Below are 115,343 nucleotides of genomic sequence, written 5' to 3'. Positions count from 1 at the left end.
ATCGTAAGCATCGCCCGGCAGGATCTGCGTACCGTGGATGGCCGCAAACATCTCCTGCTGTCGGATGGATTTTCACCCGAGTCGGCCAGCGGGCTTTCTGGTCTGGAAGAGCGCCTGATGGGTATCGGAGATACCCGATTCATCAACGGGATCCTGGGCAGCTTCACCCGGACGATTGCCTTTCGAATGACAGAAAACCGATCTCGCATGGAGCCGGCCGGCGAAGTTGATTACGGCGTGATCGGATTTCACTTCCGGAGCGCACGTGGAGGCCAGATCCAAATGGCTCAGATGGCCGGGGAAGAGTCCGATTGGGATTCAGCGTTGCTGGACGCCGTGGCCACCCGGTTGATGGTTCTTGATATGCAAAGTCAGAGAAAGGCTATGCCACTGCCGCAGTTATTGAGCCGACAACAGTTGAATATCCTTGAGAAATTCGCGGCCTACTATCGGCAGGGATTAAACGAAGCACTCCGGAATAATGATGTCGAGAGTACCTGGTTGACGGGGCTCGATGAGGGGTTTGAATGATGAAACACAAAGTACTGGGCAAGCTGGTCGGCAACACCGGCGACGCGGCGCAACTCACCATGGTGGTGAACGACTCTTTTTCCGTACGCCGCGGGGAGTTCGTGCGCATCATGCATCAAGAGCGCGCGGACGAGGGCGTCGTTCCCGTGCTTGGGCGTGTCACCCGCATTACCCGGACCAACATGCTGTTCAACGCGGGCTTTGGTGATGGGGTGACCGAACTCGAGTTGTTGCCCGGTGCCAATGTTACGGGTGAAAGCCTGTTCGCCAATTTGGAATTGGTAGGTTACCGCGATCCGGTTTCTCGCCAGATCAAGATTCCTCGCCGGCCGCTCGATCCAGGTGCAGCTGTGGAAACGGTGGATTTCCAGTTTCTAAGCGATTTCTACGAATTTAATGAACACACCAGCCTTCATTTGGGAAATCTGGTGGGATATGAACGGGGAGAAAACACCGTCCCCGTCTTTCTCGATGTCAATAAACTAGTGACCGAGCACATGGCAGTACTGGCTATGACCGGCTCCGGGAAATCCTACACAGTTGGGCGCATCATCGAACGGCTAGTAGCACTCAATAACGGGACGGTCGTTGTTTTCGATCCGCATGGAGAGTATGGAAAAGCTCTGGCGAGGGGGCAGCTGAATTTTTCTGATGGGCTCGCAGAGGTGGAGGATGCTCGCGATCGCGATGTTTTGCCCAGGATTCGCGACATGCTGGAACGGCTCCAGCAGGCCGGTGCCGGTATTCAGGTTTACACGCCGCAGAACGAATCTTTCAAGCACAAGTACGCGGGCAAGAATACGCAACTTGCACTTCAGTTCGACCATTTTGAGATGGACGACGTGGCTGAAATCCTGCCGGGGCTGACCGAACCCCAGCAACGGGTTCTCGATGTTGCAATCCGATATTGGCGAAATGCGGACAAAACCGAGCCCAGGGATATCAATCGCCTTCGCTACCTCCTAGGTGACGGTATTGAAGAGTTACGCGAGTGGGACGATCTCTCGGAAGCGGAGGCAAAGGCATTGAATGGCCGCAGTGCTGCGGTGGCATCCATGAAATTGTCTCGCGTCCTTAACGAAGCGCAGAGTTTTTACTCAGCAGCGATGGATGCGCCAACAGATATCTACAAGATGGTGGGCCGCCCCTCGAACCGACAAGGACGCCTTATCGTCATCGATCTGCAAGGACTAAGCGACACGGCCAAGCAGGTCGTCTGTGCACTGCTCTCGAGCGAGATCCTCAGAGCGGCTTCGAGCAAGACTGACCCACTGCGCCCCTGCTTTTTGGTCTACGAAGAAGGTCATAACTTCGCCCCGGCTGCCGGCAACGCCGTCAGCCATCGAATCATCAAGAAGATTGCCGGCGAAGGTCGCAAATTTGGGGTGGGATTCGCCATCGTCAGCCAGCGCCCGTCGAAGCTGGACGCGGATGTGACCTCGCAATGCAATACCTTGGTGACCATGCGCCTGAAGAATCCGGACGACCAGCGCTTTATCGCCAAAGCCTCGGACATGGTGAGCAAGGCGGATCTCGATGAACTGCCCGGTCTTTCGACGGGTGAGGCTTTGGTGTGCGGTCGATCCATTCCCGCGCCCTTGCTCGTAAAAGTAGGCGGCAAGGCATTGATCCATGGCGGCGAATCCCCTGAAGTTCTGCGCGTTTGGGGGACCTTCGGTGAGTGATTTGGCCCGTCGCATTTGCGAGGCGATGTCATCGCTCGAATTCGTTGAACGTAGCTATCCGATGCTTACCCACTGGGGTGTACGTGATGCAGATGTGCTCGTCCACAGCCTGGGCTGCAGCGTCTGGAACGCGCTTGGCCAGGAAATGGGATTCATGGCGGTGACCGAGTGCCCGGCGCCAATGACACACGGGGCCGACATTAGATCGGATTCGACATGGTTCTGTCGTCAGCAGCGGTCCCCCATTGCCCTGGTCGAGTTCGAACGATTCGACGGTACTGAGCGTGGCCAACTCAAACTCGATGAGAAGTTGTGCAATCTGCTTGAAGCCTCCATGCGTTGGGGTAATAGCCCCTCCGTTCTGGTTCTCGCTACGTGGAACAAGGGGGTGGTTTCCGCTCCGGACAAAGACAAACTCGTGGAACGATGCCGCAATGGCTTCAGGTCATCGGTTGGTGCTCGAGTACCCCCCGTTCGCGCTATAGCAGTCGTGTTCAGTCGATTCCTCTTCGAAATCGAAAGCAATGGCAGCATGTTATTAAAGCAGTTACGTTGCGAGAGGTTATTGTGAATATCAGGTCGGCCCATTTTCTACCTGGTACCAATAAACGCCTGGGTGACAAGTATCTTTTACTTGAATGTCTAGGCGACGGAAGCCATGGTTGGGTTTGGCGTGCGGAGCGATTGAAAGACGGCGCGATTGTTGCGGTAAAAATTCCAAAAGACTTAACCAAAGACGATCGACGTCTCGCGGAGGGGAAAGAACTTCTCAATATCGAAAGTCATCCCAACATCGTCCGAATTCACGACATGGGAAGGGTTCCACCGGAGAATGAATGGTTCTTCATAGAGATGGAATACTTCCCTAGCCAGAGTCTTGCGCAGAAGCTGGAGCAAAGAAATCAGCACTTCGGAAACACGTTTGAACGACTGTTCAACATCTACGCCCAGGTTCTGGATGCCATCGGTTTCTTAGCCAACTTATTGCCCCCCATTTCCCACGGCGATATCAAACCGCACAATATCTTGGTAGGTGCCGGGGACTTGGTGAAGCTGACCGATTTTGGAAGCTCGGCTCTTCCTGAGGAAATCTATGTCCGCACCAGGGAGAATGGCGGGACCGTCCTATATGCCGCACCGGAATTTTCGGACAGTGTTTCGCGCAAGGGAACCTTTGAGGAACTCCTTCGTGGTGACATTTACAGCTTAGGTGTTCTCCTTTACCAACTGCTGACAGGGCGACTACCCCATGAAACGCCGGCGCAGGTGCGGCGCCATGCCCCATTTAAGAAACCGAGCGAAATCAACGCCAACATCGTACCCGCGATTGATGACTTGATCCTCCGATGTCTTGAAAAAGCTCCATCAAACAGATTCCACGATATCGAATCATTGCGCCATGCATTTGATTTCGCCAGGGACAGACAATTAAGCGCTCCACATTACTCGATAGCTATCTCGACCAATCAACGTCTCGTTGACTGGTCGACGGCAGTCGTGGATGCCTTGGAGGCCCAGGATTACTTCAAGGCGGCGAAGATCGCTGGAGCCGAGTTTACGAGAACGCGTGACTGTGGCGCATTATTGCAGCAACTCAACGCGCTCTATCGTGCTAACCGGCTTTTTGAATTTGAAGAGGTATTCGAGCGGGAAAGACAGCGTGCGCTTCCTCAGGATGAGAATGCAAAGTCAATACGCTTGCTGGGCATTAAAGCTTTTCTTTCTCTTCGTAAGATTGATCGGGCAAAAAGTCTTTTGGATGACGCCAGAACACTTGACGGGGAATCTCTAGAGCTCGACTTTCTCTTGGCCACAATATTTGGACTGGAAGCAAACTTTCCGGCAGCGCGAGAGGCTCTTGAAACAATTAATCGAAAGTCACCCTCCAAACCACCTGTACTAGTCCGGCTCATACAAGTATGCGAACAAATGCGCGATTACGCCGCTGCTGCTGGGTACCTGAAGCATGCATTACGGATTACTAGGGACGCCCCAGAGTTATTGGCTAAACGGCAGCGATATCGGGATTTAGGGCTTTTGTAAAGCAATCGGCTCTAGTCAGAACTGTAATTGTATACAACTGATTCCCACGGGTTCTCTTGCGTTAAATCGCGATGAGCGCAAACGGCCCTATCACCAAGCGCCATTAGACTGCCAGGGAATAAAACGGTTCGGCAGGGGAGAGATCTTTCCCCTTGATCGAGATCATCTGGCTCTTCATCACGCTCTTCTCCTTGACCGCTCTTAGCGAACCTCCGCAGCAGCCAGGACACACGGGCGGTGCCAAAAAATCGCTCGCTTGAAGGCAGCAATCTTCCTGTCGAGCCGATTCACCACATGCCGGTCGGCGGCTTACCCTTAGTCCCGAACCCTGAACACGACACGGCTCTGGATCCATCGTTCAAAGTTTTGTTGCAACTCTAGATTCACTGCGTTTAGGAAATCAAGAGCGGTACCGCACCTGACCCTCTTGGAACTAAAGTTCCCCGACGATTCCCGCATCGAGAAACCGCTACCGCATCGCTGGCACGCCGGATCCAATCCCGCCTCAGTATCTCCATCGAGTCGTCGATACGTCCGCTCAGTCAAGTTGAGTTCGCAAGACGCTTGCTCTGAAAGGAAAGGATGCGCCCGAATCACGTCGATTGTTTACCTGCATGCCGCAGAAACTTTTCGCTGAAAGCAGTCCGTAGGCTCTTGGGTGCGTATTCCGGCCGAACGTGACCGGGGGTTCCGGAGCAACGTGACCGCTGGTTTCGGCGGATCGTGACCAGTCATTTCGGTCGAACGTGACCGATTTTGGTCGGTTTCCGGAATCGGCGGTCACGGTAGCGAAATAGCCGGTCACGATGGACCGAAATGGATGTCGAAGATGGAGGTGGCGTTGCGCATGAACCGTAAGCGTCCGAGCCTTACCGTGTTGACGGCGTCGAGCCGCGATGGGCTGGGTCAGTTCCGTCACCTGATCGGCGAGGTTCCAGGGTAGGAACTCGTCGATTCGATTGACCGGATGCTCGGCGATGCGGGCCAGCACGGTCCGGAGGTACGCCTCCGGATCGAGGCCGTTGAGCTTGGCCGTGCCGATCAGGGTGTAGATCGCCGCCGCTCGCTGGCCGCCGGCGTCGGAGCCGGCGAACAGATAGTTCTTCCGGCCGAGCGCCACCACCCGCAACGCGCGTTCCGCGGCATTGTTGTCGATCTCCAGACGACCGTCATCGCGATAGCGGGTCAGCGCCGGCCAGCGGGTCAGGGCATAGCGGATCGCCTCGGCTAGCGCCGACTTTTTCGAGACCTGTGTCAGCGTGGTGTGCAGCCAGGTCTGAAGCGCCGCGAGGAGCGGACCCGCGCGGGCTTGCCGCGCTGCGGCGCGGGCCTCCGGCGGCTGGCCCCGGATCTCGGCTTCGATCGTATAGAGCGCACCGATACGCTGGAGCGCCTCGGCCGCCAAGGGACTCCTGTGGGCCTTGTGGAGCTCGTAGAACTTGCGCCGGACATGCGCCCAACAGGCCACTTCCTGCACGCGACCGGTGTCGTACAACCCGTTGAACCCGGCATAGCCATCCGCCTGCAGGGCGCCTTCGAAGTCCTTGAGATGCGTCCTGGGATGCTGGCCTTGGCGGTCCGGCGCGTAGGCGAACCACACCGCGGGCGGCGTGAGATCACCGGCCGGGCGGTCGTCCCGGACATAGGTCCACAGCCGACCGGTCTTCGTGCGCCCCTGACCGGGCGCGAGCACCGGGACCGGGGTGTCGTCGGCGTGGAGCTTCGGACCGGCGAGCACATGCCGGCGGATTGCCGCGACCAACGGCCGGAGGAGGCCCGCGGCGTCGCCGACCCAATCGGTCAAGGTGGAGCGGGACAGAGCCACGCCTTCGCGGGCGTAAATGACCGACTGGCGGTACAGCGGCAGATGATCGCCGTATTTCGAGACGAGCACATGGGCCAGCAGTCCCGGACCCGCGAGCCCCTGGGCGATGGGCCGGCTCGGCGCCGACGCCTGGACGATGCGGTCGCAGCGGGCGCAGGCACACTTGGGGCGGACGTGGCGGATCACCCGGAAGCGGGCCGGGACGTACTCCAGGATTTCGGCGACCTCCTCGCCCAAGGGCTTCAAGGGACCGCCACAGTCGGGGCACTCGGCCAAGCCGGGGGCATGGACCTGAGTTTCGCGGGGCAGATGATCGGGCAGTGACCGGGGCGTTCTTACCCGGCGCTCGGCTGCGCGCGGTTCGACGATCGCCGCGAGTTCCGCATCGCCCGTTTCGAGTTCCTCCAGCTGAAGTTCCAATTGATCGAGGAGCCCGGCCATTTTTTCGGAGCGGCGCCCGAACTGTTGGCGGCGGAGCTTGGCGACGAGGAGTTTCAGGTGGGCGATTTCGACGCGCTGGGCTTCAATCAGCGTCTTGAGGGCGGGAATCTCATCGGGAAGCACGTCGGGGTTGGTCATGCCCCGATTATACCCGCCCTCCGTCAGGCGGCGTGAGAAGGCGCGGTGCGGATCGGGCGGCGCCAGTCGATGCCTTCCAGCAGCATCGACAACTGGGCGGGGGTGAGGGATACCGTGCCGCCCGTCGCCTGCGGCCAGACGAAGCGGCCCCGCTCCAGCCGCTTGGCGAACAGGCAGAGCCCATCGCCGTCCCACCAGAGTAGTTTGATCCGGTCGCCGCGTCGCCCGCGAAAGGCAAAAATGTGTCCGGAGAAGGGCTCGGCTTGGAGCTGGGTCTGGACCAGGGCGGCCAAGCCATCGAAGCCGCGGCGCAGATCGGTCACCCCGGCAGCGATCCAGATGCGGGTGCCGGACGGAGGCGCGATCATGGGCCCTTGAGACTCGCGAGGACGGTGCGCAAGGTCGCCGCATCGACGGAACCTTTCACCTGAACCCGCGTACCCCCGAGTTCGATGGTGATGGTGCCCGGCGGAGCGGATACCGTGGCTTCACGCGCTGGCGCGGCCAATGCGGGCGTCATCGCCACCGGTAATAAGGTCGGCCCCGGCGGACCGGCCGGGGCGTTCCGGTCCTTAAGGTAGTGTCGGCGCCATTTGAACAGTTGATTGGCGTTGATCCGATGCGCCAGCGCAATCCCCGCGACCGAGGCGCCCGGCTGTAGGGTCCGCTCCACCAGTTCGCGCTTGAACTCAGGCGCAAACCGCCGCCGGCCCAAGTTATCCATCGCCACCACGCCCGTTGTGAAGTCAGCATCGTGAGTCATCAGTGCGTCCACCTCAAGAGTGCGCGGACACCCCGTGCATCCGCTCGCACCAGTGTCGCCTGAGTCTTTCAATCCGTCGAGACGGTCCTCGGCGGACGCTTACCATGAACCCATGCGCCGAGCATCGTTCCCGCTTTTTCGGGAAAAGCGATGCCGGTGAAGCGAGTGTCCATGCGCAAGATCAAAGAGTGTTTACGTTTGAAGTTCGACTGCGCCCTGTCGCACGAACAAATCGCCCGGGCCTTGGGGCTGTCCAAGGGGGCGGTGACCAAGTATCTGCAACGCGCTAGCCAGGTCGGGTTGAACTGGGAGACCGCCGCCGCGCTGGAGGAGTCACAGCTTGAGGCGCGCCTGTCGCCGGCCCGCGGTCAACCCATGTCCCGGCGGGTGTTGCCCGATTGGGCGGTCGTCCACCGGGAACTGCGCCGCAAGGGCGTCACCTTGCAGTTGCTGTGGGAGGAATACGTCGAGGCCCACGCCGGCGCCGCCACCTACCGCTACACCCAGTTCTGTCATCTCTACCAGGGCTATGCCGCCCGCCTGAAACGCTCGATGCGGCAGACGCATCGGGCCGGCGAGAAGCTGTTCATCGATTATGCCGGGCAGACCGTGCCGGTCATCGACCGCGTCACGGGGGAGATTCGCCAAGCGCACATCTTCGTCGCGGTGCTGGGGGCCTCGAACTATACCTTCGCCTGTGCCACCGCGAGGGAAACCCAGGCCGACTGGCTGTCGGGTCTTGCCAAAGCACTTAAGGCGTTTGGCGGCGTACCCGAGTTGGTGGTCCCCGATAACCCCAAGGCGCTGATCACCCGGCCGGACCGCTACGAGCCCGGCGTCAGCCGGATGGCACAGGACTGCGCCCGCCACTACGGCACCGCCATCCTGCCGGCGCGGCCTTACCATCCGCAGGACAAGGCCAAGGTCGAAGTGGGTGTGCAGATCGTCGAGCGCTGGATACTGGCGCGCCTGCGGCATCGCCGCTTCTTCTCGCTGGGTGAGTTGAATCAAGCCATTGCGGAGTTATTAGCCGATCTCAACCAGCGCCCCTTCAAGAAATTGCCGGGCAACCGGCTCTCCTGGTTCAAGGCCATCGACCGACCGGCGCTTCGGCCCTTGCCGGTCCAGCCCTACGACATCGCTCATTTCAAGCGCTGCCGGGTCAATCTCGACTACCACGTCGAGATCGATGGCCACTACTACAGCGTGCCGCATGCTCTGGTCCGTCAGGAGGTCGAAGCCCGCATCACCCAGACCACCGTCGAAATCCTGCACGGCGGACGCCGCGTTGCCAGCCATCCCCGCTGCGATCGGCGCGGAACCCATACGACGCTGGCCGAGCACATGCCCAAATCGCACCGGGCACACCGGGAATGGAGTCCGGGGCGTCTGCTCAACTGGGCAGAGCGGATCGGCCCTCACACCAAAGCCCTGGTCCACCACCAACTGACCCACAAGCCGCATCCGGAAATGGGCTATCGCGCCTGTCTCGGCTTGCTCGCCCTGGCCCGGCAATACGGCGAAGCGCGACTGGAAGCCGCCTGCGAACGGGCGGTCGCCTTGGGAGCCTGCAACCGGCATTCGGTGGTTTCTATCCTGCAAGCCGGGCTGGACCGCCAACCCCTCCCGCCATCAACCCCGCAAACCGACTGGATCAGCCCGGACCACGATCACGTCCGCGGCCCCGACTATTATCACTAACTCCGGAGAAACTCGATGCTGAACCAACAGACCCTCAACCAACTCAAGGCGCTTCGGCTCGATGGCATGGCCAGGTCCTTCGAGGAACAACTCGCCCAGCCCATCACCACCGAACTGTCTTTCGAGGAACGCTTCGCCCTACTGGTGGACCGCGAAGTCCTCTGGCGCGACCACAAACGCCGGGATCGACTGCTTAAACAAGCCAAGCTGAAACACCCGCAGGCTTGCCTGGAAGACCTGGATCATCGTCCGGGACGCGGACTCGACAAGCCACTGATCGCCACCTTGGGGGGCGGCGACTGGATCCGCCAGGCCCATGCCCTGCTCATCGGCGGTGCCACCGGCACCGGCAAGACCTGGCTCGCCTGCGCCCTCGGTCAACAGGCTTGCCGCCAAGGCTTCTCCACCTTCTATGCGCGAGTGCCCCGGTTGCTCGATACCCTCCGCATCGCCCATGGCGATGGCAGCTTCGGCAAACGCCTGGCACAACTGGCCCGTATCGACGTGCTCATCCTGGACGACTGGGGACTGACACCGCTGGACCAAACGGCCCGGCACGACCTACTCGAAGTCATCGACGACCGCGTCGGCATCCGCGCGACGATCATCACCAGCCAACTCCCGATCGATCACTGGCACGGCTGGCTCAACGATCCCACCCTGGCCGATGCCATCCTCGACCGACTCGTCCACCAATCCTATCGACTGATATTGAAAGGAGAATCCTTGCGAAAAAAAGACCGGCAAAACGTCCCAAAAGAAAACTGATCGTGACCGACTCAGGTAGAATTTAAACCCCGCGCAACACCACCCACATCAACCGGTCATCATCACCGAAACCGCCGGTCACGTTCGCCGAAATCCGCACTTGGGCTTCCGAAACCATCGTGAGGCCACCTAGAACGACTCCAGCACCGCGCAAAAAATTACTGACTGGGTTTAATGTTAGCGTTCTGGGAACTCATCTTTCATGACATCCCAAGCCGCGTAACACTCCCGACTTTCCGATCGGGAGGACAGGATGAACATCGATGATGAACGGCTCGCTTTCTGGCGTCGCCATTGGGCGGCTTGGCAGTCCAGCGGCCTCAGCCAGCGCGCCTACTGCCAACAACCGGGGTTGAGCTTCTCCGCCTTTGGTTATTGGCGAAGCCGGGTGAAGGATAGCGCGACCTCGCCGGCACCGGCCTTTGTGCCGGTCCGGGTGGAAACTGCCGCACGGGAGGCTTCCGGCGTCACGGAGACTCCGATACCGATTCACGCGGATACGGGCAGCAGCGTGGAGATTCGGCTGGCCCATGGCCGCACGATCCGGGTCCAGCCCGGCTTCGACGAAGCACTGCTAGCCCGCGTGATCCGGGTGATCCAGCAGGTATCGTGCTGACCTCGGGGCCCGCGCGGATCTTCGTCGCGGTGGCGCTGATGGATTTGCGGCTGGGCCTGGACGGGCGGTGCGCGCGGGTGCAGCATGGCCTGGCGCTGAACCCGTTCGGCGGAGATTGGGTGGTCTTCCGCAACAAGGCCGGCAATCGCCTGAAGCTGGTGGTCTTTGACGGCACCGGGTTCTGGCTCTGCTACCGCCGCCTGGAGCGCGGGCATTGGGTGTGGCCGAAGGTCGGCGACCGGGTGATGGCGCTGAGCTATCCGCAATTCCTGCTGCTGATTCAGGGGCAGGATTGGCGGTGGGTCAAAGTACCGGAAGCTATCCGTCCAAGCCTGATCTGACGCGGGATTCAGGTGGGTGACCATGGTAAAATGCAGGCCCTGGTGAGCCTTCCCGATCCTCTGCCGGAACACTATGACGACCTCCGTCAGGTGGCGCTGTCCCTGCGGGCGGCCTATGAAGCCGAGCTGAAGGCCAAGGATCTTCAGATCGAAGTCCTCAAGTATCAGCTGATCCGTTTGAAACGGGTGCATTTCGGGGCCGCCGCCGAACGGTTCGACCCGAACCAGCTGGGCCTCTTCGAGGAAGACCTGGAGGCCGACCTCGCCGCGGCGGAGATCCGCCAGGCCGCGGCCGACTTGGGCCAGCCGGGGACACCCGCCCGCCGTCGCCCCAAACGCCAACCGCTGCCCGCGCACCTGCCGCGGATCGAACACCGCCATGATCTGGCAGACTGTACGTGTGGCGTCTGCGGCCAGGCGCTGACGGTGATCGGCGAGGACATCGCCGAACAACTCGATGTCATCCCCGCCCGGTTCTTCGTCCATCGGCACATCCGTCCGCAATACGCCTGCCGGACCTGCGACACGGTGACGGCGGCGCCCTTGCCCGCGCAGCCCATCGACAAGGGCCTGCCGGCACCGGGCCTGTTGGCCCAGGTGCTGGTGGCGAAGTACGCCGATCATGTGCCCTTGTATCGGCAAGCGGTGATCTACGCCCGCCAGGGCGTCTTCATTCCCCGCTCGACTCAAGCGGGCTGGGTGGGCGCCTGCGAGGTGCTCCTGGAACCGCTGGTCGAACGGCTGCGGGACCCTATTCTGGGCGAATCCTATCTGCAGGCCGACGAAACCCGGCTGCCGGTGCTGGCTCCCGGCACCGGCAAGACCCGCACCGGCTATCTCTGGGTCTACCGGACCGGCCCCTGGAGTCCGCTCCAGGCGGTGGTGTTCGACTATGCCCAGAGCCGCGGCCAGACCTGGCCCAAGGACTTCCTGGAAGACTTTAAAGGGACGCTGCAGATCGACGGCTACGCCGGCTATAACGGCGTGCTGGCCCGCGAGGCGATCGTCGAGGCTGGCTGCTGGGCCTATTGCCGGCGGGCGTTCTTCGACGTCTTCAAGGCCACCCGCTCACCCCTCGCCGCCGAGGCGCTGCGCCGGATCGGCCGGCTTTACCGAATCGAAGCCGAGGCCCGGGATCTGGATCCCGCCGCGCGGGCCCAGCTGCGGCAGGAACGGGCGGCGCCCCTGCTGGCCGACCTCAAGACTTGGCTGGAGGACGTCCTCCTGAAGCTGCCGCCGGCCAGTGGTCTGGCCCAAGCCGTCGGCTACACCTTGGGCCGTTGGCCCGCCTTGCTCGTCGATCTGCAGGATGGCCGCATCCACATCGATACGAATCCGGTGGAACGCCGCTTGCGCGGGGTTGCGGTGGGTCGGCGCAATGACCTTTTTGCCGGCAGTCCGAGCGGCGGTCGCCGCGCGGCCTTGCTCTACTCGCTGATCGAGACCTGTAAACTGAACGGCGTCGAGCCCTATGCCTATCTGAAGGACGTGCTGACCCGATTGCCCAGCCTGCCGGCCCGAGATCTGGATGATCTGCTCCCTTGGCGCTGGCGCCCACGCCTCTGAATGCTTATGACCATCGACATTGATCGCCTGACCGAAGCCGAACTCATCGACCTCAACCGCCGTGTGGTCGAGCGCCTGCGCTTTCTCCACCAGATGCGGGCGCACGCCAGCATGCTGAGGTTCTCGATCGGCGCTCGGGTGACCTTCGACACCGACGACGGCCGCACGATCGTCGGCACGCTGGTGCGCTACAACAAGAAGAGCGTGACGATCGTCACCGATGACCATCACCGCTGGAACGTCTCGCCAACCTTTCTTCGCCCCGCCGAGCCTCGCGACATCACTCCCACCGAACCAGCGTCGGCCGACCTCTTTCCCGTCCGGAAATAAGTCTCTGACAATCTATGGAGCCGACGGCCCTCGACCGGTTAACGAGACTTAGCAGCACGCTTACATTCATCCGGCTAACTCCGTAGCTCGCCCCTCACACACAGAAAATCTAATACGTTGCATCATAGTGCTAAAAAACCTCTAAGAAACTTCTACGAACCTTCCCAAAAAGTTCTAAAAATCATTTACAGAATCTCTAACTCAGATCTAATTCAGGTCTGATTAAAATCTGATTCATCGCTAATAAACCACAATGGCCGGGCATCGAGAACTCCGGTAAGCCCGACTCACCTTGCTTCACCTCACATCCCTGCAATTTGCAATCATCCCTTTCTGACAAAGCAACTTGGCCGGCGGTAATTCCGGAACGGGGCACCTCACCTCACCTCACCTCACCTCACCTCACCTCACCTCACCTCACCTCACCTCACCTCACCTCACCTCACCTCACCTCGCATCGCAGCGGTTTGCAACGGTTTGCAGCATCGGCTCAGCAAGGCTTCGGACTCATCTGCGGACAGGTATTACCTTGTCATTTCGCATCAACTTATTCTGTAACACCGCCAGCGAGTTGCCGTCATAGCCGGTCTGATCACCCAAGCGCTGCCGATAAATGGGCACTCAAACGCACTAATTCATATAGCCAATGGGTTGGATCGGTTCTGTACGACTTCGCCCAACAACGGATTGATCTTTACGTTTCTTTGTCCTCAAGCTTGGCATTTGTTACAGCACCACGGCCTTTTTGTTAAGCTTGAAGAAGTCCTCTCCTCCCCCGACGAATAATATACCCGCGGATCGGAGTAAGGGCAGTTACATCGAGCATCCCACGGCAAATTTTTGGGCTTTGGAGGCCACCATGGATCCATGCAATGCTGATCACCTGATTCAACAGATACGCCATTGGCTCGCGTGTCAGAACATCGGGGCTTGGTCCGATGCGACTCGCACTCAGTACCGGGCGGACTGCAGGCGATTACTCAACGACCGTACCCCTGACGAGGTGATAACCGCACTCAAAGATACTCGCAGTAAAAACACCTACTACAAGCGCCGGGCGGCCGTTATTTTTGGACTCACGGAGCTTCTACAGCATTGGGTATCAGAATATGAAAACGCCCAGAGTCACCAGGATAACTCCTTGGCGCGCGGATGCACTCAACACTTGCAGTCAGCATTAGAGCTAGTCATAAAGCTCGCCGATATGGCCGGCGAATGCCCCTTGAAAGCACCGCAGAAGCGGCACAGTAAACGTCAGGACCTCGCTGGATTGCCCCAAGATTGGCGGCAACAGATCGCGGACCGACTCAGGCATGGCGAATCCAAATACTATTTGCCATTTATCGCCGAGGCGATCACCGGGTGTCGGCCGGCGGAATTGCAAAAAGGAATCTTGGCTCGCTCCGGTGACGGGCATCTGACGATTGCAATTAAAGGTGCCAAGGTGGATGCCGCAAAAGGACAAAAGTGGCGAATCCTACGCTACGACTTGACCGATCCTCACCCGCTCGTCGCCTCGTTAGCCCAGGAGATCGCCCTTATTGGTGGTGAGATACGGATCGCTATTGAGAATCCGCGTAACTGGTCGACCGCGCTCCGCCGAGTCGGCCAAACTCTCTGGCCACAGCACAAAAAGCATATTACTCCTTATTGTCTGCGCCATGACGCCGCTTCAAATTTCAAAGCCTCCTCACTGAACTCCGATGAGATCGCCCAAGCATTAGGGCACGCCACTAATAAAACCCAAAAGCGGTACGGCCAAAAACAAATGAGTCGCGGTGGGCGCGGTGTTGCGCCTACTCAAGTCGCCGCAGAGCGGCCGATCCGCCATGTCACTCAGGATTTCACCGCCAGTCCTCGGTCATCGGCAAAATAAGGCTTATGTCAACTTCAACCACCCATGCTCGGATGGATTTGAGCTTGACGCCGGCTTTTACGCTCACCTCCCCAGTGCGCCTCCGGGCATCCGGGGTGTTTTCTCCCCGATTATCTTCGCCTATTCGGTGAACGGTAAAATGCCTTGCACTTCGTTATCACCGCCCACCCTCGACATTGAATTCCGTACAAAAATCAGACAGGCTATAAAAAGAACAACATGGAGCCTTCGTATGTCCCCTCCCCGAGGTGGTGCCCGTCCTCGTGCCGGCCGTAAGCGCGGCAGTAATGTCTATGGCGAACCGACCCGGCCCGTTCGGGTTCCGCTCAGTCTTTACCCCGGCATCCAGCAGCTGCTCGATCGCCTGAAGATCGTCCGTGGCGCCTTGCCGCACTTCGGTGAAGTGGCTTTCCCCGAAACCGGCCACCAATCGCTATCGATCCCCCTCTTTCTGAGCCGGGTCCCTGCGGGCTTCCCCTCGCCCGCCGATGATTATGTTGAGAAACGGCTCGACCTCAACGAGCACCTGATCGATCATCCGGCGGCGACCTTCTTCGTCCGGGTGAAAGGCCATTCGATGGAAGGCGCCGCCATTCATGACGGCGATCTCCTGGTGGTGGACCGCGCCATCGAGCCCAGCCATGGACGGATCGTCCTCGCCGTCGTGAATGGCGAACTCACGGTCAAGCGGCTGGCGTTTCGAGACGGCCATGCCTGGCTCGAGCCTGAAAATCCGGCGTATCGTCCGCTCCAGCTGACCGAGGGCCTCGATTGCGACATCTGGGGTGTCGTGAAGCACGTGATCCATGCGGTTTGACTCATCTTTTGATGACGAAACGGTATACTGGGATCCTACTAATGAACCTGGTATCACCTTCTCAGGGGCACCCATGAATCGAACGATCCATCCATTACCGGCGGATTACCGGGAGCAAAAGACCCAAAAACAGCTCGACTATTTTTCAAGGGTTAAAGACGCGAGGGAGAATTTTAAGGAGGCCGCTTTCATTCCCGCGGAGTTGATTCAGAAGGCTCAAATCATCGATTGGGGATGCTGGGATGACGACTGGGCTAAGCTGTGAAGAAGTTTTAGATCTGATCGCTCAAATTGGCGATCAAGACGCTGTTTTGATCGGTGTCCAAGCCGTTGCCTTGTGGACACAGTTTTATCATCTCACACCGAATTTACCGGTTCTTTCCAGCGACATCGACTTTCTCGGAGACAGCGATGCGGCCGAACAGGCCAGCGAAAAGCTAATTCGCTATGCAGCCCGCCTCTATCTACCCAATCTAGATGACCCAACACCAAACAGCGGCAAAATAGCGCTCGATCTTCCAGGGCACCCCGATCCCATAGAGATTGACTATTTATATGCCATTACTGGTCTTGATTCAGATGACATTGCCCGGCGCGCGGTGACCCTCAACCTAAACCAACACCGCCTAAAGATCCTTCATCCGGTCCAATGTCTTGAGAGCAAAATTGCTAATTTGGCATTCTATCCATCGACGATTGCGTCGCCATTTTTTACGAAACCTTTTGGGACCTCCCAGTCACCAAAAGGAGTAAAAAATTGGCGACGAGTATTGCCTTCGGCGGCCCGCGTTCGTCCTGCGTTCGACCGGTCCCGACCCAACAAGGGGATCGGGACCTGGCTCCACAATGACTTGACGCCGTGTCGGTGGCCTTATGTTTGATCTCCGCCTGCGCTATCGCTACGACTCCGATCCAACATCCGGCCCTATGGCTACGCGGGGGTCGTCGCACTTCGCTCCGCTGCCGCTACGCTTCCTGTGCTCCTTCAAAGAAATCTGGCCGGCATTGAGCAGGCGCGACTGAGTATTTTGATTGCTCGGGCCTTCCTGGCCGATCTTATTCGGCGCAATCGAATCGATGATACGTATGCTTTAGCAGAGCGAATCGGTCGTTTTTCCATTCGTGACTCGGCGCGCTTTGCCCACTATCGCTATCAGCTAGATACGCTTCAGGCAATCCCTATTGAAGACTATCCAGACAATCCATTCAAAACCATCCGTTTCCCTCAGATTCAGCAAAAAGTCTCGGAAAAGCGCCAATCCTTTCAGAAACTGATGGAGAGGCGTCAGAAACTTTCGGACTCATCCCTTGATGAACCCCGGTTCCGAATCTGATTCAAATGCAAGCGGACGCCGATCTCAATCCGCCTTTGCCCTGATCGACGGCAATTCGTTTTACGTCTCCTGCGAGCGGGTGTTCAACCCGAAACTCGAAGGGCGGCCGGTAGTGGTGCTGTCCAATAATGACGGCTGTTGCGTCGCGCGTTCGGAGGAAGCAAAAGCCCTGGGCGTCCCCATGGCCGCGCCCTACTTTCAGATCCAGAAAGATTTCGAGCGCGCCGGCGGTATTGCCTACTCCTCGAATTACGGGCTCTATGCCGATCTCAGCCAGCGCATGATGAGCGTGATCGGCCAGTTTTCCGATCGGCAGGAGATTTATTCGATCGACGAGTCCTTTATCGAATGGACCGGGTTTCACCGGTTCGATCTGACGACCTTGGCGCGTGACCTTCGACAGCGGGTGAAGCGCTGGGTCGGCATTCCGGTGGGGGTCGGAATCGGCAGCACCAAGACCCTCGCCAAGGCGGCCAACCGGCTGGCCAAGAACCACCCCGACTTCAAGGCGCATGGCGTGTGCAATCTTCTGGACCTACCCGAATCGCTGCAGGACAGCTATCTCGCTCGGCTCGCGGTGGGGGATGTCTGGGGCGTCGGCGCCCGCTGGGCGCAAAAGCTTCAGAATCTCGGCATTCGGTCGGCGCGCGATCTGAAACAGGTCGATCCCGGTTGGATCCGTCAGCACTTCTCGGTAGTGCTGGAACGCACCGCACTGGAACTTCGTGGAACTCCCTGCATCGAGCTCGAAGAGGCCCCACCACCGAAGCAGCAGATCATCTCCTCACGGAGTTTCGGTCAGCCGGTCACCACCTTGGAGGAACTCACTCAAGCGGTGAGTGCGTATACCGCTCGCGCCGCCGAAAAGCTGAGAGCCCAAGCTTCTTGCACCGGCGCCCTCACGGTCTTTTTGCAGACCAACCCTTTTAACGTCAAAGAGCCGCAATACCATCCTTCGATGACCCTTCGGCTGGCCTCACCCAGTGCGGACACCCGAATCCTGATCCGGGCGGCCCTCTCGGGATTGAAGCATCTCTATAAACCGGGGTACCGCTACCAAAAAGCCGGGGTCATGCTGCTCGATTTTTCGGCGGCCACCGTAGAACAAGGCGATCTCTTTGCGATCTCTTTTCAGCGTTTTCCGATCCCACCACCAGCATCAACCCGCGAACCGACCGGGCGCAACTCATGGCCACCCTCGATCAGCTCAACCAAAAGCTGGGCCGGGGCACCCTCTGGATTGCCGCCGAAGGCGTCAAACAGAATGACGTTAAACAGAATTGGAGATGCGCCGCGGACATCTTTCGCCGGCCTACACCAGCCGTTGGGATCAGCTGCCGGTGGTAAGGGCGATCGAGTACGCTTAGTTTTTCGTCACGCACTGGTCGTCTGGTTCATCCGGAATATATTCAAAAAGATCGCCAACCGAACAGTTAAACAGTTTGCAAAGCTGTTCCATCGCGTCCAACTCGATGCGGACCGCTTTCTCCTGGTACAACAGGGTAACGGTGTTTCGATGCAGTCCGGTTGCCCGGGCTACATCGGCAATTTTCATTTTGTGCTCGCCCATAACACGGGAGAGATGGCATCGGATCATAACAAGGAGAAATCTCCGATCGAGGAAATATTTTCATTTAGAATGACAAAATGACATTGACAGTGTTATTATGATCGTCATAATGTCATCCTGCCGGGCATTTGGTTTTATAACCGGGTATTATGGCATGCCGCGAAACCGGCAGAACGATTTGCGCCTCGAACTATGACAGCGCCACCCCGCCAACGTTGCTCGACTAAACGTGTTTCGGCGGGAAAGGAACGGGATGTCCTTAACCCAAATCTTGCTTCAACCTAAAACGGCCGGACGCCCCTTGGCTTTCTTCGCATCTCTCAACCGATTCACCTGCCTTGCCCTGTTGACGTTTCAATCGATCCACGCCGCCGAACCGATCCCAGCGGAAGACAAGGTCTGGGTCATGGGCAGCGACCGCGATTATCCGCCTTACCAGTTTCTGGATGGTGCCGACCGGCCGATAGGGTTCGACGTCGATGTCGCCCGGGCCGCGGCCGAGGTGATGGGGCTCAAGATCACGATCCGCACCGATGCGTGGAAAACCTTGCGCCAGGATCTTGAAAATCAGCGCCTCGATGGGGTGGTCGGCATGTTTTATTCCGCCGATCGCACTCGCAACGTGAATTTCACCAGTCCCTATCTTCAGCTGCACCATCACCTGTTCGTTCCGCGCGGCTCTACCTTCCAGCGTCTCGAGGACCTGACTGCGGCCCGGCTGGTAGTACAAAACAGTGACCTGATGCACGATCGCTGGAGCGCCCAAGGCGCGTCCGTAACAGCCGTCCCCAGCTTAAGCGAGGCCCTCCTCGGCCTTGAGGCCGGACAGTTCGATGCGGCCTTGATTCCCTACCTGCAGGGCCTCTACTTGATCCGCCAGAACCACATCGCCAATGTCATTCCAGTCGGAGAACCGTTGTTCCCGACCCAAAAATGCATCGCGCTCGCCAAAGGCCATCCGGAACTTCTGGGCCAATTCAACGAAGGACTGACTATCATCAAGGCGAGCGGGCGCTATGACGAGATATATGATCACTGGTTCGGCATCACCGCGCCCAGCACGGCGGACGAAACGCTCAGGGTCTATCTCGCCTGGGACATAGCCTTTCTCGCCAGCGTAGCAGTGCTCGGGGTATTAGGAGTCATCCAGTTTCGACAAAGAACCCGCCGCCTGTCCCAGGAAATCGAGCACCAGCGGAAAATAGCGCTGCACGATCCGCTAACTGGGCTTGGAAATCGCTTGCTCTTACTGGAGCGTTTTGAACAGGCCCGGGCGGGCGCGCGCCGGCATCAGTACCGGATCGCGCTACTTTTGATCGATCTCGATGGGTTCAAGACGGTTAACGACCGATTGGGGCATCACGCCGGCGATCGGATCCTCTGCTCCGTAGCCCAACAGCTTCGCCAGGCCGTGCGCGACACGGACACGGTGGTCCGGAATGGTGGGGATGAGTTCATCATCCTGCTGAACGAATTGCCGGACGAACAGCCCGCCGCCGCTGTCGCGGACAAAATCCTCCGGCACCTGGATACGCTCTCTGAGCCCCTCCTGGAGGGTATTCCCTTGGGCGCGAGCATCGGCATCGCCCTTTATCCGACCCATGGCAAAGAGTTGGAGTCGTTAATTCGGAAGGCCGACCGCGCCATGTATCATTGCAAGGCCAACGGCAAGAACCGCTATGGCGTTTGTCCTAGCGAGGCCGGCTGAGTCTGGGCCACCGATCTGACGGTCGTACGTGATTCACGACGCTTCATGGCGTTCTTCCTCCCGCTCCGATATTCAACATTGGTCTGAGCCCTTGTGCCGAAATCACAGAATCCTTGCCCCGCGCATCCATCGGAACTTTCTGCGAAACCGATAATTGGCACCTTCCACGTTAATGATCAACGTCTCGCCAGGGAAAGGCACCGATTCCTGAATCTGGCGTAAAACCTCCATCGCACGCCGCTTGCTGTGCAGCTGAAAAAAACCCGTGACGCGATAACCCAACACATAGCAAGGCAGATGCGCGAGGTGCTCGACGCGCTTTCTTACAAAGTAAGCCTTGCGTAGCCCAGGTATGGCCATTAGGGCAGCGCGCAGTTCATCGACGATGTCCTCAGAAAGCCCATGGCGCTCGAATCGGTCGCCCAACCACACTTGGCTGCGCTCCTCAATGGCGGCCTCCAATAGCTGCGAACGTTCGACCAGACGCTGGTGCCAGACATGAGCCTCGTCCTTTCTACCGTTACGCCAGTGGTAGTCACGCAGCTGCTCGCAGCCGTTTACGATCGTGTTCTCATCGAGCCGCATAGCGTGTTCGACCAACGCACAGCCACTGGCATCATCACGACTCAGCAGGCGAACGCCCAAGCCGAAGCAGGCCAGTGCATTGTCCGGGGCGCGTTGATGCAGGGCTCGGAACTGGACCAGGGCATCATCGACATCATCGCCGATGGTTTCGGTCAGTCTTGCGCGATCGTATGCCTCCTGCACCGTCAGTTCCGACCCGTCCTCGAGTCGTGCGTTTAATTCGGCCAGTTGCCGGCGGTCGTCCTGAACCTGCCGATAGCGCTCCTCCCAGGAAGGCAAGATGTGGTCCGTCCAACGTCGGTCAAAACTCTCGGTAATCGCTTGCAGCGCGTCGCCGAGGAGTCGGTCGGCGGCCTGGCCCACGGCCGGAAGGGCCAGGCGCGGAGGCGCGCCGATCGCCTTGAGACGATCACTCAGTGCGGGGTGGGTATCCGCCAAGTCCGTTGGCCGGGCGATCGCCTGATCCAGCCACGCTTGGACCGATACGTCGTCCAGTTCCGTGGCAACCCCCTGGCCTAGGCCGAAATAGGGTGCAAAGCCGGGTTGCGGCTGTTCGTCGGCTTGTTTATAGATCTGCGGCCAGTATCGCTCGGCCAAATAGCTGCCGACGACATTGACGCTGGTGAGGGCCGCGGCTGCCGCCTGCGGCGATGTGATCCGGGCGGACGTGGCATCGGCCTCGTATTCGTTTGCCCGGGCCATTGGGAAAGAATAGGCATTGAAGTAGGGCGCGAACCAGGTCAGAAAAGGCTTGAAGAGAAAGCTGCCCTTGCTCTCGGTAGCGTCCAGAACGGCCAGAAGGCGCCCCCAACGCACGCGCTGACGGTAGATCCAATTCGACACCCGCCCGTGCCCCTTGGCGAGATGCCCGAATTCATGCGCGAGCACGGCCTTGAACTGCTCCTCGGTCAACGTTTTCATCAGGGGCAAGCCGATGAGCAGGTAGTTTCTAGGCCAGCCAAAGATGCCCAGGCGCGGCGATTGCACCACGCCGGCGTTGAAATCATCGGTGATCAGAACATGGTGAAAGCGTGGCGCGCTCAACTGGCGGCGCAACCCATCGATCATGGCGAACAGCTCAGGTGCCTCCCTAGGCTTGATTTCGGTACCCACCGGCGGGTCAATCTTTACCCACAGCGCCTTGACGATCATCCAGAGGAAGAAGCCGACGAGGATGATCAGCTTTACGGCAAAAGCCTTGAGCACCATGATCGATGCAAGCAGCACCGCCATCAGTGCAATGATCAACAACAGCATCGCGCCGACATAGGCGTTGCCAAGCATCGCCAGCAGGAACACCTTCAACCGATAGCGACCCGGCTTGCTCTGCGCTTGATGCTCGAGTCTGCCGACCAGAGCTTCGAACTGTTCGTTGGTCATCGAACCTCCTGCCTAACACGCAGGCCGCCATGAGCAAGCAGTTCTACCTCGTAGCTTGCGGCCATAGGGTGCCGGTAGTGGTCGTCCATCGCGGGTAGAATCCGAACGCCAAAGACTAGGTCGCCGAAATTCTCATCACTCGAAGGATCAATGATTGGGTCTCCAATGGCATCAACGCTCATTTCAATGCCTCTCCCGAGGGCTTAACAAGACAAGAATGATCGATCGACGGGCGATTCCGACCCGATCAGGTAATCGGAGACAAAGAATCCGTCACCCGTGAGTTACATATTGTCCATGAATGGCATGTTAATCGCTTGTAAGCCGAGGCTTATTTTGGCGTCAGCCATGGATTACAGCGTGAAAGGCAAACTCCCTTGGAAATGGTGTGATGGCCGGTATCGGCGCGATCAGCGACGAGTGAAGCCCCAACGGGGTGATGGACCCTCCTTCCCTTCCACCTATTACGGCTGAGGCTCTACGATGGAAGAACCATCGTTTTTTGGATTGTTCACCCGAAGACTGACGCGGTACAGGCGCATGGGCTCGGCCGCATAGGGCTGCAACAACGCTTGGGCGGCTTCCAGCGAGGTTTCAGGATCCAGCCACGCATCATTGCTGGACGGGGGTAGGATCACCGGCATGCGATCGTGGATCGTCGCCATCAGGGGATTCGCTTGGGTTACGATAATGGTGCACGATTCGATGCGTTGCCCCTCGCCTTCCCATCGGTCCCAAAGCCCTGCCAGGGCGAACGGCTCGCCGGATTGAAGCCCGACCGCATAAGGCTGTTTCCCTGTTTCCTCGGCTCGCCACTCATAAAAAAGGTCCGCAGGAATTAAAGCCCGGCGCTTTCGAAACGGCTGCCGGTAGGCCGGCTTTTCGGCCACGGTTTCCGCCCGGGCATTGATAGTGGAGTAGGTTAGCTTGGACTCTTTTGCCCAGAAGGGCAGGAGGCCCCAGGTGAGCGACACCAATTCCCGCCCGCCTTCGTCATCGAGCCGCACCGCCAGGACCGGCTGCGTCGGCGCCACGTTATACCGCGGCTGGGTGCTGAAAATCCGGATCTTCGCCTCCGAAACTTCGAACCGCCGCGCCAGGGTTTGAGGGTTGGTGTATTGGGCGAAACGACCACACATATCAACTCCACCGCCACCATGCCCTAACAGAAATTCCCGGGTAGGGTAATACGCGACATTACTATCCACAATTCCCGTGGAAAACCCTGTGGATAAGTGCGGGGATAAACCGGGCCGTCTCCCATCGTATCAGGCTTCTTGTTCAGCTGATTACGTTCTGATCAACCGTAACCCTTCGGGTCATTTTTGTACCATGTACTTGATTTTTCGAGATTCATGTATTACATAACGATGAATCAATGACTTATTGACACGATGTCAGCCAAAGCCGACATGTCGTCACACCATCAAGACTAGGCAGTGGATAAGTGTTCGCAAGTGTTTCAAAAACGAATCATCGGCCCCATGTTTCGAAGAGATATAGCGTGCCGGAAACGGATAACCCCCCCGGCAAGGGCAGCCATCGAATCCATCCGCGAGACCTCGCGTGGGCTCAGCGGACCGGGATGGCAGCTGATTAGCAATACCTCTGGCTGGCCACAGTAACAGCCATGGTGGAATACACTGCCCGTTTGGGATCCGTTGCCGGCGGCGCCCGTCGTGCTAGCGGCCGGAACGACTACGCCGTGCGTCTCCTCCAACCAAGCAGGCCAGCGACACCGCTCACCAATAAGGCCAGGGTGGAAGGCAGAGGAACGGCTGCGACAGCGTTGATATGATAACTGTACCCTGCTCCCCAGAAGAGCCCGGCGGGCGTGAGGCCATCCAGCTGAAGGGCCTGCCCTTGAAAAATCCCCGTCAACTCACTCGGAAGGCCCGTCGAGAAGCCCGTGCAATAGGTATTGGGCGGCATAGGCCCGAAACAGGGACCAGAATTGCCGTACAAGGTGTCGCCGATGACCTGAAGAGAAAAACGGGGTAGATCGAACTCCGCTTTCGGCGCCATAAAGCTCGGTGCTTATCAGCTGTGCCCAGAATTGTTCCGTCGTGTCTTCGAGCGTACCGCCATCCATAGAAATTTCGGACCGCCACCAATAGCGATAGAACTCAATGTCGAATCGCCCTGTCAGTGTATAGGTTTGTGGTTGCGACGGCTCATCGCTGGATGGACCGGAAACGACCAAACCGAGGGGCGGGGTATATGTGACGCTGCTGCCCGCGCCAATTACGTAAGTTTGCCTGGCCGTGATTTCCATGCCGCCATCGACCACGAAGGCGTAACTCTCGCCGGCCGCCAGTCCGACGATTCCCACCAATAGCTTTAACGCTACATTCGACATCTGATTCCTCTCTTCCATTCCTCATGACGACCCACTCAATGGGCCGGTTGTTTTCATACGCATCCGCTACGCGACGGGCTATGGGCAGCCGCATCCCGATGATGTCATCGGAGGTCACGCATCCGTCACCTTTGCGTGACATATTGTCGATGAAGCGCCTGCAAATCGCTTGTCAGCGTTGGTTTATTTTTTTGTCAGCCAAAGATTGCAATGGCGTGGGCGGCCTAGTACCGAAGAATGGAGTGGGTAATCGTTTCGTGCTTTCCATGGGCTATTCGCTGCTCGTTGATTGTGATCGTTCACGAATCATAAACAGCGCAACATAGACTGGAAAGGGCGCGTCGGGTTATCCATCGACGAAACGCCTAATGGCGCTTTTCATCCAAACCGCCTTGCACGCGGTGCATGGCCGCTTCGGCGATCGCCTGAGCCCGTTCGATCGTAATCCCCTGGTGGAAGTCGACCGACAAGGGATGGTCGGATTCCTCCGGAACGATGGACGGCCGCTGGTTGCCGGCGCGCGGGCGCGCCATCGTCTTCAACCCATAGGTGTTGGGGTAGTACGGCAAATAATTGCAAAACCAACCGAAATAGCGGTCGCCGAGGTCGGGTGCCTCATAGGTTTCTACATAGCGAGCGAAGCTCTTCTCGCTTACGGACACCCAGACGCCCCAGAGAAAAGGCTGATGGATGCCGACAATTGGAATTTCGAGGCAGACCCGAATGAAGAAATGCCGCCCGTCTTCGTCATCATACCAGCACAAATCGCTGGTCAATTCACCGGCGGCCTGGACTTCGGACGGTTGTTCAAGAAAAGGATCCGGTGCCCGAAAGGCAAAGCTCGGCGAGCCTTCATGAACTTGCCCGCAACAGGAACAGGTGAAGCTAAAAATCGAGGCCATGCAGGTTGCCGCTAGTTCGGTGAAGGCCCGTCCAGCACATCCACCGAACAAGGTTCGGTGTGGCGCTGGGCCAGGGCAAACGATAACCCCGCTCGGCCCACCACGCTTCGGCGAGGGGCTTAATGTACTGATCCCATTTCTCGGCCAACGCCTCGCAACGATCGAACATCCAGTTCGGATTGAAGGCCAAAGGCTTTGGTGGTGGGTTCTCCTTGACCTATGAGGCATAAAGCGATTCACAATAGGTTTTGAAGGCCGGATTCAAATCGAGGGCCCGTTGTTCTGCTTCAGGGGTCATCGTTTTTCGGGGGCTGTTTCGGTTGAATGTCGCTCATCCCAAACGGGTTGACTCATTTTAGCGTGTTTCAACGTGTGAACCGCACGAATTCAGTTGGCGAGCGTCGCCTTGCCTTTCCCAAAACCCGGTCTACACTAAAGGTGACTGCGTTGTTGTCCAACGCTGCGCTTGGCGCCTCCACTCCACGACAGCGCGGTCATACCCTGCCTTGTCCCCCGTGCGTATTCATGAATGAATCACCCGTCCATCGAGCGTCGAGCTTCGGTGTTCTTCTAAAACCGCCCGCCCATTTTCGGTGACAACGCCGGGATACTTTGCAAAGTCCTTCACCCTAGTTGGCATTGAGTCTTGCCACGGCAACCAGTTCACCCGATTGAAGACCAATCGAGAAGGTCATCCCGTTCAAGTAACAAAGGAGGCTACGGATACGCTAGAGCCTTCAATCTAGTCAGCGTATCATGATCCTTCCAGACGCATCATGACGAAAAGATTTCATGGCCGCCGCAATTCGTGAAAAATTCTCATCGCAAGCCGCCCCGGAAGTCCTGGCCGCACTGCGACGCATTGCCGAGTCCGAGGGCCGACAGTTCCAGGCCGTGCTTGATGAAGCCTTGAGGGAATACATCGAGCGCAAGGAAAAGGGACGCCCCCGCCGCCACGTATTAGATGCTTTCGCGCAAAGCCTGAGTGAGTTCGATAGCCTATATAAAGAACTTGCAAAGTGACGGAACGGGATTACCTGACCGTTGCCGATGTGCTGGCGATGCACTCGGTGTTGATGCAACGCTACGGCGGCGTGTCCGGCATCCGTGATCCTGGAGCGCTCGAAGCGGCCTTGTTTCGTCCGCAGACCGGCTACTATGCCGACATTGTCGCCGAAGCGGCCGCGCTTTTGGAAAGCCTGGCGATCAATCACCCCTTTCTTGACGGCAACAAGCGGATCGCCTTTGCCGCCACCGATGTCTTTCTTCGCATCAACGGTCATCGGATCAATGGTGCACCGATGGACCTTTATGCCGATATGATGCGGATGTTCGAAACCAGCACGTTCGATATGGCTCATCTTGAGCCATGGCTGAGGAAACGGGTTATTAGCGCCTCATAAAAATGGAATCCCGGTCCGCTTGCTCCTGGTCACCCCGGCCCTCGGCCATGAAATCCGAAGAAAACCGGGCGAACTTGGCTAACACGCGAGCGAGCGACCGACGGGCGGGCCGAATACGGATTTCATCCTCCACCCGTTCGATTTCCAGATCGATGTCCGCGCGTTCATAGGCGAGATCGCCCGGAATCCGAACGGATTTGCCGTTCTTGAAGGCTCGGGTAATGCAACATGACAAACTCGGAATGTAAGGCAGGATGCTGGTCCTGCTTCGATTGAGTGGCTGTCCCAATGAGCGGGGTCGATGTCTAGCCTTATTTTCGCGGAGGTTTGCGGTGTCTAAAGTAAACCGCCCAGATCAGCACGCCGAATTCGATCATCCCGATCACCATCACCGCGGCAAACAGCCAGTCCCACCAGGCCATGAATGCTCCTTATTCATGTTTTTCCTTTTGAATTGAGGTTGGGCACTGACCATGCCGGCCTCTAAGTGGTGGGCATAAAAAGCCCCGAATGGATCGGGGCGATTCGTCCGTGTAGTGGTTGGCGAGGCCATTTTGGCAAAGCCATACTTGGTGGCGAATCAGTATCCGCACTTATTGCGGGTTGTCATCGACTGAACCCGATGGGATGACCAAACACCGGTTAGCGATCAACCCACTGTGGAACGATCGGTTACCTTCCCCTAAAGTCAAGCGCGGGTGGAACGGAAAGTTGCATTTGAGGGGCGATGCGCCCCGATCGTACCCGGCACTATCGCACCTGACGTGCGCCACTCGGGAGTCCATTCGATTCACAGCGGCAGCGCCGCTCTAGCCGGATTATCGATGCCCGTCGCATTAACGACCGTAGGCCACTTAGCCGAGGTCCCATGGAGCACCGTGCTTCGTACGTCATCGGGCACCAGGATGAACGTCACGAACAGACAGATAGCCAGCCAAGTCGTGGCGGACACCGCCAACCCCATCAGCAGGAATTTGGGAAAGCTATCCGCGGGCGGCAGCGGCTCGAAGATTGTCATCAAATTAACTCTCCGTGTTGACGATAGACGGATCAAAGGCCAAGCGGCTTAAACCCTTGGCGCCTCGTCATGACGCTACCGTGTTCGGCCTACAAAAGCTGTGATGTATTACCACCGCGGCAGAGGGAGGCCACTTCATCCCGAAATCATCCCAAGGTGGAACGGAGGGTTGCATTTTCCGCTTAACGCGTGCGGCTACGGCCCCGTATACTGCGGAGCCTTGGTTAAGAAAGCGATGCCATGATCACCTTTTCCATTTGGCTGGAAGCCAGCGATCCGGTCAGGAATATCCGACGCGCGTATCAGTTGGCGGTTGGACAGGATCTCTTCGGCACGTGGATGGTCGAGACGACCTACGGGCGGGTGGGCACCAAGGGTCGCACCCAAGTCGTGATGGTCCAGGATGAAGCGGAAGCCTGCCGGGTGGTCGAGCGTTGCCTCAAGCGCCGGGCGAGCGCCCCGAAACGGATTGGGGTGCCCTATGTGGTGAAAGGCGTCACAGGCGCTTTAAGCGCGGATTGGCGACAAATCTGGCCAGAGTGCCTGGCACACTAGCATCAGGGCCGGGACCGCCGGCTGGATGTTTATCTCGTGGCCCTCACCTATGTCGAACGGATATCATCTCGGATCACAGCTTGTTCCATCCGGGTAAGCAGGAGCCCATATGCGGTCGGCCGGGAAAAGTGGACGCTAAAGATTAAGCCGGGCGCCGCTTCTTGTGGGACCGTTGGGAGTAAGCTCAGGCGGTAAAGCGGCCAACAGTCGGGTCATAGTACCGGGCCCGGCACTATGAGCCGAGGCCGTCCACGTGGTAGTAGCTCGCCGTGGCGCTCGGGCTGCCGACGAGGCGGATTCGCTGTGACACAGGATTAAAGCAACACTCCGGGTTAACCCACGCCAGCCTGTCCCTATTGTGGCTGTGATTCCAGCATTCTGACCTTGTTGGCAGCCGGCTGATACCCGTGGCTTGCGGATTTCCGATACCACGCCAATGCTGTTTTGCGATCAACCGGAACTCCCAACCCGAGTTCGTGAATGTGCCCAAGACTATATTCGGCAGCGACCTCGTTTTGTTCCGCTGCTTTTCGAAACCAGGCGATGGCTTTCGTTTGATCGCGTTCGAGGCCCAAGCCGTTGGCATACATGACGGCAAGGTAGTTTTGCGCATGGGCATGGTTCTTCTCTGCTGCGCGTCGTATCCACTTGGCGGCCTCCTGGTATTTCGCGGCCTCCTGCTTTCCTTCCTCGAAGAAGATCAGCCCCATCCCGAAATCGCCATCCGCCTGACCGCTTTCGGATAATTTGTGGAACCACTTTGTCGCTTCGGCCGTGTTTTTGGCGACCCCGCCAGTCCCGTAGAGATAGGTATTTCCCATCTCCCTTTGCGCCGCCGGAAACCCTTGTTCCGCAGCCTTTCTTAACCAAACAAACCCCTCCTGAGGATTTTGGATCATGCCTTTCCCGTTAAACAACAGAATCGATAACCGGTATTGGCTTTGGGCATGCCCAAGTTCAGCCGCTTCCCGATAATAGCGGGCGGCTTGACCCAAATCCTGTCTGACCCCTAAACCGATTTCGTTCATTCCGCCCAATTCCAACAGCGCCTCGGGAAATTTCAGATCGGCCGCTTTCTGAAACCATTTAACAGCGTCCGGCAAACTCTTGGAGATGCCTGCCGCACCCTCGCGGTAAATCATGGCGATGACATGGTAGGCTTTCGGGTAGCCTTGATCGGCCGCCCGACGCAATAAGCCCATGGCTTGTTGCGCTGCGGTGGCGTTCGCCCGCCCCCCTTGGAACATTCCTAAAGCCAGCATGACCTGCGCATCGGCGTAACCTTGATCGGCCGCCTTGCGAAACCATTTCATCGCCTCGGGGGAGCTCTGCCGTACGCCCATGCCGCTAGCGTAAAAATTTCCCATATTCGTTTCCGCCGGAGCAAACCCTTGATTGGCGGATTTTTGGGTCCATTCAACGGCCAAGGCGATATCCTGCTTGACGCCTTCCCCCTTCAAATACGCGTGGCCAAGATTCAACTGTCCTTCCCTGTCCCCCTTTTCCGCCGACCGCCGATACCAGCGCACCGCCTCGACGAAATCCGGGGGCACCCCTTCGCCCTTCTTGTACATCACCCCCAGATTATTCATGGCCGTCGTATGCCCCTGCTCGGCGGCCTTGCGATAAAGGCGGAGCGCTTGGGCGTAATCCTGAGGCAGTCCGGTCCCGGAATGGAACATCGAACCGACCTCCGCCGTGACGTCCGGATTGCCGGCGTCGCCGGCATCCAATAGCCATCGCTTGGCCTCGTCGACATTCTTCGGGACGTCAGTGCCTTGTGCCAGCAAGAGACCTAAGCGCACCTTGGCCTCAAGCTGTCCTCCTTCCGCCAACTCACGCCAAAGGCGCAAGGCTTCATTCGGGTCTTTCGCCACACCGTCGCCGCGAAGGTAGGCTGTCGCCAAGTCAAACTGGGCCACCTGATGCCCTTGGGCCGCGGCTTTGTCCAGCCAGGTCTTCATCTTTCCTAAGTCCTTAGGGACCCCCTTGCCTTCGCGGTAGAGTACGGCGAGTTGGAACTGGGCCCTTGGATCACCGCCGTTCGCGATGGGTTCCAACACCGACGCCGCTTTTCGGTACCACTCCTCAGCCAAGCGCTCGTTGCGCGTCACCGAAACGCCGGACTCATAGAGTGAGCCCAACAAGACTTGAGCGTAGGCATGACCTTGACGCGCGGCCTGTTCGCACCAGTGCAGCCCTTGTTGAGGATTGCGCTCCACCCCGAAGCCTTGCAGATCGGCCAGCGCCATGCGGTACTGCGCATCGGGCACGCCGTTTTCGGCCGCCTTGAGCAGCCACCGCACTGCTTTCTTCTGTTCGCCTTTCGCATCCAAAACCAAAGCCAACCAATACTGGCCGAACGGGTCGTTGCGTGCCGCTGCCTTTGTCAACAGGTGTCGGGCCTTTTCCTGGTTTTTGGGTACCCCCACCCCAAACCAATGGAGATAACCCAATAACCTTAAAGCGGGTACATGGTCTTTCTCGGCCGCTTGCTCGTAAAGTTTTGCGGCCTTGGCCGGGTCCTTGAGCAATCCAGCCCCTGACAGATAATGCCCGGCTTGTTCAGTCAATGCTTGCGGGTAACCCGCATCGACGGCCTTTTGCAGCCATGCCAAAGCGCTATTTCGATCTGTAGGAACACCCTCTCCGTGCCAGAGAATCAGATACATGGCTAACATGGCTTCGGCATCGCCCGCCTCGGCGCGCGCTTTCAATTGCTCCAAAGGACTCGCCTTCTCAGGGTCCGGCTGGGTGATGAAAAATTGCGGCGCAAAGGGATTGTCCACCGACAAAGCCGACGGCAAAGGCGGGAGATCGATGTCGGATCGCGGCAACTCTCCCGGAACGGAGCTGTAAGCCTTGACATCCGGCACCGTCGCGTCAACTTGGGGCGTCAAGACGAGTGATATCACCACAAGGGCAATCTGCGGATTTCGAAGTACCGGTGAAATGGGCATTGGGAAAGTCCCTGTTTATTGAAAACATTCGTTGTTGAACATTTCGTTCTACCACTTCGCCTGACAACGAAGGGCGAGCGGTTCTAAATCGCCAGTTTGTCGCCCAGAAAGGAGAAATCCGGCGCGCGTGTCGTTCTTGGGCCAGCCTCCTTGATAAAGAAGAATTCCTCGCCGAGGTGCGCTAATACCCGTCGTTTCAAATCACTGCTCTCCGGACTCGCCCACGAGTACGGGTCTTCAAACACCTTGACCAAAACGCCACCCCCGATCTCTTGCACCCGGCACGCAGGCGCCGACAGCAGCCGTTGCCGGCCGATGAAGTCCACGTACGGTCCGCCGAAATAGTTTTGCCAATATAAACCTGGCAGATACTTCGTTTTATCAATGCCGACCGCCCGCACCCGCGCCCCGTCGGGTGTATTGAACGCCAGGTTGTTGGCCGCCCATTCGCTGGAGGTGGACGCATGCGCATGCCAAGGCGCAAGTTCCTCGCAGGCCCGCGCAAAGAAGACATCGATCCATTCCTTCGTTGCCTGCCCCTCGAATTGGCTCGTCAAGAATTGCATCGTGATGGTATTGCCCCAATTGCGGATATCACCCGTTCGTTTCAAAATGTATTGGTCAAAGTTAAGTATGAGAATCAGCGACTTAGAAGCGCCTCGCAATTCCTCTCCACCACAAGGGCGGTCATCCTTAGGCGGACCAAAGCGCTTGACCAACGCTTCATAATACGGCCCATGATTCAACCCTCTGCTGATCACCTCATCCCGAAGCGCCGATGCACTGGTCAGATCCAAGGGCGCCTTGGATTCGCGGTAACGCCAGATGTGCAAACCAACAGTCCACTTGGGTGCATTTTCCATGAGCAAACGCTGAAAACGATCCAGCGTATCGTTGTTGAGGAAGGACTCGCCAAAGGCGAATTTAACGTTGATTTGCCGATCGGCCGTACTTCTGTCACTCATCTCTACTTTGGGATTGGTGCTGTCACAATCACACCTTCCTCAATTAAGTCGTGCAACCGACCGCTTTGAGGAAGCCGCGCATTGGTGTAAAGCTCAATAATAAGGTCATTTCTTCTCGCATACTCGGCTAAGTCCTGCAGCTGCGGCGTGATCGACAGATTTTGTCTATCCTTCACCTCGATGATCGATCCGCGCTGCTGAATCGTAACACTGGGCGGGAAGTCGGGCACCCGATAACCGCCGGGACCACTGCCGGGAATCGTCTCCCGACCAGGACCGGCATTGCGCGGAATGCCAAGACTATTCGATACCGCGCCCTCCGCGGCCCGGCCGGAAAGCGCTCTGGCCGAGCCACTTCCGCCAATACCCCCAAAACCGCCGTTGCCACCACCTTCACTGAAGCACCCGCCCACGCCGGGCGGGCAGCCGGGCGTGACGGTATTCACCGCCACGTGGTAGCGTTCGCCGGTAAACGTACTGCCGAGAAAGGGATTGGCGGTTTGACGGATGCCGCCGGCCAAGCTCACGGGCGGGCCACTCGGCCAATTTGTGTTGGCAAACGGTACGGGTCCGTACCCGTATCCGCCGTACCCGCTGCCTGCTGGGTCCAGCACGCCCTGACCGCCACTGTAATAACTGGCGGTCTGCGACGCGAACTGGACACCCAACGGCCCTTGCGCCGTCAGGCCCTGCGGATCGGTGAAGTTGACCGGATTGTTGCCCACATAGGCATACCGGTTGAGCCCATCGAGGTAGCCCACGGGGTCGCGTTGGGTGAAGCGGCCAACGCTCGGGTCGTAGTACCGCGCGCGGTAGTAGACGAGCCCACTCGCATCGGGCTCTCTTCCCGTGTAGCCGTAGGTGGGCACGGTACCGCTGCCGGCGAGTTTGAGCCCGAAGGCGTCGAACCGCTGGGTGGCGGTAACGCTGCCGGCCGCGTTGGTCAGGGCCAGGACGGAGCCGAGGCCGTCCGGGTGGTAGTAATGGGCGGTGGCGCTGGGGCTCCCCACGCTGCCGGTGAGCCTCGCCAGGGGCGCATCGAGCCCCGCCTGGACGTAAAGCGCGGTGGGCGTCGTCCAGCCGCCGGCCGGGTATTCGCCGTAAAGGTTGGGACCATCGTACAGATAGTTCGTAACGGCGCCGCCTTCGGTCTTCTGAATGCGCCTTCCTTGGTCATCGTAGCGGAAGCTCGCGTTCGTGCTGCCGCTGATCTGGCTGAGGCGATCAAAGCTGTTGAAGGCGTACTGGGTGACCTGACTCCCGGAATAGCTGCTGTCGTTGGGCCGCGTGACCGTGCCGCCGGTGCACTTCTGGGTGAGCTGGCCGACTTCATCGTAGAGGTCCGCTTCGAGCAGCGGGCCGGTGAGGCTGCCGTTGCGGACCTCGGTCAGCTGGTTCGCCGCATCCTGCTTGTACGCCCAGGTCTGGCTCACCGGGTTGCCGAGCTGCTTTTGGACGCGGTTGCCCGCCCAATCGTAGGCGTAGACTTGCCTTTGGCTCGCGGTGCCGTTGTCGACCTGAGTGAGCCGGTCGAGCGGATCGTATTGGTAGGTATAGGTCAGGGTCGGCAGGCCCGAGACCGTCTCCTGGAGGGTCTTCCGCCGGCCGAGGCCATCGTAGGTGTAAACGCTCTGGACGAGGGTCGCCGCCACGTTTTTGTGACTGATGCGGCTTAAGCTGTCGTCGGCGTTCCAGGCGAGGGTCTCGGTGACGCCGTTCGGGTAGCGCAGCTCGGTCAGCCGGCCGCCGGCGTCATAGGCAAGGCCGAAGGTATCGAAGTTGGGCGCCCAGAGGCCGTTAACCGGCCCAAGGGATCAGGGTGATCACGGATTGGGTGAGTTGTTAAAGAGCAAAACCGAATCGAGGAAGAAGGCCCTCGAACGATGCGGTTCGTTTCTCACCGCATCCTACGCAGGCTGGAGGCGCTATTCCATCCGGTCTTGGCTCGCCCGGTGCCGGCGGTTCACGAACGATGCGCCTCCTGTCGTCGGCGGCATCCTACGGGGAGCGCACCTTACCGCGTTAAGAAAGATTTGTATTTACTTCCAGCCCCTCAAGGCCGAATCAAGCTCAAGGTAATTTTTTGCAGTCGCAAGCTGCGGCTTGATTTTTTCGACATCGAACACGCCAGGAAGTAAAGAGCACAACGCTGCAACTTCATGCGTCGATTGCCAGTCCTCGGGCCGCTCATAAAAACGGAAGAGATGCTGGCCACCTTCAAGTTCAATGTGCTCCTGCGCGATATTTTCCACCACCGAGATTGGAACACTGTACTTTTCTGCTAAAGCGTCAGGCAACAGCGTCAACCAGTAAAACCCTGGAATATACTTCTGGAGATCACGCCCCACCCAGCTTTCAACAGTGTTAATTCCCTGCTTGACGATCACCCGATTCCGGTGCTGTCGCTCCTCTGGCGCACAGGCATAACCAAAGATTGGCTGTGCTGCTGCCATATGCAACAAGAACTGCTTTGCAAGATGCGGCTCTACATCCAAGTTGCAGTCGCAATATATGCTCTTAACTCGTTCTGTTCCGATATTTCTATAGGAAAACTCAACGTAATACTCAACATTAGATCCCTTGAGTACAGGTCCCAAGTTTGCTATAGCCATTGAATCAAGGAATTTACCAACATCTAGGAGCGGCTCTCCTGGTTCATCTTCACCACGACTGTGGTGGGTTGGTCTCAGCTCCATTGGTAACGTGCAGAAAGCCTCAACCACGAAACGCAGGTCGGATGTCTGAAAATCGAGTCTCGATTCAATCATTACTGCGGTCCCAAATCAGGGCGACGAATTATTTGATCAAATGCTTTGGTGCAATTGCCGCTAACGCAAGTCTTCTCGCCTGTGATCAAAACCGATTCGCGGCCATCACGCCTCGCCGCATCGGTTTGAATTCGCACTTGCGTAGTTCGGCTAACACGGGCTGCATCTTTGATTTCAATGGAAAGCGTATCGGTCAAAGCATCGGGGATGGCATTACCTTCCGCCGTACCGACCTTTTGCGTGTTCTTCGGTAGGCCAAGTTCGTTCAGAACCCTCGTTTCCGCATCACGTCCTCGGGCCAGTGGCCCTCTTGCCGCCTCGACCACCGGTTCGATTTTACTCCCGGATTTAATGATGGCGCCAACGAGACCCACACTGGCTTTGAGGCCCGGCAGTTCCGTCGTCGCCACCTCGAACCCGATCTGCGGCACACTGCCCGCCTGGATGCCCTGAGTGATGCCCACTGCGGGCGCGGCGGACAGGCCGAGGAGCGGGTTGCCTTGCGCGGCGGCGCCGAAGGCGTCCACGGTCCGACCCAATGTATCCGCAAACTGCCCGCTGCTGAAGTAGTTGCCGGTTTGGGTATCGAGCCACGCCGCCACCCGTCGGGCCAACAACCCATTGGGATCGGTGAAGTTGACCGGATTGTTGCCGACATAGGCATACCGGTTGAGCCCATCCAGGTAACCCACCGGATCGCGTTGGGTGAAGCGGCCAACGCTCGGGTCGTAGTACCGCGCGCGGTAGTAGACGAGCCCACTCGCATCGGGCTCTCTTCCCGTGTAGCCGTAGGTGGGCACGGTACCGCTGCCGGCGAGTTTGAGCCCGAAGGCGTCGAACCGCTGGGTGGCGGTAACGCTGCCGGCCGCGTTGGTCAGGGCCAGGAGCGAGCCGAGGCCGTCCGGGTGGTAGTAATGGGCCGTGGCGCTGGGGCTCCCCACGCTGCCGGTGAGCCGGGCCAAGGGAAGATCGAGGCCGGCCTGAACATAGAGTGCGGTGGGCGCGGTCCAGCCGCCGGCCGGGTATTCGCCGTAGAGGTTTTGCCCATCGTACAGGTAGTTCGTGGCGACGCCGCCTTCGGTCTTTTGAATGCGCCTTCCTTGGTCATCGTAGCGGAAGCTCGCGTTCGTGCTGCCGCTGATCTGGCTGAGGCGATCGAAGCTGTTGAAGGCGTACTGGGTGACCTGACTCCCGGAACAGCTGCTGTCGTTGGGCCGCGTGACCGTGCCGCCGGTGCACTTCTGGGTGAGCTGGCCGACTTCATCGTAGAGGTCCGCTTCGAGCAAGGTCCCGGTGAGGCTGCCGCTTCGGACTTCGGTCAGCTGCTGGGCGGCGTCGTAGCGGTAGACGGTGGTCTGGCTGACCGGGTTGCCGAGCTGTTGTTGCACCCGGTTGCCGAAGACGTCATAGGCGTAGCTCTGTTTCTGGCTGGCGGTGCCGTTGTCGACTTGAGTGAGCCGGTCGAGCGGATCGTATTGGTAGGTAGTGGTCAGGGTCGGAAGGCCCGAGACCGTTTCCTGGAGGGTCTTCCGCCGGCCGAGGCCGTCGTAGGTGTAGGTCGACTGAGCCAGCGTCGTCGCCCCGCTCTTGTGGCTGATGCGCTGCAGGCTGTCGTCGGCGTTCCAGGCGAGGGTCTCGGTGACACCGTTCGGGTAGCGCAGCTCGGTCAACCGGCCGCCGGCGTCGTAGGCGAGGCCGAAGGTGTCGAAGTTGGGCGCCCAGAGGCCGATCAGGCGGCCGACGGGATCATAGAGGGTGTGGGTGGCTCCGCCGTCGCTGTCGGTCAGACTGTCCAAGAGGCCGCCGGGACTCCAGGCGTAGCTCAGGGTCTTGACCCCGCGGCTGTCGGTGACGCTGTCGAGCCGATGCGCGGCGTCATAGGTATAGTCGTAGGCGACTTCCAGCTGGCTCGGCACCGCGCTCCAGGTTTCGGCGCGGATGACCTGCCCCAGGGGATTGCGGGTGTAGACCACCTGGCGCCCGTCTTCCGCCGTCGCCGACAGGAGCTGATGGCCGGTAGCCCAGACGTAGGTCACGGTATGACCGTTGGGCGTCTGCCGGGTGAGGACGTTGCCGTGGAGGTCGTAGGTGTAGCGGGTGGTGTGGCCTTTGGCGTCGGTTTCGGTCAAGCGCCGGCCGAAGTCGTCGACGGTGTAGGTCGCCTGGGTGGTCACCGTGTCCGAGGCGGAGGCGCCGGTCTCCGGGTCGATGCCGCTGCCGCCGTTCGCGGCGGTCCGGCCGGCCTTAATTTCCTTGAGATGCCCCAGAGGATCATAGACCCAGCGGGTGACGGGGCGGATGGTCTGGCCGAAGGTGGCGGAATTGGGATCCGAGTCGGCATACGCCGGACCCGCTTCGCGGACGAGGCGGCCCAGGGCATCGTAGGTCCTTAAGGTATCGCGGGCGGTTTCGCCCGAACCGGCCGCGGGCTGCTCGGTGAATTGGATCACCCGGCCCAGGGCGTCGTAGTCGAACTGGGTGATCCGCCCGGCGGTGAAGCTGCCGACCTTGGGCCGGGTCACCTGTTTCAGGCGGCCGTCCCCGGCCGCGTTCCAGTAACTGTAGGTGGTCGCGTGGCCGTTGGGGTCGGTGACCGTTTTCACCCGCCCGGCGGCATCCAGCGTCCGGCTAACCGCATGCTCGGCCTTGTCGTAGGCGCGCACCCAGCGGCCCACGGGGTCGTAGTCGAAGCTTAAGCTGTAGGCATCGGGGTCGGTCACCTGCGTGAGGTGCCCGGCCGCATCGTACCGGTACAAGGTGGCGTAGCCGCCGGCATCGAGGGTTTGCGCGAGCCGCCCTGAGTCGTCGTAGACCTGGGTGGCCGAATCCCAGAGCCGGGTCTTTCCGGCCTGGGTGAGTTTCAGCTCGGCATCGATGAGCCGGCCGTCGCCGTCGTGGCGGTAAGTTCGAAGCTGCCCGATCGCATCGCTTCCTTGGATGACCCGGCCGTCGGCATCGTAGGCGGCCTGGACCGGGTGCCAGTCGGCATCGATCCCTTGCGTCTGACGCCCCAGGCCGTCGAAGGCCAGGCTCGCGGTATCGGCCGGATCGGAGGCGTTGATCAGGCCGTCGCCGGTCTTGTCGCCCAAGCGGCTGAGCTGGGTCGGATAGAGGGTCTGGGCGTCGTAGCTGGTGGTGAGGGTGGGTCCGACCCCGCCGGCGAAGCTGCCGAGCGTCGCGCCGGTGAAGTCGCGCAGGGCTTTGGTCTGGGTCGGCTGGCCGAAGTTCCCGTCGTACGCGTATTTCGTCCAACTCGCGATGGCGGAGGCCGGGGGCGTGACGCCGGCCGTCGGCACCTGGCCGGTCTTGAGGCGCACCGCGTCGGTGAGATTGCCCTTGGCGTCGTATTTGAGGAGCGTCCAGTTCCCTTGGGCGTCCTTGATCCGCTGCGGCGCGTGATAGGCGGTAAAGTCGGCGTACTCGGTGGCGGCGCCGGAGGGCGGGGTGATCCGGGTGACGTTGCCGACACTGTCGTACTGGTAGTGCGTGGTCAGCCCGGCCGGATCGGTCTCCGAGAAGCGGTTGAAGGGGTTCGCCGCATCGTAAGCGTAGGTGTAGGCCGCGCCGGTTTCGTCGACGATCCGGACCGGGTTGCCGTTGGCATCGAAGGTATGCCGCCGCTCGTAGCCGCGCTCGTTGACCGTCACCGTCTCGCGGCGGAAATCCTGGTAACGGAAGGTGGTGGTTTCCGGCAGCAGGGTGCCGTGCTTGTGGCGCCGATGGCGGAACACCCGCCCGTCCAGGTAATAGGCAAAGCGCATCCCTTCGCCTTCCGGCAGGGTATACGTCTTCAGGGCATGATCGATATTCTGGCCGTCGGCGGCGGTGTAGTAGTCGTAGGTCACGGCACCGTGCTGCCCCGCTACGCCCAAGGGGCTCTGGTAGCTCGTCAGATGGCCGTTGCCGTCGTAGCCGTACCGGTGGGTGGCGAGCACGCTGCCGCCCGCGGCTTTCACCGTCACCTGGCTGATGCGCCCTGAGGTGTAGGTGAACGCCAGCGACCGCCCCGGGCCGTCGCTGACCGAGCACAGAACATTGCCGCAGCCGGTGTTATAGGAAAGGGTCAGGGTATTGAGATTGCGGTCCTTGATCGTCAAGAGCCGCGCCACCTGTCCGGCGGTGGTTCCGGCGTTGCTCTCGAAGCCGTAACGGAGGCCGTTCTTCTCGGTCAGACTCCACGACCCGTCGGCCTCGCGCTTCAGAACCGAATACACCCCCGGCGCGGCCTGGAAGACGCTGCCCGCCGGCACGCTGCTGCCCGGAAGCCGGAAGAACCGCTCCGCCCCGGTGCCGTCCACCCAGCCGACCCTGACATACCCGCCCTCGGCGCCGTAGAAGTTCAGCTTATGGTTGAAGCTGTGGGTCCAGCCGAACCCCAAGGGGCCGTCCTTGGGTCCCCGGCTGTTGTAGGCGCGTTCGAACACCAAGGGCAAGCCGCGGCCCGCCACGGACACATCCCGCTCGGTGTGGTACAGATTGCCGGTGGCGAGGTTGACCGGATCGCCGCCCCAGCTCATGACCGCGTTCCAGCCGTTGGCGAGGGTCGCCGAGTTGATCGGCCAGACGCTCGGGGCCACGCTGGGAATGAACGAATCGCGCGGATAGGAGACCGGCACCGGGCTCGTGTTGACCAGCGAATAGCCCCCGCCGAGGCCGCCGTTGATGATGGCGGCGATATAGCCCTTGGTCTGGTTTTCCGCCATGTACACCGCGCCGTTCCAGGTCTTGGGCTGAGGCTGGCCGTCGGTGTAGGCGAGGGTTTTCTTCGGCACCGTCACCGTGGCGCCGTCGTTGACGAAACCCGTGATGCTGCCCTGATAGAGATTCATGCTGGGGTCCATCAGGCTGGACCAGCTCCCGATATTGGCGGAGGTCAACGTCACCAGCGGGTTCGTACCGCCGGACTCGCCGGCGAATTGCAGCCCCCGTACCGTCGACACCGCATCGGTCCGGATCAGTTCCTGCCAGATGGCGTGCTCGTAAGCCGAGGCGCTGTAACCCCAGAGCTTGAAGGTCGGCCAGATTTCCGCGCGGAGGGTGGCGCTGTCGGTCGCCGTGGTGTCGAGCTTGACCAAATGTGCGAGATTGCCCAGCACGTCGATGTAGGGACCGGAGGGATGGACGGCGAACGGCAGGTCGAACAGGTAGTCGACCTTGAGGCCCGCCGCGGTGAGCCCCAGGTGAATGCCGCTTTCGCCGCTGATGCCGTTAAGTTCGCCCAGGCGCTGCCCCGCGTCGGTGACATAACGGAGGTATTTCAACAGCGCGATATGCAGGAGTTCGCCTTCGGTCGCGTCGTAATTGGCGGCATTGGCGGGCGTCGGCGCGCCGGGCGCGCCCTGGACGGATTGAATCAAGCGTTCCGCGCGCTCGGCGAGGAGGCGGTCCGCTCCCTGATGGGCATACGCCATCAAGGCATGATGCGCGCCGGCCTTCAAATTGACGTAGACGGTCTTGTTGAAGCAATGAAGGTCGGGATCCGGCGTGGCATTATTGGGGTCGTCGTTGCGGCAGGCGGGTTGCTGGAGGGTGGTGTCGCCCAGGGTCACCTTCATGATCAGGCGATGCTCCGTGCCCAGCGGAAGCGTGCCCGACCCCGTGGCCAGGGTGGTGCCGTCGAGTTTCAGGACCGGCTTCAGATTCACCGATCCGGCCGGCAAACCGGCCAGATCGCCGTTCCAGCTATTCCAGATCGTTTGCGAAGCGCTGTCCGCCGGGGTATAGGACAGCGTCACCCGCTGGTGGACGATCGAGGGCAGCGATACCTGCTGGTCCGCCATGAGACTGCCGCCCGTGCCGTCCCGCACCTTGAGCGTGAACTGATAGCGGTGGCTCGCAGGAAGGCTGGCGGTCTCGGGCGACGACGAGCCGGCCCAGTTGACGAATTGCACCACCTCGTACGGCAGGGTGACCGGCAGAATGTCGAAGCTGCGGGGGATCGGTTCGCCCCGGTACGGCACGTCCAGCAGGGTATAGTCCGGATTCAGGCTTTTGACGTAGCTTTCGACCTGCGCCTCGTAGCGTTCGTGGGGCAGCGTGTGGGTGCGGCCGGCCAGATAGCCGGTGGCGCTGTAATCGAAGGCAACCGCCTGCTGAATGCCGGCGATACCGGCCTGATAGGTCTTGTCCTTGAAGCTCGGGTCCAAAGGAATCCAGCGATGGCCGGTCTGGTCGGACGGCGCGCCCCGGTAATTGCCGTAGGGCAGGCAGGCTTCGACCCAGACATGGCGCAGTTGGATGCCGGTGTTGCTGGTCAGGTAGGCGGCTTGCGGATTCAGATTGTTCGAGAGGATGAGCGCCGCGGCCCGGTAGGTCTTGGCGCCGAGCCAGCGGGGCGCGCGGCCGTTGGCGCCCAAATTCGACGCGTCGGTGACCTGGACATTGCCGAGGACATAACGGGCCGGGATGTTCGAGGCGCGCAGCAGGGCAATGAGGAGCGATGCCTGGTCGGTGGCGCCGCCGGCGCCGCTGTACAAGGTGCCGACCGAGCCTTTGAGGGAGCCGAAGTAGGGTTCGAAGCGGATGGTGTTGTAGACGTGCTGGAAGATCCGTACCGGCGAATAGCCGAGCTGCGCGGCGAGATCGCGGATCTCCTGGCTGATGACCACGTCGTCGGTCGCGGCGAGATCCGCGGCGGTATAGCCGCAGGCTGCGGCTTCCGACGGCGTGGCCGGCGCCGCGGCTTCGGCGGGTTTCCCGAGGAGATCCAGGAGGAAGGCGTAAGCCGGTGCGTCGGGGGCCGATGATGAGGCGCTGAGGTAGCGGGGTAGTTTTTGGCTGGGCGCCGCGGGCGTCGACTTGACGTCGGCCCCGAGCCGGGTGGTGGGAAACGGGACCGCGTCGGGCGTGACGTCGGCCGTCGACCCGCGCCGATAAAGGGCGCGCAGTTCCGTTTGGGCGTTGGCCAACGCCTGGCGCCGCGCCGTCGGCTCCCGGCTGGCCGCAAACCCGGCCAGGGCCCGGTCGATCCGATCGAAACGCTGGGCGACCTGTTTCGCATACCGGTCGAACGCCTTGACCTTGCCGGCCAATTTGAGCGTTCGGAGCTGCTCCCGAACCCCGTCGAGCTGGCTTTCCACCTCCTGGCGCAGCCCCGCGAGCTCGGTGCGCTTGGCCTCCAGCAAGTATTGCCTGGATTCCAGGCGGTCCGCCGCGCCGGCTGCGGGCTGGTCCTCCTCGGCCTCGGCCTCGGCGAGCAACTCCGTCGCTTCCTTAAGATGCTGACGCAAGCGTTCCGGGAGCGGATTCCGGGGCTGTTCGTGCACTTTGAGCAGCGCCTTGACCACGGCGTCCGGTAACGCCGCGGGGTCCTGCGGCGCGGGGGCGGCGGCGAGGGAGGACATCGCGACGAGGCTGAGCCACAAACCGGCGAGCGCCGGCTTCGTACGGAGATACGAGACGAATGACATGGACGGTTCCTTTCGGCTGAGCCTTGAATTAGCGGAGATCCCGTGATTTCCGGCGATCCAGATGCGCCATGGTCGCGATGAGCAACAGGCCCATGAGGATCATCCCCCATTCGGGAAGGGTCGGAATGTCGGAATCGGAGACCTCGGCGACCGGCGACACCACCTCGATCCGGCCCGTGGTGTAGACTTGGGTATCGCTCGAGGCGACGCGATAGATGAAGTTGAAGGCGCCGAGGCTGGTCGGCGTGCCGCTGATTTGGCCGGTGGCCGTATTGAGATTGAGACCGTCCGGCAGCTTGCCCGCGGTGAGGGTCCAGGTGTGGGGCGGCGTGCCGCCGCCGGCGGTCAACGAGGCGGCGTAGGGCTGATGGAGGATCGCCTGCAGCAACACGCTGGGTTCATTCACCCCGACCACGCTCTGGCCGTTCCCCTGGGCCAGCCCCCGACCATCCGGCACACTGGGATTGGTGCCGAGCAAGGCCGAGGTTTCCACGCCGTCCGGCAACCCGTCGTTGTCCGTGTCCGCCAAGGTTGTGGCCGGGAGGCCGGCGAGGGTCAGGTTGGTCAACAAGGCATCGTGGCCACCCCAATCGCCATCGGCCTGCTGCTGGCCGAGCAAGTAGGTTTGGGCATTGAGGGCGGCGGCGTCGTTAGTCCCCAATTCCGCCACCAACGCCCGATACGCCAAGGCGGTTTCCAACACCGTGCCGGTGCTGCCTTCGCCGAAACCGCCCCCGGCTTTTTGTTGCGCTTTCAGCCACGCGATCCCGCTGTTGATGTAAGACTGGACCGCATAGACGGTTTTATAGCGATTGAGGGTGATGAGGTTATGGGCGGTGGGGATGATCTTGCTGGGCGGCGTACCGATATCCCCTTTGACATAAGGCCAGCCGCCATCCGTGTTTTGCCGGTTGACGATGAAGCCGATGCCGAACCCCGCATCGGCATACGCGGTTCCGGTCGCCTGGATGGCGTCCATTGCCAGGGACGTGTCGGGAAAACTGCCGCTGAAGTGGTCGTAGGCGCCCCAGCTTTTCGTGGCGTCGTTGCGCCAGGCGATCAGGCGCGAGACCAAGGCCGAGGTATCCCGCCCGGCCCGCGAGAGCGCCATGATCTGCCGGGCCAGGGTGTCGGTGCTGGACGCCGGATGATTCTGGAGCCAGGCGACGCCTTTGGCATAAGCCTCGCCCTGGGTCACGCCGGCGTTGACCAGCGCCTCGACCGCGGCGGCGGTCGCCGCGACCTCGAGCCCCGGCACGCTTTCCCAGCGGCCGTCGCCGTGTTGATGTTGAATCAGCCAGGCCAGCCCCTTGAGGCGGGCCTCGTCGATAGGCGCCGCCTGGCCTGACGCGGCCACGAAGAGGCCCAGCCCGAGAAGACTCATAATCAGACGGTTCACGTTTCTGTCATTCCTTGCAAGCGGTCGATGGGCGCACCATAGAAGCCCAATGTGACCATCGTGTAACAGGATGGTAACGGCCGTGTGACAAGCAAAAATGCGGAAAACATCGGAAGTCAGACGGGACGCGGCTTTCGGACTGTCCGTAATCCAAGGCTTACACGATTTTCCGCCAAAACTTACACGAAACGGGTACTGTGTTTATCCCCGAAAAGCTTTCGTCGTGCCGGGCACCGGGATGGCCGACGGTAACATCTAACGCGTGTCGCCCACCCAGATCAGCCGGCCTGAAGTCCCGATCGACGCCTCGCTTTTCACGAGGCATCCGCGCGTGAACGCCAGGCGATCCAGGACCCAAGGCCACGCTCCTTCGGCGTCCGAGACGAGCGTCCGGCCCAGCACCGACAGACGGCCGCACTCGACCTCACGCATGAGCTCATCGGAGGACACGCCCAGAAGACAGGCTGCATCAGAGAGGCGAAGACTCTCGCCATGCAAGCGTTTCCGGCGCATGTCCAAAGCCCATAGTTCATCGGCGGTCAGCCAGTCGGCAAAAGGCGCCAGGCGCATGCGCCATGGGCCTTCTCGGCGCGCGATCAGGTTGACCACGGCCGTGGTGCAGGCCGCGCGGGTCAGCCACAGCGCCAGTTCACAGGCTTCGCGAGAGCCGAGGGTATCGAGCTCCGCGTTCCGCCAGCTAGGCTCATGCCGGCGGCCGGCTTTGTAGAGGCGTGCCCTGATCTTCTCCGCCCACGACGCCAAGCGGACCCGAAGGGCCTCGCCTTCGGCGCCGCTCAAGAGCCAGGGCTCAACGCCGGGCGGGCATTCGAAGGTCAACCGGGTCGCCTGTGGATTGACCACGAGGTAATGGGCGACGGCCTCGGGCCCCTTAAGGGCCTCGATCGTGCGCACGCCGGCGCGAAACTCGAGCAGGCGTGCGCGGGCCGTTTCCAGGCGCGCTAACAAGATCGGATACGAATGAATCGGCACGGGGCGTTGTTGTATTGGAAGCGGTCGATGCGCGCACCGTAGAGGCCCTCCGTGACACTGGTATAACAGGACGGTAACCGATTAATGACAGGGTAACCGCGGACAAACACCGAAACTCGGTCCGGAAGCGGCTTTTAAATCGCCGGCCATCCACGGCTTACAGAAAAATCAGTCAAAGCCGACACGGAACGGGGGTGTTCCTTATCCACGATCGGCGCCACGGTCTGATCGACACGGGACTGCCCGCGGGACCGTAGCGCCGGAAGCGTATCTGATATCCATCCAACGGCCGAAGGCGATACTCGCCCACGCCGCGGCCAGGGCCAACGCGAGACGCCCGCCGCCGTTCATGGTGTGCATCCAGCGGACGCTCAAGGAATGGTTCAGTTGATCCGGCGCCAGATTGGCGAGCACCAGATCCTCGACACTGCCCACCAGGACCAGCGGCACATCGAGCCCTTCGACCGCCAGCAGCAGCGGCACCGAAATCCCCAGCCGGATCAGGCCGGCCCGGCGCCATGGGCCCGGCCAGGACAGCACGATCGGGTAGAGCACGAGCGGATGCTGGAGCGCATGCCCCTTCAGGGTGGACGCCGTGATCTCGCCGCCGGGCGGCAGCCGTTGACCGCCGACCGGCAAGGGTTCGACGAGCCGGACGGTGACCTGGATGACGGGTTCCTGGTTGAGCCGATCGAGGTTGAGATTTGTGATGCGCCACTCGGGGAGCAGCCGCTCGATCACCGCGGCGTACCCGGGGAACATGGATCGAACGTAAGAGTCGCCCCCCCAAAGAACGCCTGTCACGACCACCACATAGGCGGCGATCAAGCGCAGGATCAGGGACCGCATCCGGCCTTCCCGGTGGTCGCCTCGGGCGTCGACCGGACCTGCTTGGCCCAGACCAGAAAGAACAGGCTGGCCGCCAGGATGATCAGGGTCGGCGCGAGAACGCCATGGAGCAGTTGAAAACTGTCCCGGTCGTGGCGCAGGGCGTAATAGAGTCCGACGATGCGGGTCTGGTTGAGCGTGTAGATCAGCAGGCTTCCCCCTAACAGCCCCTGGAGTTTGTGTCGGAGGCGGGCTGGAAAAACGAGGAAGGCGGCGACGAGGAGCAGCAGGGTTTCGGTGCCTTCGCAGCCGTTCAGGACGTTCAGCCGGGCCCAGGGCGAGACCAAGCGGTGCCCCTCCGCGATCACCCGTTCGCCGGGGGTCAGCCAATCGATCAGGGCGGCGCTCGGCCGCACCGTGAGCGTATCGATGAGAAGCCGCTCCAGCGCGCCGCCGCGAGCGTCCTGGTACAGCCACTGCAGGCTGCCGTAAAGCAGCAAAAACCGCATCGGCAGGCTGAGATATCGGGGCCAGCCGCCGCGGAATGGGCGAATCGGTAGGGCGCGAATCATCGGGAGCGGACCGGTTGAGTCGAAATAGCGATACTGCCGGTTGGTGAGGGTTATGCGATGTTGCGAGCGGAGGGTAAGGCTTCCCCGTTACAACTTGATGACGGTTATGTTGCTGAACCTAAGACTGGGCGGCAGTCGAATTCTGAAGAAAAGCCGCCTGTCGATGGATCTGATCGACAATCATCAAGGGAAGACACTTTTTGGCGCATGTCGGGTCAAATTCCTGCCGGGCATCATCAATACGGCTTAACACGATCGCTTCGCCAAGCTCGATGAATGGGCCTACCGGAACTAGACGCCCGGTGAGAATGGTCTAAAATAGTTTAACGATCATTTGGATCATCAAAGCCATGACCTCCCATTGCAAAGACAGCCCCTCGAAAAAGAGACCCCCGCGCGAGCGACCGGTGCTCTCGAGCGTGGTGGCCGTCGGTATCAAGCCGCGCACCAAACCCTCACTGGCGGCGCGCGGCCAGTGGGTTGTTCGAGATCACAGCGGCCGGTTTTCGAAAGCCCAGAAGCCTTCTGCATCCGAACCGCCAAGTCAATCACCCCTTTTCCCGCTCACCCTGTTTTTCGATAACGAGGCTGCCCGTGACGCCCTCTATCAGCGCCTGACGGATGAGGCGCCGGAGGCGGCTGAGCAAAAGCGCTGGGACACTATCGATGCAACGCTCCGGTTTCTGGAAGACAAGCCGGAACTCTACACACAGGAGAGTTTGGCGCACCACGTTATCCGAAACGCTCGGCTGCGCGCCGAATTCGCGCGTGATCCCGGCTTGTTGAACAGCGAAGACGTGGCCGATCTGAATGCCTCGGAAGCCAAAAACCGAGCGGCTTGCGCCAATCGACTGAAAGCCAAAGGGCTTGTGTTTGCCGTCGACTTCCGCGGCGAACAGTGGTATCCGGCCTTTCAGTTCGATCCGGAAACGGGACATCCCAAGCCGATCATGAAAGAGATCCTGGCGCACGCCAAGGGACGACTCGAAGGCTGGAGCCTGGCCTTCTGGTTCGTGACGCCGAACAGCTTTTTGGATGAGCGCACCCCCATGTCGCTCATGGATGACCATCCCGAAGCGGTGATTGCGGCGCTCGACCACGAACTCTCCGAATTTCCGGGTTAATGCGGTTCCCGGAACCGCCGCCGCCCGAACACCTCGATCCGCTGATCGCGACCTGGCCGGCCGACCGGCCTTTTTTTCAGAGTTCACCCGCGCCGATATGCGCCGGATCAATTCAATGCGAGTGGTGCGGGGCAGGCTCGATTTTCTCCACTGGTGGTCGATGGCCGCATCGTGCCCACGCTTTATGGGGCGGATAGCCTGGAAGGCGCCCTGTCGGAATCCGTGTTCCGCTTCGTGCCCGCCGGTGATCAGGAGCTTCGGGCGCGCCGGGTCTTTACCGCCAGCCTGACGGATCTCATGGTCTCTCAGGTGGCCGTTCGCCGAGACCTCACACTGATGGACCTTCGGGGATTTGGATTGGGCGGAGCGCGGATTCCGATTACTCGCGTGGCGCTGATCGAATCCAATGCCACCCATTATCCGGACACTCGGCGCTGGAGCGAAACCTTTTATCGTCACCCGAGGACGGTCGATGGCCTGATCTGGGTGTCTCGCCAATACGACCAAGCCCAGTGCTTCGTCGTCTTCGGCGACCGCGTGGGCGCCGAGCTTTATTCGACGGCCCCCTCACAAGCCCTGCTCGAGGGCAAGATGTTCATCGAGTTGCTTAGAATCGCTCAACTCGCCAAGATCGATCTGATCTTGCCATGAGCCGCAACTGGCGCCTCCTTGACCGGGGCCAAGGGTTAGGGACTCTTCCTTATTACTATTACTATTACTATTACTATTCGACATCCATCTCGATCTAATACAGCCCTTCGAGAAGGCAGATTCCCCATCCCCCAACACCGTTGTTCTGCCTTCTCTTTTTTGACGCCAAACAGTCGGCGTCGAACCGACTTCCCAATGGGGTCGGCACCCTTCAATCCGGAATGAGATTCCACGCCTGTAAGGCATAGTACAGATGTGGGGATCGAATCGATCCAGCTCTTTAGCTTCGGCCAGATGCTCTGCAGAGGCTGGTAAAAGCCGCAGACCACCGGCACATCGAATCGGGGAGGACCCTCGTAGACAAGCGAAAGGCTCTGGCCGGTCAGCATATTGGTGGCCTTGAACCGGGCCACGCCCTTATCCCCGATCGGCCCCATATTTCGATCTCAAGATTCCGTCCTGTACGACCGTAGCACCCGACGTGTATCTGACATCAGCGCAGCGACCGAAGAACACGCTTGCTAAAGCCGTCGGCAAGGCCAATGCGAGAAGCCCGCCGCCGCGCGGTTCCTGGTGAAGGAATGGATTCTATAGGATTTTATTCGTATTTATACGATGCCAGGCGTATAATTATGAATAATTTCCTATAAATGAGAGGCGCCATGGACAGAATTCGGAATCCATTTTCTCCTGGAGCGGGTTCTCCACCGCCGGAACTGGCAGGTCGCGACAGTATCCTGGAGCAGGCTCAGGTCCTTTTCGGCCGAGTGCTCGCGAAGCGCCCCGAGAAAAGTCTTCTGATAACCGGGCTGCGCGGTGTGGGAAAAACGGTACTCCTCAACGAAATGGAACGGATGGCCCAAGGCGAGGGATATCGAACTATCCTAATCGAGGCTCATGAAAATAAATCTCTGGCATTGCTTCTAGCCCCTCATCTGCGTCGTCTGCTTTTTGATCTGGACCGGATCGCCGGGAATGGTAACAAGGTTCGTCGAGGGATAGGAGTGCTCAAAAGCTTTATCAGTGGAATCAAGATTACGGTGGGAGACGTCGAAATCGGACTGGATATCGAGCCGGAACAAGGTGCTGCCGACAGCGGTGATTTGGAAGTCGATCTCTCAAATCTCTTTACGGCGGTTGCCGAGGCAGCGGATGACCGCCGCACAGCTATATCGATTCTGATTGACGAAATTCAATATTTCAACTCGCAAGAGCTGAGCGCCTTGATTATGGCTATGCACAAAATGCAGCAGCGTAAGCTTCCTCTGGTACTGGTCGGGGCTGGACTGCCAATTCTTCCGGGATTGGCCGGTGAATCCAAATCCTACGCCGAGCGGTTGTTCAATTTCCCTGATGTCGGGCCCCTTGCAGAATCAGATGCTGCCAAGGCGATTCGTGACCCAATTATAAATGCAGGAGAATCCATTGATTCGGATGCACTGCATGAAATTTTTCGGCTGACAAAAGGCTATCCATACTTTCTTCAAGAATGGGGTTATCAGTCATGGAATCATGCGCAGGTGTCACCGATTAACCTTCAAGATGTACGTGAGACAACGGATCTGGTTACTAAACGCCTTGATGCAAATTTCTTTCGGGTACGCTTTGATCGCCTTACCCCCCGGGAAAAGCAGTATCTCCGCGCCATGGCTGAGCTTGGCCCCGGCCCCTATCGAACGGCGGATATCGCCGATTTACTGGAGGTAAAAATTACCACCCTCGGTCCGGTGCGGGCCAGCCTTATCAAAAAAGGGATGGTCTATAGCCCTTCCCATGGCGACATGACTTTTACCGTACCACTTTTCGATGAATTTATGCTCCGCGTCATGCCTGAATTCGATCGACCGAATAAGCACAGGAGGCAAACATAAGTCCCGGATAAAAAATGTTCAATCGCTCAACTCGCCAAGATCGACCTGATCTTGCCATGACGCACTGACGTCACTCCCCTACTCCGCTTCCCGGATCTCCTCCGGCCCCTCATACTGAAGCGAAATGCTCTGGCCGGGTCGGATCAATTCCTAACGTCTACAAATCAGCCTTCCGTCGCCTCCCAAGACATAAGCCATCCGCTATTGTTTTCATAGCGAAGCCTTATGAATGACTACGAGCCGATTTGTTTCCTGAATTTATACAAATTTTCGTTACACAAATAGCTGAGTTCAGCTATGATTATTTCCGTAGATCAAACTATGGAGACTAATATGCACATTTTATTGCTTCTTGCGATCATCCCATTCTTGGTGCTGATCGCGACTCTTGGCTTTTTCGTGTTAATGGTGATCGCGTCTGCGGTCGTTGAATTTCCGCTGGTTCTGCTGGTGGCCGTAGGTCTTGGCGTGGTAATTCGCCGAGCGCTTCCGAACCTAAGCAAAAAGCGGGATACCCTATGCGAGTCGATGTAATCTGTCGATTCCAATCGACCTCATGAAAATCCCAGCCTCGGTGCTGGGATTTTTTTTGCGGATCTAAAAATACTTTCCAGACCAACCAACTACTGATCGCTTATCCGAAACACCTTCGGATAGCTATTATTTGATAGGGTTCGCGCGTCACCCAACCTGGTTCGCCGGCCCGTCACTGAATTGATGGGTCTTCAAGGGCGTCGCTGCGCATGTCATCCGCAGTAGCTTCAAACTGGAAAACGATACTCCCGATTCATCAAAAGAAGAGCGATTCATCAAGCTTCTTCAGCGCGCCGGCGAACAGAAGTTTATTTCAGAAGACTGGTTGGTTGAGTTACAAAACGCCGTGGTTCGGGATGTCTACGCTCAAGAAGCCCGTTATCGAACCAAGCAGAACTGGTTGGAAGACGCTTCTGGAAGAATCACCTATTTCCCGCCGCCGGTGGACGATCTGCGTGTACTGATGAAGGGCTGGGAGGCGTTCGTCAACGACCAGCAAAAACAGATCGATCCTTTAGTGAAAACAGTCTGCGCCGCGTTTGGCTTTGTTTATCTTCATCCGTTTTTCGATGGTAACGGACGCTTGCATCGGTTTGTCATTCATCAGTTGTTGGCGCGATCAGGATTGATCCCTCAGGATATTGTGATTCCGATCTCGGCGGTCATTATGAAGAAAATACCGGATTATCTGGCGGTATTGACTGGCTTCTCCAAGCCGACATCAGCGCTTTGGAAGTATGTTCGAACAAAGGCTGATCCTTACATCAAGGCATCGCCAGGCATCAATCCGTACCGGTATTAGGATGCCAGCCAGGAAGTAGCTTTTCTCCATGGCATCATCAAGAGCGCTGTCGAGGAGGAAATACCACAAGAGATTCGCTTTTTGCGAGGCTATGATGATGCATTTCACCGTATCAATGCCGAATTCGATGTGCCGCGGAATGATATTTCAAAGTTGATCAGAATGATCCACAGTCATTATTTTGAACTCTCGAAACGCCGCCGTAAGCCATATTCGCATCTTCCGAATGACGTGCTCCAAAAAATCGAGACGATTGTCCGAGAATCCTTTGCGGAGAAAGGCGATGACGAAACAGCGGATCTCAGATAGCTGTCATGGCGGCTAACCAAACACCCAGAAGCTTCAGCGGCCCACCGGCAGGTGATTGGCGGCAGGTATCGATCCGCCGCCTTCGGCACGGCAACCCACGGAAACTGGTCGAGCAGGTTGCCGAAGCTGTTGGCGATGCGTCTCGTCAGGGGCGGACAGACATGGCGCGACCCATAACTGCGTATCGGCCAAAACGGACGCTGAACAGAGCCTAGGAAAGTGGGGAAACACAAGCCCGCATCGCGGGCCTTGTGTTTAGGCTTCGATCAGGACAGGGTAATTCCCTTTGGCGTTCTGCTTCCTGGCAGCGACCTCCATCCGGCGCCGCATCTCAGGCGTGACAACTGGAATACCCTTCATCGAAATAGTGATTATGCGACCAGCCCTGATCGTGCTTTCAGACTTCTTGGCTAGTTTTGCTGTCTTTAGCTTCATGGCGCCGCCTCAATTTGGAACTTCTCACAAACGTAGGATAGCAACTTACTCCACGACGCGCTATCTGGCGTCAGGTCGAAGCGCATCAAGCGCTGCGATCCGTTACTATCCCACCAAGCTGGGTCCCTTGCAATAATCTGTTGGATCGTTTCACAGTCCTGGAGTAGCGGGGCTTCAACAAGTTCTTCAAGGGCTACTGGGGCATCAAATCCAAGCTTTGGCCAAACCTTGAAGCCTATGAATTTACCCGGTGTTTTTGCATCACCTGCTCCGATCAGTTCAATCGCCTGAATACCAGCGTTGTGCGCCGTCATGGCACACAGAGCGAAAGCCAATGTACCCAGTAAAGGCGGTGTGCGGTTATGAAGAAAAAAGTGATCGAGGAATAGTTCATCGATGAAAATTTCTTCACTCTCCCCCTCGCGAACCAGTCCAATCCTGTTCTTGTGCTGATTCTGGATCACATGAGTATTGATTACCGTGAAATATAAGCCTGGTGGTGCCCCATCTGCACTGACTTCATTGCTACCTTGCTTGTGAACGCGGCTGTTATTGAATACGCAAAATAATTGAGCGAATTCGCTGACCAGCATTTCCACTTTCGGCAATTCAATAATATCGTATGGCTGAAGCTCGTCACCATCTAATCGGATACCATCACCGCTAAGGAAGGTGCGAGCTAACTCAGTTGATTCCAGATACTCATGAACGAACCGAAGTTTATTATCATAAAAATCCATGGCGCAGGATTATAGAGCTCGATCATGCAAAATTTATGAATTGCTCCAGACTTTCGTAGCGGTTGTTCAGCGTCCGCTTTGGCCGATCGTGAGACAGTCGTGACACGAACCCTGAACTTCCGCTGCTCAGCATTCCCCCTCGCGTTTTCGTGAAATCCAAGGGTTGATGCGCTAAAAAGCCGGACCCGCGGTTTGTCCAAGTAGCCATGATGACGACTTCCACGGCCTATCCGGGGACCGAATCCCCTTCCTGCGAGCGGCTGTCCGGTGCGGTCGAGCGCGTGACGTTCCACAGTGCGGAATCCGGTTTCTGCGTGCTGCGGGTCAAGGTCAAGGGGCAGCGCGACCTGGTCTCCGTGATCGGTTCGGCGGCTTCGGTCTCGCCGGGCGAATTCATCGAATGTTTAGGGCGCTGGGTCAATGATGTGACCCATGGGCTGCAATTCAAGGCTCATCACCTCAAGGTCGTCCCGCCCACTACGCTGGAAGGCATCGAGAAGTATCTCGGGTCCGGGCTGGTCAAGGGGATCGGCCCGCACTTCGCCAAAAAGTTGGTGAAGGCGTTTGGTGAAGCGGTGTTCGAGGTGATCGAGCAGGAGCCCGAGCGGTTGGAGACGCTTGAGGGCATTGGCCGCAAGCGCCGCATGCGAGTGGTCGAAGCCTGGGCCGAACAGAAGGTCATCCGGGACATCATGGTGTTCCTGCAATCGCACGGGGTTGGCACGTCCCGCGCTGTGCGTATCTACAAGACCTATGGCGATGAAGCGATTCTCAAGGTCACCGAAAATCCCTATCGGCTGGCGCTGGATATCTGGGGCATCGGCTTCAAGACCGCGGACATCATCGCTCAGAAGCTCGGCATCCCATCGGACTCTCTGATTCGCGCCCAGGCCGGCGTACGCCATGCCCTTCAGCTCTGGTCGGAGCAGGGACACTGTGCGGCACCGAGGGAGACGCTGGTCTCGATGGCCGCCCAACTCCTGGAAGTCCCGGAAGCGATCATCGAGCAAGCTATCGGCGCCGAATTGGAGGCGGACAATCTCATCGGGGAAACCACGCCGGATGGCGAGATCTTGTCCCTGGCGCCGCTGTACCGCGCCGAGACGGGCTGTGCGAACCACATCCGACGTCTGCTCGAGGGCGTGTCACCCTGGGGTGAGATTGACACCGGCAAGGCGATTCCCTGGGTCGAGGAGAGGACCGGGCTAACCCTGTCCGAATCGCAGCGGGCAGCCGTCACGACGGTGCTCGGCAATAAGGTGGCCATCATCACCGGCGGGCCGGGAGTCGGCAAGACCACCCTGGTCAATAGCGTGTTGCGGATTCTCCGGGCGAAGAAAGTCCGAGTCTTGTTGTGCGCTCCGACCGGACGGGCGGCCAAGCGGATGACCGAAACCACTAAGCTCGAGGCCAAGACGGTGCATCGTCTCCTTGAATTCGATCCGAAGGAATTCAGGTTCAAGCGGAATGACGCAAACCCGCTGGAAACCGACCTGCTGGTCATCGACGAAGCCTCGATGGTGGACGTGGTCCTGATGAATCAGCTTCTCAAGGCGGTGCCGGATGCTGCGGGCCTCCTCATCGTCGGGGATGTGGACCAACTGCCCTCCGTCGGCCCCGGCGCCGTGCTCGCCGACCTCATTGCTTCGGAGGCTGTGCCCACCGTCCGGCTCACCGAGATCTTCCGCCAAGCGCAAGAGTCCAGAATCATCGTTAATGCCCACCGGATTAACCGAGGTGAATTGCCGGTCGCCACGCCCAAGGGCGAAGCCAGCGACTTCTACCTCATTGAGGCTGAATCGCCCGAGGACGTCCGGAAGAAGCTCATTCAGGCGGTTGTCGAACGCATTCCGCTGCGATTCGATGTTCACCCCGTCAACGATCTTCAGGTGCTCACGCCGATGAACCGCGGCGGCTTGGGCGTGCGCGCGTTGAACATCGAATTCCAACAATTGCTCAATGGTCAGGCCGAGCCCAAAGTGACGAAGTTCGGAACCACGTTCGCGCCGGGCGATAAAGTCATTCAGATGGTGAACAACTATGACAAGGACGTCTTCAACGGCGACATTGGCCGCATCACTACAATCGATCAGGAAGAAAGCACCTTAACAGTGGATTTCGATGGCCGCACAGTCACTTATGACCTCTCGGAACTGGACGAGATAGCCCTGGCGTACGCGGCCAGCATTCACAAGAGCCAAGGTTCCGAGTATCCGGCCGTGGTCATCCCGCTCGCCCTGCAGCACTACATGCTTTTGGAAAGAAACCTGTTGTACACCGCGGTCACGCGTGGGAAGAAACTGGTGGTGGTGATTGCGGAGCGGAAAGCGTTGGCTATGGCCGTACGGAATCGCAAGGCGAAGAAGCGGGTGACACGGCTGGCGGAACGATTGGCCGTGTTCGAAACGACACTCTCTTGATCAGCTTAGCCACCTCTGCGGAAACGAGTGTCAGTTTGTCGTCTTGATTTCGAAATGGAGCCCAACACGACATTGAGTCGATAAACCTAAATAAGCGGCGGCTGGACGAAATGGCGATAGGCGGTGCCTGTGCAGGCTTTGAGGTGCGAAATTAGTTAACCCTTTTTTGTCAGTTAGCTCTATGAGCGTAGCGTATAATGGATGAAACTCCGTTAAAGGTTCGTCATGCCAATACGACTGGCCGATTACCCTCAGCTCAACCTGATCGCCTGGAATCGTCGAAAGGATGATCTGATTGACGAAGAAGAGGCGCTCGCCTTGTACGAGCGCAACTGGCGTTTCGTCGATGAGGCGGCGCTTGACCCCAAAGAGCGGGCGTTTATCGATCGCCTCGTACAGCAATACGGGCATGGGGTCCTAAATGTTTGAGTGGCCTAGGTCGTCAATAGTGGACGCCATCAGCTTAAGCTCCCACCTGTTGAATCCTTGCTTGTTGAGCAAAGACCGCTGGTGAGAGATTGCCGAGTTTCGAATGTCGCCTTTGACGGTTGTAGAAGATTTCAATGTACTCGGTAATGTCCGCCTTGGCCTCCGCCCGCGTGGTGTAACGTCGGTGGTGGACCAATTCATTTTTTAGCGTACCCCAGAAGCTTTCCATGGGGGCGTTGTCGTAGCAGTTACCCCGGCGGCTCATGGACGGTTGCATCCGAAACTGTTTCAGCAACGCTTGATAGCCGCTGGCGCAATACTGACTTCCTCGGTCGGAGTGGTGAATCAAGCCGGGTGCCGGCCGTTGGTGCTTCACCGCCCGAATCAACGCCTGTCCGGTCAGCTCCTGCGTCATGCGGGCACCCATGGCATAGCCCACGATCTCGCAGGTGTGGACGTCCTTAACGCCTGCCAGATACAGCCAGCCCTGCTGGGTCGGGATATAGGGGTGAGTAGACCGGGGGAATTGCACCCTCAGCCCCTCGCAGAACCGGACGTGAACCTCTCAGTTCATCCGGCTCCCATCATCCAGCCATCGGGGCATACCCCGCCTCCCAGTGAACGAATGCCCCTGGCATCTTGGCAGCGAGCCGACCGAGCGCACGCCTGGCCCGCGTTTTATGGCGAGCCAGGTGTTTATATTTGCGCATCAGCCAGCGCCCCAGATAGGCATTCAGGTGCTTCCATACCGAAGCCATCGCCGATCCATGAAACCGTCCGTAGTAATGGAGCCATCCCCGCAGCACCGGGTTGAACATGACGGAGAGATCACGAAGTTCCTTGTCGCACTTCAACTGAAGATGCCATCCCCGAATGGTTTGCCGCATCGCCTTGAGGGCGTCACGACTGACCGCCGGCGCAAAATTCACGTAGACCCGGCCATATTTATCCACCGCCTTTCGCGGTCGAAACGTATAGCCCAGGAACGTGAACGCCGTCGTCGGATAGTCCCCCGGTCGATTGACGTCCTTGCAGTAGACGATCCGTGTCTTCTCCGGATGTAGTTCCAGCCCGCACTGGCGAAAACGCTCGCCGATCCTCCGCAACGCCAACTGCGCCTGCGCCAGGCTCTTGCAGTGGACCACCCCATCGTCGGCATAGCGGCAGAATCGCACACTCCGCAGATGCTCGCTGACCCACCGGTCGAAGGCATAGTGCAGGAACAGGTTGGCCAGCAACGGACTCACGACACCGCCTTGCGGCGTGCCCTTGGTCCGATCGACCCGTTGGCCATCCGTAGTTTCCAAGGGTGCCTTGAGCCAGCGCTCGACATACAGCAACACCCAGGGAATTTGGCAGTGCTTGCGAACCGCCCGTAACAGCAGTTCATGGTCAATGTTGTCGAACAGTCCCTTGATATCGAACTCGACCACCCAGTCGTACTCCCAACTGCGCCGCCTGACCAGGGCAATCGCATCATGCGCCGAGCGCCCGGGCCGGTAACCATAGGAATTTCGGTGAAACACCGGTTCCAGTTTCGGCTCAAGCACCCGCTTCACCACGGTCTGTGCCACTCGGTCGGCCACAGTCGGAACACCGAGCAAACGCACTCCCCCTGACTTCTTCGGTATCGGCACGCCTTTGACCGGCGGCGGGAAATAGCTGCCGGAACAGAGCCGATTCCAAAGCTTGTACAGGTTGTCGCCCAAGCGCTGTTCGAAGATTTCAATGGTTTCCCGGTCGATGCCGGCTGATCCTCCGTTGGCTTTCACACACTGATGGGCTTCCCAAACCCAGGATTTGGGAATGTCGTACGGCTTGGTCATGACGCCGGGCTCCTCCTGCTTGCGCAGTTGACCCAACCCCACGACCGGATGATGCGACCCCTTCGCTCCACCGCCATTACAGCGGCTTCAGCACTACTACGAGTCGCTCCGCCCCTTGGCGGCGCATCGGTACTGTCGGCCTCGCCTTTCGGGCTTGCGCCTTTCCCTTCGCATCGCCGCCGAAGGTTCCCGCAGTTCAACGTAAGAGCCCGGATCACGCTCACGCTGCCTCTATGCCGGACACCGCAAAGGCCGTAAGCAGGTTTCGCCTTTACTGATCCCGGAGCAACATCACTCCCCGGTTTTGATGTCATCTGAGTACTTTCGACACTTGAACGGCAGTTCACGGTTGTTCGTCTTCGTTGATCCATACCTGACGCCTTAAGACGCCTTTTCCGTAACGCTCACGACCCGCGCTTTTGCCGCACGCCGCTTACGGTGGTTTGCCACCTGCTCCTGCAAGCCGATGGCGAGGGGCCTACCCTCATCTCTTACGCCGCTTGCTGCGGCACACTGATATCCGTCACCCACACTTGGCCAGGACGTGCCGTGGTGAAGTCCTGGTTCAGTAGGTTCTCCGCCACCGGCAGGCTGTGATTCGAGTGCGTCGTCGCCTTGAATTTCCTCACCTGTTTGCAGCGCAAACCCAGCTTTCGCCGGAGTCGCTTGATCCTACCGATCCCGGCCCGGAAACCGTCCGCGGCCAACTCCGGCTGCAACCGGATCGGCCCATAGGTTTCCCGGCTCCGGGTATGAGCCGCCCGGATCGCTACTTCCAAGCGCGCATTCTCCTGCGACCGCTTCGAGGGCTTGCGCTTCAGCCAGGCGTAATAGCCGCTCTTCGAGACCTCGAACACGCGGCACATCAGCTCCAACGGGAAATCCTTTCGATGAGTCTTCATGAACGCGTACCTCGCACCGACTCGCTCGCGAAATACGCTGCCGCCTTTTTTAACAAATCGCGCTCCATCCGGACTTCCGCCAATTCGCGCCTCAGACGGGCATTCTCGGCTTCTACATCGGTCACCGGCTGGCGGCTTTCGCCTACCGTGCTCAGTCGCCCTGCACGGGCCCGATGCACCCAGTTCGCTAGCGTTTTTGCCGACATCCCTAATCGCCGTGCGGCTTCCGGCAGCGTCAGCTTTTCGTCCGACACCAACTTTACGGCCTGTTCTCGAAATTCTGCTGTGAACGACTGTCTGGGTAACTTTGCCATTTCGTACCTCCATCAACCACTTTACAGGATTGATGGCGTCCACTTTTTCGAGCCTACCCCACCCATGGCTGAGTCCTGGTTCTCGCTCAGTCGGAACGACCAGGCCGAGGCCCTGGAATACGCGGCCGCCCAGAGCGGCCGGCCGGCACACCTGCTGGAGAAGGAAATTTCAGGGTCTTAACAGGAATTCCCTGACGTTTTTGGGTAGCGTTAACAGGTCGCCATTCAACGCAAAACACCGTCGCCTATTCGCCTTGAACGCGTTTACAGAAGGGTCGGTCAGTACCGCGATCACTGCCCCATCACGTAACCCCACGGCAAGTGAAGCGTTTTCCGAGCAGGCGTGGGGTCTGCAGCGAGACAAAACCAAGTAGTTTTCGACGATCTCAATCGGAGGTTGTGTGGCATACTCGACCGTTATTTTCTCGAAATCGGCCTGCGACAATAGCTGTCGGAGACGGCGCTCAATTGGCGGTACCGCAAAGAAGCTCGATTGATCTTCGGCCCCGGCAATTGGGGTTGCGTAGCGTCCCACCCATTGCTTTAAATGGGATAGATCTTCATTCCTTAAGTCTTGCGTAGAAGGGACTTGCACACAATCCAAGACTGTTCTCGAATTCGGCTTTTCTTTAGGCGCTAAAGCCTGCTTCCGTTGCAAAGAGCTGTTCTTACTATTTGAAGATAAGCTCAGGGACTCCATAAAAAAGAAATTATTCAGCACGCCAACAACCCGAACATTTTGACCTCCCACGCTGGTGTCATAGAGGCTAAAAAATACAAAATCCCTTCGAGTTGTTTCATTGGCGATTACATTTCTAAAAAATCCTCCAAACAGAGACCACAAGACCTTATCAACACCGCCTTCTTTGCGGCTCTCTTGAAGAATTTGCTTTTGGATAAACTCCTCATAATCCTTCATGGATGGATTCGTATAACCCAAAAGAGCCCAGAAAGAAACAATAACAATGGTTTTGGTTAATGCTGTCACAAACTTACCTGTATAGATGTCATATCAATTGACTCCATAGAATCGCCAACTCGAGAGAATCCTAATGCCAAAGCCGGTGATCGAAGGCAAACGGGGCTGCGGAGTGAACGATCAATCGGGCGAAATCCGGGTGATTTGGATTGAGAAGGTAACTGGTTTCTAAGGGATGATCGCCGAAGGAGCCGCCAGCACTGCTGTGCGACTCTGTTCAAGCCATTGCCCACCCATCTTCTGACACGCCAACGGGGGATATTCGTCGCGCCAGGTCGGCGGGAGATCCGCTAACCCGATGCGCTCCACCTGAAGGTCATCCGGAATATCGATGGCGAAGGCCAAGTAATCGTTCGCGATCAAATCCGTATCGACGTGAATCAGGATCCCCAGGGCCGCTAAAGACTGGGTCTCGGCCGTGTACACCACCGGCTGACCTTTGACATTCCAGCGCCCGCCATAGCGGCGGGCACCGTCACCGCTCAGGGCGGTGGTTTGATGCAACGTCTGGCACAACCGCCAGACGCGGATCAACTGAAGACCCCATGCTCCAGTCGCCCCAGCACGTCATCCACCTGCGTGGCGCCAATATCGGTATCGAGTAGATCCACCGGGACCGATCCGTGCAAGGCACGGTTCGGCCGATGCAACCATTCCGCGGCTTTGCCACGGATTCCCAGTACGCGCTCGGCATGCGCGAGGACGCGGCTGAGGCAGAACAGTCGATCGGATTCGGCGACGGCCTGTCGGTGCTGCTGCTTGCGCCGGGTCAGGGTTCGACCTGGGAGATCCAAAATAGCCGCGATTTCTTCCCGGGTGAGGGCAAACGCGGCCATCGTCCGTTCCAGCGTGACGAAAGGCAGACTCTGACGCAAGAACGGAATCAATTCATGCTCGGCCTGCACGCGAGGCCCCAGAATGGACGGCCCGCCCCAGAGGTCAACAATGGACTCGGTAATCGACATGAATGGGTTCCTGATGAGCCATATGGCTTTCATCATAGCGCAACTTGGCTTCAAAAAAGATCATCCTTGGGCCCATCACCCTTGCCGCATCAATTGAGACGCCTAGAGATCCCAGGGCGAGAGGTGGGTTCAGAGCGTCCGGACTACTGCGACATCGACAAGAGCGTCATCCGGGAGTTCGTTGAACTGCTTTATAAAAGAGCGGGATTCCGCTCTCGATCACCGCCATCGCCGGGAATGACCGGCGGATGACCAAAATAGTGATTTGATTGGGCATGAAGTGGAACTCCATAATCGCTACGGATCACTACGTTATTCGCCCGCTACAGCCCTCTATGGGCCATTTTTCCGAGTTGGATTGGCAGTTCAGTTGTTTTGTGGTGGTGATATCGGGTGATTAACCAACTTGCCAAATATAACCTAGTAGGTTAATGTCATCCCATGGAAAAGCGCACGCCCCACTGCAAACTCTCAATCATTAAATCATTGATTGCAGAGGGTAAGGTAAGGGCAACAAAAACAGCTCCTGAAGGCGGCTCTGTGCTTGGATTTGATTTTGATGGAATCGTCAGCGTTATCATGGATCTGACGCCAAAGGACTTCTACAAGAGCCTGACGACGCACGCCGACCATCAGGTGTGGCAGGATGTGTACCGGCCTACCACGCCAGCTGGAGAGATCTATCTGAAACTCACAGTCATTGATGACGTGCTCATTGTGTCTTTTAAGGCGCTATGACTATGAAATGTCCAATCTGTGGAACGGCTGAACTGGTGCATGACACCCGCGATATGCCATACACCTACAAAGGCGAAACGACAATCCTCCCGGCGGTGACGGGTGATTTTTGTCCGGCTTGCGATGAGTCCCTATTGGATGCGGATGAGTCGCGGCGCACCATGAATCTAATGCTGGAATTCAACAAACAAGTGAATGCATCAATTGTTGATCCCAGTTTCATAGCCGACGTGCGCAAGAAACTGGCCCTCGACCAGAGAGAAGCCGCGGAGATTTTTGGCGGCGGTATCAATGCCTTCTCGCGCTACGAGAATGGCAAGACTAAGCCACCATTGGCGTTGGTGAAACTCCTCAAGTTACTGAACCGTCACCCTGATCTGCTGGAAGAAATCAGGTCAGCATAACGAACAATCTGTCGTTCCTAGAATTTGAGGAACGGTGCAGATCGAATAGGCGGAATTACGCCTTTTGATAGAGTCGATGGAGGTGTCAAGTTAACTGTGTAACTGAGGTTAGTTCATAGGGTGACCCGATCGCCGAAGAGGATCACGAAGTGATTCAAAGTCCGTTTCCAATCCTGGATCGGCATGGTCCATTTCTTCTCGATCCGCTGCATGACCCGGTCAGGCACGCTTCTTTTCCACGGGGGTGAGGCTGACGGAGAAGTAGCCGTTCTCCTCTTTGTATTTGTAGGTCCTGACCGTGGTATCTTCGCGCTCTTGACGTACGCGGACAGCGATCTCGTTGAGTGCTTCTCGAATAGATTTCTTCCGGGTTTCTGTATTCGACTGCGCCATCTCCGTTACCTCCATCGTGAATTATTTATTCTTATTGCGTCTCAAGCCGGGAACGCAAACGGATCAGATCAACCAGCAAGAGACGAAAAGGGGTGGTCAATGGGATAAATAACACCGCTCCCTTCTGTTTCAACATATCCTCGGCATCTCTATGGATATTGAGAACGCCGATAGGTTCCTCTTCATCCGAATGAGCAAGGGGCACCGAACAGAAAGACTTGATACTTTGACCAGTCCCAGTTCTAAAGTAAGCAAGAATATCTTCTATGGTTCCAGGCCGAAAGTCACCTTTTTCGTGACACCATCTTTCAAGCATAGAAAGATCGTGAAAACCGGTAAGCTTTTTGAACTGAAATGCTTCTGGAGCACCGGGCAGCACCTGAAATCTATTGTTCCCTTTGACGACTTTTTCCGGGGTCTTGGGAACCGGCAGAGCGAAGGGGGCAAGCTGGTCGTCTGGCAGTGGTTCAGGCGTGGCCGTTGTCGTCGATAAAGCCAATTGCAAATCCAGCACGCCCTTCAAGGCTAAAAGGTCAGTATCTTCCGACGCGAATTGCAGCCGATTGCGCAATGCTTCACGCTCCTCCGGTTCCAAATTGACGCATGACCGGAAAAGCATGATGTTGGCGCTGTAGCGAACATTCGGTGGGCTGCCATCAAAATAATGGGCGAGCGAGACAATGCAGTCCAGAACGATTCGTATGGCCTCTTCCACATCTTCCCGTGCCGCCCCATCAGAAAAAGCCAGTAGCGCGGTTGCAAAGCTGTGCTTGTACAACTTGTCAAACTTGGCCAAAAAGCCTTCGGGCGGCATCGTTCTTATCAACCCTTCCAGCTGATCTGATTTTTGGATCAGTTCCTTTTGCGCTCGATCGGTAATCCGATTCTGCGCCCACTGCGTACTTTGGAACATCAAGAGAAACACAAATAACAGTAACCAGAATGCTGTCGCTTCCCAGGAAATCGGGCCTTGGCCCAAGAAAAACAGAAAAGAACTCTTGATTTCGCTCGTATATAACGAGCCGAATACTCCTGCAATCACACCCAAAGTAGCCGTACCCGCGACAACCAGCGGATTCCGGCTGATGCCTTCAAGGGCATTTATTGCTCTTTTCATTCTCCCTCCCCAGCCGGCCTGAATGGACGGCAATTTCCTTGGTGTTATTTGAGTTTGTTTCGTTGTTTCGGCGCCGTCCCCTTGGCCTCCTGCATCGTCAAATCAAAGTCCATAACCGGCAAAGGCTCATGGGGCACATCAGTCACCGGGTTTTCCGTCAGCGCGAACCGGACAGCTTTGCGCCAGCCCTTGCCGCGTCCGTGAATGGCATGGCCAGTGGCGGCATTGGTCATGGTGAATAGCCACCAGCGCTCTTCCGGCGCCGGGCCCAGCCAGTTCTTGACTGCCGCGGAAATTAGCGATGGATCGGCATTCAAGGCCAACTTCCGGCAGTTAAACTTTTTCCTCGGATAACGGTTTCGTCATACGTCTCAAATGAGCCGCACCGGCGCTCCATAGCCCGCCAGCTGTTGATCTGCAGTCAACAGGGTCAAACTCTCGACACGCGCCTGTGCCAGCAAAAGACGATCGAAAGGATCTTTATGCAGCAACGGGAGGGTTTCGATAGCGATGGCATGTTCGCCGGTGATGGGCAGCTCTCGATAGCCGCTGACGGGAAGCATGCGCCATAGGCGACGTGGATCGACCTGAAAATCGGAACGGCCCAGGGTTCGTTTAATGGTGATCTCCCAAAGACTGGCGGCACTGTAGTACAGCTCATGGGCCGTATCCAGCAGGAGTTGCCGGGCTTCATCCGAAAACCGATCCGGATCGCCCGCGGCCCACAGGATAAGATGAGTATCCAGCAAGAGATTCATGGCTCATCGTCTTGGAAAAGCCGCTCGACGGTTTCAGCCCCCATCTGATCGAAGTCATCTGGAACGCTGATTTCGCCTTTCATAAACCCCAAACGACGATGGGTGCCGATTTCGGTGGCATCGAGGGGCACAACCTTGACCAACGGCTTACCGGCTTTGGCAATAATGAAAGCTTCACCACGGGCGGCCTCATCCACCAGGCGGGACAAATGAGTCTTGGCTTCGTGAATATTAACGGTATGCATGGCGGAACTCGTGAGTAAACTAATTAAGGTTAGTTTACTTGTTTTCGCATCACTGAGCCAATCGGCGCGTACCGATCGAATCCGAAAACGGGACGTCCATTCGTCATTCACCCTCTTCTTGATTGCCCTCGAACGCCCTCCCTGACCCGGCCTTCGGCCGGACCCTGCCATTCCTTGGCGACGGTCTATCCGCTTCCATTCCTGAATGACCGAGTTCCACTCAATTGAACTCACATTCTTCAGATCCGGACGTTGCGAGCGGTTGATTTTCGGCATTGGCAGGGAAAGAAAACAAACCGATCTGACAAGAGCTTCATCCGGGAGTTTGTTGAACTGCTTTATGAAAAACGGAATTTCGCTTTATGCTATCGTCTCGGGTTAAGCCCAAAACCTGTCTTCGGTTGCTCAAATTCCTTACGATCGGAGAGAGGACCCACTCTCTTCATCGATTTCTAACGTCCAGTCCGTATCGGGCTTTATTTTCGTGGCGGGCCTATCAATCTCATAATTTGCCCGTCCCATATTAAGAGCCTATCCCAATAGGCCGGTGGCTCGCCAGGTGATGATGCCCAGTGTCAGATGCAACAGAGCGAGATAGGTATCCGCCCGCTTTTCCCAGCGGATGAGAATGCGCCGAAAGCGGTTCATCCAACTGTGCGTGCGCTCTACGACCCAGCGCCGCGCTGCGAATCCCGCGTCCCGCTTGATCGCTTGGGCCTCCTCGCCACGGGTTCGAAGGTGGGCCGTGAACCCGAACGCGTGGACAATATCCCGCACCTCGTCATAGTCATACCCTTTATCCAAACATAATCCTTGGGGCTGTTCCGGGGTCGGTTCGGGCCGCTGGGCTTGAACCGCCGCCAGCGTCGAACGGACCAGTTTCATGTCGTGGCGGTTGGCACCCCGACCACTACGGCCAGTGGGATTCCATCCGCCTCGGTCAACAGGCTGCGCTTGACCCCCTGTTTGCCCCTGTCCGTCGGATTTGGCCCCGTTTTTTTGTGCCGGCCAGGGGCGCCTTGGTCGTGGCGCCATCCAGGGATAGCCAACTCCAGTCGATGCCCTTGAGCCGCTCGTATTCGAGCAACCCCTCCTGCCAGAAACGCTCGAAAATACCCGCCTCAACCCATTCCAGGAACCGGCGGTGGGCACTACTGCTGGAGCAGATCCCCGTCGCATTCAGGGCATTCCATTGACACCCGGTACGCAGGACGAACACAATCGCATTCATCGCCACACGGTCGTCGACCCGGCGACGATGACATCCCAGGGGATGCGGCTTGGGCACGTGCACCGGAAGCAGGGGTGACATCTTTTCCCATAAGGCGTCGGGAATCCGCCAGCCATCGTCTTCGGTAATGAGTCCCATGGGTCTTCTCCTCGGTTACCGGTTAAAGACGCTTATTATCGCCTATTGGGATAGGCTCTAATACTACAGTCGCAGTTATGGTGGACGACCACGACAGCGGCGTCGATAATGGCACTGCCTGGCGCGCCACTGATGACGGCGCCGCCAGAGTGACCAGGCCAGCACATGCGCCGCCTCGGGACGCCGGGTCCAGAGCACCTGGACCAGCAAGCGGCGGACTTCCGGGGCAGTAAATGGGATCAAGCCGGCCTCAGTGCCCCTTTTTTCGCTTGGGTGCTCATAGCCACCAAGAACGCCTGGGCCAGCAGCGCCAAGGTGATATGCCGATGCCAGGCGTCCCACGTCCGTCCCTCATACTCGTCCAACCCACAGTCCTGCTTGGCCCTCTCGAAGCCCACTTCAATGGTCCACCGTCGCCCGGCGACCTGAATCAGGGTCTCCAGTGTCGTGCCCTCCCGCGGGGCAAACGCTACGTAATACGCCAGCTTGCTCGGATCCTCAAGACTCCGGCGCACCACCAGCCAATGGCCCCAGGCCCGCTCCTCAGCGGTCGGTTGCCACCGCCACAAAGGCTGCCACGCCCAGTCGTACTCCCGTGGCCCCTTGGCACCGTCTCCGGCCGAGTGCCGCTGCCACGCCGAAGCGGGTAGTTCGGCGGCGAGTTCCTGCGCCGGCCGATACACCGGACCATCACGCCACAACGGCACGTTACAGGCCACCCCCAGCACAAACGGCTGGCGCCGTTGCTCCAGCCAAAACCGCAGCCGCCGATCGCCCCCATACACCTCATCACCGGTCACCCAGCGGCACGGCACACCGGCGTCCAACGCGCGTTCGATCATCTCCAACGCTAACCCAGGCTTGGTGCGAAACGTCACCCCTTCAGGCACGTGCGCCTCGGCGCGGCGATGGGGGGCGGCGGCCCACTCCTTGGGCAGGTACAGTGCCCGATCGAGAAAAGCCGCCCCGTGCACACTGGCATAAGCGAGAAAAACGCCGACCTGGCTGTTCTCGATGCGGCCGGCCGTGCCACTGTATTGGCGCTTGACTCCGACCGAGTGCGTGCCTTTCTTCAAAAAACCCGTCTCGTCCACCACTAACACCGCCTCTGGATCGGCCAACCGCTCCACCACGTAAGCCCTCAGGTCATCCCGTACCCGATCGGCATCCCACTCAGCGCCATTCAACAGCCGCTGGACGCCATCCGGGGTCCGCTCCCCCAAGTGCTCCGCCAGCTGCCAGCCGTTCTTGCGCGCGACCGGACTTAACAGCCCACGCAGATACCCCAACGCGCGTTGCCGCGGTTCCGCCCGCCGAAAACGCGAGCCAATCCGCGCATGCAGTGCGGTCAGCTCCGCGTCCCACTGTCGTATCGAGTCTTGCATGGCAGTCTCCTCAGTCGATTACCATGCTTGTTAGACCTAAATAAATGCGGCTGTAGTACTAAATAGCTTTTTAAGAACAACCCCGGCGCTTTGGATATTGAACATTTTGTAAAGCGCTTTGAGATAGGCACTGGTAGATACCAGATGGATATTGCCCGGCGTTGTTCCTGAATGCTTCTCAAACCATTGGTCTTCGGTAATCACCAACACCGGCGGTCCCGGCGGCCGATCGACCAAATTCACCACATAACTTTGAATGGATAGTTCACCCGCATCAGGTGGAAAGTCCCAGCCCGGGTCGTTCTGCATTCGAAATAGAACAAGGTCACCATAAGTTGTCTTTTCGACCAAAACTTGATCCGAATGGCGAGATAGAAAATCTCTTATCTTGGTCGCATCCGGATAATCCACCGGATTGTGGGTGACCTCATGATGAACGACATCAGTGATCACGATCTTGACACGATCTTTGAAAACCAACAGCAAATCCAGCGCATCCGCTTTCGCCAATGAAATCAGCGGGCCAGCATCAGGTATCGCAATGATGATCCTTGTTTTACTCATCAATGCCACCCATTGCGTGAGTAATGTCCATAACCATCTTCTCCAACACGTCCGGGTCCACAGGTTTGAGTTGAAGACCGTGGATCGCCATCAGGTCAAGTACCTCACCGTACCAGGAGACCCCCAGATCACGCATCGCCTGATGTCGGCTGATGACGCCCTCACAATAATTCGTAAGGATTTCGTGAATTTTTTCCTCGGATAACGGTTTAGTCATACGTCTTTCAATCAGGCTTTTGTACTGATCCACAGACAAAACATAGGCATAGGGGCGTCCACTACGGGTGATTTGAATAGGTTCTTTGGCGACCTGCTCCAGTAGGGCACCAAACCGAGTTTTAGCTTCTTTAGCGGTAATCGTCTTCATAAAGGCCGCATCCCACGGTTAACTTACATCAACCATTATACTAAAACTAGCTATAGTAGTCATTGTAGTCACATCCTTTTCAATGCTGCGCTACATCTGCCCTCTTCGCTGAGCACCTGTTGAATCCTCGCAATCACTTTGTTTCCCTATTTGAATCAATAATTCGATCAGCCGCCCCCATATAGAGATTTACAAAATAGTTGAATGGAATGCATAAGCAGGTCTGATGAAACCAACAGAACATTCAGGCCGAAAGTGATACTAACGAGTTGACTCATCCAAAGGGGGTTATGATGACAAGCGTAGAATTGTTTTTGGCCGTGGTTTTCTTCGGCACGATCGCGGGATCGGTTTGGCTGTGCTGGAAGCATTACAACCGAGTGGAGCACCGGCATCCGAAAGAGATGACCCGGTAACTAAATTATGAAAAGCTATGCGTCCGAGACGCGCAGGAAAAAGCCGGGCCTAAAACCCCGGCTTTTTTACTTCCCTTTTTCCCCATCGATTCGCCGGTACCGAATCTTTTCCACTCAGATTTGATCGGACCCATTGGTTCGTCAGAACCTGTAAAGCTTACTTTACAGTTTGACGATGACCGCTCCTAGATCCTAGACGACTCCTCCACGCTGCTTAACACTATGCCGCGGCTGCGCTTACGCGTGACCGTCCAGCTCACGCCTTAAGAGTGCCATGACCTCAAAATGTCAATGGTTTTTACAGTTTCGTAACACTCCCGCCATACAACCCCTTACGCCATCTGAAGCGCGTGCGAGATAGATCCTAAATCATTGATAGATTAGGCACCATTTTCATTCGCGCTCGATCTCACGAAAGTTGGCAACCCTTTTGCTATGTCCTCGTAAGTGCTTGTTGAAACGAAACTTCTGAGGACTATCACAGAGGGAAAGCGGATGGCTAGAGCAACGCTTTGCACAAGGCATAAGCGGGTAGTATCACTATCTGTACGAATCACCATCCACAAAACGGGCTAAGGTTTGTGGTGACACAACACCGGAATATCCAAGCTTGCATCCCTTGCTGAAACAAGATGAAAACACCGCCGCAAGCATGCCGCTGATTGTAACATCCAATTGTTGTGACAAATGTGCTCCTCGACAACATTGATTACCGCAAGGGCAACATTCCTAAGCAATCGGGCTAGCAAGAACTGTTTTCCAAGGTCTTCGAAATTGATTTATTTGCCCACCGAATAAGAAAGGAACACCAATGGGTATAAGCCGTGTTGCAGCACTTTTGGGCGTTTTCGTTTTGGGAATTATTCAAGCTGAAATCGGTGTCTCCGGAGAGCCGGGCAGTATCAAGTGGAAATATCCTGTAACTCAGTCTAGCTGCTCGGTACCTACCCTAGCTAAGGACGGGACGATCTATCTTCCTTCAGGAAATCAGTTGTTAGCACTGAATCCGAATGGAAGCTTGAAATGGAGCTTCAACGCGAGTTCTGGCGCTCTTGATAGAGTTGGGATCCCTTCTGTGAGTCCAAATGGAACCGTTTATTTTACCCTTACCTACGGGGCTGGCGGTGATCCCTTAATTTATGCATTGGATACGACTGGTCAGGTTCTGTGGACCCGTACCATCGCTGCAAATCCGAACGGCGGATTCCGATCTGGCTGCGGTCAAGTTGCAATTGGTCCTGATACGACGATATACGTTCAATCAGCAAACACCATCCGAGCATTCTCATCGTCAGGCCAGTATAAATGGGCTGCTCAAGGCGGAGAGCTCGTTCCCGCCATATCCGTGACCGGCGCCATCTTCTCACTTAACTGGGATTCAGTATCGTCTCTTGTCGACCTAAATGTCAGCGATGGCTCTATCATTAATGCATCCTCTCCATTTACTGCAAGCCACCCTTATCCTCCTATCGTAGGCATTAACGGTGATCTTTATATTTCCGGAGACGGAACACTGGTTGCCATTCGTTCAGATGGAACTAAAGTATGGCAACGGTACTTAAATGGAATACCAACAAGTCAACCGGTTGTGGATACGGATGGTACTATCTATTCAGTGCGCTATGATTCGAATGGGTATTATTTCTATGCCATATATCCTGATGGCACTGACAAGTTTAATAAAGTATCACACCCCCCATATTCCTTTTTTGGAAGTCCGGCCATTGGAAACGATGGGACTATCTATGTTCAAACAGCGAGCAGTGGCATTGCTGCACTGAATTCATCGGGAGCCGTTTTATGGAGTACCGGCGAGGGCTCATTTCAAGCAATTAACTCCCCTACTATCGGAACCGATGGTACCGTCTATATCACAGGAAACGAAGGAGCAAACCAGTCTTATCTTTATGCTATAAATACCCAGAGCACTAGCCCTGCTTCTTCTGCATGGCCCATGTTTGGGGCAAACGCTCAGCACACTCATGTCGCTTTTGATACGAGAGGGGCCAGTTTTATTACGCCGCCAGCGTCAATCACCTTCGGCAGCTCAAAGTCAATTTCTCCATCCGGCTTCGCCGCCGAACCCGTCAACACCGCCACCGGCAATTACTACTACCAGCACACCGACCTGAAACTCCCCGACCGCAGCCTCCCCTTCGCCTTCACCCGCACCTATAACGACCAGGACAGCTACTCGGGTCCCCTGGGGCGCGGTTGGACGCACAGCTACAACGCACGGCTGACTCAACAGGACGATGGCTCAGCGGTGATCAAACAGGGCGATGGGCACGAAGAGTTCTACAATCCGAATGGCGATGGCAGCTATTCTTCCCGATATCCGGGGCTTTACAGCCGCCTGGTGAAGAGCGCCGACAACAGTATCACCCTGACGGCCAAGGACCAGACCCGGCAAACCTTCGATGCCGAAGGCCGGTTGATTGCGCTTGCCGATTCAAACGGCAACACCCTGAGCTTCGCGTACGATGGCGCCGGCAATCTGACCGCGATCACCGACACGGTGGGTCGGACCGTCAGCCTGAGCTACGATGCCGACAACCATTTGGTGCAACTCACCGATCCAATCGGACGGACGGTCCGCTACGCCTATGATGCCGAGGGGCATCTGATTTCGGACACTGATCCCCTGGGGGCGGTCCAGACGTACGCCTACGACGCCGATCACCATGTCACGACGATTACCGACCGACGCGGTCACATGCTGATCGAGAACAGCTACGACGGCCAAGGCCGCGTGGTCACGCAAAAGAACGGGCGCGGCTTCGTGACGACCTTCGCCTACAACAGCCCATCACCCGGTGATACCACCATCACCGATCCTCTCGGGCGCACCACGATTCACACCCATGACGGGTTCCGCCGCCTCGTGAAGGAAACCGACGGGTTGGGCCATGCGATCCAGTACGCCTATGACGCCCAGAACAACCGGATTCAGGTGACCGACCGGAATGGCAATGTCACGAAATATGCCTACGACACGCGCGGCAACGTGACCAGCAAGACCGATGCCAAGGGCCAAGTCACGACCATCACCTACGACGACCTTAACAACCCGACGCAGCGGGCAGACGCCCAAGGCGGCACCACGACCTTCGTCTACGACGGCCATGGGAATCTCACCCAAGTGACCGATCCCTTGGGCCATACCCACCAAATCGCCTACGACACCACGGGCCAGCCCATCGCGTTGACCGACGCCCTCGGCCGGGTGACGACCCAGACCTTCGACGCCCAAGGCAATGTGATCAAGGTCACCGATCCGGTCGGTCAAACCACCACCTACGCCTACGACGGCGCCGGTCGGCGGATCAGCCGGACCGATGCCAACGGCAGCATTACCGCGTTCGTCTACGACGCCGCCGATCGGCTAGCGGAAACGACCGACCCCCTCGGCCACACGACTCGGTTCCGCTACGACGCCAACGGCAATCGCACCGGAATCACTGATCCGCTGGGACGCGAGACCGTCCTGACCTATAACGCCAATGACTTTCTAACAGCGGTAACGGATCCGCTCGGGCACGCCACCACCTACGGGTACGACGCGGCCGACCACCGGGTGTCGGTCACCGATCCACGCGGCCACACCACCCGGTTCAGCTACGATGCCGCTAATCGCCTGACCGGCGTGACCGATGCACTAGGAAAAAACACGGCGTTTGCCTATGACGCACAGGGCAATCGGATCACGAAAACCGACCCGCTGGGTCATACGACCAGCTGGGCCTACGACAGCCTCAATCGCCGGATCAGCGCGACCGATGCGCTCGGCCAGACGACCTACCTGACCTATGACGCTAGCGACCGGTTGACGCAGGTCATCGATCCGAATAACCGCAAAACCCGTTACACCTACGATGCGCTCGGACGCCTGACCCAGTCCCTTGATGCTCTGGGCGGCACGGCAAGTTACGCCTACGATGCCGTGGGCAACCGCATTGCGATGACCGATCCGAACGGCCATACCACCACCTACACCTACGATCCCCTCGACCGGCGAGTGGCCGAAGCCGATCCCCTGGGCCATCGCGAGACCTACGCCTACGATGCCGTGGGGCACCCCATCCAGCGTACCGATGCGAACGGGAAGGTCACCCAGTACGGCTTCGATGCCGCAGGACGCCTGGAAACGATTTCCTATCCCGATACCTCCACGGTGGCGTTCACTTATGATGCCGTCGGCAACCTCGTCGGCATGACCGATCCCCTCGGCGGAACGGCCTTCACCTACGACGAGCTCAACCGCTTGGTCCAGCAGACCGACCCTTATGCCCAAACGGTGGCGTACGAGTACGACGCCGCCGGCAACCGGGTGGCGGTGGTTTATCCGGACCGCAAGCGGGTGACCTACGTCTATGACGCACTGAACCGGATGCAGTCCGTCACCGATTGGCTGGGCGGTGTAACCGCCTATACGTACGACGCGGCTGGCCGGCTGACGGCGGCGGTCAATCCCAACAGCACCGAGGCGACCTATGCCTACGATGCCGCCGACCGACTCACGCAACTCATCAACTACAAGCCCGATCAGTCCATGTTGGCGGGATACAACCTGACGCTGGATCCGGTTGGCAACCGCATAGCCGTCGACCGGACCGAACCCTTGGCGCCGGTATTCGGTCCGCAGATCGACAGCTACAGCTATGACGACGCCAACCGCTTGACTGACCTCAACGGGAAAGCCGTCAGGCATGACGAGAACGGCAACCTGCTAGCGAAACCCAGCGCCACGTTTGAATTCGACATCGAAAACCGATTGATCAGGGTGAATGACGTGGCGGCGGCAACCTATCGGTATGATGGTCTCGGGCATCGGCTCGCAGCGGAACGGAACCACGTGCCGATCCGCTACACGCTTGATCTCTCAAATCCCCTGAGCGACGTTCTGGTGGAATCGGATTCAACCGGAAAGCCCCAAGCCTATTACGTCTACGGCCTGGGTCTGATTGCACGCGTCGCTCCCAATGGGGAGGCCCGTTATTACCACTACGACCCCATCGGCAGCACCGTGGCGCTGACCGATCTCAATGGACAGATCACCGACACCTACACCTACGACCCGTTCGGCCAGGTGATGAATCTCCAGCAATCCACCGACAATCCGTTCCGTTTCGTCGGCCAATTCGGGGTGATGGACGAAGGCTTTGGGCTCAACTACGCGCGTGCCCGTTATTACAGCCCGGAACTCGGGCGGTTTTTCGGGCAGGACCTATTGAGGGGCTCCTTGAGTAATGGCCAAACCCTCAACCGGTATGTGTATGCCTTGAATAATCCGGTGAGGTTGGTGGATGTGAGTGGGTTAAGTACAAAGGAAGGAGGATTATCGGAAGCAAGTTTCGAGTCGTCGGATGGAGATCATAACAATCTTTTGCCTGAAAGACCTGTCGGTGCAGTGCAAAGAGTGGATGCCGACTCAGCCAATGAAACGGGATCTCATACTGTATGGAAAGCCGCTAAATGGCTGGGCCAAAAAGCGACTTCGCTGCTTGGGTTGATGGAAAAGGCTGACGAAAAGAGCTACGGGGCAGGGTTATTCAAAGCAGGCTATACAGCCATTGATATGTACAAGACGCATGGCCAAAACCAAGCACTTGTTAAGAGTGGTGAAGTTGCCGAGGAGTTCTCAACTGAACGCGAGATCGTAAATCATCTATTGAACTTCGGTCTGTCGGTTGGGGTTGGTGGTCAGGCAAATGACCTTATGGGCGGGGCTGTCGAGAAAAATACCATGAGGACTCTAGATAAAGCCGTCTTCAATAGGTCTCGCGATATCTGTCTACAAGCTGGCGAAGCCAGTAACTGCCTACAATGATTTTCTGCCTCATTTCCTGTGCATCTGCGCAAACACCAAGAAATCAAAGCTCAACACCAGGAGCCATCAGATGGAATACTGCGATAGCGAGAAGTTCGTCAAAGCACGCCCACGGCGGACTACCAGCGGCTGCGTGGCGCTTCTGTTCCCAGCCCTATGCTTGGCGGACCAGGTCAGCCATACCTACGACGACCTCAACCGTCTCGTCCGCACCGATTACGGCAACGGCACGGTCATCGAATATGCCTACGACGCCGCCGGCAATCGATTGGCGCAAACCGTTACCGAGCCGCTTCCACCACCTCCACCGCCCAATGTGCCGCCATCCGCAAATGGCGGCCCGGATCGGGTAGTGCGGCTCAACAGCCTGGTGACCCTCAATGGCAGTGCCAGCGTTGATCCCGATAACGGTCCAGAACCTTTGAGTTATCGCTGGGCTCAGATGACCGGCGCCACGCTTTCGCTGACGGGTGACCACACATCAAACCTCACCTTCACGCCTGGGCAGGAGGGGATCTATTCCGTCGCTCTGTTTGTCAGCGATGGCGCGATGGAAAGTCCACCCGATTCGGTTTTTATCACGGTGCCGAAACTCGGCGATCTCGATCAGGACGGCGATGTGGACAACGCCGATCTCAACAGCCTCATGACCGCCCGGAACACGCCGGTGAACGATCCCAATGACCTGCGGGATTTGAACGGCGATCTGAAAATCGACGCCCTCGATGCCCGAAAGCTCACGCTGCTGTGCACCCGGCCTCGCTGCGCCACTCAATGAATGCTCACTTCAAACTAAGGGTAAGCCTAATGAAAACATTCCAAATGCTGCTCCGCAAAGCCTTGGTGTGCCTGGCGCTGATTCCAGCCACCTCTCAGGCGATCACTCTGAGCATCAACCCCGTGACCCAAACGGTCGATCCCGGCACCCCCGTACAGGTCGATCTGGTAATCGCGGGGCTCGGCAATCACACGGCGCCGTCACTCGGGGCATTCGATCTCGATCTTAGTTTCAATGCCGGCTTGTTGGCGTTCACCGGTCTAACTTTCGGGGGAGCGCTGGGTGATGAATTGGCAGGCGAAGCGTTTGTCAGCTTTAGCACCGGCGCGGGAACGGTCAACCTATTCGAGGTGAGTCTGCTCGAGCCCAGTGCGACGGGCTGCATCTTTTGTTTGGCGCCCTACCTCGATGACTTGCAGGCCGACAGCTTCGTCTTGGCAACGCTCGATTTCACGACCTTGGGTATCGGCACCAGCGCTCTCGGCATTTCGATCAACGCCCTGTCGGATGGATATGGTGATCCGCTAACTACGAACGTTCAAACAGGGCGTGTCACAGTCGGCGCCGTGGCTACCGTGCCGGCACCCTCGCCCCTCCTGTTGATGGCAATCGGTTTCTTGGGATTCGGCATCCGAAAAGCCATGGGTCACGTTGCTGCGTAAACGGTTGCGTGACGCCTCGCTCTTGGACGGCTTTCGACATGAAGGCATTGTCAGAGCGTGGTGTGCACTCTGATCTATAACTGCCGGGATCGCTCGCAACGTGGACCGCTCAAACCCTGTGCCGCGGCCACGGGGGAATCGCTTGAAGTCGCAAGTCGAGATTCTTCGTTTCCCGGGTGTTGAGCTAGCAAAACAACGGCAAGCCGCATGACACGCGCAAAGGCGTCCGGGAGGGGAAAATAATGAATCTACCAATTAACATTGTGCGTCTTTCAGAAACATTGTTGCTAATCACTACGCTTTTGGTCTTATCCGGATGCATGACGGTTTCCGGAAAACAAAGCATAGTGGAAAGCAATTCTACAAATAGCTTTGCCGGAAAACGGGTTGCCGTATTGCCAGTGAAAGCTCAAACCTCGTTGGCTCCGGATTCTGTTCTGGCTCTGCGAAATGAAATCAACAAACGCCTAGGGCCATCCCTACGCGGCAAGCTGGTTTCTTCCGGTGTGCTGGAGATTGCCCACGTAGCGAACTTACTCAACCAGCGCAATGCACTGCCTGCTCTGGAGCAATTGGTCTCCACCTATGAAAACACGGGCATTATCGATAGGCGGCAGACAAATCTTCTCGGACAATCGCTGGGAACCGATTATCTGGTGTTTTCCCGCCTCAAGGCGGAGAAGCTGGATATTTTCTTGTCGAAAGGCATGGGAGCCTCTCTCGAAATTATGATTATAGATACCCGTACAGGGGATATTGCTTGGGGTGGATCAGGCGAGTGGAAACGGGGCGGAATATTTGGTCTTGGTGGCGCAACCGCCGAAGAAGCAGCCGATCATCTTGTCAATTTGTCGTTAAACAGCCTCCCGCAAGCGTCCGGCTCAGCCCCAACACCGGTGGTTGTCCAAGAACCGTTAAAGACCGAGCCACCGACAACCTCGAGAAAGGCAAGGAGTAAGAAAAGAAAGTAAGGTGGCTGAATTGCTCCCAAGCTTCTCTCCCTGAGCATATGGACTTGAAGCGTCGGTTTTGCGGAGACAGAAGCCGACGCCCAAGCTTGGAGGGTGGGCACCACAACCGCTTCGACATACGGTTGCTCGAACCCAGTGCGACGTGTTGCATCTTTTGCTTGGCGCCTCATTTGGAGGACTTGCAGGCTGACAGCTTCGTCCTGGCGATGCTCGATTTCACGGCCTTGGCTAGCGGCACAAGCGCCCTCGGCATTGCGATCAACACCATCTCGGACGGGGTGGCGATGCCCTGAGTGCCAACATTCAACCCGGGAGTGTTACGATCGCGACTGCAGCTACTATTCCGGCACTCTCGATGCTGGCATTGCTAGTCGTGGGGTTTTGGGGGATTCAGCACTCGCAACTGAAACCCAGCGCGAGGCTAGTCATAGACCTTCACCCCGGATGAGAGTGGTGTGGCTAGACTATTCCGGACACACAACCTAGGCTCCTTTGGAGCCCCCTTATAGTGAGTCCTCATGACAGAACCCAGAAAAGCGAAGACCTATACCCCCGAATTTCGGGAGTCCGCGGTCCAATTAGCCTGTAAGCGTCCGAGCCTTACCGTGTTGACGGCGTCAAGCCGCGATGGGCTGAGTCAGTTCCGTCACCTGATCGGCGAGGTTCCAGGGTAGGAGCTCGTCGATCCGATTGACCGGATGCTCGGCGATACGGGCCAGCACGGTCCGGAGGTACGCCTCCGGATCGAGGCCGTTGAGTTTGGCCGTGCCGATCAGGGTGTAGATCGCCGCCGCTCGCTGGCCGCCGGCGTCGGAGCCCGCGAACAGATAGTTCTTCCGGTTATGCCAAGCTTGGCATAATGGCCGATTATGCAGAATGCTCGATTATGTGGACTGTAGTGGATGGCATGCTACGAACGCCTTGCAAAACCGGGGCTTTTCACGGTTGATGTAACGACGCGCTCGACATAATTTCGGCGATCTTCTGAAGTGTTGATTCCACTTCAGTAGACCGTTATGAGAGCCACTGTCTTGAAACCGGCCGTGCCGAGGGCACGGTCATCTGCATCATTTCCGAAATAGATTGCGGAGGAACTGCGTTGCTACGGTAAACAACTCCGCGACATAAGGGGACTGGCTGCGGAGAAGCGGGGGGGCGAATATGCATCGTCGGCTTGCTGCTGCACCAGAAATCCAATGGGTGCGCTATCGAGCTTGCCAAGCTGCATCCCGGCTATGGTCGCCAGTTCCTTGCCACGCAGTTGGGGGCCCACCGAACCGCATCCCATGACGGTCATCGGCGACCAATTCCCGAAAATACAAAGCGTCCACTTTACAAATCATCACCACCTTAGGGCGCTTTACTGGCCCGCCAGCTTTCGACCATAACTCAAATCCTTCTCATCAGCGCCGTTCTAGGACGTCCTCCTTCTCACGATCCATTCGCTTCGTTTACCGTGCTGATGTCCGGAAAATTACACCCGACTGTAAGGAAAATTTAACAGTATGAGCGCTATCGAAAACGTTATCCCTATAAGTTATTGATGTTTATTGAATAAACTAATGTGGCGCAATGTTTGCTTACAATAAACTTTAATTAAAGATTGGTTTGACATCTGTGCAAACCGAAACAGTTTGGACAAATCCAGATCCATCTGCACGAAACGCAAGCGGAGATTGTTTGGTTGCCTATGCGGCTATTTCAATTCTATTCAATACGAGCAGCATGGGTTTTAGCCTACCCGTTAGTGGTGGGCGGTTTTGTAGGAAATTTACGGTATTACTTATCCGATAGAGGTTGGAGACACCGAAGCCACTTCGATCATTGGCCAAACTCACCGGCAGCGAGGGCCGAATAAAAAAGCGGGATGCCAAATATCAAGAATAATTTCCCGGAATTTACTAAGGAGTTGGGGGGATATGAACGGTCCGATTTCACGCCGACTAGGACAAAATCTGCATGTTGCCCTTCTGATTTTATCGTTGTTTTCCTGGAACGCCTGGGGCGCAACGGAAGTTTCGGTCGTTAGTACCTCACCAGATCCTTTTAACCCCTTAATAGGCCAAATCACCGTTATTGACGTCGGCGCCACACCAGGCGTCTCCGGCCTGGAAATCCGCGTGCTGTCTCCCGACAGCTCCCAAGTCGTGCGAAGCGGTTTGATCCTTGCCGAGGTTCAGCCCGGCACGTACTCGGCACAATGGAATGGCAAGAACGACCAGGGCGTGCTGCTCACCGCCGGCAATTATCCCATTCGTGTATTCAATCCGGCGACCTCGACATACCTCGGACCGTCGGGAGAGGTAACCGTCGAAGGGCTACACCCTTCTATTCCACAAGTCTTTAGCCCAACCGGCACGAATGCGGCGGAGATCACGGTACAGGCGACGCCGGGGCAGACCGGATTGAGCGTCGGGTTCCGCTTTGGAACCCCGCCGTACTGGTGGTACGACAGCCAGAACCGTACGAGGCTGACCCTCGCCGAAACCGAGCCCGGGGTGTACAAGGCCCAGTGGGACGCCGTGTTTGGCTCCGTCAACAACGGTGGACCGTATCTGATGCGGGATGCCACCTATACCATCTATGTCTTCGACGAGGCCGGCAACCAGCAAGCCACCTCCGGCCAGATCACGATCAGCGGGGTCAACCAGGTCACCGTCGCGCCCTCGCAGCTCAGCCCCACCAATCACGAGACCATCGTCATCACCGCCCAAGGCGTGGCCGGGCTGAACCTCGAGGCGCGCATCCTCGGCCGAAACCCGATCACCAACCAGTACGATCAGGTGATCAGGACCCTGCCGATGACCGGCGTCGGCACCACCTATACCGGGACGTGGGACGGCCTCGACGGGTTCGGAACGGCGGCGGCGCTCGGGCAATACCGGGTCGAGGTGTGGCACACCGGTAGCGCCGCGCGCTACTACCCGACCGCCACCGTCACCGTCAGCGCCGGCATCAGCGCCGTCACCGCCGCTCCCAATCCCTTCTCGCCGACCGGCACGAATGCGGCGGAGATCACGGTACAGGCGACGCCGGGGCAGACCGGATTGAGCGTCGGGTTCCGCTTTGGAACCCCGCCGTACTGGTGGTACGACAGCCAGAACCGTACGAGGCTGACCCTCGCCGAAACCGAGCCCGGGGTGTACAAGGCCCAGTGGGACGCCGTGTTTGGCTCCGTCAACAACGGTGGACCGTATCTGATGCGGGATGCCACCTATACCATCTATGTCTTCGACAGCGCCGGCAACCAGCAAGCCACCACCGGCCAGATCACGATCAGCGGGGTCAACCAGGTCACCGTCGCGCCCTCGCAGCTCAGCCCCACCAATCACGAGACCATCGTCATCACCGCCCAAGGCGTGGCCGGGCTGAACCTCGAGGCGCGCATCCTCGGCCGAAACCCGATCACCAACCAGTACGATCAGGTGATCAGGACCCTGCCGATGACCGGCGTCGGCACCACCTATACCGGGACGTGGGACGGCCTCGACGGGTTCGGAACGGCGGCGGCGCTCGGGCAATACCGGGTCGAGGTGTGGCACACCGGTAGCGCCGCGCGCTACTACCCGACCGCCACCGTCACCGTCAGCGCCGGCATCAGCGCCGTCACCGCCGCTCCCAATCCCTTCTCGCCGACCGGCACGAATGCGGCGGAGATCACGGTACAGGCGACGCCGGGGCAGACCGGATTGAGCGTCGGGTTCCGCTTTGGAACCCCGCCGTACTGGTGGTACGACAGCCAGAACCGTACGAGGCTGGCCCTCGCCGAAACCGAGCCCGGGGTGTACAAGGCCCAGTGGGACGCCGTGTTTGGCTCCGTCAACAACGGTGGACCGTATCTGATGCGGGATGCCACCTATACCATCTATGTCTTCGACGAGGCCGGCAACCAGCAAGCCACCTCCGGCCAGATCACGATCAGCGGGGTCAACCAGGTCACCGTCGCGCCCTCGCAGCTCAGCCCCACCAATCACGAGACCATCGTCATCACCGCCCAAGGCGTGGCCGGGCTGAACCTCGAGGCGCGCATCCTCGGCCGAAACCCGATCACCAACCAGTACGATCAGGTGATCAGGACCCTGCCGATGACCGGCGTCGGCACCACCTATACCGGGACGTGGGACGGCCTCGACGGGTTCGGAACGGCGGCGGCGCTCGGGCAATACCGGGTCGAGGTGTGGCACACCGGTAGCGCCGCGCGCTACTACCCGACCGCCACCGTCACCGTCAGCGCCGGCATCAGCGCCGTCACCGCCGCTCCCAATCCCTTCTCGCCGACCGGCACGAATGCGGCGGAGATCACGGTACAGGCGACGCCGGGGCAGACCGGATTGAGCGTCGGGTTCCGCTTTGGAACCCCGCCGTACTGGTGGTACGACAGCCAGAACCGTACGAGGCTGACCCTCGCCGAAACCGAGCCCGGGGTGTACAAGGCCCAGTGGGACGCCGTGTTTGGCTCCGTCAACAACGGTGGACCGTATCTGATGCGGGATGCCACCTATACCATCTATGTCTATGACGAGGCCGGCAACCAGCAAGCCACCTCCGGCCAGATCACGATCAGCGGGGTCGGCACATTCAAATCCATCACCCCCAATCCGTTCACGCCGGGCGGCAATCAGTTCGCCACGGTTTCCGTAAATGCGGCAACCGGAATGAGCCTGGAACTGCACATCGTCAACAACGCTACAAAAGCCCTGACTCGGGTCCTCGACATGACCGAAGCGTCAGGGATTTATACTGCGGAATGGGATGGCAAGGATAGCTTCGGCAATTACGCCGGTGCGAACACTTACCGTCTGCAAGTTTTCAGCAAGGTCTCGTCCCTCAGGTATTACCCGGAATCCACGCTGAGCGTCAAGGTCGCGGTATTCTCGATCGCTGCCTCGCCGGATCCCTTCGTTCCAACTGGTAGCAACGCCGTCGTCTTGACTGTTCTTGCCGATCCTGGGCAATCCGGCCTGAATGCTCGAGTCACGTCACCGACCGGCGATCAAAGTCCGCTGCTTCCCCTAAAAGAGGTCGGCAGCGAGGGAACCTACGAAGCGGTCTGGAATGGCAAGTTCGGCGATCTTCTCGCCGAGAACGGAATTTATACCATTCGAATCAGCGACGCATCAGGAAACGCATTCCCGAGCACCGGCACGATGGTCGTCGCGTCGGCGAAATCGTTGACGTTATCACCCGCTTTGTTTGAGGCGGATGGCACCAATACGCTGACCATCACCGCCCAAGTCGCCGAAAACCTGCCGCTCGAAGCGCGCATCGGATCGGTGCGGACCCTTCCGCTCCAGGAAACCGGCGATGGTGTTTATAGCGCGACCTGGGACGGGCGAGATTCGACGGGCGCATTTGTCCCTTCCGGAACCTATCCGATCACTTTGTGGAATTCGGCCACGCAGACCCGCTACGACATTCAGGCGACATTGACGCTCAAGGTCGTCGATACCGTTCCGCCCGATACGACGATCACCAGCGGGCCTATCGAAGCGTCTTATATCAAGACCAAAGAGGCGACATTCAACTGGTCCGGCAGCGACAATCTGCCCGGTGCCCTGAACTTCGCCTATCGCCTGGACAGTGGCCCTTGGTCCGACTTTGGTACGTCCACCAGTCAGACCTTCACGGCACTCGCCGAGGGTTCGCATACCGTATCCGTCAAGGCACGCGATGTAGCAGGCAATGAAGACGCATCTCCGGCATCACGGCATTTCACGGTGGATACGGTTCCACCTAATCCGCCCTCGGCTCTTTTAGCCCAAACCTCGACCACTGGCGTACAACTGAGCTGGACTCACTCGCCTTCACCGGATGTCTATGCCTATCGGCTCTATTGGGACAATGCCACGGGCACCGTCGATTACACGATACCCTACGCAACCGTGTATTACCCGTCCCGGAGCTTCAACGCCAGCATCCTTCGGGAAGGTACCTATCGCTTCGCGGTTCGTGCCGTGGACCGGGCGGGTAACGAGGACAATAACGTCGACGTGACCGCCAGCGCTCATATCGAGGGCTTCAAACTCAGTGTTGCTATCGAAAGCGAGCAATACGATCGCGGTCAGGATGTTCCGATCAAAGGCTCGGTTTTGACCGCCGGTGATATGCCCATCGTGAATGTTCCCGTGACCCTCACCGTTCAAACAAAGGGCTTCCAGCGGCAGTTCCAAGCCTATACCAACGCCGCAGGAGAATTCGAATACCGATTCCAGCCTCTCGCCAATGAGGCCGGCACCTACACGGTTTCGGCGACAGTATTCTACAACGGCCTCGAAAAATACGGCACGGCGGATTTCCGAATTCTGGGACTTTTGGCCCAACCGCAAAATACGGTATTGAACGTGCCGATGAACGGAAGCCGGACTGTCGAAATTACTCTGAGCAATATCGGCGACGTTCCGCTCACCGGACTTCAGTACACCCTCGCGGACGACAACCCGGATGACGAGATCCACGCAAGTCTCGGCGGCGAGACACTCGCCACGGCTCTAAATCCGGGACAGACGCTCAAGATACCCGTCCAGATCACTGCGCCCCCCGGCTCTCCGCCCAGCGCACCCGGTATCTTTACGTTCGTGGCGGCTTCTGCCGAGGGTTCGAAAGAATCGGTGTTGATCACGGCGAACCTCAAAGAGGCTGTCGGCCAACCCGTGGCGACGCCAGATCCGCTGATTGCGGGAGTGCATCCGGGTGAGACAGTGGTTAAGAACATCACCATCACCAACCAGGGGACTGCATCCGTCAACCAGCTGATGTTGAGCGTCCACGATCCGATCGCCTACCCCTGGATTCGGCTCGTGAATTCCGATTTAGGAGACCTAGATCCAGCCCAGGCCAAGGATGTCCAGATCCAGCTCAGCCCAGAAGCCGCTACGCAGTTGGGCACCTATGTCATTCAGCTCGATATGGCTTACGACGGCAAGGTGCAGCCCGTGTATCTCACGGCACAGGTGACAACTGCCTCGACCGGTAACGTCGAATTCAAGGTGTTCGATGATACGGGTGCCATCGTGCCCGGAGCCGAAGTCAATCTGGTCAGCAAGAACTTCTATGTCAATCAAACGCCAAATGGCCGGCAAGAGTCCAACGACGTCATCAAGATTGTCAGCGATAGCGATGGGCTGGCCTTGTTCAAGAATGCTCCAACCGGCGACTATCGTTATGTGATCAGTACTCCCGGCCACGACACGCTGAACGGTGAAATCAGGATCGAGCCCGGCACGGAACCACAACGCGTCAAGGCGATCCTGGTGATCAATCTGGTCAACGTCGCTTTCTCGGTCACCCCAACGACGATCCAGGACCAGTACAACGTTTCGCTAAACATCACCTACGCGACAGATCTCGTTAAGCCGACACTCTACGCTGATCCGCAACGAGTTAACTTGTCCTTCTTCCCGGAGGATACCTACGAGGGATCGATCATCATCACCAACACTAGCAATCACGCCCCCGTGCGGAATCTCCTCGTCAACGCCGCAGCGCTTGATTTGGTTGATAACGAAGTCGAACTTGTCTTCAGCAACGGCGCCAAGACACTCACGGTGGACGAGCTTAAACCGGGCGAAACCATTCAGATCCCATTCCGGGCGACGATTCCGGATGGAGAGCACGCCAAGCTGAACAGCCGGTTGTTAGGCAATATCATGGTTTCGGGCGAATATACGTTTACCCTGGACGGAAAAGCAGAACAGAGCACAACCTCCACGCCCATTCCGGTTCTTTATACCAAGCCCGCGGATCTCGCTTTGCCTACGATCCGGTACGTCAAGGATGAGACCGATGGCGACCTGTGCGACCTGGAGTACCAAGGTAATTCGTACCGATTGGTGGTGAAGAGTAATCGAAATGTTCCGTTTGGCCTCAAGCCGGATATCAAAGGTTTGGCTCACTTGAGCGGTGGGCCGGATGCCCAAAGCATCTTTTCGGAAAACGAAGCGTTTTGGGTGGGACATTTCAACAGCATCGATCCGTTGACCACCAAGGGTGCCCAGACCAGTTTCGATATCGACGGCCTGGAGGAAACTCTGGAGCAACGCTGCACTACCGGAAACCTGGATACCGCCAGTCCCCACTACATCGGTTTCCAGGGCCTGTGGGAAGACCGGCAGACGGATAACACTTACCTGATGCCGATCTCGATGACCGTGATCCGCCCGAAGGAGGTGATCGTTTCCGAGCCCTGCTACGGCTGTAGCAGTTGGCTGGGCGGTAACGTACCCGCCCCCCTGAACGAACACGGCGAGGTCAAAATTCAAATCGACCAGAAAGCCACTCTGGAGCGGCAAGCATTCAACGTTAAGCTTGATCTGATGCCGACGGTCGCGGCATTGCAGAACGTTTCGCTGTCGCTCGATATCAAGGACAGCGGAGGCGAGGATGCAAGCGAACTGTTCTTCATGATCGTCACCGAACAGACCGGCTTGACAGCATTGAATGGAGGCAGTCTGCAAGGTCAGGGAGGTGTGAACTGGCAACTCGTGCCCAACAGCGAAGCGGGCGGCACGGCAGCCGAAGGCCGGAATTACACGATATCGGCCAGCATTGACTACAGCTATGGCGGAAAGTCGTATCACTACTCGACCAAGACCGAGACGGTGAACGTCAAACCCATGCCGAAGCTCGTCCTCGATTATTACCTGCCGTATGTCGTCATGGCCGACAAACCGGTCAAAATTAAGGTCAAGGCCACCAACCAGGGCTTTGGACCGGCGAATCATTTGGCGCTGGCTTCGGCCCAACCTCGAATCGTTGAAAACGAGAACAATATTCCGGTGGGTTTCACGATTGATGGCTCCTCGCCAACACCGGATAGTTCCAGTTACCAAAGCGGGCAGGCCACTATCACGTTCGACAACGTTCCGTCCGGGAGTTCAGCGGAAGGCTATTGGACACTCACTGTGACCCGAAACGGTTATTTCGTCGATTTCACGGCGAACCTGAAGCATGAAGATTATCGGGGCGTTCAACTCGACCCGTTAATTGAAGGTGTAAACACCCATTTCGTGCCGGCTATCGGTGGCGTAATCAGCCGTAGTGGGTGCAATGTGGAAAATCTCACGGTGGAGGTTTGGCAGAATGGTCAGCTCGTGGCCTCCGATACCGTGAATAGTGCGGGTGCCTATTTCATCCCGGATTTAGCCGCGGGAGATTATCAGTTGAAAGTCAAGAATTCCCAAGGCGAGATGCTATTGGAGAAAACCGTTACAGTCGTGGACGGCCAGCCCACGGCACAAATCGATGCCTCGGTGGATGGCCGCTCAATCGATTCAGACCATGATGGGATGAGTGATTGTTGGGAGTTGAAATGGTTCGGAGATTTGGTCCAAGGAGCCGATGACGATTTTGATCACGATGGATTAGTGAATGGGCAGGAGTTTAGTCACGGAACCAACCCGACTAATTCAGATACTGATGGAGATGGGGTATCCGATCAATTGGAAATTCAATATGGCCGAGATCCCTTGGACAGTTCTAATCGTGTAAAACCGCCTGCGCCATCATGGCTTGCCGGACAGGTTGATCCTAATTTACCAACCGTAGTGCTCACACACGGACTACAGCCAGTTGATGATTTAGCTGATGCTCCTTTGAAATTGTGGACCGGGTTTAAACCTAATGGTGCCGCTAAGCTAATCTATGACCAACTTGGTAATCGGGTAAATATAATCCAATACATTTGGACCGGAGCATTTAAGGATAAATCGTTGGCTTGCGTCTCTATCGATGACTACCAAGAAGCAAGACTTCAAACGTTTAATGCAGGAAAAGTGTTGGCAAGCAGGCTTCTAGAAGCACTGGGGCCGGGTTACAGTCAGCCCGTGCACTTCATCGGCCATTCCTTAGGAACAATTGTCAATACTTATGCCGCTAGATATTTCCTAACGGATGCAAAGTTAGTAACAGAAGCTCAATTTACTGCTTTGGATAGACCAGATCACGTATCTAGAATGTGTGATTATATCGGGATTGGTCTCCCGTGGGACGGTTCAACAATTGACGCAGTATGGGGATTTAATAAGGGTTTTTTCGCTTCGGTATTGCCTATGAGTAAATTCGAAAAGCTCGACAACTATTACTCTAACCCAGGTCCGGTTATTTCGGCTGGGGTTGGTGATGAAGCAATTGGTTTCAATGACAATTACAGTCTAAACAACCCTAATGATGTGGGAGATAAGTTTTTCACAGATGAGGCCGTCGGCGGAATTGTTGATAACGATCATAGTGGTGTTCATCAATGGTACCGATGGACAATCGCGCCGAATTCTATTGGCGATTTACCTTATTGTAACGGCACAACATTTATAAATGGACCGCTTTGGATGGATGCCAGCCTAAGTCCGTGCGAAAAGGGATGGAATTATTCGATACTTAATACAAGAGAACCCACACAAAGGGTGAATAATTTAAAATTCGTGGAGCAGGCATTGACATATGATGGAGACAGTTTGGCGCCATTAGGAAACTGTGACGCTGCAGTTTATAGTCAAGGTTACACTAATAGTGCGCTATTACTTGTTTGCCACGAACACTCATCCCCATCGATTAGTTTCGATGCTGAAATTCCACAGGGGTTTTCTTCGATCCAATTTGACTACAAGTTTAAGAACATAGGGGATGGTGATTATCTTTCACTCTCTGTTGATGGAATGCCAATTTGGATGATTGGAGGAAGCAGCGTAGTACCGGATCAATGGGTGAATTCCGGAGCTGTGCCTATAGGCACAGCAGGCAAACATAGAATCACTCTATTACTGCATGGTATTGGTGACCCAAATGCTCAAATAGAAATCACTAACTTTAAGGTAGGAAAATTAGTTGACGCAGAGAATTCGAATGGAGTGCCAGTGGCAGTAGCTGGAGCTAACCGATCAATACGCTTGGGTAGCACTGTAATACTCGACGGTACCGTAAGTAACGACCCAGACAACGCACCGTCTCCACTCACCTACTTCTGGACTCAGGCGTCAGGACCAAATGTACTGCTGACCGGCGAGACGACAGCTACCCCTAACTTCGTATCCACGCTGGAAGGCAACTACGTCTTTAGTTTGGTGGTCAACGACGGTGCCAGCGATAGCGATCCGTCATCGGTCACAATCGTCGTTCCGAAATTAGGGGACATCGATCTGGATGGGGATATCGATAACAACGACCTCAATGCGATTCTTGCCGCGAAAAATACACCGGCGAGCGATGCCAACGATCTGCGTGATCTCAACGGCGACATGAAGATCGATCTGCTCGACAGCCGTAAGCTTACGTTGCTTTGCACCCGACCACGCTGCGCCACTCAATGAATGCTCACTTCAATGCGAATTAAGGGCTGTCCGGCCACTGGTTCAACAGGAACATGGCAGCCGCGAGGCGGCCGAAGACGTGAACGAGGAGTCCCCGCGAGGAGCGGACTTTGCTGGCCGCCTCGATACCGGGTTTCGCCTGAATCCAGTTAAACAGCGCTTCAATGGGTTGGCGAACCCGCGACACGGCCGTGGAATACAACCGGTCGGCGGCATCGAGATGCGCCTGTCCCGGCGTCTTTCGCACCGGCGTGAAGACCGTGAACGGGAGCGAGGTCTGGCGCGACAGGTATTCGTAGGCCTTATCGGCAAACAGATTTCGATAGCCCAGGCTCGGGGCAATCTGTTCGAGCACCGGGCCGTCGCTCAGGTTCGCCGCCGTCAGAGCGATATAGCGGGGCCGGGGTAAGGTGCCCGGCCGCTCATCGCCGATCACGTGGCTTTTCACCCCGTGGTAGTAGAGCTTCTTGGTCGGACAATAGCCACTCGCCGCCAGGTCCTTGGCAACCTTGGCGGTATACCGCCGGGCCTGCTGGGCCAGCACCACCTTGAAGGAATCGGCGACCCCGATCGGGGTGGCGGGCGCGCCAGCTGGACTCCAGCGTTCCAACAGCGCGGGAAACACGTCGGCGAGCCGATTCAGGCGCTGGACGAAGCCGCCGTAGCTGGGCAGATGCGGAAACCAGTCGCGCCAATAGCGCCGGGCATGCTCGTAGAGTGTTTTGATCTGGCACTTTCCATCGAGAATGCCACACAAATAAAGGGTGATGGCCTCTTCATCCGTAAAGCGCAGATCGGCATAGGGCGCGAATCGCTGTCCATGGACCCAGAGGCCCCTGCGGTAGAGATCACACACCGTCAGATACACCGTAATGAGTTGAGTTTGCCAGTCCATGGTCGTCTCTCCGAGGGGTGTTGCAGAACCCTCCTCAAGAGACACCAATGGGCTGGCACCTTCTCTCCGTTAGCTCTTAATTCGCATTAAAGTAACCATCGAGGATAGATCCTTCATCGATGGGAATTTACTCGAAGTTGCGCGCACTTTAGCATAGCTGGGCGTCGCGATCCGTGAAATTATAGGTATCGCCCATCGAAGCCACCATAGCACTGGCGGTGAACGGTATAATGCCAAATTTATCAACAAACCTCCGGCTCATAGCATTTGCTCGGTGCCAGTTCTGAATTTGCGCATTGAGTCCAATTACCTGTGGATTCAGTCCTTTCAGGTGAATCTTCCATAATCCATTGCGTATAGATCTCCTGAATTCTTTCAGCCCCGATCGGCTCGATGCCAAGACGACCCAAGGTCGATTTCAAGTCCAGCAAACAACCCTCCGGATCTGAAATCCAGTTCGAGCCCCAACAGCGCCAAAAAGTCCAGCCGATCCGCTCTAGGGCCTTTTGCCGTTTGACATCCTGCGCCCACTGCAGCGGTCCGTGGTACTTGTCGCCATCCAGTTCGACCGCCAAGCGACGATCGTTGGCGCCCTCGATGACGAAATCGATCCGGTAACTGCCGACCGGGACTTGCGGCCGAATACGGTACCCGAGATCAATCAACCGCCGACCGAAATTCCGCTCGAACTCCGATTCGCAGACATCGAGAACGCCCTTGGACTGCGCCGTCTTCCCACTCCCCATGGGGTTCTCGAAATGCTCGATGACCGCATGCTTGAGGTCGGTCGGCTTAAGCTGACTCTTCGCCACAGAACGCACCAGGACCATCCGATCACGAGCCCTGGAGAGCGCCACGTTAAACCGCTGTTCGTACATCCTGCCGGTCTGCGCGCTGATTGTTTCGGGGCACGCTACCATGCTGAGGAAGATAATGTCGCGCTCCTGCCCCTGAAAGGTCGACGCATTACCGCACATGATGTGGTGCCGCTCGACCACCTCGATCCCAAGCTCGCCGATCAATCGATCATAGATGCGCTTGGCTTGTTTGTCGCCGATCAAGGAAATGACGCCAATGGAGCGATGCTGGAAGGCGGAATCCTGCGTAAGTTTCGTGACTTCCCGAACCACCACCTCGACCTCGGCCTCATTGATGTCCCCTACCCTTCGACCATGCGGGATGTAGATGTCCACCAAGGGCGGATCGAGCCGTTCCGTGGCCTTCGGAATCCGAAGTGGAATGAGCGCATTGTCGTAGAACCGGCTGGAGAACCGGATAATCGGCTCAACACATCGGAAGTGCTCGCGCAGCAAAATGGCTTTGCCAGGGAAAACCATGGACCCAAGATCGTAAAGCGAAGTGGTCGGCTCCATTTGATCACCAAAGGGAAGCCCCGTGAGATAGGTCGTCCGGAGTTGCACGATTTTCTTGTCATCGATGCCGACCATGAGGGGTGATACCTGCTTGTCATCACCGACGATCAGAATTTTCTTGCCCCGCATAATCGCCGGCAGCACCGTCACATCGGACTGGCTCGCCTCATCGATGATTACGAGATCAAAAGCATTCAATTCCGGCGGCAGTTGCTCGGAGACGCGCCATTCCGGCAAAATCCAGCACGGCACGCCATCGGCCGCCTCCAGGGAGGCTTCCCGAATCATCCGCCGGTACCGCACCGCGGTCTTGCCGGTGCCCTTACCCAGCTTCGCGACCGCCGACACGAATTTAGCAAGGGCCGTTTCGATCCGACCAGAGAGGTTCTTCTTCAATCCGAGGAAGGTCCTGAGCCGAACCACATCGAGGAAAAGACGCTTTTGTTCCGCTTCCGCTTCAGCCCGCTGCTCCGTGAGTCTTTGCGTGACTTCCCGATCGCCGATTGTCCGAATGTAGCCTTGCCCCTGGGACCAGCACCAGGCGTCGAGCCAATCGGAGGGCGTCCAAGGGTCCGGACGGTCCGCTTCGACAGGTTCACGCGTAAGCCTTTCCGCCCACCGCAGAGCGCCAGCCTGCGCTACTTGTTCCACCAATACTTCCAGACGGGCTCGTAGCGGTTGAAGATCGGCCAGGCGGCGCGCCTCGTCAATCAAAGCTTGCCACAGCTTGAAGAGGTCCCCGGCCGAGATCGCCTCGTTACCGAGATTTTCGGCTAATTCCCGAAGATCAGTGTGGAACGGCAAAGACTTGTTGCCAGCCAAAGCCAACAATTTGTCGCGCACGGCTTGCGCTTCGAGAGTTTCGGCTTTATCCAGATGAACTGCGAGAATCTTTAGCACGTAATCACAACTACCTTGGTGCAGCACCGTTTTCGGCTCAACCCCATAAGGAAAGAGGCGCGAAAGGCTCGCCCGCCGGTCATCCAGGCTGGCTAGGGTGGCTTTGAGTTGGGTGATGAGCGTCCCGAGGCGGAAGAACGTCAGTTCACGAGTATCCCGTTCTTCGTCAAAGGTCGGCGCCTCGAACTCTCTAGCGATCGACAGCCAGCTTTTTCCGAAGGCATCGAGCGTCTTGGTCCAGCGGCGATACGCCAGGACATCCTGCCACTGCTCAGGCTCCGTGGGCGCTTGGCCGCCATGGAGGACCTTGTTGATTTGCTGGCGTAACTGGCTTTTGAACAATGCCGGCATGAGGCCGAAGGGATTCTTGCCTTGTGCGAGCTTCTCCAAGGCACGATCGAAGGCCGCATCCGTGAACTCAACCTCCGGAAGACTTATCCTGCGGATCCGAAAGCCGCAGCCCTCCTCATGAAGTGCGATCCATTCATCGAACGCTTTCTCCATTGCCGGCCATATCAGGGGATCGGCCTTTTGGTCTCCCAGAAAAATTTGATATGACCGCAATAACCAAGGCTCAGCCTCGATCGCCTGGTAAAACTCGGCAAATCCCTGAAGCCAGTCGCAAAGGGCGCGCGCCTCCTCCAAAGCGCCGTCCGAGTCCAGGGTCATGATCGGAAGATCCGCCTCCAAAGTGTGCTGTTCAAGTTGTGCCAGGCGCCCGATTTCGGCGTGAGCGGATAGAATGCGGGACGCCTCCGGTAGGGCCTCAAACGATGGATAATCCTCAAGGCCATACACCAAATCGGAGCCCAGCTGCGCCCGCAAGGATCGGATCTCTTCGATCACGGCTTCGCCAAAGCGGGGCTCATGGCGCTGCTCCAACGTCAGTTCATCTTCGAACCAGCGATATCGATCCCGCTGTTCGGCCAGCTGCTTTGCAAGCGCCATGGGCAGGATCTCCTGTCCCCGGAAGGACACGGGATTCAGGTTCCGTTCTGCCTGTTGACGTAGCTGGATATCGATTTGCTCGAGAAGCTTTTCTATCTCTGCCAAACGACGTTGCTTGCTGTCGACATCCCGCACGCTGGCTGCCACATCGATTTGCTTGGCCTCATGAGCCAGGACGTTGACCGCCCGCTCCAATTGTCGCCCGCCTTCCCGGTCGTTGTGGATGACCGCAATAGCTAGACTCTGGATACTTTCGGGTAACTTGGATTGAACGGCGGTGAGGGCCTCCGGGGTTTTGGCCGTCACCAAAACCCGCCGGCCGGTGGCCAGATAGTGACAGATGATGTTGGCGATCGTATGGGTCTTGCCCGTCCCGGGTGGACCTTGCACAACTACGCCGGCGGTATCCTCGTGATCGAGGCGCCGGACGATCTCGCCCTGCTCGTCGTTGAACGCCAGCGGGAAAAAGTAATTGACCTTTTGATCAAAGGCTCGATTCGCGATTTCGGCACTGGAAGACGATTGCCCAAGATCCCCTTGCCAACCCCCGATCGAATTCGGCAGGTCAAAATTCGTGTTTCCCAGGTCAAACCCGATATCGCCATGCACCGCTTCCTTGCTGGGTGGCGTAACGAATTTAAGCGCGGCCTGCGGGAGGCGCGCTTCATCCTCGGTCCTCTCCACGGCATCGATAAGGCGCTGGATATCCTCGCGCCGGAAATCTTCCATCCGCTGACGGACGTACAACACCCAGGTATCGGTAATCCGGAGGGTGTCATCGGCCTTGGGCGGTATCCTCGTGGAGTTGCCCTCAGTTTCATCGGGCACATAAAGTCCGCGGGGCGATAACTTGGCCGCCGCCATCCGGAGAATGGGATCAAAGGTTATCCGCTCAAACGGCGAGAAACCCACATCGGGATCGTTGACCATCGCCTGGAACCGGGGCGCAGCCTCTTTCTGAAAGTATTTGCTGCCTTCCACCTCCAGCGCATGGAAAACTTTCAGAACCAGCATCGGCGCAGTGTTGCGCGGGCGAACGTACAGCGTCCCTGCTTCGTCCATCTCGATCTCGACCTGCTGCTCGATCAATGGAAGATTGAGGGTCTGCTGATCGATCTTCCAGCGCGCCACCCCGAGCCCAAACACCATCTCGATCGGGTTGTCTGCGCCAAGCGACTGCATGCGCTGGTGGATCTGATAGAGCTTGTTATAGAAATCGATGCTGCGCCGTCTCGGTCGCTCCACTTCAGCCCATTCGGCCCAGGGCCCTTTCAGGTAATGGTCGAATTGCGACTGGAGGTCCGGTAGCTGAGCCGAATAGAGAAGCACGTCGAGCACTTCAGGCGGCTTAGCAGCCTGGTTTTCAGTTCCCACGATCTGGTCGGAGCTGATCTTTCCCGATGTCTGCATCTCCGACACCTCATCGAACGGGAGGCGTACAATGCGTTTTTCGATCAGTTGCGGGGCTTTATCCGGGGATGGATGTGCATCGACGGTGATCCAGCCTTCGAGTTCAGTCTCCGGCTGAGGGGGCGAGGTCTCGCGGAGGCGTTTGATCGAAAGCCAGGCTTCCGGATCGTCATTGATGCTAACGCCTTCAAGACCTGAAACGGCATTTTCTTCGAAGACAGGATAGGGTTCCGTGGACAGATCGAAAACGATCTTGTCATGAAAGCTCAAGAGCTCCTGGGTATAACGGAGCACATTGCAAAGATCCTTTTGGGCATTCGAAGTCGACATGCATCCCCCCAATATTTATTATCAAATTTGCAGATGATTTTTGTTCAAGGCGCCCTCAGAGCATTTTCCAGTCTTCATTTGGCGAATCATCTAGGATTGCTCAGCGATTTTCACTAATAAAGAAAACTGCAAACTCTATTAGGATAAAAATTGGCAATAGTGATGGATTCTACTGCCCGCCCAGGTAAATCCAGCGTTTGCCACGGAATGCAATTCGCCTATCTCTAATCGAAGTCATATCCCCATTCCTTTTGGTAGCGCAATCAAGTCCTAAATCGATATTTTCTTCTAAGAATCGCTCTGCATTAGCCATTCTTTGTATTCAGGAAATCGACGCTGAAATTCGATTTCCAACCAAGCCTTTTCCTTTTCATCGGCTTGCGCCCAAAAGAAGTCGAGCCACTGCTTTATTCGTTCCTTTGGTAGGGCATCAGCTCGATCATTTGATCGGCCCTCTATGAATTGTCCTTCCTCTGCTACGTCTTCATTCCAGTACCGATGTCCCTCGCCCGTAAGTAGCCAAGTGATGTTTATACACATTCGCGTAGCTAACTTTGTCAGCCCTTCCACATTCGGGGAACGCTCACCATTCAAATAGCTTTGAGCGGTACGGTACGGCAAGTCAGCGCGTTGCGCGAATGCTTTGATACTGAGCCCTTGCTCCTCGAGAACAGCTTTTAGCCGCTCCGATATACACGTTTGATCATTTTGCAGTTGACAGGTTACCTGTTTGTGCATATCCTGCGCATCACATACACAAAACAGCATTTAACCACAGAAAAAAGACTCAAGAAAGGCGCGAACAAAGCAACTTTTGTGGCCATCCGTGCGTAAAGCTTCTCGTCAGCGATGAAATATCTGACTCTTTACATTGGCCGATCTGCTGCTTTGTGTATGGAACTTTTCTTGAAATTTTGGAGCACCCATGAAATCAACATCTAAGTTAAATCACACGCAGCTATCCCTCTGGTCCGAGATTACACAGCGTACAGGTATCGAATCTGGTGCAGCAAGAAAGTCTCTTTTGGAAATTCGCCGCGCTCGTAAAGTTTTGCATAGCAACTGCATCCAATGTGGCCATCCGAATGTTTTTAATCAAAAACGTGGCCTATGTAAGACGTGCTACTGGCGGTATTACGAGAAAAAAGATGGTCGCGGTGTATCCCGCATTCAGGCGCTCCGACGGGATGATCCGGCCCGTGCCATGGTATATCTGTACCGATCCAAGGCGAAGAAGCTGAACCTGCAGTTTGATCTGGATGAGGCGTGGTTCACTGAACGGTTGAGCCGAGGCGTGTGTGAAGCGACCGGCCTGCCGTTGCAACCGATGAATACCGGCAATGCCCTGACTAAGCATTACCGCGCTCCGTTTGTCGCCTCCCTCGATCGTATCAATCCCGCTCAGGGTTACACCAAAAGCAATTGCCGGATTGTCGCCTGGATGTTCAATCTTGCCAAAAATGCCTACACCGATCAGGATGTCCTCCGCTTGGCTCTCGCCGTGGTTTACCGCGCCGTGGAACAGCGGCAGACCGACGCAGTGAATTTCGTGTACGGATTGCTCGGCCAGTACCACGCTTTAGCGTTAGATTGAGGAGCGATCATGCGCGATACGTCATTAAATCCCGAAGCGGTGTTTGAGCGGTGCGCCACGGCCCAGGATGGCACGGCCGTGCTCGAATCAGCCGAGGTGCTCAAGATGTTGCAACGGCTGTTTCTTTGGCAGCAAAGCTTCGGCTCATCCAAGGCCGTGGCCCCAGAGCTTGGCGAACTCGCCCATCGCTTGGCGCAATTTTTCAGTTTCGGCGAGCAGGGGATGTTGAACCCGGAACTCGCGGAAGCACTGGAGCGGATCGCTGCAGCCCTCGGGCACTTCGAGGCGACTTATTCCCTCGCCTGCCGATCCGATGCTACCCTCGATCTCAAGGCCCAAGCCTTTGCGCTCGGCCTGCCCGAACTCCGCCGCACGCACCGCGACGAGCCGGAGAATGACACGACCCGCCGGCTGATCCGCCTAATCGAGGCGGTTGCCCGACAAGCGCCTCAGGAGGCCCTCCGCTGGGTGGGCCAGTTGATCGGCGCGGTACTGGACAGCCCGGACCTCGCTCCGCGGTTGCCAGAGGTCCGCGCCGTGGGTGAGCAGGTGGTCTCAAGCCTTGGCTCGGGCGTTTACGTGCTCGAGGCCGTCAGTCCCAGCAAAGACAAGGTCGTCGCCGAAGCCTTAAAGCGTTACCAAGTCAGGCTTGAGCTGCCGACGCCCTTGGCCCCGGTCCCGGATCTTCAACACCTTCAGCAGACCTTGAACGAGGAATTTCCTTGGTTTGGTCGGGTAACCGACTGGGTGATCCGGCAGCTGTCGGCCCGCGCCTTGGGGCGAGGCTATTTTCAGTTGTCGCCTTTACTTTTACTGGGGGATCCCGGCCTCGGGAAGAGCAGCTATGTGAATCGGCTTGGCCAATTATCGAAAGTCCCGGTGCAATTGATCAGCCTCGGCGGCAAAGCCGATGCGCGCGATCTCATCGGCACCGCCCGGGGCTGGGCCAGCGGGCACCCGAGCCGACCGTTGACGGCGATCCATGAGGGTGGAGTCGCCAATCCGATCATCGTTTGCGATGAAATCGATAAGCCCGGCTCCGCCACCCATAACGGCCATCCCTGGGATGCCTTGCTGAGCTTGTTTGAACCCGCCACCGCAGCGAGGTTTTTTGACGAGTTCCTGGGCGGGCACGCTAATTTGTCGTTCATCAGTTGGATCAGCACGGCAAATTCGATCAGGCTCATGCCGACCGCCCTGCTCAACCGGCTTGCGGTCATGACCGTACCGGCGCCGCAACGCGAGCATTATCCGGCGATCGTGGCCCGATGCATCGAGCAATACCGGGAGCGGAACGGCATTCCGCGCGAACTGATGCCGACGCTGACTTCATCGGACTGGCGGTGGTTGGAACGGTACTACACCAGCCCGCGGACGGTGCGGCGCGCGACCGAACTCTGGCTCGAGCAGCGCCTAGTCCAGCAGCTGACAGCGCGGCTCCGCCACTGACAACAACCCGGAAGTCATCGAAGAGGGGTCGGATGGTCCGGCCCCCTAAGTTCAATCGCTATCGACCCAAGCCGTGTGGTGGTCGTCCTCGGGTAATTCGAGCGGCCTCAGGATTCTTGAATGCGGTCCTCGGCTCACCATTGTTTCTTCTGAAGAACTTCACAAACCCAAACTACAAAACAATAGCGCTGGTATGTTCAGGCATTCAGCCCCTGATTTCGAGGGCTCACGAGGGGTAAAACGAGACTATGCGGGGGATTTTGAGAGACGGCGATTTTACAAAAATCCTTTTCTAAGAAGGCATTTTCGACAATCCGCCGGTTCCGCCTTTTATTTTACCTCAAAATCGCCCGCAATCGTCCCAAGACGGCCGAGCCATCGCCCACAATCCGCCGCGCTTGTCAAAACTATTTTTGCAAATTAGCGAAGGTTGGCCGCGCTTTTCGGTATTCTCAAAAAAGGGTCGGAAATAGACCTGCCCCAGCGGGGGCTTGGAAAGGGATTGGATCAACTTTTACTTTTTTGATGACGGGATCGGATCGGACATGGCAAAGGTAGACAGTATCGTGGGGTTGCTGAACCCCCGGAAGAATCGGTTGCTGACTGTGGCGCAAGCGGCGCTGCCGCCCACGCAATTTGCGGCGTTCAAGCAAGTGTTGCTGGACGAGCTCGGTCGCAATGGATTCGAACGTGACCTTCGGGCGCTGCTCATGCGGCCGGAGGGCGCGGATCGGTTCGGGTCGGGCCGGAATACATAAAGCGCCAAAGGAGGTGCCAGATGCGTGCGACAGCTGAATTTAAATCATTGTGTCCTCGAGATCGATTATCTCGATCCCTGGCCCAGCACGAACGTGCTCGCGGCCGAAGTCGAACTGGTCGGCGCGGTGCTCGGGGAACTCCTGGCAGCGCTGCCGGCCGAGCCAGCGCTTGAGACGGAGGGGTAAACCGGATGGCCGTAGCCCTTTACGCCCGGGTCTCGACCAGTCGACAAGCCGAAGCCGACTTGTCGATCCCAGACCAGCTTAACCAGATGAGAGCCTGGTGTGACCGCCACGGTCACGTCATTGCGAAAGAATACGTGGAGCCGGGGGCCTCGGCCACGGACGACCGCCGCCCGGTACTACAGCAGATGATGGCGGATGCCTTACTCAGTCCGCCGCCCTTCGAATCGATCATCATTCATTCCCTCTCCCGGTTTTTCCGGGATTCGATTCAGTTTGGACTCTATGAGCGTCGGCTCAAGAAGGCAGGCGTTCGGATCATCTCCATCAGTCAGCAGACGAGTGACGACCCAGCCGGGGAGATGGCGCGGCAAATTTTTTCGCTCTTTGATGAATATTCAAGCAAGGAGAACGCCAAGCACACCCTTCGCTCAATGAAGGAGAACGCCCGGCAAGGCTTTTTCAATGGCGCGAAGCCACCCTTTGGCTTTCGGCTAAAAGAAACCGATCAGGTCGGCAATCGCGGCCGCAAGAAAAAGCGCTTGACCGTCGAGGAGAACGAGGCCGCCGTGGTACGGCAGATTTATGACCTTTATCTCCAGGGCCACCGCGGCCAGATAATGGGCATGAAGGCCATTGCCGATTATCTCAACAGCCGCGGGATCAGGATGCGAGGTCGCCGCTGGCGCAATCAGAAAGTCCAAAAAATCCTATCGGACACCGTCTACCGGGGCCAAGGGGTCTTCAACACCTATGACGTGCGGAATCAAAAGCCGAAGCCGGAAAGCGAGTGGGTGTACTTTGAGGTGGAGCCGATCATCGATCCCGAGCTGTTCGATCAGGTCAAGCGCTTGCGGGAAAATCGCCAGCCCACCCAGGGGCCGCCGAAGATCGTGAGCAGCCAGACACTCCTGACGGGGCTCCTGAAATGCGGCCACTGCGGCTGTAGCATGGCGTTGGCCACGGGAAAAAGCGGCCGTTATCAGTATTACAAGTGTACGACCAAGCTCAGCAAGGCGACGCACCTCTGCCCGACGCCGAACCTGCCCCGCGCCAAAACCGACCGGCTGGTGCTCGAGCGACTGGCAGACCGAGTCTTCACGGTGCCTCGGGTCACCGCCATGTTGAACGCTTTGCGTCGACGACTGAAAGAGCACCGGACAAAGGATGATCAACGCCTCCAAGAGGTCCAACTGGCGCTCACGACAACGGAAACCGGTCTTCAACGATTGTATGAAGCCGTGGAGCAAGGCATTCTGCCGCTTGATCAAACCCTCTCGGCTCGAGTGGAGGCGCTGAAACGCCAGCGGGAGACGCTCCTCGCTGAAATGGCGGGCCTTCGTCAACAGCGGAGGATGCCCTTGGACAGCTTAACGCCAGCGAAGATTACGGCCTTTATTCAGGTGCTGCGGGACCGGCTTTTGGATCCAAACAGCGGATTCGGCAAGCGCTATCTCCAGCTCCTGGTGAGCGAGATTCGGGTAACCGGCACCATGATCGAACTAAAGGGCGATGTGGAAACCTTGGCGGAAGCGCTGGTCAGCACGATGGACGGAGGAGATCCGGAGTGTCTGGGAAAACAGGTGCCCAGATTCATATCGATATGGCGTCCCCAAGGGGATTCGAACCCCTGTTACCGCCGTGAAAGGGCGGTGTCCTAGGCCTCTAGACGATGGGGACAAGGAACTTGATTGGTCAATCCGCGAGTGGTGGAGCCAGCGAGGATCGAACTCGCGACCTCAACAATGCCATTGTTGCGCTCTCCCAGCTGAGCTATGGCCCCACGCGATCGAGAACGCGAATATTAAAGAAAGACTTCGCGTTTGTCTAGGCTTTTTTATTGATATAGGCGATGGCTCGGCCGACCCTGGAGAGCGTCGTATCTTTTCCCAACAACTCCAGGGTGAGGTCGATGGGAGGCGATACCGTCGTTCCCGATACGGCGACCCGAAGCGGCTGAGCGACGCTGCCCATCTTCACTCCAAGCGTTTCCGCCGTCTCCACGACCACCTGGTGAATCGCCTCTCGGCTCCAGTTACCCAGCGCCCAGAGTTTTGTTTCCAGCGCTTGCAGCGCCCCGAGATTATCGGCGGTCAGGTTCTTGCTGGCGGCCTTCTCGTCGTACGCTTCGAACTCTTTGTAAAAGAAGACGCTCGCCTTCGCCATATCGACCAGGGTCTTGCACCGCTCGCGCTGCGCTTCGACCACCCTGACGGGATCGGGCCCCCGAGTGGGATCGATGTCCAGTTGTCCCAGATGCCAGCGCAGATGATGCGCGACATGCAAGGGATCGCTGTGCATGATGTAGTGATGATTCAGCCACAACAGTTTTTCCGGATTGAACGCCGAGGCCGAATGATTGATGTCGTTAACATCGAACAGCTCGATCATTTCGTCCACCGAAAAGATCTCCTGATCGCCATGGGACCAGCCGAGGCGCACCAGATAATTGATGAGCGCCTCGGGCAAATAGCCGTCGTCGCGGTATTGCATGACGCTGACCGCTCCATGGCGTTTCGATAGCTTGGCTCCATCTGGCCCTAAGATCATCGGCACGTGAGCGTATTTCGGCAGCGGCGCGCCCAAAGCCTTCAGAATGTTGATCTGGCGCGGCGTGTTGTTGAGATGGTCGTCGCCGCGGATGACATGGGTGATCTGCATGTCGAGGTCGTCGACCACCACCGTGAAGTTGTAGGTGGGGGTACCGTCCGAGCGGAGAATGATGAGATCGTCCAATTCACTGTTCTTCACAATGACTTGGCCACGCACGAGATCTTTGATGACGACTTCGCCGTCGTCCGGATTGCGAAACCGCATCACCGGCTGAACGCCTTCGCGGGGCTCGGTACGATGGCGGCAACGGCCGTCGTAGCGGGGCTTTTCCTTGCGTGCCAGTTGTTCGGCACGGAGGTTATCCAACTCTTCCCTAGTGCAGTAGCAATGATAGGCCTTGCCTTCGTTCAGCAATTGCTGGGCAATGGCTTTATAACGCTCGAACCGATGGGTTTGATAAAACGGTCCTTCGTCGTATTCCAGCCCGAGCCAGGTCATACCCTCCAGAATCGCATTGACCGCGTCGACCGTGGAACGCTCCAAGTCCGTATCCTCGATGCGCAGGATAAAGGTGCCGCCGTGCTTGCGTGCGTAAAGCCAGGAGAAAAGCGCCGTGCGCGCGCCGCCAACGTGCAAGTAACCCGTAGGGCTGGGAGCAAATCGGGTGCGTATGGTCATTCGAATAATCCTGAAAAAAGACTAAGTACATTCAGGGAAGTCTTGCGGCATAGGCAACCTGCAGGACAACCCCACCAATCTGTCGAGATTCCGCAAATATTTACGGAATGTACTTAGAGTTGCCGACTTTTGCCGTCGGCCCTCAGTGACTAGAGGGTGGAGGAACGCTAATAATACCAAAATCCGGTGTATTCCTTTATCGCGAAGATCGAGGGATGTTACCGAGGGACCGGAACCAGGCTATCCTTATTGTTTTTCCCGGATTCAGTGTCATCGGCGATCCAACGAACGCATTCCATTCGTAATGACTCTCGAGACGGCAGATACTCTTCAAAACCCATTATTGCAGCTTTGCTACCAGGAAATGCGGGCGAAGAAACTGGTGCTGCCCACGCTCCCCGACATTTCCCTCAAGATACGCAAGGCCATCAACGACGACCGGGCGAATAATTCGAAGATCGCGCGGGTCGTTCAAATCGATCCGGCCATTACCGCACGGCTGATTCATATCGCCAACAGTCCGCTTTATCACGGCCGCAAGAAAATAGAGAGCTGCCCCGAGGCTCTGACGCGACTCGGGCTCAAGGCGGCGCAGCACTTGATCACCACGTTTTCCTTGAAAGCGGTGTTTATCGCCAAGTCGTCCCAGATCCGGAAACGGATGCATGAACTGTGGGCGCACAGCAGCTACGTCGCCGCCATCTGTGCCGTGCTCGCCCATAAGACCAGGGGGTTCGATCCCGATCGGGCGATGCTGGCTGCGCTGGTTCACGATATCGGCACCGTTCCCGTGCTCACCTTCGCCGATCGGCATCCGGAATTGATCGCCGATCCCCGCCATCTCGACCAGGCGATACAAACCTTGCGCGCCCCCGTAGGCGCGATGATCTTACGGAAGTGGAATTTTCCTCCGGATTTCGAAGATGTGACGGTCCACGCCGAAAATTGGTTTCGCGATCACCCCGGCGCTCCGGATTATACGGATCTGGTCATTCTGTCCCAGCTCCACAGCTTCGTCGGCACGCTGCAGATCCACAAATACCCCCGCATGGATGAAATTCCGGCTTATCGCAAACTCATGGAGGGACAAGCGGCGACGGATTTGAGCAAAGACGTGCTCGGTCTTGCCAAGGAAGAAATTTTGCAGATTCAGCAAATGCTTACACGTTGACACAAATGGAAATCCGGCTGTCTGTCCTCGTCCCGACGACTCCCCTGCTTCAAGCCGGGGCGCAGCCGCTAAAGCTCGGGGACATTCTTCGAGCGGTCGTTGAGACACAACTCAAGGACAACAGCTTCCTTCTCCGACTCGACGCCGGCGGCCGCACTCTTACGGCAAACAGCAGCGCGAACCTCCAGCCGGGGCAGATACTCGAACTCGAGGTGGTCAAGCTCGGCACCACGCCCGAGCTTCGCATCGTGCCGCGCGATTCCGGCGCCGATGTGCCGGAATCGACGGTTCAGCAGGCTTTACGCCTGTTCTTGCCGAAACAGGAACCGCTCGCCGATGTGATCCAGGAACTCCACCGCCTAGTCGCGCAGGCCAGACAAACGTCCCCGTTGCCCGTCCCGATCACACAAGCTTTAGAAAAGCTGTTGGCCTCGATCCCGAAAAAATCCGAGTTGGCGACACCCGAGGGCTTGGAAAAAGGTTTATTGAACTCGGGGATATTTCTTGAAGCGAAGCTCGCCGACAATGCCGATTCGTCGGCCGAATTCGCCGATTCGGATTTCAAAGCGCAACTGCTCCGAGTTCTCGATAGGCTGAAGGTGCTTCGGACCAGTGCGGACGCTATCCCCGATACGCCCCGCACTACGGCGGACGGAGGAGAGATTCAAACCCGACCGTTCAGCGCCGATGCCGAAGAGCAAGCGGAACTAACCGAGTTTCGTTTCGAAGACGCCGGCACATCCGAAGATATCGCGCTCGCGGATGAGCGAATCGCGCGAACTGCGGAGCGCGGCGAAAAGGATTCACCGAAACTGCCTGGAGACTCGCAGCTCGCGACGCCGCGCACCCCGGAGCACGAATTATCCACCGCACGCCGCAAGACTCTTCCGTCACCGGACGAACAGAACGAACTCGTGCAGGGGAATGAACGCGGAGCCGAACGTATCGCGCAAAAAGTCGAAGCCGCAATCGCCAGGGTGGTCATGGATCAGCTTGCGTCACTGCCCAGGAACGATGCCGCGCCATCCGTTTGGCAATTGGAAATCCCTTTTACCGATGGACAGCATAAGGACGCGGCAAAACTGCTGATAACCAAGGATGCGAAGCCCGGCAGCGCGGAGAGTCCCGACTCTTGGTCGCTTACGCTGGAATTGCACCCGCCGGGGCTCGGGACGTTCTGTGCGCGCGTCGTCTTGAAGGGCGACCGGATCGACACCTATTTGTGGAGCGACACGGCAACGACATCCGACCTCATCCGCGAGCAGTGCGAACGTCTTAGAGCGCGACTGCATGGCGCAGGGCTAGCCGTAGGTCAACTGACGGCGCTGGATCGACCGCCCGATTCGCCGCGCTCCGAAAATCCCTCCCCGCCGATCCTGGATATCCGCGCATGACCCGGCTGGTCAATCCTCCCGATATCGCCGTCGCCCTGCATTACGACGGAGAGAGCACCCCGCGCGTGACCGCAAAGGGCAAAGGTGCGGTCGCGGAGCAGATCATAGAGCGGGCGCGGCAACACAATATTCCGCTGCACGCGGACGAGGGTTTGGCGAACGTGTTGGCCAAGGTCCCGCTGGGCAATGAAATTCCGCGGGAACTCTATCTTGCGGTGGCCGAAGTGATCGCTTTCGCCTATTCGCTCAGCGGCAAAATGCCGGGCAAATAGCGGAAGCCGAACCATTCGATCTTTAGGATTTATAGCGCGTGGGATCTGAAATACCGGCTTCGGCAAAACCGATTTTTCGGAATCGACACGAGTCGCACGAACCGCAGGCTCGCCCTTCATCGTCGGCCGAATAACATGACACCGTTAAAGCATAATCGATGCCCAAATCTGTCCCGATGCGGATGATTTCGGCCTTTTTGAGCGTGATCAACGGCGCATGTACCTTGAAATGCTTCCCCTCGACACCGGCCTTGGTCGCCAAGTTCGCCAGGCGCTCGAAAGCCTCGATATACTGCGGCCGGCAATCAGGGTAGCCGGAATAGTCGACGGCATTCACGCCTATGAAAATGTCCGCGCTGCCCAAGACTTCCGCCCAGCCGAGGGCGAATGCGAGAAAGACGGTATTCCGCGCAGGTACGTAAGTGACCGGAATGCCTTCCTGCGGAGTCTCCGGCACGGCGATGCGGGTGTCGGTGAGCGCCGAGCCGCCGAACTCGCCGAGACCTATTCGGATAATCTTGTGCTCGATCGCGCCGCAGCTCTGCGCCACGCGCCGGGCGGCATGGAGCTCCGCGCCATGGCGCTGTCCGTAATCGAAACTGAGGGCGTAACACTCGTATCCTTGCGACTTCGCGATAACCAGAGTCGTCGCCGAATCGAGTCCGCCGGAGAGCAAAACAACCGCTTTTTTCATCATCGTCATCACCGTCCGGGTGTGTCGCCCCAGAGGATCTTGTGTAGCTGTACTTGGAAACGAACCGGCAAACGGTCGCGCAAAATCTTGTCGGCGAGTTCCGCTGGATCTTGCGCGCCCATGGCCGGCGAGAAGAGCACTTCGCAACGATCCGACAAGCCGTATTCATCCATCTTGGCCTTTGCCCATTGATAATCGGCCTCGTTCATGATGACGAACTTGAGCTGATCCTTCCGATCGAGATAGTTCAGGTTGCGATAGAGATTCCTCGACTCTTCGCAGGACGAAGGCGTCTTGAGGTCCAGAACCTTGACGACTTTCGGGTTGACGTCCGACACGTCCAGAGCCCCGCTGGTTTCCAGCGAAACCTCATAGCCTTTCTCGACCAGCGCATCCAGCAAGACGAGACACCCGCGCTGCGCCAACGGCTCGCCCCCTGTGACGGTCACATAACCCGGATGGTAGGTCCCAACTTCAGCCACGATTTCGTTGATGGACATCTTTTGGCCGCCGGTAAAGGCGTAAGCCGTGTCGCAATACACGCAACGCAGCGGACATCCCGTCAAACGGACGAAGACCGTCGGCAATCCAACGGTGCGGGACTCCCCTTGCAGGGAGTAGAAGATTTCGGTTACTCGAAGTTGATTCACTAATCAGGCGCTGCCAAAAATCAGCGCTTTGCTTCTTGCCGTAGCTTATCCAGCCGTTTCTCCGCCATCTTTGCGGCGCTGGAATCGGGATAACGCTTGACGACCTCGGTCAGCAGTTCCTTCGCGTTCGCCTTCTGGCCGATTTCGTACTCGATGAAACCGATTTTCAACAGAGCGTCCGGCACTTTGCTGCTCTGTGGAAAGTCCTTGATCAGTTTCCGGAAAATGTCGCGCGAAGTATTGAAATCGCGGCTGACATAATACGCTTCCGCAAGCCAGTAGTGCGCATTGTCCGCGTATTCGCCGGTCGGATAGGCCGCGATGAAGTTTTTGAATTCCTTGACCGCTTCCGGATATTTTCCTTCTTTCAATGTATTGAAAGCCTTTTGATAGGCCGCCTGGCGATTTCCCGGATCGCCAGGCGAAACGGGCGCTTGTGGCGCCGGTGCCTGAGACGCGGTCGCTTCCGTCGGGGCCGCGCCATCGGGCGAAGCGGACTGATCGAGGGGCGCCTGCGGCGCAGCGGAACCGCCGGCGGACAACTGCTGCATACGCTGGTCCAAGTCCGTATACATAGCCTGTTGCTGGTTTTTCAGCTCTTCGAGCTGATGGGCAAGCTCCTCGTTTTCCCCGCGGAGCTTGAGGACTTCAGCCTGCAACTGCTCCATCCGATTGAACATTTCGATCAAGGTGTTTCCCGAGAGACGCCTCTCCAACTGAGAGACGCGCTCCTCGAGGGTAGCCACCCCGTAGCCGGTTTGATTTTGATCGTACCTTCGATCGTATATCTGGTCGTACTGCTGGGCACTCGAAATCGTCGCATGCAGCGATCCCAAAAACAGCAATGTGAAAACCGGCTTTTTTAGATGCATACGGTTAACGTCCCGAATAGGAAATTTCCACCCGACGATTCTGCTGCCAAACCGATTCGTCGTGACCCGATACGGCAGGTTTTTCCTCGCCGAAGCTGACCACTTGGACCTGGCCATCATTAGCGCCCTGGAACTGCATCATCTTGGCTACGGCCTTGGCCCGCTGCTCGCCCAACGCGATGTTGTACTCGGGAGAGCCCCGCTCGTCCGCATGTCCTTCCAGAATGATGTTGCGCTCCGGATGGGAAGCCAGATAATTCGCATGAGCACTGACGACCTGCTGATACTCCGGCAGCACTTCGTAGCTATCGTACATAAAGTAGATGACTCGCTTGGACAACGGACTGGACGGATCATCCAGCATCGGATCGCCGGTCCCGCCCGCACCCGGACCGTAACCGGCGCCGCCCGGACCGTATGCGCCGCCATCCGTGCCTTCGCCGTACTTGCTGATCTGCGGGCCGCCGGGCCCGCCCTCCATGCCCGCTTCGGCGCCGGCCTCCTCTTGCACGCCGCCTTTCGAGCTACAACCGTTAAGGACAAGAGACATCATAGCGACAACCAATGCAGTCTTGACAAGTTTCATCTGTTTTCCCCACTAGCAAGATAAAAATCGACCTACTGTTTTTTCTAAGCTTCCGCCCTTCTCACGAAACCCGCCAACGCCGCCTTACGGGGACCACGCCGGCTCGCGCACTTGTCCGCTGTCGATACGAAGGCTCTGCTGAACCCTGCCGTCTATCGAAACGGCTGCCAACTGCCCTACTCCGCCGCTCTTCGAGGCGTAAAGAATCATGCTCCCGTTAGGCGCAAAACCCGGCGATTCGTCCAGACGCCCCTTGGTTAGCACGCGCAATGTACGGGTCTGCAAATCCATCACGGCGATCCGGTAATCGCCGCCATTGCCGTGGACCATCGCAATGCTGCGTCCGTCGGGCGAGAACACTCCGCGCGCATTGTATTCTCCCTCGTAGGTCAAGCGCTGCGCCGGCCCCCCGGAGGAAGACACGAGATAGAGCTGCGGTTTCCCGCCTCGATCCGACGTGAATACGATGCTCCCGCCATCCCGCGACCAGTTCGGCTCGGTATCGATGCCGATATGATCCGTAATTCGGCGCAAAGAGCGGGACGCCAAATTCATCACGTAAACATCAGGGTTGCCATCCTTGGAGAGGGTCATAGCCAATTGAGAGCCATCCGGAGACCAGGCCGGCGCCCCGTTGATGCCGGGCGCGTCGGACACCTTCTGACGTTCGCCCGTCGCAAGGGTCTGGATGAAGATGGCCGAGGTCTTGTTCTCGAACGACACGTAAGCGATCCGCTTGCCGTCCGGCGACCAGGCCGGGGACATGATCGGTTCGACCGAGCTGATGATGGTTTGCGGGTTATACCCGTCGGTATCGGCGATTTGGAGACGGTACTGCCGATCGCGAGGGCCGCTGCCGGTCACGGTTACGTACGCCACGCGAGTAGCGAACGCGCCGGGCTCGCCGGTCAACTGCTGATAAATGACGTCGGCGATACGGTGCGCGGTGCGGCGCGTCTCCGGCGCATTGAACGGGATTCTGGCGCTGGTCAGCAGCGTACCTTTTATCGAGTCGTACAGGAAAAACTCGGCCTCGTACTGGCTGCCGGCACCGGGCTGTACCCGCCCTATGACCAGATGATCCTGCCCCAACACTTGCCAGGTGCGGAATCGAACCTGCTCCGGCGACGTCGGCGTTTCCAGCATTTCGCTTTCCGGCAAAGGTTTGAAGCGTCCGCTACGTGCGAGATCAGCCGCGATGATGCTGCCGATGTTGTCGCCCGGCAAAATCTGCTGACCGAAAGGCACCACGGCGATCGGCATGGCGCCTTCGACGCCCTGAGTAATTTCCACGTTTAGCTCGGAGCGCGCCCAACCACTGAAGAGCGTGAGAAAGACGCTCAAAAAGAAAACGCTGCGAAATCGTCTATTCATCAAACACCTGGACAAGAATTATTCGGGCTTGAATGTGAACTTAAATGCTCGAAGTTGTTCCGCCACCTTCGGGTCAGAAGGCCATGGCAAAGGCGATGCTTTGCGCACGGCAGCCTCGGCGGATCGGTCGAACGTGGAGTCGCCGCTACTGCTGACCACTTGGACATCAGCCACCTCACCGCCCGGCAGCAAGCGGACTTGAATTATACAGGACAGCCCGCTCTTGGCGGACGGCGGACGAAGCCATGAGCGCGTAACTTTCGGCTTGATGTACGTATTCGCCCAGTCGCTCGCCGCTTTCTTGGCTTGCTGTTCCATCGCGGCTCGGTGTTCTTCCTCGAGCTGCTCGCGCAATGCCAATTCGCGCTCCGCCTGTAGCCGGCGGGCCTCTTCCTCGGCCTTCCGTTTCGCCTCGGCTTCGGCCTTCCGGCGCGCTTCTTCTTCGGCTTTCCGCTTTGCCTCCAGCTCGGCTTTTCGCTTCGCTTCCGCTTCGGCTTTCTGTTTGGCTTCGAGCTCCGCTTTCCGTTTTGCTTCGGCCTCCGCTTTCTGTCTAGCTTCCAATTCGGCAGCTTTCCGTTTCGCCTCGGCTTCCGCCTTTTGTTTGGCCTCCAATTCGGCCTTCCGCTTCGCTTCCGCTTCGGCCTTGAGTTTGGCTTCCAGTTCAGCTTTGCGTTGCGCTTCAGCCTTTTGCTTGGCATCCAACTCGGCTTTCCGTTTTGCCTCGGCTTCCGCCTTTTGTCTGGCTTCCAGCTCGGCTTTTCGCTTCGCGTCGGCTTCGACTTTCCGTTTGGCTTCCAACTCGGTCTTCCGTTTCGCTTCCGCTTCGGCTTTCTGTTTGGCTTCGAGCTCCGCTTTCCGTTTCGCCTCGGCTTCCGCCTTCTGCTTGGCTTCCAACTCCGCCTTCTGTTTTGCCTCGGCCTCCGCTTGACGCTTGGCCTCAGCCTCGGCTTTTTGTTTAGCTTCGACTTCGGCCTTTCGCCTCGCCTCCTCTTCAGCCCGGCGTCTGGCTTCGAGCTCGGCCTGACGGCGATCTTCCTCCTGGCGTTTCTTCGCTTCCGCCTCCGCTTTGCGCAACGCCTGTTCTTCCGCCTTGCGCTTGGCTTCCAGCTCAGCTTGCCTGGATTCGTCGGCCTTACGCTTCTGGTCGGCGAGGCGCTTGGCCTCCTCCAGGCGTTTTCTTTCCTCCGCCTCGGCTTTGCGCTGAGCTTCCAGTTCGGCTTGCCGCTTGGCATCTTCGTCCTGTTTGCGCTTCAATTCTTGGGCTTCGGCCTGCTCCCGGCGTTCGGCCTCTTCTTGGACGCGCCGCTCCTCTTCCAGCTTTTCCTGACGGGCCTGCTCCTCGCGCCGCCTGGCTTGCCGTCCCCGCTCGATCTGGAATTCGTCGACCGCTGTCGCCTGAATGATTTCCGGCTGGGGCGGCTGCGCGACCGGCGTGACGGAATCGAACTGAACCGCAAAAAGAAGGATCAGAACAGCGTGTAGCGCCACCGATAGCCCGAACGGACCACGGTAGCGTTTGGAATGGGAACGACTCATTCGTCCTCGGCCGGGCCCGTCATCAATCCGACGCTCGGTACGCCCGCGTTTTTGAGCGAGGCCATGACCATCACGACTTTGCCGTAATCCACGGTCTTGTCGCCCCGAATCAAGACCGAGAGCCCCGGTTTTTTCTGGAGAGCATCCATGACTCTGGCGGTAAGCGCGTCGGAATCGACCTCGACGTCCTCCTGATTGCCGGCATCCACGAACAAGCGGCCTTCGGCATTGATCGATACGATGATGGGCAGATCCTGCTGCGGATCGACGGTTCTGGCCTCGGCTTGGGGAAGATCCACGTCCACCCCGGTTTGAAGCAGCGGCGCCGTCACCATAAAAATGATCAAGAGCACCAAAGAGACGTCGATATAAGGAACGACATTGATTTCGGCCATGGGCCTGCGGCGACGGCCGCGCCCGCTTCCCCCGGATGATACGTTCATTTTGCGTGCGCCTGACGATGCAATAAGCTCAGGAATTCTTCGGTGAACGCTTCGTACCGATTGGCCAGCCGCCCGATATCGGTCGAATAGCGGTTATAGGCCATGACCGCCGGAATCGCGGCGAACAAGCCCATGGCAGTCGCCACCAGCGCTTCGGAAATGCCGGGCGCCACCATGGCCAGGGTCGCCTGCTTGACGCTGCCGAGCGACCGGAACGAGTTCATGATGCCCCACACGGTACCGAACAGTCCGACGTAGGGACTCGTGGAACCGACCGTGGCGAGAAACGGCAAGCGCTCGTCCAGGCTCTCCAATTCGCGGTTCAGGGCCACGCGCATCACCCTCTGCGTTCCCTCCATCACCGCATCGGGACCGATGTTCGGCTGTTGCCGCAGCCGCGCGAATTCCTTGAATCCGGCCATGAAGATATTTTCGAGCCCTTCCGTCCCCAGATCCTCTCGGGTCAATTGGCGGTAGAGATCGGCAAGATCTATCCCCGACCAGAAGCGTTCTTCGAACTCCTCCGAAGTCTCCTCGGCGCGCCTGATCTCCTTGTATTTCGAAAAAATGAAGGTCCATGAAATAACCGATGCCAAAACCAGAATGAGCATAACGATCTGGACCACCGGGCTCGCTTCGGTGATTAACTTGAATATGGAGAGTTCAGAGGTCATTTTTTAACCGTTGCAATAAAAAATCAGGAATGGCCGTGGGCCGGAAGGTTTCGGCGACGAGACAGACGACGCGCACCCGCGCCTCGCACACGAGTTCGTTATCTTGCCGTACCGCCAGTTGTTTGAACGTCAAGCTCGCCGACTTCAACTGCTCCACTTCGGCAGACACCCAGAGCATCTCGTTGAACCGTGCCGCTTTCACGTAGTCGATCTGCATCGAGCGAACGGCGAACAAGATCCCATGTCGGGTCCGAAGGTCATCCTGCTCGAAACCCAACGAACGCAAAAACTCGGTCCTTGCCCGCTCGAAAAATCTGAGATAGCTGGCGTGATAAACCACGCCGCCGGCATCGGTGTCTTCGTAATATACGCGGACGGGCCAGCGAAACCCGCTTTGTTCGGAAATATCCCCCAACTAAAAGAGCTCCTCGTTCACATTGAGCGCCTTCGGCGGCTCCAGACCGAAATGAAGGTAAGCCGTGCGCGTCGCAACCCTCCCCCTCGGCGTGCGCATGATGAAGCCTTGCTGAATCAAGTAAGGCTCCAGAACGTCCTCTATGGTGCCGCGCTCTTCGCTGATCGCGGCGGCTATGTTGTCTAGCCCTACCGGACCGCCCTCGAATTTCTCGATCATGGTGCGGAGCAGCTTGCGATCGAGCTGGTCGAAGCCGTTATGGTCGACGTTCAGCATTTCCAGCGCCTTGCCGGCCACCTCGACGGTGACTCTTCCGTCCGCCATGACTTCGGCGAAATCGCGAACTCGCCGCAACAGCCGGTTGGCGATGCGCGGCGTTCCGCGCGACCGGCGCGCGATTTCGCGGGCACCTTCGGGGCTCATTTCAACGCCGAGGATTTTCGCCGAGCGGGTGACGATCCGGGTCAATTCCTCCGGCGTGTAGAACTCCAGGCGGTGGACGATCCCGAATCGGTCACGCAAGGGCGAAGTCAAAAGTCCGGCCCGGGTAGTCGCACCCACCAGGGTAAACGGCGGGATATCCAGCTTGATCGAACGCGCAGCCGGACCTTCGCCGATCATGATGTCGATCTGGTAATCCTCCATCGCCGGGTAGAGAACCTCCTCCACCATCGGGCTCAAGCGATGGATCTCGTCGATGAAAAGAACGTCGCGCGGCTCCAGATTGGTCAGCAAAGCCGCCAAATCCCCCGCCTTTTCCAGAACCGGCCCCGAGGTCTGGCGTAGGCTGACGCCCATCTCGTTGGCGATGATGTTGGCCAGGGTTGTTTTGCCGAGTCCCGGCGGACCGAAAATCAGAACATGATCCAAAGCTTCGCGTCGCGCCAGGGCCGCTTGAATGAAGATCGCCATCTGCTCGCGCATGGCCGCCTGGCCGATGTAGTCGTCCAGACGGCGCGGACGTATGGCGCGGTCGACTGCGTCTTCGTCCGGGGAGCCGGCGGGATTGATGAGACGGTGGGTAGGCATAGTTATAAATACGGTCTATTTTGAGCGGCAATTACTCCGCCCACAGTTCCCCCAACGCCCATTCGACGGCTTCGAAAGGCGGAACGGAAACCCGGCTGTCGCCGGCATGGGTCTGTACCAGCAACCAGCGCCCCTGCTGGTTTTCGTAAGCCTCGAGAACCCGCGTGTCAGGGTCGACCAGCCAGGCATGAGCTACGCCCAGGGAGCCGTAGAGCGGCAGCTTTTCGGCGCGGTCGTCGCGGGCCGTAGACGGCGACAGCACTTCGCAAACCCAGTCCGGTACGCATTCGAACCAGGCGGCATCGGGCAAGCGGGGCATTCGCTCCCGTCGCCATCCGGCCAGGTCCGGCACCAGGACGTGCCCACCGAGATGAAGCTCCGGCTCGTCCAAAATCCACCAGCCTCCGGGGCCGCCATCACCCAAATCGAAAGGACCGCCGATCCGAACCCCGAGATTCGATGACGCCCGCGCATGACGCGGCGCCGGACGGGGATGGGTGATCAGGCGCCCGTAAACGATTTCTCCCACCAAATTGGGCGGAAGGGCGAGAATGTCTTCGTAGGTCGCGGGTTTAATCGCTGGATTCGCCATGGCTGCTCGGATTCTATCGTATCAAAGTTCAGCCGGTTTTTACTTCGCCGCGGACTGCAAGGCTGAACGAATGATCTCCTCGCTGCTCTTGCCGTCGACCGGAACCTTCCGCACCAGGCTGTTGGCATCCTGCGGCTTGAATCCTAAAGCGATCAATGCGCTGACCGCATCGTCCACCGGACTCGCCGCCGGTGCCGGCAGGGTTCCCGCGCCGGGCAGATGAACCGTGGGCAGCTCGGGCAGACGGTCCCGCATTTCGATGATCAAGCGTTCCGCGGTTTTCTTGCCGACCCCCGGCAAGCGCACCAGACGGGCGGCGTCCTGCGCTTCCACGCAACGGTGGAACTCTTCGGCGCTCAAACCCGACAGAATCGCCAGGGCGAGCTTCGCACCGACGCCGCTGACACGGATCAGGCTGCGGAACAGGGCGCGCTCCGCCTCGGATACGAATCCGAACAGGCTGTGGGCGTCCTCGCGGATCGCCAGATGGGTGTACAGCGTCACCTCTTCGCCGATCTCCGGCAGCTTGTAGAAGGTCGACATCGGCGCGTCGATCTCGTACCCGACGCCGCGCACGTCCAACAAAAGAGAAGGCGGCTTTTTGGCGACCACCAAACCGCGCAAAAATCCGATCATCGCATCACAACTCCGGCCAGCCGCAGACGCCGCAAGGTCTGCCGGTGGTGGATATGGCACAAGGCCACGCCCAAAGCATCACTGGCGTCCAATTGCAGCGGCGAAGAAAATTTGAGCAGGAAACGCACCATGTGCTGGACTTGCAGCTTGTCCGCACTGCCTTTTCCGACCAGGGCCTGCTTCACCTGCCGCGCGGCATATTCATGAACCGGCAATCCCGCCGCAAGGCCCCCGCAGATGGCGGCTCCCCTGGCCTGCCCGAGCTTCAGAGCCGAATCGGCATTCTTGTGCATGAACACTTGCTCGATGGCCAGTTCGTCGGGCCGGAATTCGAGCGCGATTTTATAGACCCCGTCATAGATTTGCTTGAGGCGTTCGGGAAAATGATCCGTTTCCGTGCGAATACACCCACAGGCAATCAAGACGGGTCCTTTATCGCTATCGCGAACGACGCCGTAGCCGGTACGGCGTGACCCCGGGTCCAGTCCCAAAACGACCGTCACATCGCCTCTTTATCCGATCTGGGCGAGGATGTCCTCGCTGATATCAGCATTGGAATAAACATTTTGTACGTCGTCCAAATCTTCCAGACGCTCCAGAAGGCGGATCATCTTCTCCGCGTCGTCCTTGTCCAAGGCCACGCTGGTGCTGGCTCGCATAGTCACCTCGGCGCTCTCTGGCGCGAGCCCGGCTTGCGCGAGCGTATCGCGCACCGTCTCGAACTGATCCGGAGCGACCAGCACATCGATCGAACCGTCGCCGTTGCTGATCACATCGTCCGCGCCGGCTTCGAGCGCGGCCTCCATCACCCGGTCCTCTTCGACGCTCGCCGGATAACTGATGATGCCGGTCTTCGAAAACAAATAGGCCACGGAGCCGTCGGTGCCCAAGTTGCCGCCCGCCTTGGTGAAGGCATGGCGCACTTCCGAAACCGTGCGATTGCGGTTGTCGGTCAGGCAATCCACCATTACCGCAATGCCGCCGGGGCCGTAGCCCTCGTAGCGCACTTCCTCGTAATTGTCGCCTTCGCCAGCACCGGTACCTTTCTTGATGGCCCGTTCGATGGTGTCCTTGGACATATTGGCGGTGAGGGCCTTGTCCATCGCCGCCCTAAGGCGCGGGTTATTCGCGGGATCGCCGCCTCCGTTCCGGGCCGACACGGTGATCTCCCGAATCAGCTTGGTGAACAGCTTGCCGCGCTTGGCGTCTTGAGCGCCCTTGCGATGTTGGATGTTGGCCCACTTGCTATGACCTGCCATTGATTAACTTACCTCCGCTTCAGCTAAAACCGTGCCGAAAAACCGGAGAATTCTACCACCATTGCTATAGAAGCGAGCGGGCCCGGTCCGTCAAAAATACCGCAAGCGGTTGGCATTGCTCACCACCGTCACCGAGGACATCGCCATGGCTGCGCCGGCGATCATGGGATTGAGCAGGATTCCGAAAACCGGATAGAGAAAACCGGCGGCGATCGGAATAGCAAGCGTGTTGTAGATAAAGGCTCCGAACAGATTCTGCTTGATGTTGCGCACCGTGGCCCGCGACAGCTCCATGGCCTCGGCTACTTTCAGGAGCGAACCGCCCATGATCACCACGTCGCCGCTTTCTATGGCGACATCGGTGCCGGTGCCGATCGCCAGCCCCACGTTGGACTGGGCCAAGGCCGGTGCATCGTTGATGCCATCGCCTACCATGCCTACGATCTCCCCGGCCTCCTGCAAGGCTTTCACGACAGCAGCCTTATCCTGGGGAAGCACCTGCGCGCGTACCTCGTCGATGCCGGCCTCGGCGGCAATCGCCTTGGCCGTGACCTCGTTGTCGCCGGTTACCATGAGCACCCGTACGCCCATGGATCTCAATCGCGCAACGGCTTGCTTGGAATCCGCCTTGATCGGATCGGCCACCGAAAGCAGCCCGACCACGGTTCTGTCGACCGCCAACAGGACGGGGGTTTGCCCCTCGCTAGCCAACTCGGTCAAGCGTTCGGCGAAACGTCCGCAATCGATTCCCTGTTCGGCCATCAAGGTCAAATTACCCAACAGTACGGCACGGTTTTCGATGAGACCCGAAACGCCATGACCCGCAACCGCCGCGAATCCCGTAACCGGCAGGAGAGTGCCGTTCTTCTCGGCGGCCGCCGCCAGAATCGCCGCGGCCAGGGGATGCTCGGACCCGGTTTCGAGACTCGCC

The 115,343-nt window shown here is 57.9% G+C and carries 94 protein-coding genes, 2 tRNA genes and 10 pseudogenes (2 of these 106 cut by a window edge); 46 read left to right on the top strand and 60 right to left on the bottom strand.

What is annotated here, in order from left to right; genetic code table 11:
- The 4 genes in view from ACR2TX_RS13730 to ACR2TX_RS13715 are tightly spaced (each overlapping or abutting the next) and all read left to right on the top strand, a layout consistent with a single transcriptional unit that may run on beyond the window.
- A protein-coding gene (locus ACR2TX_RS13730) for a hypothetical protein (RefSeq protein WP_086134575.1) crosses the window boundary here: on the top strand, nt 1-531 show its final stretch. Its footprint begins 609 nt before the window's first position; the window shows 531 of its 1,140 coding nt (coding positions 610-1,140); its start codon lies beyond the left edge, outside the window; the stop codon is at nt 529-531.
- Nucleotides 531-2,216, top strand: a complete 1,686-nt coding sequence (locus ACR2TX_RS13725; RefSeq protein ID WP_086134593.1) for a helicase HerA domain-containing protein — start codon at nt 531-533, stop codon at nt 2,214-2,216. Before ACR2TX_RS13730 ends, ACR2TX_RS13725 begins: the two co-directional genes overlap by 1 nt.
- The gene (locus ACR2TX_RS13720) at nt 2,209-2,787 is read left to right on the top strand and encodes a hypothetical protein (protein ID WP_205781089.1); all 579 of its coding nucleotides are present in this window, start codon (nt 2,209-2,211) and stop codon (nt 2,785-2,787) included. Before ACR2TX_RS13725 ends, ACR2TX_RS13720 begins: the two co-directional genes overlap by 8 nt.
- The gene (locus ACR2TX_RS13715) at nt 2,784-4,259 is read left to right on the top strand and encodes a serine/threonine-protein kinase (protein WP_086134574.1); all 1,476 of its coding nucleotides are present in this window, start codon (nt 2,784-2,786) and stop codon (nt 4,257-4,259) included. The genes ACR2TX_RS13720 and ACR2TX_RS13715 overlap by 4 nt, the downstream gene beginning before the upstream one ends.
- Before the next feature lie 925 nt (nt 4,260-5,184).
- Here the strand turns inward: ACR2TX_RS13715 and tnpC (ACR2TX_RS13710) are convergent.
- From tnpC (ACR2TX_RS13710) to tnpA (ACR2TX_RS13700), 3 genes and pseudogenes are all read right to left on the bottom strand, one after another.
- Nucleotides 5,185-6,663, bottom strand: a pseudogene (gene tnpC / locus ACR2TX_RS13710) (IS66 family transposase); the annotation flags it as partial.
- 23 nt (nt 6,664-6,686) lie between these two features.
- The gene (gene tnpB, locus ACR2TX_RS13705) at nt 6,687-7,031 is read right to left on the bottom strand and encodes an IS66 family insertion sequence element accessory protein TnpB (protein WP_077732713.1); all 345 of its coding nucleotides are present in this window, start codon (nt 7,029-7,031) and stop codon (nt 6,687-6,689) included.
- Nucleotides 7,028-7,426 carry an IS66-like element accessory protein TnpA gene (tnpA, locus tag ACR2TX_RS13700; protein ID WP_434129827.1) on the bottom strand — a complete coding sequence of 133 codons (399 nt, stop codon included), beginning with the start codon at nt 7,424-7,426 and terminating at the stop codon, nt 7,028-7,030. Before tnpA (ACR2TX_RS13700) ends, tnpB (ACR2TX_RS13705) begins: the two co-directional genes overlap by 4 nt.
- 150 nt (nt 7,427-7,576) lie before the next feature.
- Between tnpA (ACR2TX_RS13700) and istA the strand changes: the two genes are divergently transcribed.
- From istA to ACR2TX_RS13640, 12 genes and pseudogenes are all read left to right on the top strand, one after another.
- Entirely contained in the window at nt 7,577-9,127 is a 1,551-nt protein-coding gene (istA, locus tag ACR2TX_RS13695; RefSeq protein WP_086134636.1) for an IS21 family transposase, read from the top strand.
- A 15-nt stretch (nt 9,128-9,142) separates the two neighbouring features.
- Nucleotides 9,143-9,895: an IS21-like element helper ATPase IstB gene (gene istB, locus ACR2TX_RS13690; RefSeq protein ID WP_086134637.1), complete on the top strand. Its 753-nt coding sequence runs from the start codon at nt 9,143-9,145 to the stop codon at nt 9,893-9,895.
- A gap of 253 nt (nt 9,896-10,148) precedes the next feature.
- The gene (tnpA, locus tag ACR2TX_RS13685; protein ID WP_086134638.1) at nt 10,149-10,511 is read left to right on the top strand and encodes an IS66 family insertion sequence element accessory protein TnpA; all 363 of its coding nucleotides are present in this window, start codon (nt 10,149-10,151) and stop codon (nt 10,509-10,511) included.
- Nucleotides 10,505-10,852, top strand: coding sequence for an IS66 family insertion sequence element accessory protein TnpB (gene tnpB, locus ACR2TX_RS13680; protein WP_240507032.1), 348 nt, complete (start codon nt 10,505-10,507; stop codon nt 10,850-10,852). The genes tnpA (ACR2TX_RS13685) and tnpB (ACR2TX_RS13680) overlap by 7 nt, the downstream gene beginning before the upstream one ends.
- Nucleotides 10,853-10,882: 30 nt before the next feature.
- On the top strand, nt 10,883-12,418 hold the full coding sequence (gene tnpC, locus ACR2TX_RS13675) for an IS66 family transposase (protein WP_086134639.1): 1,536 nt from the start codon (nt 10,883-10,885) through the stop codon (nt 12,416-12,418).
- Nucleotides 12,419-12,424: 6 nt separating this feature from the next.
- The gene (locus ACR2TX_RS13670; protein WP_205781096.1) at nt 12,425-12,748 is read left to right on the top strand and encodes a hypothetical protein; all 324 of its coding nucleotides are present in this window, start codon (nt 12,425-12,427) and stop codon (nt 12,746-12,748) included.
- An 859-nt stretch (nt 12,749-13,607) separates the two neighbouring features.
- Complete coding sequence (locus tag ACR2TX_RS13665) at nt 13,608-14,624, top strand: site-specific integrase (protein WP_086134641.1); 1,017 nt, start codon at nt 13,608-13,610, stop codon at nt 14,622-14,624.
- Between the two features lie 232 nt (nt 14,625-14,856).
- The gene (locus ACR2TX_RS13660; RefSeq protein ID WP_086134642.1) at nt 14,857-15,441 is read left to right on the top strand and encodes a translesion error-prone DNA polymerase V autoproteolytic subunit; all 585 of its coding nucleotides are present in this window, start codon (nt 14,857-14,859) and stop codon (nt 15,439-15,441) included.
- Between the two features lie 73 nt (nt 15,442-15,514).
- Nucleotides 15,515-15,706 (top strand): hypothetical protein, encoded by a 192-nt coding sequence (locus tag ACR2TX_RS13655; protein ID WP_139841103.1) that lies wholly within the window; start codon nt 15,515-15,517, stop codon nt 15,704-15,706.
- The gene (locus tag ACR2TX_RS13650) at nt 15,684-16,322 is read left to right on the top strand and encodes a hypothetical protein (RefSeq protein ID WP_139841104.1); all 639 of its coding nucleotides are present in this window, start codon (nt 15,684-15,686) and stop codon (nt 16,320-16,322) included. The genes ACR2TX_RS13655 and ACR2TX_RS13650 overlap by 23 nt, the downstream gene beginning before the upstream one ends.
- A gap of 96 nt (nt 16,323-16,418) precedes the next feature.
- Nucleotides 16,419-16,775 (top strand): hypothetical protein, encoded by a 357-nt coding sequence (locus tag ACR2TX_RS13645; protein ID WP_086134644.1) that lies wholly within the window; start codon nt 16,419-16,421, stop codon nt 16,773-16,775.
- A pseudogene (locus ACR2TX_RS13640) lies at nt 16,753-18,142 on the top strand (Y-family DNA polymerase). The gene ACR2TX_RS13645 and the pseudogene ACR2TX_RS13640 overlap by 23 nt, the downstream one beginning before the upstream one ends.
- On the opposite strand, the gene ACR2TX_RS13635 reads toward ACR2TX_RS13640, so the two are convergent.
- On the bottom strand, nt 18,139-18,372 hold the full coding sequence (locus ACR2TX_RS13635) for a helix-turn-helix domain-containing protein (RefSeq protein WP_086134645.1): 234 nt from the start codon (nt 18,370-18,372) through the stop codon (nt 18,139-18,141). The pseudogene ACR2TX_RS13640 and the gene ACR2TX_RS13635 overlap by 4 nt on opposite strands.
- 226 nt (nt 18,373-18,598) lie before the next feature.
- Here ACR2TX_RS13635 and ACR2TX_RS13630 point away from each other — a divergent pair, with 226 nt between their 5' ends.
- The gene (locus ACR2TX_RS13630) at nt 18,599-20,053 is read left to right on the top strand and encodes a diguanylate cyclase domain-containing protein (RefSeq protein WP_086134646.1); all 1,455 of its coding nucleotides are present in this window, start codon (nt 18,599-18,601) and stop codon (nt 20,051-20,053) included.
- A 102-nt stretch (nt 20,054-20,155) separates the two neighbouring features.
- On the opposite strand, the gene ACR2TX_RS13625 is transcribed toward ACR2TX_RS13630, so the two are convergent.
- The 5 genes from ACR2TX_RS13625 to ACR2TX_RS13605 all read right to left on the bottom strand — a co-directional run bounded on the left by ACR2TX_RS13625 (nt 20,156) and on the right by ACR2TX_RS13605 (nt 25,279).
- The gene (locus ACR2TX_RS13625; protein ID WP_086134647.1) at nt 20,156-22,018 is read right to left on the bottom strand and encodes a M48 family metallopeptidase; all 1,863 of its coding nucleotides are present in this window, start codon (nt 22,016-22,018) and stop codon (nt 20,156-20,158) included.
- A gap of 464 nt (nt 22,019-22,482) precedes the next feature.
- Nucleotides 22,483-23,157 (bottom strand): SOS response-associated peptidase, encoded by a 675-nt coding sequence (locus ACR2TX_RS13620; protein ID WP_086134649.1) that lies wholly within the window; start codon nt 23,155-23,157, stop codon nt 22,483-22,485.
- Nucleotides 23,158-23,716: 559 nt separating this feature from the next.
- Entirely contained in the window at nt 23,717-23,950 is a 234-nt protein-coding gene (locus ACR2TX_RS13615) for a PEP-CTERM sorting domain-containing protein (protein WP_434132471.1), read from the bottom strand.
- Nucleotides 23,901-24,377, bottom strand: coding sequence for a hypothetical protein (locus ACR2TX_RS13610; RefSeq protein WP_168183848.1), 477 nt, complete (start codon nt 24,375-24,377; stop codon nt 23,901-23,903). The genes ACR2TX_RS13615 and ACR2TX_RS13610 overlap by 50 nt, the downstream gene beginning before the upstream one ends.
- 365 nt (nt 24,378-24,742) lie before the next feature.
- Complete coding sequence (locus ACR2TX_RS13605) at nt 24,743-25,279, bottom strand: DUF2199 domain-containing protein (protein ID WP_086134651.1); 537 nt, start codon at nt 25,277-25,279, stop codon at nt 24,743-24,745.
- A gap of 792 nt (nt 25,280-26,071) precedes the next feature.
- Here ACR2TX_RS13605 and ACR2TX_RS13600 point away from each other — a divergent pair.
- Nucleotides 26,072-26,302, top strand: a complete 231-nt coding sequence (locus tag ACR2TX_RS13600; RefSeq protein WP_086134653.1) for a hypothetical protein — start codon at nt 26,072-26,074, stop codon at nt 26,300-26,302.
- Complete coding sequence (locus tag ACR2TX_RS13595; RefSeq protein WP_086134654.1) at nt 26,299-26,682, top strand: type II toxin-antitoxin system death-on-curing family toxin; 384 nt, start codon at nt 26,299-26,301, stop codon at nt 26,680-26,682. Before ACR2TX_RS13600 ends, ACR2TX_RS13595 begins: the two co-directional genes overlap by 4 nt.
- Here the strand turns inward: ACR2TX_RS13595 and ACR2TX_RS13590 are convergent.
- A complete protein-coding gene (locus tag ACR2TX_RS13590) occupies nt 26,669-26,917 on the bottom strand; it encodes an AbrB family transcriptional regulator (protein ID WP_156881871.1) in 249 nt (82 codons plus the stop codon). The genes ACR2TX_RS13595 and ACR2TX_RS13590 overlap by 14 nt on opposite strands.
- 555 nt (nt 26,918-27,472) lie before the next feature.
- Nucleotides 27,473-27,703 carry a hypothetical protein gene (locus tag ACR2TX_RS13585; protein WP_139841106.1) on the bottom strand — a complete coding sequence of 77 codons (231 nt, stop codon included), beginning with the start codon at nt 27,701-27,703 and terminating at the stop codon, nt 27,473-27,475.
- A gap of 237 nt (nt 27,704-27,940) precedes the next feature.
- Here ACR2TX_RS13585 and ACR2TX_RS13580 point away from each other — a divergent pair, with 237 nt between their 5' ends.
- On the top strand, nt 27,941-28,255 hold the full coding sequence (locus tag ACR2TX_RS13580; protein WP_086134656.1) for a WGR domain-containing protein: 315 nt from the start codon (nt 27,941-27,943) through the stop codon (nt 28,253-28,255).
- Between the two features lie 353 nt (nt 28,256-28,608).
- On the opposite strand, the gene ACR2TX_RS13575 is transcribed toward ACR2TX_RS13580, so the two are convergent.
- The 9 genes from ACR2TX_RS13575 to ACR2TX_RS13535 all read right to left on the bottom strand — a co-directional run bounded on the left by ACR2TX_RS13575 (nt 28,609) and on the right by ACR2TX_RS13535 (nt 46,146).
- On the bottom strand, nt 28,609-31,173 hold the full coding sequence (locus ACR2TX_RS13575; protein ID WP_168183849.1) for an SEL1-like repeat protein: 2,565 nt from the start codon (nt 31,171-31,173) through the stop codon (nt 28,609-28,611).
- A 125-nt stretch (nt 31,174-31,298) separates the two neighbouring features.
- A complete protein-coding gene (locus ACR2TX_RS13570; RefSeq protein WP_086134658.1) occupies nt 31,299-32,180 on the bottom strand; it encodes a hypothetical protein in 882 nt (293 codons plus the stop codon).
- Between the two features lie 2 nt (nt 32,181-32,182).
- Nucleotides 32,183-33,832 (bottom strand): RHS repeat-associated core domain-containing protein, encoded by a 1,650-nt coding sequence (locus ACR2TX_RS13565; RefSeq protein WP_240507036.1) that lies wholly within the window; start codon nt 33,830-33,832, stop codon nt 32,183-32,185.
- Between the two features lie 387 nt (nt 33,833-34,219).
- Complete coding sequence (locus ACR2TX_RS13560; RefSeq protein WP_086134660.1) at nt 34,220-34,948, bottom strand: hypothetical protein; 729 nt, start codon at nt 34,946-34,948, stop codon at nt 34,220-34,222.
- Nucleotides 34,948-42,357, bottom strand: a complete 7,410-nt coding sequence (locus tag ACR2TX_RS13555) for an RHS repeat-associated core domain-containing protein (RefSeq protein ID WP_434129818.1) — start codon at nt 42,355-42,357, stop codon at nt 34,948-34,950. The genes ACR2TX_RS13560 and ACR2TX_RS13555 overlap by 1 nt, the downstream gene beginning before the upstream one ends.
- A 28-nt stretch (nt 42,358-42,385) precedes the next feature.
- The gene (locus ACR2TX_RS13550; RefSeq protein ID WP_434129816.1) at nt 42,386-43,756 is read right to left on the bottom strand and encodes an IPTL-CTERM sorting domain-containing protein; all 1,371 of its coding nucleotides are present in this window, start codon (nt 43,754-43,756) and stop codon (nt 42,386-42,388) included.
- Between the two features lie 255 nt (nt 43,757-44,011).
- Nucleotides 44,012-44,746 (bottom strand): hypothetical protein, encoded by a 735-nt coding sequence (locus ACR2TX_RS13545; protein WP_434129814.1) that lies wholly within the window; start codon nt 44,744-44,746, stop codon nt 44,012-44,014.
- A gap of 201 nt (nt 44,747-44,947) precedes the next feature.
- Nucleotides 44,948-45,595, bottom strand: coding sequence for a hypothetical protein (locus ACR2TX_RS13540; protein WP_156882056.1), 648 nt, complete (start codon nt 45,593-45,595; stop codon nt 44,948-44,950).
- Entirely contained in the window at nt 45,583-46,146 is a 564-nt protein-coding gene (locus ACR2TX_RS13535; RefSeq protein ID WP_086133424.1) for an archaeosortase/exosortase family protein, read from the bottom strand. The genes ACR2TX_RS13540 and ACR2TX_RS13535 overlap by 13 nt, the downstream gene beginning before the upstream one ends.
- Nucleotides 46,147-46,252: 106 nt before the next feature.
- Between ACR2TX_RS13535 and ACR2TX_RS13530 the strand changes: the two genes are divergently transcribed.
- The 6 genes and pseudogenes from ACR2TX_RS13530 to ACR2TX_RS13505 all read left to right on the top strand — a co-directional run bounded on the left by ACR2TX_RS13530 (nt 46,253) and on the right by ACR2TX_RS13505 (nt 51,128).
- Nucleotides 46,253-46,396 carry a hypothetical protein gene (locus tag ACR2TX_RS13530; protein ID WP_156882015.1) on the top strand — a complete coding sequence of 48 codons (144 nt, stop codon included), beginning with the start codon at nt 46,253-46,255 and terminating at the stop codon, nt 46,394-46,396.
- Nucleotides 46,397-46,496: 100 nt separating this feature from the next.
- Nucleotides 46,497-47,270 carry a hypothetical protein gene (locus tag ACR2TX_RS13525; protein WP_139841015.1) on the top strand — a complete coding sequence of 258 codons (774 nt, stop codon included), beginning with the start codon at nt 46,497-46,499 and terminating at the stop codon, nt 47,268-47,270.
- A gap of 84 nt (nt 47,271-47,354) precedes the next feature.
- Nucleotides 47,355-47,921: pseudogene (locus ACR2TX_RS13520) on the top strand (RES family NAD+ phosphorylase); the annotation flags it as partial.
- Between the two features lie 662 nt (nt 47,922-48,583).
- Entirely contained in the window at nt 48,584-49,792 is a 1,209-nt protein-coding gene (locus ACR2TX_RS13515; RefSeq protein WP_086133420.1) for an ATP-binding protein, read from the top strand.
- A 333-nt stretch (nt 49,793-50,125) separates the two neighbouring features.
- Nucleotides 50,126-50,326, top strand: a complete 201-nt coding sequence (locus tag ACR2TX_RS13510; RefSeq protein WP_086133419.1) for a hypothetical protein — start codon at nt 50,126-50,128, stop codon at nt 50,324-50,326.
- Nucleotides 50,327-50,540: 214 nt separating this feature from the next.
- Nucleotides 50,541-51,128 carry a Fic family protein gene (locus ACR2TX_RS13505; protein WP_086133418.1) on the top strand — a complete coding sequence of 196 codons (588 nt, stop codon included), beginning with the start codon at nt 50,541-50,543 and terminating at the stop codon, nt 51,126-51,128.
- Between the two features lie 564 nt (nt 51,129-51,692).
- Here ACR2TX_RS13505 and ACR2TX_RS13500 read toward each other — a convergent pair.
- Both ACR2TX_RS13500 and ACR2TX_RS13495 read right to left on the bottom strand, forming a co-directional pair.
- Entirely contained in the window at nt 51,693-51,872 is a 180-nt protein-coding gene (locus ACR2TX_RS13500; protein ID WP_086133416.1) for a hypothetical protein, read from the bottom strand.
- Complete coding sequence (locus ACR2TX_RS13495) at nt 51,869-52,612, bottom strand: hypothetical protein (RefSeq protein WP_086133415.1); 744 nt, start codon at nt 52,610-52,612, stop codon at nt 51,869-51,871. The genes ACR2TX_RS13500 and ACR2TX_RS13495 overlap by 4 nt, the downstream gene beginning before the upstream one ends.
- A 209-nt stretch (nt 52,613-52,821) precedes the next feature.
- On the opposite strand from ACR2TX_RS13495, the gene recD2 reads away from it, so the two are divergent.
- Together recD2 and ACR2TX_RS13485 are read left to right on the top strand one after the other, a co-directional pair.
- Complete coding sequence (gene recD2, locus ACR2TX_RS13490) at nt 52,822-55,032, top strand: SF1B family DNA helicase RecD2 (protein ID WP_434132469.1); 2,211 nt, start codon at nt 52,822-52,824, stop codon at nt 55,030-55,032.
- A gap of 225 nt (nt 55,033-55,257) precedes the next feature.
- Complete coding sequence (locus ACR2TX_RS13485) at nt 55,258-55,461, top strand: hypothetical protein (RefSeq protein WP_156882040.1); 204 nt, start codon at nt 55,258-55,260, stop codon at nt 55,459-55,461.
- A 34-nt stretch (nt 55,462-55,495) separates the two neighbouring features.
- Here the strand turns inward: ACR2TX_RS13485 and ACR2TX_RS13480 are convergent.
- The 7 genes and pseudogenes from ACR2TX_RS13480 to parS all read right to left on the bottom strand — a co-directional run.
- A pseudogene (locus tag ACR2TX_RS13480) lies at nt 55,496-55,966 on the bottom strand (IS3 family transposase); the annotation flags it as partial.
- Nucleotides 55,967-56,045: 79 nt separating this feature from the next.
- Nucleotides 56,046-57,287, bottom strand: coding sequence for a group II intron reverse transcriptase/maturase (ltrA, locus tag ACR2TX_RS13475; RefSeq protein WP_156882039.1), 1,242 nt, complete (start codon nt 57,285-57,287; stop codon nt 56,046-56,048).
- Nucleotides 57,288-57,799: 512 nt separating this feature from the next.
- Nucleotides 57,800-58,153 (bottom strand): annotated as a pseudogene (locus ACR2TX_RS13470) (IS3 family transposase); the annotation flags it as partial.
- Between the two features lie 32 nt (nt 58,154-58,185).
- Complete coding sequence (locus ACR2TX_RS13465; protein WP_086135672.1) at nt 58,186-58,503, bottom strand: transposase; 318 nt, start codon at nt 58,501-58,503, stop codon at nt 58,186-58,188.
- Nucleotides 58,504-58,672: 169 nt separating this feature from the next.
- A complete protein-coding gene (locus tag ACR2TX_RS13460) occupies nt 58,673-59,491 on the bottom strand; it encodes a DUF4359 domain-containing protein (RefSeq protein ID WP_139841183.1) in 819 nt (272 codons plus the stop codon).
- Between the two features lie 159 nt (nt 59,492-59,650).
- On the bottom strand, nt 59,651-60,016 hold the full coding sequence (locus tag ACR2TX_RS13455) for an RES family NAD+ phosphorylase (RefSeq protein WP_434129809.1): 366 nt from the start codon (nt 60,014-60,016) through the stop codon (nt 59,651-59,653).
- Nucleotides 60,013-60,447 carry a type II RES/Xre toxin-antitoxin system antitoxin gene (parS, locus tag ACR2TX_RS13450; RefSeq protein WP_168183916.1) on the bottom strand — a complete coding sequence of 145 codons (435 nt, stop codon included), beginning with the start codon at nt 60,445-60,447 and terminating at the stop codon, nt 60,013-60,015. The genes ACR2TX_RS13455 and parS overlap by 4 nt, the downstream gene beginning before the upstream one ends.
- A gap of 441 nt (nt 60,448-60,888) precedes the next feature.
- Between parS and ACR2TX_RS13445 the strand changes: the two genes are divergently transcribed.
- Nucleotides 60,889-61,185: a type II toxin-antitoxin system MqsR family toxin gene (locus ACR2TX_RS13445; protein ID WP_086135675.1), complete on the top strand. Its 297-nt coding sequence runs from the start codon at nt 60,889-60,891 to the stop codon at nt 61,183-61,185.
- Nucleotides 61,186-61,187: 2 nt separating this feature from the next.
- Entirely contained in the window at nt 61,188-61,589 is a 402-nt protein-coding gene (locus ACR2TX_RS13440; protein ID WP_086135676.1) for a type II toxin-antitoxin system MqsA family antitoxin, read from the top strand.
- Nucleotides 61,590-61,808: 219 nt separating this feature from the next.
- Here the strand turns inward: ACR2TX_RS13440 and ACR2TX_RS13435 are convergent, their stop codons facing one another.
- The 9 genes and pseudogenes from ACR2TX_RS13435 to ACR2TX_RS13395 form a co-directional block, all read right to left on the bottom strand.
- The gene (locus ACR2TX_RS13435; protein WP_156882021.1) at nt 61,809-61,982 is read right to left on the bottom strand and encodes a hypothetical protein; all 174 of its coding nucleotides are present in this window, start codon (nt 61,980-61,982) and stop codon (nt 61,809-61,811) included.
- 31 nt (nt 61,983-62,013) lie between these two features.
- Nucleotides 62,014-63,099, bottom strand: coding sequence for a hypothetical protein (locus ACR2TX_RS13430; RefSeq protein WP_086135678.1), 1,086 nt, complete (start codon nt 63,097-63,099; stop codon nt 62,014-62,016).
- A 44-nt stretch (nt 63,100-63,143) separates the two neighbouring features.
- A pseudogene (locus ACR2TX_RS13425) lies at nt 63,144-63,413 on the bottom strand (DUF3780 domain-containing protein); the annotation flags it as partial.
- Between the two features lie 57 nt (nt 63,414-63,470).
- A complete protein-coding gene (locus ACR2TX_RS13420; protein ID WP_086135679.1) occupies nt 63,471-63,857 on the bottom strand; it encodes a type II toxin-antitoxin system VapC family toxin in 387 nt (128 codons plus the stop codon).
- Nucleotides 63,854-64,102 (bottom strand): type II toxin-antitoxin system prevent-host-death family antitoxin, encoded by a 249-nt coding sequence (locus tag ACR2TX_RS13415; protein WP_086135680.1) that lies wholly within the window; start codon nt 64,100-64,102, stop codon nt 63,854-63,856. Before ACR2TX_RS13415 ends, ACR2TX_RS13420 begins: the two co-directional genes overlap by 4 nt.
- A 531-nt stretch (nt 64,103-64,633) precedes the next feature.
- Nucleotides 64,634-65,471: pseudogene (locus tag ACR2TX_RS13410) on the bottom strand (IS5 family transposase).
- Nucleotides 65,472-65,710: 239 nt separating this feature from the next.
- Nucleotides 65,711-66,856, bottom strand: coding sequence for an IS701 family transposase (locus ACR2TX_RS13405; protein WP_434110624.1), 1,146 nt, complete (start codon nt 66,854-66,856; stop codon nt 65,711-65,713).
- Nucleotides 66,857-66,892: 36 nt separating this feature from the next.
- Nucleotides 66,893-67,420 (bottom strand): hypothetical protein, encoded by a 528-nt coding sequence (locus ACR2TX_RS13400; protein WP_156881963.1) that lies wholly within the window; start codon nt 67,418-67,420, stop codon nt 66,893-66,895.
- Nucleotides 67,413-67,787: a type II toxin-antitoxin system Phd/YefM family antitoxin gene (locus tag ACR2TX_RS13395; RefSeq protein ID WP_156881962.1), complete on the bottom strand. Its 375-nt coding sequence runs from the start codon at nt 67,785-67,787 to the stop codon at nt 67,413-67,415. The genes ACR2TX_RS13400 and ACR2TX_RS13395 overlap by 8 nt, the downstream gene beginning before the upstream one ends.
- Nucleotides 67,788-68,077: 290 nt before the next feature.
- Here ACR2TX_RS13395 and ACR2TX_RS13390 point away from each other — a divergent pair, with 290 nt between their 5' ends.
- The 7 genes and pseudogenes from ACR2TX_RS13390 to ACR2TX_RS13360 all read left to right on the top strand — a co-directional run bounded on the left by ACR2TX_RS13390 (nt 68,078) and on the right by ACR2TX_RS13360 (nt 76,737).
- Nucleotides 68,078-68,203: a hypothetical protein gene (locus tag ACR2TX_RS13390; RefSeq protein WP_434129804.1), complete on the top strand. Its 126-nt coding sequence runs from the start codon at nt 68,078-68,080 to the stop codon at nt 68,201-68,203.
- 811 nt (nt 68,204-69,014) lie between these two features.
- Nucleotides 69,015-70,124 (top strand): annotated as a pseudogene (locus ACR2TX_RS13385) (PQQ-binding-like beta-propeller repeat protein); the annotation flags it as partial.
- Nucleotides 70,125-70,157: 33 nt separating this feature from the next.
- Entirely contained in the window at nt 70,158-74,033 is a 3,876-nt protein-coding gene (locus tag ACR2TX_RS13380) for a DUF6531 domain-containing protein (RefSeq protein ID WP_434132467.1), read from the top strand.
- Nucleotides 74,034-74,103: 70 nt separating this feature from the next.
- On the top strand, nt 74,104-74,811 hold the full coding sequence (locus ACR2TX_RS13375) for a PKD domain-containing protein (protein ID WP_156881960.1): 708 nt from the start codon (nt 74,104-74,106) through the stop codon (nt 74,809-74,811).
- 29 nt (nt 74,812-74,840) lie between these two features.
- Nucleotides 74,841-75,473 (top strand): cohesin domain-containing protein, encoded by a 633-nt coding sequence (locus tag ACR2TX_RS13370; RefSeq protein ID WP_156881959.1) that lies wholly within the window; start codon nt 74,841-74,843, stop codon nt 75,471-75,473.
- Nucleotides 75,474-75,715: 242 nt separating this feature from the next.
- Nucleotides 75,716-76,444: a hypothetical protein gene (locus tag ACR2TX_RS13365; protein WP_156881958.1), complete on the top strand. Its 729-nt coding sequence runs from the start codon at nt 75,716-75,718 to the stop codon at nt 76,442-76,444.
- A 158-nt stretch (nt 76,445-76,602) separates the two neighbouring features.
- Nucleotides 76,603-76,737 (top strand): hypothetical protein, encoded by a 135-nt coding sequence (locus ACR2TX_RS13360; RefSeq protein ID WP_434129801.1) that lies wholly within the window; start codon nt 76,603-76,605, stop codon nt 76,735-76,737.
- Between the two features lie 324 nt (nt 76,738-77,061).
- On the opposite strand, the pseudogene ACR2TX_RS13355 reads toward ACR2TX_RS13360, so the two are convergent.
- A pseudogene (locus ACR2TX_RS13355) lies at nt 77,062-77,283 on the bottom strand (transposase domain-containing protein); the annotation flags it as partial.
- Between the two features lie 1,080 nt (nt 77,284-78,363).
- On the opposite strand from ACR2TX_RS13355, the gene ACR2TX_RS13350 reads away from it, so the two are divergent.
- Nucleotides 78,364-87,744 carry a PKD domain-containing protein gene (locus ACR2TX_RS13350; protein ID WP_434129799.1) on the top strand — a complete coding sequence of 3,127 codons (9,381 nt, stop codon included), beginning with the start codon at nt 78,364-78,366 and terminating at the stop codon, nt 87,742-87,744.
- Nucleotides 87,745-87,763: 19 nt separating this feature from the next.
- Here the strand turns inward: ACR2TX_RS13350 and ACR2TX_RS13345 are convergent, their stop codons facing one another.
- The 3 genes from ACR2TX_RS13345 to ACR2TX_RS13335 form a co-directional block, all read right to left on the bottom strand.
- Nucleotides 87,764-88,639, bottom strand: coding sequence for a transposase (locus ACR2TX_RS13345; protein WP_086132998.1), 876 nt, complete (start codon nt 88,637-88,639; stop codon nt 87,764-87,766).
- A gap of 242 nt (nt 88,640-88,881) precedes the next feature.
- Nucleotides 88,882-93,600 (bottom strand): AAA domain-containing protein, encoded by a 4,719-nt coding sequence (locus tag ACR2TX_RS13340; RefSeq protein ID WP_086132999.1) that lies wholly within the window; start codon nt 93,598-93,600, stop codon nt 88,882-88,884.
- A gap of 288 nt (nt 93,601-93,888) precedes the next feature.
- A complete protein-coding gene (locus ACR2TX_RS13335; RefSeq protein WP_086133041.1) occupies nt 93,889-94,338 on the bottom strand; it encodes a helix-turn-helix domain-containing protein in 450 nt (149 codons plus the stop codon).
- Between the two features lie 187 nt (nt 94,339-94,525).
- Here ACR2TX_RS13335 and ACR2TX_RS13330 point away from each other — a divergent pair, with 187 nt between their 5' ends.
- From ACR2TX_RS13330 to ACR2TX_RS13310, 5 genes and pseudogenes are all read left to right on the top strand, one after another.
- Nucleotides 94,526-95,194, top strand: coding sequence for a hypothetical protein (locus ACR2TX_RS13330; RefSeq protein WP_139840982.1), 669 nt, complete (start codon nt 94,526-94,528; stop codon nt 95,192-95,194).
- A 9-nt stretch (nt 95,195-95,203) separates the two neighbouring features.
- The gene (locus ACR2TX_RS13325; protein WP_086133001.1) at nt 95,204-96,643 is read left to right on the top strand and encodes an AAA family ATPase; all 1,440 of its coding nucleotides are present in this window, start codon (nt 95,204-95,206) and stop codon (nt 96,641-96,643) included.
- Nucleotides 96,644-97,188: 545 nt separating this feature from the next.
- Nucleotides 97,189-97,401: a hypothetical protein gene (locus ACR2TX_RS13320; protein ID WP_139840983.1), complete on the top strand. Its 213-nt coding sequence runs from the start codon at nt 97,189-97,191 to the stop codon at nt 97,399-97,401.
- A 24-nt stretch (nt 97,402-97,425) separates the two neighbouring features.
- Nucleotides 97,426-97,587 carry a hypothetical protein gene (locus ACR2TX_RS13315; RefSeq protein ID WP_156879604.1) on the top strand — a complete coding sequence of 54 codons (162 nt, stop codon included), beginning with the start codon at nt 97,426-97,428 and terminating at the stop codon, nt 97,585-97,587.
- A 5-nt stretch (nt 97,588-97,592) separates the two neighbouring features.
- A pseudogene (locus ACR2TX_RS13310) lies at nt 97,593-98,657 on the top strand (recombinase family protein); the annotation flags it as partial.
- A 531-nt stretch (nt 98,658-99,188) separates the two neighbouring features.
- Here the strand turns inward: ACR2TX_RS13310 and ACR2TX_RS13305 are convergent.
- The 3 genes from ACR2TX_RS13305 to gltX all read right to left on the bottom strand — a co-directional run bounded on the left by ACR2TX_RS13305 (nt 99,189) and on the right by gltX (nt 100,815).
- Nucleotides 99,189-99,264: transfer RNA gene (locus tag ACR2TX_RS13305), tRNA-Glu, on the bottom strand.
- 27 nt (nt 99,265-99,291) lie between these two features.
- A tRNA-Ala gene (locus ACR2TX_RS13300) sits at nt 99,292-99,367 on the bottom strand.
- 44 nt (nt 99,368-99,411) lie between these two features.
- Nucleotides 99,412-100,815 carry a glutamate--tRNA ligase gene (gene gltX / locus ACR2TX_RS13295; protein ID WP_434129794.1) on the bottom strand — a complete coding sequence of 468 codons (1,404 nt, stop codon included), beginning with the start codon at nt 100,813-100,815 and terminating at the stop codon, nt 99,412-99,414.
- A 304-nt stretch (nt 100,816-101,119) separates the two neighbouring features.
- Between gltX and ACR2TX_RS13290 the strand changes: the two genes are divergently transcribed.
- From ACR2TX_RS13290 to ACR2TX_RS13280, 3 genes are read left to right on the top strand one after another with little or no spacing between them, the layout of a single operon-like run.
- Nucleotides 101,120-101,986, top strand: coding sequence for an HDOD domain-containing protein (locus ACR2TX_RS13290; protein WP_077728981.1), 867 nt, complete (start codon nt 101,120-101,122; stop codon nt 101,984-101,986).
- Between the two features lie 5 nt (nt 101,987-101,991).
- On the top strand, nt 101,992-103,380 hold the full coding sequence (locus ACR2TX_RS13285; RefSeq protein ID WP_434132379.1) for a flagellar hook-length control protein FliK: 1,389 nt from the start codon (nt 101,992-101,994) through the stop codon (nt 103,378-103,380).
- Nucleotides 103,377-103,652, top strand: a complete 276-nt coding sequence (locus tag ACR2TX_RS13280) for an EscU/YscU/HrcU family type III secretion system export apparatus switch protein (RefSeq protein WP_077728979.1) — start codon at nt 103,377-103,379, stop codon at nt 103,650-103,652. The genes ACR2TX_RS13285 and ACR2TX_RS13280 overlap by 4 nt, the downstream gene beginning before the upstream one ends.
- 22 nt (nt 103,653-103,674) lie before the next feature.
- On the opposite strand, the gene queC is transcribed toward ACR2TX_RS13280, so the two are convergent.
- The 15 genes from queC to ACR2TX_RS13205 form a co-directional block, all read right to left on the bottom strand.
- Entirely contained in the window at nt 103,675-104,346 is a 672-nt protein-coding gene (gene queC, locus ACR2TX_RS13275; protein WP_077729114.1) for a 7-cyano-7-deazaguanine synthase QueC, read from the bottom strand.
- A gap of 8 nt (nt 104,347-104,354) precedes the next feature.
- A complete protein-coding gene (gene queE / locus ACR2TX_RS13270; protein ID WP_077728978.1) occupies nt 104,355-104,996 on the bottom strand; it encodes a 7-carboxy-7-deazaguanine synthase QueE in 642 nt (213 codons plus the stop codon).
- A gap of 20 nt (nt 104,997-105,016) precedes the next feature.
- Nucleotides 105,017-105,868, bottom strand: a complete 852-nt coding sequence (gene ybgF / locus ACR2TX_RS13265) for a tol-pal system protein YbgF (RefSeq protein ID WP_077728977.1) — start codon at nt 105,866-105,868, stop codon at nt 105,017-105,019.
- A 4-nt stretch (nt 105,869-105,872) separates the two neighbouring features.
- Complete coding sequence (gene pal / locus ACR2TX_RS13260; RefSeq protein WP_077728976.1) at nt 105,873-106,454, bottom strand: peptidoglycan-associated lipoprotein Pal; 582 nt, start codon at nt 106,452-106,454, stop codon at nt 105,873-105,875.
- Nucleotides 106,455-106,538: 84 nt separating this feature from the next.
- On the bottom strand, nt 106,539-107,828 hold the full coding sequence (gene tolB / locus ACR2TX_RS13255) for a Tol-Pal system beta propeller repeat protein TolB (RefSeq protein ID WP_077728975.1): 1,290 nt from the start codon (nt 107,826-107,828) through the stop codon (nt 106,539-106,541).
- Between the two features lie 18 nt (nt 107,829-107,846).
- Entirely contained in the window at nt 107,847-109,364 is a 1,518-nt protein-coding gene (gene tolA / locus ACR2TX_RS13250) for a cell envelope integrity protein TolA (protein ID WP_077728974.1), read from the bottom strand.
- The gene (tolR, locus tag ACR2TX_RS13245) at nt 109,361-109,807 is read right to left on the bottom strand and encodes a protein TolR (RefSeq protein ID WP_077728973.1); all 447 of its coding nucleotides are present in this window, start codon (nt 109,805-109,807) and stop codon (nt 109,361-109,363) included. Before tolR ends, tolA begins: the two co-directional genes overlap by 4 nt.
- The gene (gene tolQ / locus ACR2TX_RS13240) at nt 109,804-110,481 is read right to left on the bottom strand and encodes a protein TolQ (protein WP_077728972.1); all 678 of its coding nucleotides are present in this window, start codon (nt 110,479-110,481) and stop codon (nt 109,804-109,806) included. Before tolQ ends, tolR begins: the two co-directional genes overlap by 4 nt.
- A complete protein-coding gene (gene ybgC / locus ACR2TX_RS13235) occupies nt 110,471-110,896 on the bottom strand; it encodes a tol-pal system-associated acyl-CoA thioesterase (RefSeq protein ID WP_077728971.1) in 426 nt (141 codons plus the stop codon). Before ybgC ends, tolQ begins: the two co-directional genes overlap by 11 nt.
- The gene (ruvB, locus tag ACR2TX_RS13230; RefSeq protein WP_077728970.1) at nt 110,897-111,925 is read right to left on the bottom strand and encodes a Holliday junction branch migration DNA helicase RuvB; all 1,029 of its coding nucleotides are present in this window, start codon (nt 111,923-111,925) and stop codon (nt 110,897-110,899) included. It abuts the gene before it with no gap.
- Nucleotides 111,926-111,956: 31 nt separating this feature from the next.
- Nucleotides 111,957-112,517: a Uma2 family endonuclease gene (locus ACR2TX_RS13225; protein WP_077728969.1), complete on the bottom strand. Its 561-nt coding sequence runs from the start codon at nt 112,515-112,517 to the stop codon at nt 111,957-111,959.
- 39 nt (nt 112,518-112,556) lie between these two features.
- On the bottom strand, nt 112,557-113,153 hold the full coding sequence (ruvA, locus tag ACR2TX_RS13220) for a Holliday junction branch migration protein RuvA (protein ID WP_077728968.1): 597 nt from the start codon (nt 113,151-113,153) through the stop codon (nt 112,557-112,559).
- Nucleotides 113,150-113,656 (bottom strand): crossover junction endodeoxyribonuclease RuvC, encoded by a 507-nt coding sequence (gene ruvC / locus ACR2TX_RS13215; protein ID WP_077728967.1) that lies wholly within the window; start codon nt 113,654-113,656, stop codon nt 113,150-113,152. Before ruvC ends, ruvA begins: the two co-directional genes overlap by 4 nt.
- A 9-nt stretch (nt 113,657-113,665) precedes the next feature.
- The gene (locus ACR2TX_RS13210; RefSeq protein ID WP_077728966.1) at nt 113,666-114,412 is read right to left on the bottom strand and encodes a YebC/PmpR family DNA-binding transcriptional regulator; all 747 of its coding nucleotides are present in this window, start codon (nt 114,410-114,412) and stop codon (nt 113,666-113,668) included.
- Nucleotides 114,413-114,502: 90 nt separating this feature from the next.
- On the bottom strand, nt 114,503-115,343 hold the final stretch of the coding sequence (locus tag ACR2TX_RS13205; RefSeq protein WP_240502425.1) for a heavy metal translocating P-type ATPase. The gene runs 1,391 nt beyond the window's last position; 841 of the gene's 2,232 nt are visible here — the last part of the coding sequence; its start codon lies beyond the right edge, outside the window; its stop codon occupies nt 114,503-114,505.

Origin of the sequence: Methylocaldum sp. GT1BB (assembly GCF_051027545.1) — a bacterium.
Classification (GTDB): domain Bacteria; phylum Pseudomonadota; class Gammaproteobacteria; order Methylococcales; family Methylococcaceae; genus Methylocaldum.
The sequence above is the reverse complement of the archived record's forward strand: the minus strand, read 5'-3'. Positions and strand labels throughout refer to the sequence as shown.

Bases quoted from the DNA above. Each gene is read 5' to 3' on its own strand.
- ACR2TX_RS13725 (WP_086134593.1), top strand. From the start codon at position 531: ATGAAACACAAAGTACTGGGCAAGCTGGTCGGCAACACCGGCGACGCG.
- tnpB (WP_077732713.1), bottom strand. From the start codon at position 7,031: ATGATCGCGCCTCCGTCCGGCACCCGCATCTGGATCGCTGCCGGGGTG.
- tnpA (WP_434129827.1), bottom strand. From the start codon at position 7,426: ATGACTCACGATGCTGACTTCACAACGGGCGTGGTGGCGATGGATAAC.
- istA (WP_086134636.1), top strand. From the start codon at position 7,577: ATGCCGGTGAAGCGAGTGTCCATGCGCAAGATCAAAGAGTGTTTACGT.
- istB (WP_086134637.1), top strand. From the start codon at position 9,143: ATGCTGAACCAACAGACCCTCAACCAACTCAAGGCGCTTCGGCTCGAT.
- tnpA (WP_086134638.1), top strand. From the start codon at position 10,149: ATGAACATCGATGATGAACGGCTCGCTTTCTGGCGTCGCCATTGGGCG.
- tnpC (WP_086134639.1), top strand. From the start codon at position 10,883: ATGCAGGCCCTGGTGAGCCTTCCCGATCCTCTGCCGGAACACTATGAC.
- ACR2TX_RS13670 (WP_205781096.1), top strand. From the start codon at position 12,425: ATGACCATCGACATTGATCGCCTGACCGAAGCCGAACTCATCGACCTC.
- ACR2TX_RS13665 (WP_086134641.1), top strand. From the start codon at position 13,608: ATGGATCCATGCAATGCTGATCACCTGATTCAACAGATACGCCATTGG.
- ACR2TX_RS13660 (WP_086134642.1), top strand. From the start codon at position 14,857: ATGTCCCCTCCCCGAGGTGGTGCCCGTCCTCGTGCCGGCCGTAAGCGC.
- ACR2TX_RS13655 (WP_139841103.1), top strand. From the start codon at position 15,515: ATGAATCGAACGATCCATCCATTACCGGCGGATTACCGGGAGCAAAAG.
- ACR2TX_RS13650 (WP_139841104.1), top strand. From the start codon at position 15,684: ATGACGACTGGGCTAAGCTGTGAAGAAGTTTTAGATCTGATCGCTCAA.
- ACR2TX_RS13635 (WP_086134645.1), bottom strand. From the start codon at position 18,372: ATGATCCGATGCCATCTCTCCCGTGTTATGGGCGAGCACAAAATGAAA.
- ACR2TX_RS13630 (WP_086134646.1), top strand. From the start codon at position 18,599: ATGTCCTTAACCCAAATCTTGCTTCAACCTAAAACGGCCGGACGCCCC.
- ACR2TX_RS13625 (WP_086134647.1), bottom strand. From the start codon at position 22,018: ATGACCAACGAACAGTTCGAAGCTCTGGTCGGCAGACTCGAGCATCAA.
- ACR2TX_RS13620 (WP_086134649.1), bottom strand. From the start codon at position 23,157: ATGTGTGGTCGTTTCGCCCAATACACCAACCCTCAAACCCTGGCGCGG.
- ACR2TX_RS13615 (WP_434132471.1), bottom strand. From the start codon at position 23,950: ATGCCGCCCAATACCTATTGCACGGGCTTCTCGACGGGCCTTCCGAGT.
- ACR2TX_RS13610 (WP_168183848.1), bottom strand. From the start codon at position 24,377: ATGTCGAATGTAGCGTTAAAGCTATTGGTGGGAATCGTCGGACTGGCG.
- ACR2TX_RS13605 (WP_086134651.1), bottom strand. From the start codon at position 25,279: ATGGCCTCGATTTTTAGCTTCACCTGTTCCTGTTGCGGGCAAGTTCAT.
- ACR2TX_RS13600 (WP_086134653.1), top strand. From the start codon at position 26,072: ATGGCCGCCGCAATTCGTGAAAAATTCTCATCGCAAGCCGCCCCGGAA.
- ACR2TX_RS13580 (WP_086134656.1), top strand. From the start codon at position 27,941: ATGATCACCTTTTCCATTTGGCTGGAAGCCAGCGATCCGGTCAGGAAT.
- ACR2TX_RS13570 (WP_086134658.1), bottom strand. From the start codon at position 32,180: ATGAGTGACAGAAGTACGGCCGATCGGCAAATCAACGTTAAATTCGCC.
- ACR2TX_RS13560 (WP_086134660.1), bottom strand. From the start codon at position 34,948: ATGATTGAATCGAGACTCGATTTTCAGACATCCGACCTGCGTTTCGTG.
- ACR2TX_RS13555 (WP_434129818.1), bottom strand. From the start codon at position 42,357: ATGTCATTCGTCTCGTATCTCCGTACGAAGCCGGCGCTCGCCGGTTTG.
- ACR2TX_RS13540 (WP_156882056.1), bottom strand. From the start codon at position 45,595: ATGCGGTCCCTGATCCTGCGCTTGATCGCCGCCTATGTGGTGGTCGTG.
- ACR2TX_RS13535 (WP_086133424.1), bottom strand. From the start codon at position 46,146: ATGATTCGCGCCCTACCGATTCGCCCATTCCGCGGCGGCTGGCCCCGA.
- ACR2TX_RS13530 (WP_156882015.1), top strand. From the start codon at position 46,253: ATGTTGCTGAACCTAAGACTGGGCGGCAGTCGAATTCTGAAGAAAAGC.
- ACR2TX_RS13525 (WP_139841015.1), top strand. From the start codon at position 46,497: ATGACCTCCCATTGCAAAGACAGCCCCTCGAAAAAGAGACCCCCGCGC.
- ACR2TX_RS13515 (WP_086133420.1), top strand. From the start codon at position 48,584: ATGGACAGAATTCGGAATCCATTTTCTCCTGGAGCGGGTTCTCCACCG.
- ACR2TX_RS13510 (WP_086133419.1), top strand. From the start codon at position 50,126: ATGCACATTTTATTGCTTCTTGCGATCATCCCATTCTTGGTGCTGATC.
- ACR2TX_RS13500 (WP_086133416.1), bottom strand. From the start codon at position 51,872: ATGAAGCTAAAGACAGCAAAACTAGCCAAGAAGTCTGAAAGCACGATC.
- ACR2TX_RS13495 (WP_086133415.1), bottom strand. From the start codon at position 52,612: ATGGATTTTTATGATAATAAACTTCGGTTCGTTCATGAGTATCTGGAA.
- recD2 (WP_434132469.1), top strand. From the start codon at position 52,822: ATGACGACTTCCACGGCCTATCCGGGGACCGAATCCCCTTCCTGCGAG.
- ACR2TX_RS13485 (WP_156882040.1), top strand. From the start codon at position 55,258: ATGCCAATACGACTGGCCGATTACCCTCAGCTCAACCTGATCGCCTGG.
- ltrA (WP_156882039.1), bottom strand. From the start codon at position 57,287: ATGACCAAGCCGTACGACATTCCCAAATCCTGGGTTTGGGAAGCCCAT.
- ACR2TX_RS13465 (WP_086135672.1), bottom strand. From the start codon at position 58,503: ATGGCAAAGTTACCCAGACAGTCGTTCACAGCAGAATTTCGAGAACAG.
- parS (WP_168183916.1), bottom strand. From the start codon at position 60,447: ATGTCGATTACCGAGTCCATTGTTGACCTCTGGGGCGGGCCGTCCATT.
- ACR2TX_RS13445 (WP_086135675.1), top strand. From the start codon at position 60,889: ATGGAAAAGCGCACGCCCCACTGCAAACTCTCAATCATTAAATCATTG.
- ACR2TX_RS13440 (WP_086135676.1), top strand. From the start codon at position 61,188: ATGAAATGTCCAATCTGTGGAACGGCTGAACTGGTGCATGACACCCGC.
- ACR2TX_RS13435 (WP_156882021.1), bottom strand. From the start codon at position 61,982: ATGGCGCAGTCGAATACAGAAACCCGGAAGAAATCTATTCGAGAAGCA.
- ACR2TX_RS13430 (WP_086135678.1), bottom strand. From the start codon at position 63,099: ATGAAAAGAGCAATAAATGCCCTTGAAGGCATCAGCCGGAATCCGCTG.
- ACR2TX_RS13420 (WP_086135679.1), bottom strand. From the start codon at position 63,857: ATGAATCTCTTGCTGGATACTCATCTTATCCTGTGGGCCGCGGGCGAT.
- ACR2TX_RS13415 (WP_086135680.1), bottom strand. From the start codon at position 64,102: ATGCATACCGTTAATATTCACGAAGCCAAGACTCATTTGTCCCGCCTG.
- ACR2TX_RS13405 (WP_434110624.1), bottom strand. From the start codon at position 66,856: ATGCAAGACTCGATACGACAGTGGGACGCGGAGCTGACCGCACTGCAT.
- ACR2TX_RS13400 (WP_156881963.1), bottom strand. From the start codon at position 67,420: ATGAGTAAAACAAGGATCATCATTGCGATACCTGATGCTGGCCCGCTG.
- ACR2TX_RS13395 (WP_156881962.1), bottom strand. From the start codon at position 67,787: ATGAAGACGATTACCGCTAAAGAAGCTAAAACTCGGTTTGGTGCCCTA.
- ACR2TX_RS13390 (WP_434129804.1), top strand. From the start codon at position 68,078: ATGATGACAAGCGTAGAATTGTTTTTGGCCGTGGTTTTCTTCGGCACG.
- ACR2TX_RS13380 (WP_434132467.1), top strand. From the start codon at position 70,158: ATGTTTGGGGCAAACGCTCAGCACACTCATGTCGCTTTTGATACGAGA.
- ACR2TX_RS13375 (WP_156881960.1), top strand. From the start codon at position 74,104: ATGGAATACTGCGATAGCGAGAAGTTCGTCAAAGCACGCCCACGGCGG.
- ACR2TX_RS13370 (WP_156881959.1), top strand. From the start codon at position 74,841: ATGAAAACATTCCAAATGCTGCTCCGCAAAGCCTTGGTGTGCCTGGCG.
- ACR2TX_RS13365 (WP_156881958.1), top strand. From the start codon at position 75,716: ATGAATCTACCAATTAACATTGTGCGTCTTTCAGAAACATTGTTGCTA.
- ACR2TX_RS13350 (WP_434129799.1), top strand. From the start codon at position 78,364: ATGAACGGTCCGATTTCACGCCGACTAGGACAAAATCTGCATGTTGCC.
- ACR2TX_RS13345 (WP_086132998.1), bottom strand. From the start codon at position 88,639: ATGGACTGGCAAACTCAACTCATTACGGTGTATCTGACGGTGTGTGAT.
- ACR2TX_RS13340 (WP_086132999.1), bottom strand. From the start codon at position 93,600: ATGTCGACTTCGAATGCCCAAAAGGATCTTTGCAATGTGCTCCGTTAT.
- ACR2TX_RS13335 (WP_086133041.1), bottom strand. From the start codon at position 94,338: ATGCACAAACAGGTAACCTGTCAACTGCAAAATGATCAAACGTGTATA.
- ACR2TX_RS13330 (WP_139840982.1), top strand. From the start codon at position 94,526: ATGAAATCAACATCTAAGTTAAATCACACGCAGCTATCCCTCTGGTCC.
- ACR2TX_RS13325 (WP_086133001.1), top strand. From the start codon at position 95,204: ATGCGCGATACGTCATTAAATCCCGAAGCGGTGTTTGAGCGGTGCGCC.
- ACR2TX_RS13320 (WP_139840983.1), top strand. From the start codon at position 97,189: ATGGCAAAGGTAGACAGTATCGTGGGGTTGCTGAACCCCCGGAAGAAT.
- gltX (WP_434129794.1), bottom strand. From the start codon at position 100,815: ATGACCATACGCACCCGATTTGCTCCCAGCCCTACGGGTTACTTGCAC.
- ACR2TX_RS13290 (WP_077728981.1), top strand. From the start codon at position 101,120: ATGACTCTCGAGACGGCAGATACTCTTCAAAACCCATTATTGCAGCTT.
- ACR2TX_RS13285 (WP_434132379.1), top strand. From the start codon at position 101,992: ATGGAAATCCGGCTGTCTGTCCTCGTCCCGACGACTCCCCTGCTTCAA.
- ACR2TX_RS13280 (WP_077728979.1), top strand. From the start codon at position 103,377: ATGACCCGGCTGGTCAATCCTCCCGATATCGCCGTCGCCCTGCATTAC.
- queC (WP_077729114.1), bottom strand. From the start codon at position 104,346: ATGAAAAAAGCGGTTGTTTTGCTCTCCGGCGGACTCGATTCGGCGACG.
- ybgF (WP_077728977.1), bottom strand. From the start codon at position 105,868: ATGCATCTAAAAAAGCCGGTTTTCACATTGCTGTTTTTGGGATCGCTG.
- pal (WP_077728976.1), bottom strand. From the start codon at position 106,454: ATGAAACTTGTCAAGACTGCATTGGTTGTCGCTATGATGTCTCTTGTC.
- tolB (WP_077728975.1), bottom strand. From the start codon at position 107,828: ATGAATAGACGATTTCGCAGCGTTTTCTTTTTGAGCGTCTTTCTCACG.
- tolA (WP_077728974.1), bottom strand. From the start codon at position 109,364: ATGAGTCGTTCCCATTCCAAACGCTACCGTGGTCCGTTCGGGCTATCG.
- tolR (WP_077728973.1), bottom strand. From the start codon at position 109,807: ATGAACGTATCATCCGGGGGAAGCGGGCGCGGCCGTCGCCGCAGGCCC.
- tolQ (WP_077728972.1), bottom strand. From the start codon at position 110,481: ATGACCTCTGAACTCTCCATATTCAAGTTAATCACCGAAGCGAGCCCG.
- ruvB (WP_077728970.1), bottom strand. From the start codon at position 111,925: ATGCCTACCCACCGTCTCATCAATCCCGCCGGCTCCCCGGACGAAGAC.
- ACR2TX_RS13225 (WP_077728969.1), bottom strand. From the start codon at position 112,517: ATGGCGAATCCAGCGATTAAACCCGCGACCTACGAAGACATTCTCGCC.
- ruvA (WP_077728968.1), bottom strand. From the start codon at position 113,153: ATGATCGGATTTTTGCGCGGTTTGGTGGTCGCCAAAAAGCCGCCTTCT.
- ACR2TX_RS13210 (WP_077728966.1), bottom strand. From the start codon at position 114,412: ATGGCAGGTCATAGCAAGTGGGCCAACATCCAACATCGCAAGGGCGCT.